This window comes from Catellatospora methionotrophica (genome assembly GCF_011297335.1).
Taxonomy (GTDB): domain Bacteria; phylum Actinomycetota; class Actinomycetes; order Mycobacteriales; family Micromonosporaceae; genus Catellatospora; species Catellatospora methionotrophica.
Window position 1 is genome coordinate 1 of record NZ_JAAOTJ010000021.1, and the last position, 115,343, is coordinate 115,343.

Genomic DNA, 115,343 nt, shown 5'->3' on the forward strand with positions numbered 1-115,343 from the left:
AGTACATGGGTCCGAAGTCGGGTGATATCAACACGGCGATTCAGAATGGTCTGACGCGTGTGGAGCAGGGCAAGCAGAAGGCTGACGAGGCCTGGACGCAGTCCGTCAAGGACGTCAACGCACTCCTCTGACCTGACACCCCGGCCGGTTCCCCGCCGTCAACAGCCGCTTCAGGGCGCGGTTGGCGGGGAACCGGCCCCTTTCACCGCCTTCGCACGCACCCGCGTCAACCGAGTCGAACAGTGATGTGCCGATGATGAAGAACCTCCTCTATCGCTTGGATGTCAAGGGCTCGCCGTATCTGTACATCGTGCCCTTCTTTCTCCTTTTCGCCGCGTTCGGGATCTTCCCTTTGGCGTACACCGCGTGGGTGTCGCTGCACGAGTGGAGCCTGCTGTCGGAGACGCACACGTTCCTGGGTTTGCAGAACTACCGGGACCTGTTCGCTGACGAGTACTTCTGGAACGCGTTGCGTAACACCGCCCAGATCTGGGTGCTGTCCACGGTTCCCCAGCTGCTGATGGCTCTGGTGTTGGCGCACGTGCTCAATCAGCGGTTGCGTGCGCCGACGTTCTGGCGGATGACGGCGGTGCTGCCCAACATCACGTCGGTGGCCGCGGTGGCGATCATCTTCGGGCAGATCTTCGGCAAGGACTACGGTCTGGTCAACTGGCTGCTGGAGACCCTCGGGCTGGGGCGTATCGACTGGCAGGCCGGGACGGCGTCGTCGCAGATCGCGATCTCCGTGATGATCATCTGGCGGTGGACCGGCTACAACGCGCTGATCTACCTGGCCGCGATGCAGGCCGTCAGCAAGGACCTCTACGACGCGGCTTCCCTCGACGGAGCCAGTAGCTTCCAGCAGCTGACCAGGATCACGGTTCCGGCGATCCGCCCGACGATCATCTTCACGGTGATCGTGTCGACGATCGGCGGCATGCAGGTCCTGGCGGAGCCGCTGCTGTTCGGCGGGGCATCCGTCACCGGCGGTAGCGATCGGCAGTTCCAGACGCTGTCGCTGTACCTGTACGAGGTGGCGTTCTCCCGGTTCGACTTCGGTTATGCCTCGACCGCGGCGTGGGCGATGTTCGGCATCATCGTGATCGTCGCGGCGATCAACTACTTCCTGACCAGCCGCCTGCGGAGGTCCTCATGACCACCACGACATCCCTCACCAAGCCTGCCCGGACGGCCGTGGCCGCCGAACCGCAGGTGCAGCGCCGTCGCCGCAGGTCGTTCATGGCCGACCGCCGTCCCGGCAAGCTCACCTACCTGGCCCTGGCCGGACTGGCCCTGTTCTCCGGGTTCCCGCTGTACTGGTCGCTGGTGGTCGCCTCGCACGACAACGGCATCCTGGGCGAGGTCCCGCCGCCGCTGGGCATCGGCCCGAACCTGTTCACCAACCTCGAACGCGCCTTCGGCACCGTGGACTTCGCCAAGGCGCTGACCAACTCGTTCGTCGTGTCGATCGCGATCACGTTCAGCGTGGTGCTGTTCTCGACGCTGGCCGGGTTCTCGTTCGCGAAGCTGAACTTCAAGGGCCGCAACGCCATGCTGGTGATGCTCATCGGCACGATGATGGTGCCGACCCAGCTCGGCATCATCCCGCTGTACATGCTGATGGCGAAGATCGAGTGGACCGGCACCATGTACGCCGTCGTCGCACCCGGCCTGGTCACCGCGTTCGGCGTCTTCTTCATGACCCAGTTCCTGCGTGAGGCCGTGCCCAGCGAGCTGATCGAGGCCGCCCGCGTCGACGGCTGCCACACGTTCCGGATCTTCTGGCACGTGGTGCTTCCGGCGTCCAAGCCCGCCGCGGCGGTGCTCGGCATGCTCACCTTCATGACGGCCTGGAACGACTTCTTCTGGCCGCTGGTCGTGCTCACCCCGGAGGACCCGACGGTGCAGACCGCGCTGTCGACGCTGGCCAGCGGCTACATCCAGGACTACTCGCTGTCGCTCACCGGAACCGCCATCGCGACCATCCCGCTGCTGGTCGTGTTCGCGCTGCTCGGCAAGTACATCATCGGCGGCATCATGCAGGGAGCGGTGAAGTCATGACGCTGGCCACCACCGAGGAGCAGGTGACCGGGACCGCGCCGGTGCGCTTCCCGGCCGGGTTCCGCTGGGGCGCGGCCACCGCGTCCTACCAGATCGAGGGCGCGGCGGCCGAGGACGGGCGCACCCCGTCCATCTGGGACACCTTCGCGCGTACGCCCGGGAAGGTGTTCGAGGGCCACTCCGGTGACGTGGCCTGCGAGCACTATCACCGCTACCGCGACGACGTCGCGCTGATGAAACGGCTCGGGCTGGGCACCTACCGGTTCTCCGTCGCCTGGCCGCGCATCAAGCCCGACGGCTCCGGCCCCGTCAACTCCCGCGGCCTGGACTTCTACGACCGCCTCGTCGACGAGCTGCTGGACCACGGCATCGACCCGATGGTCACCCTGTACCACTGGGACCTGCCGCAGGTGCTCGAAGACCGGGGCGGCTGGACGAACCGCGACACCGCGTACTACCTGGCCGACCTGGCCTCGGCCACCATCGCGCGGCTCGGCGACCGGGTGCGGACGTGGACCACGCTCAACGAGCCGTGGTGCTCGTCCTTCCTGGGCTACGGCAGCGGTGTGCACGCGCCCGGCCGCCAGGACCCGCGAGCGGCGTTCGAGGCGGTGCACCACCTGATGCTCGGGCACGGCCTGGCCGCGCGGGCGCTGCGGGCGGGCGGGGCGCGGGAGGTGTCGTTGACGCTGAACCTCACCGACGTGCGGCCGTACACCCCTGCCGACCAGCATGACCAGGCCGCGGCGCGGCTGATCGACGGGCTGCAGAACCGGCTGTTCCTGGATCCGGCGCTGCGCGGGCACTACCCGCAGGACATGCTGGCGCTGTTCGAGCGGTTCGGCGCGGCGGGAGTGATCCACGCCGGGGACGAGGCGCTCATCGCCGCCCCGATCGACCTGCTCGGCGTGAACTACTACCAGCCCGCGCTGGTCCGGGCCCAGGTCGGCGCGCACAGTGGCGAGGCGCATCCGGGCAGCGAGGGCGTCGAGTTCGTGACGCAGCACATGCCGGTCACCGCAATGGACTGGCCGGTGGACCCCACCGGGCTGTCCGCGCTGCTGCTGCGCCTGGCCGCGGACTATCCGGACACGCCACTGATGATCACCGAGAACGGCGCGGCGTACGACGACGTCGTCGAGGGTGACCGGGTGGCCGACGACGACCGCATCGGGTATCTCGACGGGCACCTGCGGGCCGCGCACGCGGCCATCGAGGGCGGAGCCGACCTGCGCGGATACCTTGCATGGTCGCTGCTGGACAACTACGAGTGGGGCTACGGCTACGGCAAGCGGTTCGGCATCGTGCGCGTCGACTACGACACCCAGCGCCGCCTGCCCAAGGACAGCGCGCTCTGGTACGCCGAGGTCATCGAACGCAACGGCCTGAGCTGACGGTCCGGTCATCGGTGAGGCGCGGTCACGGCGGGAGCCGGGCCGCGCCTCCCGCGTCTCGGCAGCCACCGGGGCAGGAATTCTGCGAAGTCAAGCGACGTTTGGGTGATTTCGTCCGTTATATTCGGCAGTCATGCCTCCCGGTCCGCACCGGGCGGCTCACCGTCGAATAGGGCCCGTGATGAGAATCAATCTGCCGACTCCGCGCACGCTCGTGCGCTTTCTGCTGGGCTTCGTAGCCGGACTGCACGTGCTGAGCCTCGGCGGCAACTACCTCTACCACGGGCTGGGCCACCACAACGTGATCCCCGCGTTCGCCTGGTGGACCACGTTCTTCAACGTGGACAAGGAGAAGAACCTCCCGACCTGGTTCTCCGGAGCGCTGCTGCTGCTCACGGCATATGTGCTGTGGGAGATCGCGAACCATGTCGCCGCGCGCGGGGAGAAGTACGCCAAGCACTGGCGGATCCTGTCGGTCGTCTTCGCGTTCCTGTCCATGGACGAGATCACGCAGATGCACGAGATGAGCCGCAAGATGGGCCTGGTGAACCTGGGCACGGCCTCCTACCTGTCCTGGATCGTGGTCGCCGCGCCGTTCGTACTGGTCTTCTGCGTGTCGTACCTGAAGTTCCTGTTTCGCCTGCCGGTGCGCATGCGCCTGCTGGTGGCCGGTGGCGGGGTGCTGTTCGTGCTCGGCGCGGTCGGCATGGAGATCGTCGGCGCGTTCGTCGGCCGGGACGTCAGCGGCAACGTCGCACCCGGGACGGGGTACATGGAGTACCTGCTCGCGGCGTCCGTCGAGGAGCTGTGCGAGATGCTGGGCGTGATCACGTTCTTCTACGCGGTGTCGAGCTACCTGTACGACCGCCAGCAGCAGGACGCGCTGGCCGCGCCGGGCGCCCCGGTGCAGCTCGCCGCCGCCCGCGCCCGCCGCCAGCCGGTGGCAGCCGGCACGAGCCGACACGCCGACCCCGCGTCCCGCTGACCCGCCCCGGCACCCCGCGCGCGCCGCGCGCGCCGCAGGGCATTTGAATAGACGTTGGCCTATCTGGATGGGTTCGATCGCCGAATCTTCATTCAGATAGGCCAATGTCTATGTCGGGCGGGGTGGTGTCCGGGGGCCGTTAGGCTTGGTCGGGTGGGGGGTGGTGGGCCGGGGCTGGTGGACCGGGTCGCGGAGCGGGAGCTGTTGCGCGGGGCGGCGCGGGGGGCCGTGTCCGGGCACGGGATCGCGGTGCTCGTCGAGGGCGGGATCGGGATCGGCAAGACGGCGCTGCTGGACGACCTCGCGGCGTACTGCCGGGAACTCGGGATGAGGGTGCTGCGGGGGGCCGCGGACGACGTGGACCAGCGGCTGCCGTTCGCGGCCGTGTCCGCCGTCGCCAGGGCGCACCAGGGCCGCGACGAAGACCTCGACCGCGTCACGGGCCTGCTGCGCGGACGCGACGCGCTGACCCGCAGCGTGACCGCCGCCCATCATGAGCTCGCCGTGACCGAGGAACTGCTGGCGCTGGCCGACCGGTGGCTCAGCCGGGGCCCGGTCGCGCTCATCCTCGACGATGCCCAGTGGGCCGATCCGTCCAGCGTGGTGCTGCTGCACCGGCTCGCCCATGACATCGGACAGGTGCCGTTGCTGCTGGTGGTCTGCGCCCGTGCGCTGGCCCAGGGCGAGGCGCTGGACGGGCTGCAGCGCGGGCTACTCGCCGGGGGTGCGCTGGAGCTGCGGCTGGACCGGTTGCCCGAACCGGCGGTCGTCGAGCTCGCGGCCGCCCGGCTCGGTGCTCCGCCCGGGCCGCGGCTGCGGCGGCTGCTGGGCACCGCGGGCGGCTATCCGCTCTACATAGAGACCCTGCTGACGGCGTACGCCGCCGACGGGCTGATCCGGGTCGCGGGCGGGCACGCCGAGCTGTCCGGGACGGTCGACCCGGATGCCGTGCCGCAGCCGCTGGTCGAGCTGGCCCGCGCCCAGGCCGCGCTGATGCCCCGGCGCTACCGGGAGATCCTGCAGGCGGCGGCGGTGCTCGGGCAGACCGTCGACGTCGCCGAGGTGTCCGCGGTGCTCGACGAGCCGCTGATGGCGGTGTCCGAGGTGGTCGGCGACGCCATCGGCACCGGCCTGCTCGTCGACGACGGGCACTGCCTGCGTTTCCGGCAGGGGCTGACCCGGGAGCTGCTCGATCGCAGCGTGCCCGAGCCGGTGCGGGTGGCCCTGCACCAGCGCGCCGGGCGGATGCTGACCGGCCGGGACGGCGCGCCCGAGCGGGTCGCCGCGCACCTGCTGGCCGGCGGCGACCTCGACGCCGACGACCTGCGGTGGCTGGCCGCGCACGCCGACGCGCTGACGGTGCGCGCCCCGGATCTCGCGGTACGGCTACTGCAGCGGGCCACCGCCGATCCGGCCGCGGACCCGGTGCTGCGTACGCACCTGGTGCGGGCGCTGCTGTGGGACGGCGATCCGGCGCAGGCCGAACGGGTCGCGCAAGCGGCGCTGGCCGTCGGCGGTGACGCCGCCCAGGAGCCCGATCTGCGCTGGCTGCTGGTGCAGGCGTGCTGCCGGCAGGGGCGGCTGCGGGAGGCGATCGACGCCATCGAGCCCGCGGTGCGCTCGCCGTACACCTCGCTCGGGCAGGCCGCGCGGTTCCGGGGTACCGCCGCGATCTGCCTGTTCCTGACGTACCGGTTCGAGGAGGCCGTGGCGGTCGCCGACCGGGCCGTCGCGGACGGGGAGGCGGCGGGCGACGCCGAGGCGATCGGGATCGGCTGCCTCGCCAAGGCGGTGGGCCTGGCCAAGGACGACATGGCCGCGTCGCTGGCGCTGACCGAGCTGGCCCTGTCCCACCTGGGCCACGGCATCCGGCCCGACCTGCAGGTCGACCCGTACGTGCTGAAGGGCATCTGCCTGCTGGAACTGGACCGGCTCGACGAGGCGGCCGAGGCCACCGCCGTCGCGGTACGCCACAACCAGCGCACCGGCGGGGTGTTCCTGACCACCGCGCACGCCGTACGCGCGCACGTCCGCTTCCTGCAGGGGCGCTGGGATGACGCGCTCGCCGAGGTGCGCAGCGGCCTGGACGGACCGGATCCGCTCGGGCACGAGCCGCGGCTGCTGGCGCTGGCCGACCTGATCGCCGTGCACCGGGGCGACCCGCCCGGCGCGGAGCTGCCCGCCGACACCGGGGACACCGACGACCGTTACCTGGTCCGCTGGGCGCAGGCACTGGCCGTCGAGGCCCAGGGCGACCCGCAGCGCGCCGCTGACCTGCTCCGGCCGTTGTGGGCACAGGCCGACGGGCTGGAGGCGCGCCGCATGATGTACCGCGTGTGCCCGGACCTGGCGCGGGCCGCTGCCGCCGGCGGCGACCACGTGGAGCTGCGGGCGCTGGCCGACGAACTGCGGGTGATCGCCGCGGTGCAGCCGACACCCAGCCTGGCCGGGTGCGCGGCGTACTGCCGCGGGCTGGCCGAGGGCGGGGCCGAGCCGATGCGGGCCGCTGTCGCGTCGTTCCGGGAGGCGGGCTGGCCGCTGTATGAGGCGTACGGGCACGAGGCGGCGGCGCTGGCCCTGGCGTCCGGCGGCGACCTGGCGGGCGCGCGGGAGGCGCTGAGACTGGCGCTGGACGGCTACGGCCGCCTGGAGGCGAGCTGGGACATGGCGCGGGCCCGTGCCCGGTTGCGCGACGCCGGGGTCCGCGACGGCGCCCGTGGCCGCCGGGGCAGGCCCAAACACGGCTGGGACGCGCTCACCGACACCGAGCGGACCGTCGCCGAGCTGGTCGCGACGGGCATGTCCAACCCCGATGTGGCCGCGCAGCTGTTCCTGTCCCGCCGCACCGTCCAGTCACACGTGTCGAGCATCCTGGCCAAACTCGCCCTGACCTCCCGCGTCGAACTCGCCGTGGCCGCCGCCCAGCGCCCCGCCCCACCCTGACCCGCCACCTGCGCTCCGCCTCGCCGCGAGGCCGCGTCGCGTCAGTGGCTGCGGTTTCGGGGAAACTGCGGCTTCGCGAAGGCGCGGGGCCTGGTCACATGCGGTGGAGTTCGAAGGCGGCGGCGCGGCGGCCGCCGAAGCGGGGGGCGTTGAGGTCGGCCATCCATTCCAGGAAGGCGCGGGTGTCGGCCATCGGGTTGTCGCCTAGTGCGGCGAGGTAGGCGTGGTGGGCGTCGAGAGAGGCGACGGCCCGGTCCATCGTGTCGGTGATGTCGACGGCGTGGGTGGGCTGCGGGGAGCCGCCGACGGCGACGTAGCGGACGCCGCCCCACGGGGCCAGGCCCAGGTCGACCAGCTCGGGGAAGATCCAGCGGTTGCCGGCGTCGCCGACCGCGTCCATCACCGCGCGGCCCACGTTGCGGTGGTCGGCGGAGTTCCAGCCGCCGCCCGGCCAGGTGTCGTGGAAGTTCGCGGTGACCACGAGGTCGGGCGTGTGGCGGCGGATCGCGGCGGCCAGGTCCCGGCGCAGGGCCAGGCCGTACTCCACGACGCCGTCGGCGTGGCCGAGGAACTCCAGCTCGGACACGCCGACCTCGGCGCACGCCGCGCGCTGTTCGGCCTCGCGCAGCGGACCGCACTCGGCCGGGGCGAGGGTGTCGATCCCGGCCTCACCGCGCGTCACCAGGGTGTAGCGCACGTCCTTGCCTGCCGAGGTCCACGCGGCCACCGCCCCGGAGACCCCGTATTCGAGGTCGTCGGGGTGGGCGGCGATGGCGAGGGCCCGGCTCCAGTCCGAGGGCAACGGCTCCAGCTGATCCATGGACCCGACCCTACGCGGGGCCGCCGCGCCAGCCCAGCGGATCGACCCCGCCCGGGACCGTGTCCGATCCGTACGGCTGCCGGGTGAGTACGAAGCTGCCCAGGTCCAGATGGGTCACCGCGCCGTCGGCGTCGCGTACCGCGCGCAGCGTCTCGCCCGCGTAGTAGCCGTCCAGGCCGAGCCAGGTGCCGTCGGCCTGAGCCTTGAGCCGGGAACCGCGGCCCGGTCCGGGCAGTGGCGCGAGTTCCAGGTCGCCCTCGGCACGCAGCCGGATCACCAGCGCGCCCGGTCCCCAGTACCAGGGCCCGACCAGGTCCAGCAGTGCCGGGTCGTACGACGCCAGCGGGGCCCACGCGTCCGGGATACGCGGCTCGTGCTCGGCGGTGATGCGGACCAGGTCGGCGCAGACGCCGCCGATGGAGATCCCCGAGGTGGTGTTGGCGAACACGACGCCGCCCAGGCGGTCGGCGGGCGCGACCCACAGCGTGCACAGGAAGCCCGGCATCGAGCCGGTGTGCCCGGACAGCAGCCGCCCGTGGTCGTTCTTGAGCTGCAGGCCCAGCCCGTACGTCAGATCCCAGGCGGGGCCGTCCATCGGGGCGGCCGGGGTGCGCATCTGCGTCAGGGTCGCCTCAGCCAGCACCGCCGGGTCGCCCTTGGCCAGGAACGCCGCGAAGCGGCACAGGTCGTCGACGGTGGACCAGAGCTGCCCGGCCGGGGCCATCCGCCCGGTGTCGGTGGCGGGCTCGGGCAGCAGCACGTCGGCCCACGGGTGCACGGCCCAGCCGTCGGCGTGCGGGGCCTGGGGCAGCAGCGAGGTGCGGGTCATGCCGAGCGGGGCGAGGATCTCCTCGGCGAGCACCTGCTCCAGCGGCTTGCCGCGCAGCTGCTCGACGAGCGCGCCGAGCAGCGCGAAGCCCGGGTTCGAGTAGTGGAACAGCCGTCCGGCGGGGTGCTTGACGCCGTCGGCGGCCAGGATGTCGGCCAGCTCGGGGCGTACGCCGCCGTCGGTGCGCTCCCACCACGGCACGGGGGTCTCCGAGGCCAGCCCGGCGGTGTGCGCGAGCAGCTGCGCGACGGTGACCCCGGCGGTGCCCGCGGGCGCGGCGGGCAGGTGCGTGCCGAGCGGGTCGGCGAGGTCGAGACGGCCCTCGTCGCGCAGGCGCATGACCAGCACGGCGACGAAGGTCTTGGTCAGCGAGCCGATGCGGTACTGCGTGTCGGTGGTCGGGGGTCGCCCGTCCACGAGGCCGCGGGCGCCGGTCCACACGGGGGAGCCGTCGCGCAGGACGGCGGCGACCAGGGACGGGGCGCGGCCCTCGGCCTGGGCGGTGGCGATGCGGTGCAGCAGGGCGCGGCGGGTGGCCGGCAGCAGGTCCATCTCAGGCATCCGGTCATCGTGCCACCGGAACGGGGTCCGTGGAACGCGGGTGGGCCGGCGGTCGGGGCCGCCGGCCCGGGACGGGTGTTCCTCAACGGTGGTTGCCGTACCCATGGTGGTTGTTGTTGCCGTGGTGGTCGTAGTTCTTGTGGTGGTAGTTCTTCTTGTAGTGCCGCTTGTAGTGGTGGTCGTACTTGCAGACCCACTTCTTGTACGTGCGGTGGTGCCAGCGGTAGGTCTGCTTCCAGCAGCGCTTGCCGCCGTCGAGTGTGGACGTCGTCGATTCCTGCACGGACACTGAAACCGGTTCGGTGAGCTGCGCGGCCGACGCCCGCTGCGGTGGCGCCATGACGGTGAGCCCGGCGACGAGGAACAGCATCAGGCTGAACATCGTGGTGGTGATCCGCAGCCGGTGGCCGATGGCACGAGCGGTCTCCTGCATCGAACACCCTCCTCCCAAAAGATGGCTGATCTAGCGGACCTGCCGATCAAACCTCCGGCCCGGCGACATGGTCAACGCCGTGAACTGGGCAAACGCCTTGCCGGGCGGCCGGTCAGGGGTGCTTTCACCGGGAGTTCATTTAGCCTGCCTACCGACCGGCAGGTAGAACGCCCAGCGGGGGCGGTAACCGGGCGGAAGACGGGGTTGCCTGACCGGTCGGCAGGCAATGGTGAACATCGGATGAACCCATGCACTGTGGCGCATGTTTCTCACAACGTGGGAGTGAATTCTTACCTTCCGGCCGGTCAGTGACTGCGCGAGGTGCGCCAGCAGGGGAGATTCCTGCCCGCCTGCGACGGATGGGCGCGGTGACCGCGTACCTGTGCGCCCCCGCGTGGGCCACACCCTAGGCTCTGAGACGTGAATGCGCTCGTGGTGGCGGTCGTGCTGACCGTGGTCGTCGTCGCGGTATCCGCGCTGTCGCGGCGGTACAACCTGCTCAACCCGATCGTGCTGGTGGTGGTCGGGCTGTGCCTGGCCCTGGTGCCCGGGTTCCCGGTCATCGTGCTCGAACCCGAGATCGTGCTCATCGGCGTGCTGCCGCCCCTGCTGTACGTCGCCGCGCTGGAGACCTCCGTGCCGGCGTTCCGGCACAACATCCGGTCGATCCTGCTGCTCGCCGTCGGCCTGGTCATCTTCACCGCGGTCGCGGTCGGGCTGGTCGTGCACGCGCTGCTGCCGCAGGTGCCGCTGGCCGCCTGCCTGGCCCTGGGCGCGGTGGTCGCGCCGCCGGACGCCGTCGCGGCCACCGCCATCGCCAAACGCATCGGGCTGCCCCGCCGCATGGTCACCATCCTCGAAGGCGAGAGCCTGCTCAACGACGCCACGGCGCTGGTGCTGTTCCGCGTCGCGGTGGTGGTCGCGGTCGGCACGGCGGTCGGACCGATGGCCGTAGCCCAGCAGGTGGTGCTGGCCGCCGGCGGCGGTGTACTGGTCGGCGCGCTGGGCGCGCTCACGGCGGCGTTCCTGCACCGGCGCACCCGCGATCCGCTGATGGACAACTCGATCTCGCTGCTGACGCCGTTCGCGGTGACCGTGATCGCCGAGCTCATCCACGCCTCGGCCGTGGTCGCGGTCGTCGTGGCCGGGCTCTACCTGGGACACCGCATGCCCACGCTGATGTCGGCGGCCTCCCGCCTGCAGATGGGCGCGTTCTGGCGCATGGTCACCTTCATGCTGGAGGGCCTGGTGTTCCTGGTGGTCGGCCTCCAGCTGCGGGAGGTGCTGGCCGACCTGAACACCCCGTTCGCCGAGGTGGCCGGGCTGACCGCGGCGGTGCTCGGGACGGTGATCCTCGCGCGGTTCGCGTGGATGTACCCGGTCGCCTACCTGGTCCGGCTGCTGCCCCTGGTCCGCCGCCACGGCACCGCCATCGACTTCACCGGCGCGACCGTCATCTCCTGGGCGGGCATGCGCGGCGTGGTCACCCTGGCCACCGCGCTGGCACTGCCGGCCCTGCTCGCCGGGGGAATGCCGTACCCGCGTGCGCTGTTCGTCTGGTTGGCGTTCGCGGTCATCGTCGGCACGCTCGTGCTGCAGGGCATGACCCTGCCGATGGTGGCCCGGTTGCTGAAGGTCCAGGCCGACGACCGGATGGGGGACATCCTCGCCGAGGCGCAGGCGCAGCAGCAGGCGAGCAAGGCCGCTCGCGAGCGGCTGGAGGCCCTGGCCGACACGGCTTCGCCCGAGGTCGTGGAGAAGCTGCGCGGGCTCACCGAGCGCCGCTCCAACGCGGTGTGGGAGCGGCTGGGCGCGGACCGGGAAACGCCAACCGCGGTCTACGTCCGGCTGCGCCGGGAGATGCTGGAGGCCGAGCGGGCCGTGTTCCGCGCGGCCCGCGACGCGGGCCGGATCCCGGAGGACGTGCTCGTCCGGGCCCAGCGGGACATGGACCTGGAAGAGTCGATGCTGGAACGGATGGACTGACGCGTGGGCCGAGGCGGGGCACACGCGTTCGACGAGTGATACGAGGAGCAGGCATGAGCTGTGAGGACCTGAAGACCGCCGACGATCCGGCGGCGCGCGCCGACGGCTGCGAGGAGTGCCTGCGCGACGGCACCACCTGGGTGCACCTGCGCCGCTGCCTGGAGTGCGGCCACATCGGCTGCTGCGACTCGTCGGTGCACAAGCACGCCACGGCGCACTTCCACGAGGTGGGCCACCCGGTCATCCAGTCGTTCGAACCGGGCGAGAACTGGCGCTGGTGCTACCTGCACGAGGTCGTGGGCTGAGGAGGTAGGGGCGGCCGATACGCTCGGTGGCATGAGCGCGACGATGGTGGCCCGGGGGCTGTCCGCTGGGCACGGCGAGCGGATCCTGTTCAGCGACCTCGACCTGGTCGTCGCGCCGGGTGAGGTGGTCGGCCTGGTCGGCGTCAACGGGGCGGGCAAGTCCACCCTGCTGCGCCTGCTCGCCGGGCTGGCCGCCCCCGAAGACGGCTCCGTCACCCTCAACCCGCCGACGGCCAACGTCGGCCTGCTGCCGCAGGAACCCGAGCGGCGTCCCGCCGAGAACGTGCGCGACTTCCTGGCCCGGCGCACCGGCGTGGCACGGGCCCAGGAGGAGATGGACGACGCGGCCCTCGCGCTGGCCGAGGGCGCGGACGGCGCCGACGACCGCTACGGCGAGGCCCTCGAGCGGTGGCTGGAACTCGGCGGGGCGGACCTGCCCGAGCGGGCCGCCGCCGTCGCCGCGGAACTGGGTCTCGACGTCGACCTCGACCACCCGATGACGGCCCTGTCCGGCGGCCAGGCCGCCCGCGCCGGGATGGCGTCGCTGCTGCTCAGCCGATACGACATCTTCCTGCTGGACGAGCCGACCAACGACCTCGACCTGGCCGGGCTGGACCGGCTGGAGCGCTTCCTCGGGGACCTGCGCGCGGGCACCGTGCTGGTCAGCCACGACCGGGAGTTCCTGACCCGCACCGTGACCCGCGTCGTCGAACTCGACCTCGCCCAGCAGCAGGTGCGCCAGTACGGCGGCGGCTACCAGGCCTACCTGGCCGAGCGCGAGGTCGCCCGCCAGCACGCCCGCGAGGCCTACGACGAGTACGCCGACAAGAAGGACGACCTGCTCGCCCGCGCCCGCATGCAGCGCGCCTGGATGGAGAAGGGCGTCAAGAACGCCCGCCGCAAGTCGCCCGACAACGACAAGATGGGCCGCGCGTTCCGCACCGAGGCGACCGAGAAGCAGGCCGCCAAGGCCCGCCAGACCGAGCGCCTGATCGAGCGCATGGACGAGGTCGACGAGCCGCGCAAGGAGTGGGAGCTGCGCATGCAGATCGCCGCCGCGCCGCGCGCCGGGGCGGTGGTGGCGACCCTCAACAGCGCCGTCGTACGCCAGGGCGAGTTCACCCTCGGCCCGGTGGACCTGCGTATCGACTGGGCCGACCGGGTCGCCGTCACCGGCCCCAACGGCTCGGGCAAGTCGACGCTGCTGCGCGCGATGCTCGGCCGGGCCGCGCTCGCCGCGGGCACCGCCTCGCTCGGGCCCGGCGTCGTCGTCGGCGAGATCGACCAGGCCCGCGGCCGTTTCCTGGGCCACCAGCCGCTGGTCGACGCGTTCCAGTCGGCGGTGCCCGCGATGGCCCCCGGCGACGTGCGCACCCTGCTGGCCAAGTTCGGGCTGCGCGCCGCGCACGTGCTGCGCCCGGCCGCGACCCTGTCGCCCGGCGAGCGCACCCGCGCGGCGCTGGCGCTGCTGCAGGCGTCGGGGGTGAACCTGCTGGTGCTCGACGAGCCCACCAACCACCTCGACCTGGCCGCCATCGAGCAGCTGGAGCAGGCCCTCGACTCGTACACCGGCACGCTGTTGCTGGTCACCCACGACCGGCAGATGCTGCAGGCCGTGCACACCAACCGCATGCTCACCGTCGAGGCGGGCCGGGTCACCGTGAACTGACGGGCCCGCGTCGGGCCGGTGCGGCCGGTACGGTGTCGGAGTGATCATCGAGGTGGACACCACGACGGCCGACGCGTCCCTGCTGCTGCGCCTATACGAGATCCGCAAGGCCTGCAACGCGGCGGCCAATCCCGACGAGCCGATCGAGGACGCCGCCACCGGCGTGAGCCTGCTGCGCAGGCCGCGGATGGGCGGCAGCCACCACTACCTCGTCGCCGGTGATCCCATCGTCGGATTCTCGTCCGTGGACCTGCCGCCGGACATCGCCACCGCGTTCGTACGCGTCTACGTCGCCCCCGGCCACCGCCGCCAGGGCACCGGCGGCGCGCTGCTCGACGCCGCCGTCGCCCACGCCCGAGCCGCCGGCCGCACCGTGCTGACCGGCCTGTACGGCGACGACGCCGGCGCGGCGTTCGTCGCGGCGCGCGGGGGCCGGGCAGGCCAGACGGCGATCCGCTCCCTGCTGCGGCTGCCCGCTGTCGGCGAGCCCGTGCCGGTGCCCGGTTTCCGGGCGGTGACCTGGATCGGGCCGGTCGACGACGCGTTGCTGGCGTCGTACGCCCAGGCACGCAACGCCGTGCACGACGCCCCGAGCGACGCCGGGGTGCAGTGGCCGCACGCGAACGCGCGGTCGGTGCGCGAGGAGGAGGAGACGGTGGCCCGGCGCGGCGTGCAGCTGCGGGTGACCGCGATCCTGGACCGGGCCGCGGCCGTGGTGGCGTACACCCAGGTGCTGGTGCCCGCGACCGGCGAGGTCGCGTTCACCGAGGAGACCGCCGTGGTGCCCGCGTTCCGCCGCCGCGGCCTGGCCCGCTGGGTGAAGCTGGAGTCGCTGCGGCTGCTGGCCGCCGAGCGGCCCGAGGTGGCGTCGGTCGGCACCACGAACGCCGCCGTCAACACCGGCATGCTCGCGGTCAACCGCGCGCTCGGCTTCCGCCCCGTCGGCACCTGGACGTCGGCGGTGCTCGACCTGTCCTGAGCGGCGGGTTGCCGAAAGGGTTTTCGGCCTGCATCGTGATGTGCTGGAGCCGGACGCGGACTCGATCCGCGTCAACGCGTGGCGTCGACACCGGGCGGTCGTGCCGCGCGCGTTCGCACTCATCGGCGCGCTCACGCGCCCGCACCCCCGGAGTCCTCCATGCTCGACACCAGACATCGCCGTGCCCTGACCTCGGCCGTCGCGGCGGCGGTGACAGCCGCCGTGGCCGCGTGGACCCTGGTGGCCACGGCCGCGCAGGCCGCGGTCACCGGCTGCCAGGTCACCTACACCGTGCCGTCGCAGTGGTCCGGCGGCTTCACCGGCAACGTCGTCATCAAGAACCTCGGCGACCCGCTCACCGCCTGGACCCTGCGCTGGACGTTCCCGGCCACCGGCCAGGCCGTCACCCAGGGCTGGAGCGCCACCTACAGCCAGAGCGGCAACCAGGTCACCGCCGTGAACATGGGCTACAACGGCAGCCTCGCCACGAACGCGAGCACCACGATCGGCTTCAACGGCGCGTGGACGACCGCCAATCCGATCCCGACCGCGTTCACCCTCAACAACGTCGCCTGCACCGGCACCCCGTCCAGCCCGTCCGCCGGGCCGTCCTCCTCGGCGTCGGCGCGCCCGTCGCCGTCGGTCTCACCCTCGGCGTCACCCCTGCCCTCGACCTCCCCGTCGAGCCCGCCGACCAGCGGCTGGAACCCGCCGAGCAACCTGGTCACCCCGCTCAACGAGGTGTGGTCGCACTACCAGTCGACCTACCCCCAGCTGCTGACCTTCCGCAACTACGGCTGGGACCAGGTCATGGCCGGCGGCGGCAAGATCAATTATTGCGTACGCTGGGACTCCAGCGCCCGCGTCTCAGCCGCGATGCGCGACCAGATCCACGCGGCACTGTCCCGGCAGTTCAAGAAGTGGATGGACGTGATGGCCGGGCACAACGGCTGGCCGTACGCGGAGGTGCCGGTGAAGGTCGTCGGCTGGGCCGTGCGTGACCGGGCGACCCTGGAGTGGACCGACAACGCGGTCGACATCTACGTCAACGACATCCGCGAGAACGCGCCGCAGTGCGCCGAGCCCTGCGGCCGGTTCTTCCACCAGGACGGCAACTACAACGGCTGCCCCGGAGGGGCCTCGCACCACTACGACATGTCGCTGTGGCTGACGGCGGGCTTCAGCGGCGGCGCGGGCGGCGACTGGGGCCAGCGCGTCGGCAGCGAGTACTTCACCGGCGCGGTCAACGCCGAGAACATGCACATCTACCTGCACGAAGTCGGGCACACGTTCGGCCTGGACGACTTCTACGACTGGACGCCCACCGGCCAGTGCTGCTTCATCATGAAGGCGGGCAGCGCCGCCAGCATCACCGACTTCGACCGGTGGATGCTGCGCGACTTCTGGCGACACCTGAAGAACCGCTGGGGCTACTGACCGGACACGGGGCTCGGCGGGTGTGCCGCCGAGCCCCGGTGAGCCTCAGCGCGCCAGACGGGTGGCGGCTTCGAGTGCCGCGAACCAGGGGAACACGGCCTGCCGAGTGTGTCCCGTCCCGGGTTCGTGCGGCTCCCAGGCGTAGGGTGCGCCGAGCATCACGTACACGCCTTCGTCGCGCAGGGCGTCGACCGACCGCCGGAACGGCGCCCGAGCCGCGAGCGCGGCATTGACGAAGGGCACGACGACCGTGGGCACCCCTCGGCCGATCAGTTCCGCGGCCGATGTCATCGCATAGTTGTCCGCTATTCCCGTGGCCAGCTTGTTGAGGGTGTTGAACGTCGCGGGAGCGATGATCAAGGCAGCCGGGTCGGACAGCGAGCGCTTGCGGCTGCCGCTGGCCCGCATCTCGTAATCCGTACGTATATCCGCCGCCGAGAGCGGCCCGGTCCGGTCGAGGAACGGAACGGCGGCAGGCGTGGCGGTCACACCGAACTCCCAGCCACCGTCATGAGCCATCGTGACGAGCTTTCCGAGATCGCTCGTCGGCCCAGCACCGCAGGCGATGATGAGCAGCCTTCGAGTCATCCGGTTCAGCCGTTCCGCTCGTCTCGTCGGGCGTCGAGAGGGGCGGCGGTGTGACACCGCCGCCCCTCTCGCCACGTCAAGCCAAATCGGGGTTCAGTGGCCTCGGGCCAGCCATTCTTCCAGGTGGGGGGACTCCGCGCCGATGGTGGTGGTCTCGCCGTGGCCGGTGTAGACCACGGTGTCCGCAGGTAGGGTGAGCAACCGGTCGCGGATCGAGCTGATGATCGTCGGGAAGTCGCTGTAGGACCGCCCGGTCGCGCCGGGACCGCCGTGGAACAGGGTGTCCCCGGAGAACAGGGCCGACAGCGACGGCGCGTACAGGCACACCGCGCCGGGTGAGTGCCCCGGCGTGTGGTGGATCCACAGCTCGGCTCCGGCCACGCTCAGGCAGTCGCCGTCGGTCAGGTCGCGGTCGGGCGCGACGTCCGGGTGGGTCATGTCCCACAGCATCCGGTCGTCGGGGTGCAGCATGATCGGTGCGCCGGACAGCCGTGCCAGCTCGGGCGCGGCGTCGATGTGGTCGTTGTGCGCGTGGGTGCAGACGATCGCGCAGACGCGCCGCTCGCCGACCGCCGCCATGATGGCGGCCGCGTCGTGGGCCGCATCGACGACCAGCACGTCGCTGTCGTTGCCGATCAGCCAGACGTTGTTGTCGACCTCCCAGGTGCCGCCGTCCAGGCTGAACGTGCCGGAGGTGACCACCCGCTCGATCCGTGCCTCGCCGGTCACAGCATCACCACCGAGCGCAGCACCTCGCCGCGGCCCATCTTGGCGAACGCCTCCTCGACGTCGTCGAGCCCGATCTTCTCGGACACGAACGCGTCCAGGTCGAGGCGTCCCTGCAGGTAGAGCCCGAGCAGGGTGGGGAAGTCGCGGGAGGGCAGGCAGTCGCCGTACCAGGACGACTTGAGCGCGCCGCCACGGCCGAACACGTCCAGCAGCGGCAGCTCGAGCTGCATCTCCGGGGTGGGTACGCCGACCAGCACGACGGTGCCGGCCAGGTCGCGGGCGTAGAACGCCTGCCGGTAGGTCTCCGGGCGGCCGACCGCGTCGACGACCACGTCCGCGCCGAAGCCGCCGGTCAGTTCCCGGATGGCCTCGACCACGTCGGCCTGGCCGCCGTTGACGGTGTGCGTCGCGCCGAGCTGCTTGGCCCAGGCGAGTTTGCGCTCGTCGAGGTCCACGCCGATGATCGTGGTCGCGCCCGCGAGCCGCGCCCCGGCGATGGCCGCGTTGCCCACGCCGCCGCAGCCGATGACCGCGACGGTGTCACCGCGGGTGACCGTGCCGGTGTTCAGCACCGCGCCCAGCCCGGCCATCACGCCGCAGCCGAGCAGGCCCGCGACCTCCGGCGGCGCGGCCGGGTCGACCTTCGTGCACTGACCGGCGGCGACCAGGGTCTTCTCGATGAAGGCGCCGATGCCGAGCGCGGGCGACAGCGGTGTGCCGTCGGCGAGCGTCATCTTCTGCTTGGCGTTGTGCGTGGCGAAGCAGTACCACGGCTTGCCCTTGCGGCAGGCCCGGCACTGGCCGCACACGGCCCGCCAGTTCAGCACCACGTAGTCGCCGGGGGCGACCTCGGTGACGCCCTCGCCGACCGCCTCCACGATCCCGGCGGCCTCGTGGCCGAGCAGGAACGGGAAGTCGTCGTTGATGCCGCCCTCCCGGTAGTGCAGGTCGGTGTGGCAGACCCCGCAGGCCTGCACTTTCACCAGCGCTTCCCCTGGCCCAGGGTCGGGCACCAGCACCGTTTCGATGCTCACCGGCGCGTTCTTAGAGCGGGCGACGACTCCGCGGACCTCGTGCACCACCGTGGCCTCCTTGCGCACGTTGGACAGACGTAGGGATGTTACCCGTGCGCCACCCGCATCGTGCCCGGCCTGGGCCTTCGTATCCGGACCGAAATCCGTTGCGGTCCCGTCCGGCCGGTTCTAGGTTCGCGACCATGGAGTATGCGATCCGGGCCGAGACGCCCGCCGACCACGCCGCGGTGCGTACCGTGCATGCCCTCGCGTTCGGCGACGGCGACCGGGTTCCGGCGCTGGTCGACGCGCTGCGTGCCGCACCGGCCGCGCTGCCGGTGGTCTCCCTGGTGGCGGTGCGCGGGGCCGAGGTCGTCGGGCACGTGATGCTCAGCGCGTGCCGGCTGGACGCGCCCGCGCGGCTGGTCGACGTGCACAGCCTGTCGCCGCTGGGCGTACACCCGGATCATCAGGGTCGTGGCCTGGGCGGGCGGCTCGTCGCCGCGGCGCTGGCCGCCGCCGACGGCGCGGGCGTGCCCCTGGTGTTCCTGGAAGGCGACCCGCGCTACTACGCGCGGCACGGCTTCGTGCGGGCGAGCGGCCTGGAGATGCGCTCGCCGTCGCTGCGCATCCCCGACCCCGGCTTCCAGGTGTATCCGCTGACGGCGTACGAGCCGTGGATGACCGGCACCTTCGTCTACTCGGAGCCGTTCTGGGCCATGGACTGCGTGGGCCTGCGCTGACGGGGGACGGTCCACCCGCCGGGCTGCTCGGGTCCGGTGTCGATGTCCTCGACCCAGGCCTCGGCCTCGCCGAAGTGCACGACGATCCGGCCCACGGCGGCGTACACGTCGAACACCGCTGCCATCGGCGTCACCACGACCGCCTGGTCGCCGGGGCGCAGCCAATGGTCCTGGCCGGACCACTCCAGAACCAGTTCCAGCAGGCCGTCGCCGTCATTGCCGATCCGCGTGCGCGCCCGCGCGGGCGGGGTGTTCATGTCGCGCCCGCCTCTTTCCCCGTTTCACTCATGCGCCGCAGCCTACGCCGCAGACACCGCACCGCCCAGCGAATGTCGTCGATATGTACCTCGGCCCGCCCGGCGGTGCGCGGCCCTGCGGTCCGTCGCGGCCCGCGTGGCCGGGGCATGATCGCCGTTTCGGGTCAGAAACTGCGGCCACACCACAGGTTCTGACCCAAAACAGCGATCATGCCCGGCCCGGCCCGGCCCGGCCCGGCCCGGCCCGGCGCGGCGCGGGAGCGGGGCGCGGGGACGGCGCGGGGCGATCTTGGCGGGTGGAGGGGGCGCGTGGGGTGGAGGGGGGCTGCCTAGGATGGCCGGATGGGTTACGAGGTGCGGCGGTTGCGGGAGCAGGACGGGGCTGCGGCGTGGCGGTTGAGCAGTGTCGCGTTCGGATTTCACGGGTCGCCGATGCCGGCGGAGTTCCCGGCCGTGCCGGGGCGGGTCACCTGGGGAGTGTTCGACGGTGACCGGCTGATCGCCAAGGCGGTCGACCGGGAGCAGGGGCAGTGGTTCGGCGGGCGGATCGTGCCCACGTCGGGCGTGGCGGGCGTCGCGGTCGCTCCGGAGGTGCGCCGGGGTGGGCTGGGCCGCCAGGTGCTGACCCGGCTGCTGGCCGGGGCCCGCGAGCGGGGCGCGGCGGTCAGCGCGCTGTTCCCGTCGACGCCGCACCCGTACCGCAGGCTGGGCTGGGAGGAGGTCGGCGCGCTGACCTACCTCAGCGTGCCCACGGCGGCGCTCACCGCCGTCCGGCCGTCGCCCGGGGTGTCGCTGCGGCCCGCGACCGCTGACGACGTACGCGCGATCGAGGCGCTCTACCGCGACTGGGCCCGGTCCGGCACCGGCATGATGGAGCGCTCCGGACCGCTGTACGACGTCGCGCCGGACAAGCTGCTGGCCGCCTTCGACGGTGTCACCGTGGCGGTGAACGAGGCGGGCGGCGTCGACGGCTACGCGACCTGGGAACGGGGCCCGAACAGCGATCCCGTGGCCCGGATCACCGCGCACGGCCTGGTCGCCGCGACCCCGGAGGCACTGTGCGCGCTGCTGGCCATGTTCGGCGGCTGGGCGAGCGTCACGCCGAACACCGTGCTGCGGCTCGGCCCCGGCGACCCGGCGCTGCTGGAGATCCCGACGACGCTGGTCACTGTGGACAGCCGCCAGCCGTGGATGCTGCGGTTGGTCGACGCGCCCGCCGCGATCGCGGCCCGTGGCTGGCCGGGCCACCTGAGCGGCATCGTGGACCTGGCCTTGACCGACCCTGAGTGCCCGTGGAACGCGGGGTCCTGGCGGCTGGTCCTCGACGGCGGCCTCGCCCGGCTGGAGCCGGGCGGTTCCGGCGCGGTGCGCTTCACGCCGCGTGGCCTGGCCGCCTGGTACGCGGGCGCGGCCACGCCCTCGGTGCTGCGCCGGGCCGGGCTGCTGTCCGGTGACGCCGTCGCCGACGGGCTGCTCGCGGCGGCGACCGCCGGTCCGGTCCCGGTCCTGCACGACTTCTTCTGATCCGCGAAAGGCCCGGTGTCCAGGACGGACACCGGGCCGCCGCAGGCCTTGACTGTGAAGGAAAACTTCGCAAGGAGATGGCATGCCGCAAGGTATCGACATAGGCAGGCGTGCCGATATATGGTGCCGTCACGCCGCCTGGCCAGGCATGACGCAGGTCTGATCAGGCGCGCGCGAGCTTGGGCTCGTGTCCCTCCGTACCCCCCGAGGAGTGCCGTGACCACAATCCGATCCCTGCGCGCCCGCCGCCGACGGCTGCTCGGCGTGCCAGCGCTCGTCGCCGCCGCCGTCGCGCTGGTGGCCCGCCCCGCCCACGCCGCGACGGCACCCGCCGCGGAGCCCGAGTGCGCCGCCGACCTCGTCCAGGGGGCGTGATGGCTACCGTTCCGTGGCTGGCCGATGTGCTCCGCGCGGCCGGGGTGCAGGTCGTCGAGGAGGGCGACTGGCGCAACCGGATGCGCCCCGGCTCCTTCGACCCGATCGGCGTGCTGTGGCACCACACGGCCTCGACGTCGAGCCCGAGCAACCCGCACCCGGCGCTGAACATCTGCATCAACGGCCGCCCCGACCTGGCCGGGCCGCTGTGCCAGGCGCTGGTCGACTACAACGGCGTCTTCCACCTCATCTCGGCGGGGCGCTGCAACCACGCGGGCGCGTCGCGCGGCAGCGGCCCGATCCCGGCCGGTGACGGCAACACCCTGATGATCGGGTGGGAGATCGACTACAACGGCGTCAACCAGCAGATGACCGCCGCGCAGTACAACGCCTCGATCGCGGCGACCGCGGCGGTGCTCAAGCGGCTGGGCCGCGACTCCAGCTATGCCCGCGGCCACCGGGAGACCAGCACCACCGGCAAGATCGACCCGTACGCGATCAACCTCGACACCATGCGGGCCGACGTGGCACGGGCGATGAACCCGCCGACCGGTGGCTGGACGTCCACCGTGGACAACACCACCGCGGGCCGCTTCACCGCCAGCACCAACTGGGGCACCTCGTCGTTCTCGGGGCAGCGGTTCGGGGAGAACTACCGGTTCGCCAACCCGGTCGCGGCCAGCGACGCCGCCTGGTACAAGTTCGCCATCCCGGAGACCGGCAACTACCGCGTCGAGGCGTGGTGGCCGGCCGACGCCGGTTACAACAACGCCGCGCCGTACATCGTGGCCACCAGCAGCGGCAACCAGACCGTCAACGTCGACCAGCGGATCACCGGCGGCCAGTGGCGGGTGCTGGGCACCTTCAACCTCACCGCCGGCGACGCCAACAAGGTCGGCGTCAGCCGCTGGACCAGCGGCACCGGCTACGTCATCGCCGACGCGATCCGGGTCACCCGGGTCTGAGTGGCTTCTTGATCAGCGTTTCGGGTCAGAACGTGCGGTCAGACCGCATGTTCTGACCCGAAACGGCGATCATCCTTCCACCGCAACGCCACATGCACCGCCACCAGCGGCAGCACCCCCACCGGATACCACCACATGTCCAGCGGGTCGTACGCCACACCGAGCGCCAGCCGCGCCAGCAGGGACCGCTCCGACAGGTACGCGGGCACCCCGGTCAGCTGTGACAGCTCGACCAGCCAGCAGAAGGCGATCGCCAGCGCCCCCGCGACCAGCGGAGGAGTACGCGGCCGGAGCACGAACACCCCGGCGTAGATCAGCGAGGCGTAGAGCGCGGTGCCGGAGTTCTGCTCCAGCGGCCCGTCGGCGACGGCCCGGATGAACAGGGCCACGGCCAGGACGGCGACCGCCCCGGCGAGCGCGAGCAGGCGGCGGTTCCCGTCGGTACGGAGCATCCGCCGATGGTACGGAGCCCGCCCGGCCCCGCCGGTGGTGAACCCGTGAAGATCCGGTGTTGCCCGCCGCCGCGCTCCGGTGGCACCCGGACGCGGCGGCGGGAGTCAGACCCGGCCTAGGCCAGGCGGCGGATCTCGCCGAACGCGCGGTAGAAGCCGCCCCGGCTGGCCTGGCGCACCTCGGACACGACGTAACGCGCGCCCGCCTCGCGGATGCCCTTGGGGAACTGCACCTGCCACGAGTGCTGGAAGCCCTCCGACACCACGCGCACGCGCAGCCGGCCGCCCTCCTCGTAGCACTCCAGCACGATGCCGTCGCCGCCCGCCTCGGCGGTGACGACCTCGACCGTGGTCGACGCGGCGACCGCCTCCACGTGCGAGGCCTTCACGTCGACGATCTCGGGCACGGTGCCGGACTCGGCCGCGCGGATCGCCGACTCGGTGGCGTCGATGCAGGCCAGCGAGCCGTCCGTGGTCACGATGTAGAGCCGCTCGTCGTGATACTGCATCGAGTACGCCGAGCCGCAGCCGGTGCCGAGCTTCCACAGCCGGGTGCCGGAGCTGTCGAAGCAGTACACCGACGAGCTGTTGTCACCGGCGAAGACGTACTGACCGTCGGGGCTGGTCGCGCACGAGAACACGGCGGCGTCGCACGAGTACTCCCGGCGGGGCGAGCCGTCCTTGCCCAGCTCGACGACCTTGCGGGTGGACGTTCCCGCGTACAGCGTGTGCTGCTCCTGCCAGCCGAACAGCACCGCGCCGGTGCTGCGGCTCCACCGCTGCTCGCCGGTGCGCCAGTCGTAGCTGGTCACGCCGCCCGAGTGGCCGTGGTGCACGGCGTCGGCGTCGCAGCGGACCATCCAGCCCGACGAGCCGGCGCTCTTGCGCCGCCACAGGAACTCGTCCTCGTGGTCGATCGCGGCCACGCCGCCGCCCGCGTCGGACACGCCGAGCACGCCGTCGTGGATGTCGAGCCAGTAGATGTCGATGTCGGGCGCGATCCGGTAGGCGACCCGCGGCACCTTGCCGGACAGGTCGTACACGTTGCCGTCGTCGCAGCCCGCGTAGAGCCAGGCGTCGTCGGCGACGATGCACTTGACCCCGTCGGGCAGCTTGAACTGCTGCACGACCTCGGCGCTGTGCGACAGGGTGGTGATCACCCCGGCCTCGTTGCCGACCATGCACACCTTGCTGTCGACGAAGACGCCGAACGCCGAGGTGCCCGAGCGGTAGCGCCACAGCACCGGGGCGGTCTTCGCCGTCGAGCGGGTGCTGACGATGGCGCGCCGCGACACGGAGCGCTTGCCCCGCGCGCCCTGCACCGCGGGGGCGTACCCCTTGCGGACCTTCTCGCCGATCTTCTTCGCCGCGGCGGCACGCGCCTTGGCGTTGTCGGCGAAGCTGCTCTTCGTCGTGGCTCCGGCGTCGCCGATCCGGCCATAGCGGATGGTCAGCTCGGTGTCGTCGACGACGACCTCGTAGAACTTGTGCGAGCCGCCGTCGGCTTCGGACAGTTCGAGGTAGGTGGTCTCAGCGGCCATGGGGAAAGGGCCTTCTCTCGCGAGGGGAACGCTTCGGCGACAACCTATCCGCCGCCACCGACAGTGCTCCGCCCGGCAATCCAAGATCGGCTGTTAGGCCGATCCGCGCCCGTCGGAGCTTGTCTACGCTGCGACGGATTCGATGAACGGGGATGCGATGCGGGGACGCCTGACGGCCGGCACGATGCTGGCCGCACTACTGATGAACGTGACGCTGGCCGGGTGCGGCGCGGCGCTGCCGGACGGCGCGGACGGCCAGCTGGCCGACGACTGGGCGCCGGTGGCGGAGGTCAAGGCGGTGGTGCCGGAGGCCGGAACCTGCCTCGACACCCGGCCGACGCCGTCGGGGAGCAGCTGGGACAAGGCCGTGCCCTGCATCTCCTCGCACTACAGCGAGATCGCCCACGTCGGCACGTTCACCGGTGACACCGAGCCCAGCCCGGCGCAGCTGGCGGCCGCGTACGCCGAGTGCGACACCAGGAGCGCGGCGTATCTGGGCCGCCCGTGGTGGCAGGCGCGGTTGCAGGTGCACATCTCCATCCCGATGACGCGCGCCTGGGAGGGCGGGGCCCGCTGGTTCCGCTGCGACCTGGTCCAGGTCGAGTCGGCGAACTGGGACGACACCTGGGTGGCCCGCACCGGCAGCCTCAAGGGCGCCGTCCCCGCGGACCTGCTCGTCAGCTGCGGCAGCGCCGTGGCCAAGGGCGAGTTCATCGACTCGATGACCGAGGTGCCCTGCGCCACGGCGCACAACTCCGAGTACATCGGCTTCTTCCGCGCGCCCCTGACCACGCCCTACCCGAAGTCCGACCGGCAGTGGACCGCGCTGTACCGGCAGTGCAGCGAGCTGGCCGCCGGATACGTCGGGGTGAGCAAGACCCAGTGGTACAAGCTGCCGACGGTGGCCTGGCTCGCCTACCCCGAGGCGTGGGCGGCCGGGGACCGGCGGGTCCGGTGCACGGTGTACTTCGGCACCAAGAAGATCAAGAAGACGGTCAAGGGCAGCAAGGGCAACGGCGTGCCGTACTTCTGAGCCGCAACGCGCGTGATGTCAGCCACGGTCGGCGGCGGTCCCGGCCGTGGCCAGGGATGATCGTGGCATGACTCCGGCGGCAGTGCTCTTCGACATGGACGGGACCCTGTTCGACAGCGAGCCGCTGTGGGACATCGCCATCGAGGAGCTCGCGCACCTGTACGGCGCGCAGGTCTCGGCCGAGGTCCGGCTGAACATGGTCGGCCGCTCCGTCGACGAGTCGATGGTGCTGTTCCACGACGGCATCGGCCAGCCCTGGCGCGACGCCGCGGCCAGCTCGGCATGGATCTACGACCGGGTCACCGGGCTGTTCGCCACGGACCTGGTGTGGCGGCCCGGCGCGCAGGAGCTGCTGCACGAGGTGCGGGCGGCGGGCCTGCCCACGGCCCTGGTGACCTCCACGAACCGGCGGGCGGTGGAGGTGGCGCTCGACACGCTCGGCAGGCACAACTTCGACGCCGTGGTCTGCGGCGACGAGGTCGCGTTCACCAAGCCGCACCCGGATCCGTACCTGCGGGCGGCGAAGCTGCTGAACGTCGAGCCCGCCGACTGCCTGGCCGTCGAGGACTCGCCCACCGGCGTGGCGAGCGCGCTGGCCGCGGGCACCCGCGTGATCGGCGTGCCCAACGCGGTGACCCTGAAGCCGATGACCGGCCTGACCCTGCTGCCCACCCTCGCGGGCGCCACCCTCGCCGCGCTGTCCGCCGCGACGGCCTGACACCCCGGGGCCGGTGGGCGCAGGGCGATCGGCGTGCCCGGAGGCGGCCGGGACCCTGGGTGAGACCCGACCATGCCGCGACGGCGGTGCTCGCGGGGCAGCCGGAAGCCGCCTTCCGTGGCAGATTGAGCGATCGTGAAGGACTGGTATGACTGGCATCAGCCGTACGCCGACCCCGCGTCACCCCTGTCGCGGCGGATGCGCCTGGTGCAGCGGCACATCGTCGACTGGCTGGACGAACGCCCGGAGCTGGAGCTGACCGTGGTCAGCGCGTGCGCGGGCCAGGGGCGCGACCTGCTCGGCGTGCTGGCGGAGCGGCCCGACGCGGCCCGGGTGCGGGCGACGCTGATCGAGTACGACCCCCGCAACGTCGCGGTGGCCCAGGCCGAGGCCGCCCGCCTCGGCGTCGCCGTCGAGGCCCGCTGCGCCGACGCCGGGCTGCTGGAGTCCTATGCCGACGCCGTCCCGGCCGACCTGGTGCTGTTCGCGGGGGTCTTCGGCAACATCGGCGACGAAGACGTGCGCCGCAGCGTCGCCGCGCTGCCCAGGCTGTGTGCCCCCGGCGCGACGGTGATCTGGACGCGGACCCGCCGCGCCCCCGACCTCACCCCGGCGATCCGGGCCTGGTTCGCCGAGGCCGGTTTCACCGAGACGGCCTTCCATGCCCCCGAAGACGTCGTGTTCACGGTCGGCGTGCACCGGCTGACCGCCGACCCGCGCCCGCTGGACCCGCCTGGCCGCCTGTTCAGCTTCACGTGAGACGGCCCGGCCCCCGAAGGGACCGGGCCGCCGGTGGTGGCTCGGTGGATCAGCTGGTGGCGAGGCTGCCGTCGGACGAGAAGACCAGGCCGATGGTGGCCTTGCCGGTGGTCAGCGCGGTCTTGGTCTGCGGGCCGCCGGTGTCGGCCTGCTGGAACGAGCCGAACGTGATGCCGTAGGTCTTCTCCAGACCCAGCTGGCAGAACGAGCGCTCCGGGCACTCCGGCGGACCGGCGAGCACGGTGGCCTTGCCCGAGCACTTGGCCGCGAAGTCCGACAGCGTCTTGACCTGGTGCTGGTCGGCGAACGCCTTGGTCACCGCGTACGCGTTCTGGTCAGCGGCGGGCGACGGCGTGCCAACGGTCAGCCCGGCCTTGGTGGCCAGCTCCTTCAGGGCCGCCACGGTGGCGTTGACGTCACCGCTGGCCTTGGCCGCGGCGTCCTTGCCGTTCTGCTTCTGGTTCAGGAACTCGGTGAGGGTCGCGGCGTACTCCGGGAACACGGTCAGCTCACCGCGCTCCAGGGCGGCCTCGTACAGCTCGCGGTTGCCCGAGACCTGCACGGTGGCCTGGAAGCCCGCCGCGTTCAGGGCGATCTTGTACAGCTCGGCGAGCGTCTTGCTCTCCGGGAAGTTCGCCGCGCCGACCACGACCGGGCCGGAGCCGCCGGACAGGCCGGAGGTCAGGCCCGCCTGCGCCGCGAACTCCTGCGCCGCGACCTCGGAGGTCTTGCGCTCGACCTCGACGGCCTTGTTCAGCGCGATCAGCTTCGGGGTGTCCAGCGCCGCGCCGACCTTGTCGACCGCCGCCAGCAGCGCGGGGGTGGACCGCTTGGCGTTGGCGACCGCGATGACGTTGTCGGTGTTCTGCAGGTGCTTGTCGTCGTCGAGCACCACGAGCTGGTCGCCGGCGACCGGCGCGCAGCCCGCGCCCGAGGCGGTGGCCGGGGCCTCCGTGCCCGAGGAGCCTGCCTGCCCGCAGCCGGTCAGCGCGAACGCCGCCGCGGTGACACCGGCCAGCAGGAGGACGGACGCCCTCCGGGTGTGCGTTGCCATATTCAGCCTTCCGTCGAATGCACTGCGAAATGAGGTGCAAAGGTCTTTCTTACCGCGTACCTGAGACATCCTTGCGATGAATTCATGAACCGTGCTCGGTCTACCCGTGCCCGACAATTCGCAAACCGTTCACATATGCAGGTCAACGGCGGTCGTATGCAGCGGAGAGTGATCGACGTCATACTCAGCGCACCTAAGCTGGTGCCCGTGACGACACTGCTGCTCGACGTGGACGGGGTCCTGCTCGTGCCCGCGGGCAGCCTCACGCCCAACGAGGAGCTGCTGGCCGTGCTGCCCCGGCTCACCGTCACCGGGATCTACCTGGTCACCAACCAGCACCCGCGGCGTGCGGCCGTGATCCGCGAGCTGCTGGGCGGGCGGCCGGGCATCAGCGGGGTGCTCATCTCGTACGAGATAGGTTTCCTCAAGCCCGAACGGGCGTTTTTCGCCCGCGCCCTGATCGAGATCGGGCGTACGCCGCAGGAGTGCCTGTTCGTCGACGACAAGCCGGTCTACGTCGCGGGCGGCGTGGCCGCCGGGATCGACAGCGTGCTGTTCCACGACAACGCGCGGCTGTTCGCCCTGCTGCGCGAGCGCGGCCTGCTCTGAGGCGGGTCAGGACCGGGCGGGCAGCGCGTCGGCGGCCGACGCCGGGGGACGGTGCTTGACGCGGCGCAGCGACTTGGGCAGCAGCGCCCGCTCGACCAGCGCCAGAATGCCCTCCACGGCCAGGCAGAGCAGCGCCACCAGCGCGCCGCCGGCCAGCACCTGCCCGCCGCCCGAGGCCAGACCCAGCCCGAAGCCCTTGCTGATGATCATGCCGAGGCCGCCCCCGTTGACGTACGCGGCCAGCGTCGCCGTCGCCACCACCTGCACGGCGGCGACCCGGAACCCGTTGGCCAGGTACGGCACCGCCAGCGGCAGTTCGACCTTGCGCAGCAGTTGCCAGGCGGACAGGCCCATGCCCCGGCCCGCGTCGCGCACCTCCGGATCGACCTCGCGCACACCCAGATAGGCGTTGGCCAGCAGCGGCGGGATCGCGAACAGCGACAGGGCCAGGATGATCGCGGGCGCGCCGAAGCCGATCGCGGTCAGCGGGAAGATGGTGAGCAGCGCCACGGTCGGCACGGCGCGGCTGAGGTTGGTCACCGTCACCACGGCCGGACCGCCCCGGCCGACGTGCCCCATCCACACGCCCAGCGGCCAGGCGACCGCGCAGCCCAGCGCCACCGCCGCCGCGGAGATCCACAGGTGCTCGCCCAGGCGCGCGAAGATGCCGTCAGGGTTGGTCCAGTTCAGCGGATCGTTCAGCCAGACGATCGCGTCGTCGATCACACTCATGCCGCCTCCTCGCTGCGCTCGTCGGCGGCATGGACGATGGGTTCATGATTCGCTCGCCGGTGCTCGCTCATGCCGACCTCCGCCGGGTCCAGGGCATGATGACGCGGCCCACGGCGAGCAGGATCAGGTCCAGCACCAGGGCCAGCGCGACGCACAGCAGGGTCGCCGTCATGATCTGCGGGCGGTAGTAGTTGCTGGCGAAGCCGCCGATGATCAGCTCGCCGAGGCCGCCCCACCCGGCCAGCTCGCCGACGGTGACCAGCGCCACCGTGGAGACCGTCGCGATCCGCAGGCCGGTCATGATGCCGGGCAGCGCCAGCGGCAGCTCGATGCGCCACAGCATCGCCCGCCTGCCGTAGCCCATGCCGCGGGCGCTGTCGAGCACGTCGGCGGGCACCTGGCGCAGCGCGGTCAGCGTGTTGCGCACGATGGTCAGCAGCGCGTACATCGTCAGTCCGATCAGCACCGTGGTCGGCGCGACGATCCCGGTGAACGGCGCGAGGAACGCGAACAGCGCCAGCGAGGGAATGGTGTAGAGCACACCCGTGAAGCCCAGGATCGGCCCGGACAACGAGCCCACCCGGTATGCCAGGATCGCCAGCGGGATCGCGATCACCGTCGCGAGCGACACAGCGACTATCGTCAGGAAGAGGTGTTCGCGCAGCGCGGCGAGCAGGGTGTCGGTGTTCTGGCTGACGTAGCTCCAGGAGAACCAGGGGTTACGCGGATCGTCGCCCGGTGCGCCGAGGCCGAGCACGGCGACGTGGACCATGGAGGGCATACGTGAACCGTACCGCTGCGGTGTCGATCAGGCTCGACGGCGTGCGTAAGCAGTACGACGACGGCACCGTCGCCGTCCGCGACCTGAGTCTGGAGCTGCCCGCGGGCGAGCTGACCGTGCTGGTCGGGCCGTCCGGCTGCGGCAAGTCGACGATCCTGCGAATGGTCAACCGGCTGATCGAGCCGTCGGGCGGGCGCATGTGGCTCGGCGACGACGAGATCACCGCGGTCGACCCGATCGCGCTGCGGCGGCGCATCGGCTACGTCATCCAGAATGTGGGCCTGTTCCCGCACCAGACCGTACGCGACAACGTCGGCACCGTGCCCCGGCTGCTCGGCTGGCCGAAGGCGCAGGTCACCGAGCGCACCGCGGAACTGCTCGACCTGGTCGGCCTCGACCCGGCCCGCTACGGCGACCGCTACCCGAACGAGCTGTCCGGCGGGCAGCGCCAGCGTGTCGGGGTGGCCCGCGCGCTGGCCGCCGACCCGGTGGTGCTGCTGATGGACGAGCCGTTCTCGGCCGTCGACCCGATCGTGCGCGGGCGACTGCAGGACGAGTTCCTGCGGTTGCAGCAGACGGTCCGCAAGACCATCGTGTTCGTCACCCACGACGTGGACGAGGCCGTACGCCTCGGCGACCGGATCGCGGTGCTGTCCGAGGGCGGCAAGCTGGAGCAGTTCGCGCCCCCCGCCGAGCTGCTGGCCAAGCCCGCGAACACGTTCGTCGCCGAGTTCGTCGGTGCGGACCGCGGCATCAAGCTGCTCGCGGTGACCCCGATCCCGCGCGACGGCCTGCGCCCGCTGCCCGACGGCGACTTCCAGGGCCAGGAGGCCCCGTCGGTGCCGGTCGAGGGCTCGCTGCGCGACGCGCTCGCCGCGATCCTGGAGGGCGACACCGGCTGGGTCGTGGTCCGCGACGGCCTCGACCCCCTCGGCATCCTCACCCCCGAGGACGTCTACGCCCTCCTCCGCCGCTGACCCACCCCACCCACCCCACCCCGTTATGCATAGACGTTGGCCTATCTGGATGACTTTTTGATGATCGAAGTCATCCAAATAGGCCAACGTCTATAAAGGCCGGGGCCGTGGCCGGGGTCGGGGCGGGGGCGGGCGCGGCGGGTGGTCATGGTGTTCTCGGGGGGCCGAACCAGGTGGTGAGGGCGGACGGGAGGCCGGCGGGGTCGGGGGCGGCCCAGGCGACGTAGCCGTCGGGGCGGATGAGCAGGGCCGGGGGAGTGCCGGGGTCGCGGGGAGTCGCGCGGATCACGTCGACGCGGTCGCGCCAGGGGGCCGCCGCCTCGGCCAGGGCCGGGTCGCCGGTGAGGTCCAGCAGGAGCGGGCGGGCGGTGCGCTGCAGCGCGGCGAGCCGGATACGGCGGCTTTCGTGAGTCAGCCGCAGGTCGGGCGCCATCCGGCCGAGCATCGGGTGGCCGGCTCCCGTCGGGTACGGCAGATCCAGGCCCGCGACGGCCTCGGCGACCTCGCGCAGGAACCCGGGTTCGCGCAGGCGCTGCGCGTAGCGCTCCCGCCGGGCGGTCACCTCGTCGCCGGGTGCCATCAGCTCGGCCTGCTCGGCGGTGCGGTCCAGGGCCCGGCGGGCCTGCGGCACCCGCTCGGCGGCGTAGGTGTCGAGCAGCGTGTCCGGGGCTGCCCCGCGCGCCACCAGGGACAGCTTCCAGGCCAGGTTGACCGCGTCCTGCAGGCCCAGGTTGAGATGGGAGCCGCCGAAGCCGGCGAACACGTGCGCGGCGTCGCCGGCCACGAAGACCCGGCCCATCCGGTACGGGTCGGCGAGCCGGTTGTTGCGGTCGGTGAGCCGCCGCAGGATCCACGGGCGGCCGTCGGCGGGCGGCGGCTCGACCGGCACGTCCGCGCCGACCACCCGGGACAGGCTCGCCTGTGCCTCGTCGACCGTCATCGGTGCCTGCTCGGCGGGCGCGTCCCACTCGTGGGTGCTCAGCACGTGCACGCCGGGGATGAACGAGGCGAACGAGAACGCCCCGTGCGGCGTACGGTGCAGATGGTAGGGCCGGTAGCTCGTGCCGTCGGCGGCGCGCAGCGCTCCCGAGGACGTCAGCGCGGCGCGGGGCAGCACCACGTGGGCCATCCGGATGACTACCTCGCGGCTGGTCTCGCCGGGAAAGCCGATCCCCGCCGCCTTGCGTACGGCGCTGTGCGAGCCGTCGCAGCCGACGAGGTAGGCCGCGCGCAGCCGGTAGCCGCCGTCCGGGCCGTCGACCTCGACGGTCACGCCGTCGCCGTCCTGGGTAAGGCCGGTGAACGTGTGACCCCGCCTGATCTCCGCGCCCAGAGCAAGCGCGTGCTGCTCGAACACCTCCTCCATCCGCCGCTGCGGCACCGCGAGCACGTGCACCGGGTTCGCGTCGCGCAGGCGGCGCAGGTCGAGCCGGAACCCGGCGTGCGAGAACCCGCGGACGGGCCGGGGCCGTGTGCCGTACGCCCCGGTGAACCAGCGCTGGAGCAGGGCCTTCGGGCCGCTGCCGTGGCGGGCCAGGGTCCGGTAGAGCCCGCGCCGGTACAGCACCGTCACGACCTGGCCGACCAGCCCGTTGGCGCGTGGCACCGGGTCGGGCTCGGTGCGGCGCTCCAGCACCACCACGCGTGCCCCGGCCAGGCGGAGCTCGGCGGCGAGCAGCAGCCCGGTCGGGCCGCCCCCGGATATCACCACGTCGGCGTCCATCGCCGCCTCCCCTCGATCGATGCTGTCAACCGTAGTTGACACGATCGGAGGTCGTCAACTTAAGTTGACAGCGCCTTCCCGCCCGCCCCGGACGCCATGACCGGAACGGCGTCCGGCCCGGTCGTCGCGGCGGACGGCTCCTCGCGCGGGCGCGGTGGTGCAGGGCGGTGGTCGAGCTGCCGCCAGACACCGGGGGAGAGCACGGGCAGCAGGTTCGCGCCGAGGTAACACGCGCCGAAGATCAGCAGGGTCGGGGTGAGCCCGAGGCGCTCCACCGCCCAGCCGCCGAGCAGGCTGCCCAGCGGGATGCCCGCGAAGCCGATCGCGTTGGACAGGCTGAGCACGCGGGCCTGCAGGTGTGCGGGCACCCGCTCGAACATCGTCGCGCCGAGGATCGGGTTGACGGCGGCGATGGCCAGCCCCGAGGCGAAGGCCGCCACCAGCACCGGCGTCAGCTCGTCGGACAGCGCCATCACCGCCAGCCGGGGCGAGCCGCCGATCAGGAAACCGATCGTGAACACCGCGTACCGGGGAGCGCGCGGCGCGAGCGCGGTGAACACCAGGTTGCCCAGCACCGCGCCCAGCCCGAACGCGGCGCTGACCCAGCCCAGCGCCTCGGGTGAGCCCAGCACCCGCTCGACCCAGACCGGCACGAACACCGCCGCGTTGGCCTGGTCGGCCAGGTTGGTCACGAACAGCATGGCCAGGATGCCCAGCATCAGCCGGTCACCGCGCAGATAAGTCCACGCCGCCGCGCAGCGCGGCCAGGTACGGCTCCGGCGGCGGGGCGTCGGCGGCAGCCGGGGCGGGTGCGGGCACCAGCGCGGCGACCAGCACCGCGCACACCACGAACGAGACGCCGTCGAGCAGCACCGTACGCGGCGCGCCCAGCCCCGCGATCAGCACGCCGCCCACGGCCGCGCCGAGCATCCCGGCCAGCCGGTTCGCGCCGTCGTACACGGTGGTGGCGCGGGTCATGTCCACGCCGGACGCGGCGATGGTGGAGGGCAGCAGCACCCGTTTGGCGCAGTCGCCGAGCCCGCGCATCGCCCCGGCGAGCACCAGCAGCACCAGCAGCACGCCGAACCCGCCGTGCTGCCCGAACGCCACCGCCGCCATCACCGCCGCGCTGGCCAGGTCGGCGACGATCGACACCCGGCGCGGCCCGATCCGGTCGACCAGGGGCGCGCCGAGCGGTCCGATCAGCACGTACGGCAGCAGCTCGGCGGCCGCCGCCAGGCCCATCTGCGCCGGGCTGCCCGTGGTGACCAGCACCAGCCACGGGATCGCCAGGAACGTCAGCACGCTGCCGACCTTCGACACGGTGCCCGCGATCAGCAGGCCGACCAGGCCTCTCACGCCTGCTCCTCGGGGAACGGCAGCACCTGGAACTGCACGTGGACCCGGGACGTGCCCTCGGGTGCGGCGGCGTCGAGGTCGAAGCGCCGGTAGCGCTCGAACACCGCGAACAGCTCGGCCTGCAGCTCCAGGGTCTCCTCGGGGGTGAGCTGCCCGGTCCAGTCGCTGATCGTGCCGACGCGCTGCCACTGCGGGGGGCGGGTGGCGTACCCGTCGAGGGCCCGGTCGACGCGGGCGGCGTACTGCGCGGCCACGGCCCGCAGGTAGGCCTCGAAGTCACCGAACGACTCCTCGTCGACATTCTCCACGGTGGTGCCCCGGTGGGCTGCCCGCCACCACCGTTCGCGGGCGTTGCCGCGAGCGGGTTCGTCGGTCACGAAACCGTAGAGCGCCAGCTGCCGCAGGTGGTAACTGGTGGCGGCACTGGACTGTCCCAACTGTGTCGCGAGCAGGGTGGCGGTGGACGGGCCACGCTCGCGCAGCAGGCCGAGCAGGCGCACGCGCAGCGGATGGGCCAGCCCGCGCAGTGTGCGCGGATCGAGAGTGATGCGATCAGCCGACATGACCGCCAACATATCTTTGCAAAGACTCCTTGGCAATCCCGCAGCGCCCTGACCGGACCGCGCCCCCTCCGCCGCCGCCCAGCCGCCCTCCGCCGCCCAGCCGCCCTCCGCCGCCCAGCCGCCCTCCGCCGCAACTTTTAAAGACTTGCGGCCTCAGAGCGCATCTGAGGCCGCAAGTCTTTAAAAGTTGCGCAGGGGGACGGGGTGGGCGGGGGGTCAGTCGTGGGCGATGGCGGTCAGGATGTTGATGCGGGAGGCGCGGATGGCGGGGAGGGCGGCGGCCAGGACGCCGAGGGCTACTCCGGCGGCCAGGTAGAGGGCGATGGCGTTCCAGGGGACGGTGAGGGTCTTGAGGCCCTCGTCGGCCAGGCCCTGGACCACGGCCGCGCCGAGGCCGACGCCGACGGCGACGCCGAGCAGGACGCCGAACACGGTGATCACGACTGCCTCGACGGTGATCATGCGCATGGTCGCGGCCCGGCTCAGGCCGATGGCGCGCAGCAGGCCCAGCTCGCGGGTGCGTTCCAGCACCGACAGCGCCAGGGTGTTGATAACGCCCAGCACCGCGATGACGATGGCCAGGCCCAGCAGGATCTGGATCATCAGGAGTAGCTGCGCGCCCTCGCCCAGCACCCGGTCCAGGTACTGCTGCTTGTCCTCGACCAGCATCTCCGGGCTGTCGACCAGCAGCGCCTCCAGACCCTGGCGGGCCGCGTCGGCGTCCGCGCCGTCCGCCAGCCGGACGTAGGCCAGCGACGGCTGCGGGAAGCGCATCCCTGGCACCACCCCGGTGCCGAACAGGTAACCGCCGAGGAACGGCGTCCGCTGGTAGACGCCGCTGACGCGATACGTCGTCGGCTCGCCCTTGGGCAGTTTCACGGTGACCGTGCCGCCGACCGCCACCCCGGCCTCGGCCGCGTTCTGGTCGTCGACGACGACCTCGCCCGGACCAGGCTGGTCCAGCGTGCCCGCGACGGTCACCACGGACAGGTCCCGTACCACGGCGGGCAGATCGGTGAACGCTGCCGCCCAGTTCGGCTGTTCGCCGACCATGGCCTGGTCGGCATACCGGGCAGTGACCGTGCCGATGCCGGGCACTGCCCGCATCCGCGGCAGCAGTGCCTCGTCGAAGGTCGGCAGCACCCCCGGCGACTCCTGACCCGAGATGATCAGGTCGGCCTGGAAGCCGGTCTCGGCGTCGCCGCGCAGGCTGTTGTCGGCTGAGGAGATCGTCGTGTTCACGCCCGTGATCAGGGCGACACCGACCATCAGCGCGGCCGCGGTGATCGCGGTGCGGCGCGGGTTGCGGCCGGAATTGAGCCGTCCCAGCCGTCCCGGCACCGACCACGAGAACAGCCTGCCGAGCACCGACACCACCGGGCGGGCCAGCACCGGGCTCAGCAGCGACACCCCGATGAAGGTGGCGAGCACCCCGCCGAGCAGCAGCCACATCACGGCGTCGCCGGTCGTGGCGAGCCCGAACGCGATCGCGCCCGCGCCTAGCGCGCCGATCACCGCGCCGCTGACCGTGAGCCTGGTCAGCGGGCGGTCCGGGGTGGCGACCTCCTGCAGGGCGGCGACCGGGGGCACCCGCGAGGCGCGTACCGCGGGCAGCAGCGCGGCGATCACCGTGACGCCGATGCCGACGGCGAACGCGCTGATCACCGCCGCGAGCGGCACGCTGATCGAGGCCAGCACGATGCTGCTGAAGTCGGCGGCGAACTTCGCCAGGAGCGCGCCGACGCCGACGCCCGCGGCCAGCCCGAGCACCGAGGCGAGCAGGCCGATGGCCAGCGCCTCGACCATCACCGACCCGATGACCTGGCGGCGGCTCGCGCCCAGGGCCCGGCTGAGCGCCAGCTCCCTGGTCCGCTGCGCCACGATGATCGAGAACGTGTTCAGGATGAGGAAGGTGCCGACGAACAGCGCCACCCCGGCGAAGCCGAGCAGGATGTTGTTGAACAGCGACAGGATCGTCTTGAACTCACCCGCGATGGCCGCACCGGCCTCCTGGCCGGTCTGCACCGTGTACCTGTCGCCGAGCCGCGATTGGATCGCGTCGCGCAGCGCGGCCGGGTCGGTGCCGGGCGCGGCGGTCACGCTCAGGCTGGTGTACGCCCCCGGCGCGCCCAGCATCAGCTCCTGCGCGACAGCCTCGGTGAACCGGACCTCGTGCACCGGCCCCTGGCCGGGCAGCCCGCCCTCGTAGCCGAAGATGCCGACCAGGGTGAACATCTTCTTCGGCTGGGTGGTGAGCACGCCGACCCGGTCGCCGACCTTCAGCTTGCTCAGCTCGGCCAGGGTCACGTTGATGGCGATCTCGTCGGCGGCGGCCGGGCCGCGGCCCTCGCGCAGTTCCAGGCCGCCGGTCTCGCCGGTCCAGTTCGCGCCGAAACGCGGCGGGCCGAACGACGCGACGACCTTGCCGTCCTTGCCGATCACGCGGGCGCCGTCGGCCTGCACGTCGGCCACGACCTCGGCGACCCCCGGCACGGCGGCGACCGCGTCGCGGTCGGCGGCGGCGAGCGTGCCCGGTACGGACTCGCCCTCCATCTCCGACACGTCGATCGCCGGGCGGGCGGTGACCAGCACGTCGGTCTCGGCCATCGCCGAGGAGAACATGTTGTCGAACGAGCGGCCCAGCGCGTCGGTCAGCACGAACGAGCCGGACACGAACATCACGCCCAGCAGCACGGCCAGCCCGGACAGGACCAGGCGCAGCTTGCGGGCGAGCAGGCTCTTGATGGTGGCGCGCAGCATCAGAGCTCGGTCTCCAGCGGGGCGGGACGGTCCAGGCTCTTCAGCGTGTCGAGCACCCGCTCGGGGGTCGGGCCGGTCAGCTCGGCGACGATCTGGCCGTCGGCGAGGAAGACGACCCGGTCGGCGTACGAGGCCGCCACCGCGTCGTGGGTGACCATGACGATGGTCTGGCCGTACTCGGTGACGCTGCGGCGCAGGAAGCCCAGCACCTCGGCGCCGGAGCGGCTGTCCAGGTTGCCGGTCGGCTCGTCGGCGAAGACGACCTCGGGCCGGGAGACGAGCGCGCGGGCGCAGGCGACGCGCTGCTGCTGGCCGCCGGACAGCTGGCTCGGGCGGTGGCCGAGCCGGTCGCCCAGGCCGACGGTGTCGATGACGGTCCGGAACCACTGCTGGTCGGGCTTGCGCCCGGCGATGGCCAGCGGGAGCAGGATGTTCTCCTGCGCGGTCAGCGTCGGGAGCAGGTTGAACTGCTGGAAGATGAAGCCGATCTTCTCGCGGCGCAGCCGGGTCAGCCCGGCGTCGTTGAGGCCGGTGACCTCGGTGTCGCCGACGAACACCTGGCCGCGGCTGACCGCGTCCAGGCCCGCCAGGCAGTGCATCAGCGTGGACTTGCCCGAGCCGGACGGGCCCATGATGGCGGTGAACCGGCCGCGCTCCAGCTCCACGTCCACCCCGCGCAGGGCTGTCACCTGGGCCTCGCCGGAGCCGTAGACCTTCCACAGCTGGGACGCGCGGGCGGCGGCGGGCTCCACCCGCTGGCGGATCAGGGGCGGGGCTGCTGTCGTCATGAGTACTTCCCTAAACCGGTCGGCGACATGGACCGACCGGCCGCGTAGCCAAGGCGGGGGCACGCGACCGGCCGGTGTACTCATCGTCGGCGAGGAAACCGGCGCGGACCTCGGCCCGCGGGGTGAGCGACCCCCGGTTTCCGCACGCGGGGAAGGCACCCACGTCCGGCTCAGGGGCGACCCCTACCTACCCCGACCCGGACCGGGCCCGGTTCAGGTCGGGGAGCCGGGGCGGACCAGGCCCGTCTCGTACGCCAGCACCACGGCCTGCACCCGGTCGCGCAGACCCAGCTTGGTCAGCATGTGCCCGACGTGCGTCTTGACCGTCGTCTCGCTGACCGTCAGCGCCCGCGCGATCTCCGCATTGGACAGCCCCCGGGCCACGTTGACCAGCACCTCGCGCTCTCGCTCGGTCAGCGTGCTCAGCGAGTGCGGCAGGGTCGCGTCCGGGTCGGGCAGCAGCCCCGCGAACCGGTCCAGCAGGCGGCGCAGGATGCGCGGCGCGACCACCGCCTCGCCCGCGGCGACGGTGCGGATCGCGGCGACCAGCTCCTCGGCGGGCACGTCCTTGGCCAGGAAGCCGCTCGCCCCGGCGCGCAGCGCGCCGACCACGTAGTCGTCGAGGTCGAACGTGGTCAGGATGAGCACGTGCACCGGCAGCTTCGCGGCGGTGATGTCGCGGGTCGCGGCGACCCCGTCGCGGCGCGGCATGCGCACGTCCATCAGCACCACGTCCGGCAGCAGCCGCCGGGCCAGGTCCACGGCCTCCGCGCCGTCGGCGGCCTCACCGACGATGTCCAGGTCCGGTTCGGCTCCCAGCACCATGCGGAACCCGCTGCGCAGCAAGGGCTGGTCGTCGGCCAGCAGCACCCGGATCGGCTTCACCACGTCGCCACCGTCACCCCGCTACCTCCGCTTCCGCTTCGGGAACCGCCGGACCGGCCGCCCCTGCCTGTTCGATCGGGATCCGCGCGTGCACCCGGAACCCGCCGCCGGGACGGGGCCCGGTGCGCAGGGTGCCGCCGTACACCGCGACGCGCTCGCGCATGCCGAGCAGGCCGTGGCCGGTGACCGCGCCGGGCGTGAGCCCGCCCGCGGACAGGGTAGCCGTGTGCGGTCCCCGCCCGGTGTCGAACACCTCGATAGTCAGCAGCCGCCCGTCGACGGCCAGCCGCACCTGCGCCCGCGCCGGTCCGGCGTGCTTGAGCGCGTTGGTCAGCGCCTCCTGCACGATCCGGTACGCGGTCAGGGCCACGCCCGGGTCGACCTCGCCCAGGTCGCCGTCCACCCGCAGCGACGTCGACACCCCCGCCTCGCACACCTGCTCGACCAGGGTCCGCAGCGCCGACAGGCCCGGCTGCGGGCTGCGGTCCGCGTCGTCGTTCCCGGCGCTCTCCGAGCGCAGCACGAACAGCAGCCGCCGCAGCTCGCGCAGCGTGGTGCGGCTGGTCTGCTCGATGGTGGCCAGCGCCTCGTCGGCGGCGGCCGGGTCGCGGTGCAGCATGCGGCGCGCGCCGGTCGACATCACGCCGATCACGCTGACATGGTGGGCGACCACGTCGTGCAGCTCGCGGGCGATCCGGCGGCGCTCCTCGGCGACGGCCTGCTCGGCGTGCGCCTGGCGGCTGCTCTCGGCGGCCAGTGCCCGCTCGGCCAGTGCCGTCGAGGCCTCGCGGCGGGCCCGTACGGTGCGTCCGATCAAGAAGGTGATCACCATCACCGCGAGGTTGACGACCAGCCCCGCCGACATCGAGATCATCTCGGTGCCGTCGGCGGCGAGCACGACGTCCTGCCGGTACGCCCAGATCCAGATCAGGTCGTTGACCAGCCACAGCAGCGCGGTGGCCAGCAGCGCCCGCCACCAGCGCTGGTAGGCCGCCGCGGTGTACGCCAGCACCCACAGCGCGACGCCCTGCCCGCCGAGCAGCGACTCGGGCCACAGCATCCCGGCCGCGGTGAACGCGGCGGTCGCCGCGATGCCCAGCCACAGGTGGGTGCGCCGCACCACCACCGGCAGCAGGGTCACCGCGCTCCACACCACGGTCGTCAGGTCGGGCTGGGAGCGCCAGCCCGGCTGCGCGTACGCCAGCATGACCTGGACCCCGAACAGCCCGGCGGCCAGCGCGGCGTCCGCGCGCAGCGGCGTCCACCAGGCGGGCTTCCACCAGCTCAGGTGCTGCGTCAGCGGGGTCAGGGGCACGCGGGCAGGCTACCCGGTCGGCTCAGCCCTCGGGCTGGGCCGCGGCCAGCCTGGCCGCCCGGCTGTCGACCATCTGCACCGTCACCTGCTGCGGGAACGGCGGCATGGTGCCCCCGAACTCCGGGCAGCGCTGCTGGTGGCTGCACCACGAGCACAGCTTGCTGGGCTTGGGCCGGAAGTCCTGCGCGGCGGTCGCCGTCTCGATCGCCTTCCACAGCGCGAACAAGGTCTTCTCGAACCGGGTCAGCTCCTCGGCGTCGGGGGTGTAGTCGCACACCTCGGCGTCCTTGAGGTACAGCAGCCGCAGCACCCGTGGCACCACGCCCCGGGTGCGCCACAGCACCAGCGCGTAGAACTTCAGCTGGAACAGCGCCCGCGCCTCGAACGCCTCCCGGGGCGCGCCGCCGGTCTTGTAGTCGACGACCCGGATCGCGCCGTCGGGCGACACGTCGAGCCGGTCGATGTAGCCCCGGATCAGCAGCTGCTGCTCACCCTCCGCGCCGAGCACGGCCTCGATCAGCTGCTCGCGCTCGGCGGGCTCCAGCCGCCGCGGGTCCTCCACGGCGAAGTAGCCGCCGAGCAGGTCGGTGGCCGAGGACAGGAACTCCTCGCGGCTCATCGTCTCCTCGGCGTCGAACAGGGTGGCCAGCTCGGGCTGCTCCTCGACCAGCCGCTCCCACTGCGGCGTCACCATCTCCTCGGCCGCCGGCCGGGTGCGCTGCGCGGCGGGGGAGTCGAACAGCTTCTCCAGCACCGCGTGCACCAGCGTGCCGCGCACCTGCTCGGGGGTCGGCTGCTCGGGGATGCGGTCGATGCTGCGGAACCGGTAGAGCAGGGGACAGGTCTTGAAGTCGGCCGCCCGCGACGGCGACAGCGAGGGGAAGGGACGGGACGCCTGCTCGGTCATGACCCACAGGTTAGGCGAGCGGTACGACGGGGTCCTGCGCGCCGCCACGACATAGCATGGTCACGATGGAGACGACGTCGTGAGCGATTCGAACGCCAAGTCCGCTTCGCGTGGCGAGCGGAGATCCGGCTTCCAGGTCGGGCGCATCCTCGGGTTTCCGCTGCGTCTGAGCGTCTCCTGGGTGTTCATGTCGCTGCTGATCACGGTCCTGTACGCCAACCGGCTCGGCGAGATCCTCCACCTCGACGGCGCGGCGCGCTACCTGGCCGGGCTCGGCTTCGTGGCGTGCCTGCTGCTGTCGGTGTTGTTACACGAACTCGGCCACGCGCTCACGGCCCGTCACTACGGCATCGGCGTCAAGGGCATCACCCTGGACCTGCTCGGCGGCTACACCGAGTTCGAGCACGACTCCCCGCGACCCGGCGTCGAACTGGCCACCGCGCTGGCCGGCCCGGCCGTGTCCGCGCTGCTCGGCATCGGCTCGGTGATCGCCACGGTGCTGCTGCCCAACGGCACCGTCGTCGACCAGCTCGCCTTCCAACTGGCCCTGTGCAACATCATCGTCGCGGTCTACAACGCGCTGCCGGGCTGGCCGCTGGACGGCGGCCGGGCGCTGCGCGCCGCGGTGTGGGGCATCAAGGGCGACCGGGACGCCGGGCTGCTGGTCGCGGGCTGGTCCGGCCGGATCGTCGCGGTGGCCACGGTGCTCGTCGCGGTGTGGCTCTACTTCGCCGGCTGGTACGACGTGATCGGCGTCGTGTTCGGCCTGTTCGTGGCGTTCAGCATCTGGCAGGGCGCGGCCGGCGCGGTGATGACGGCGCGGGTGCGCTCGCGCTACCCGCTGATCGACCCGGTGCGCCTGGCCCGGCCGCTGTTCACGGTGCCCGCCGGCACGTCGCTGGCCGAGGCGACCCGGCGCGCGGCCGAGGCCGGGCACACCGACTCGGTGCTGGGCGTGGCCGACCCTGACGGCAAGCTGATCGCCCTGGTCGTGCCCGAGGCCGCGGCGGCCGTGCCGGATCAGCGCCGACCCTGGATCACCGTGGAGACGCTGGCCCGGGGCATCGACGCGGTGGCCACCATCCCGTCGTCGGCGCGCGGCGCGGACGTGGTCAAGCTCCTGCGGGGGGACCCGGCCACTCCTTACCTCGTGGTGGACGGGGAGAATGTCGTGGGCGTGCTCACCGTCATGGACGTGGTGCAGGTGCTCGACCCCGCGGCGCTCAAAGCCGCAAGCTGACTGAGACAGGAACCTGACCGATCATGACCGAACCGACGCCAGCAGCGCGACGTGGCAACTTCGTCGCCGGCGACCGGGTGCAGCTGACCGACCCGAAGAACCGCATGCACACCATCGTGCTGGAGCCCGGGAAGGCCTTCCACACCCACCGCGGCATCCTCGCCCACGACGACCTGATCGGCCTGCCCGACGGCAGCGTCGTCACCTCCTCGGGCAACACCGCCTACCTGGCGCTGCGCCCGCTGCTGGCCGACTACGTGCTGTCCATGCCGCGCGGCGCGCAGGTGATCTACCCCAAGGACGCGGCGCAGATCGTCGCCATGGGCGACATCTTCCCCGGCGCGAAGGTGCTGGAGGCGGGCGTCGGCTCGGGCGCGCTGAGCTGCTCGCTGCTGCGCGCGGTGGGGGCCGAGGGACAGCTGTGGTCGTACGAGCTGCGCGACGACTTCGCCGCGGTGGCCCGCAAGAACGTGCAGAACTGGTTCGGCAGCACCTGGGCCGCCGACGGCAAGCCCGGCGACCCGACCCAGCCGTCCTGGCACCTGAACGTGGGCGACGTCGCCGACAACGCCGAGACCGGCTTCGACCGGATCATCCTGGACATGCTGACCCCCTGGGCGGCTCTCGACATGGTCGAGCGGTGCCTGCTGCCGGGCGGGGTGTTCATCGGCTACGTGGCCACCACGCCGCAGCTGTCCGAGCTGGTCGAGGCGCTGCGCGAGCGCGGCTTCACCGAGCCGCTGGCCTGGGAGTCGCTGGTGCGCGACTGGCACGCCGACGGCTTGGCCGTCCGCCCCGACCACCGCATGATCGCGCACACCGCGTTCCTGGTGCGCGCCCGCAAACTGGCCCCCGGGGTCACCGCGCCGCCGCGCCGCCGCAAGCCGAGCAAGGGGCGCGAGGCGTACGACCTGAAGAAGAAGGCCGCCGCCCCCGAGCAGACGCCCGACGCCGGCGCCGTCGCCGACGAGGTCTGGGAGTAGGAGACAAACCCGTGAACGTGCCCCCGGCCGTGTTCCCCGACTGGTCGCCGTACCCGGACCTGGACAGCGCGGCACGGGCCTACCTGCGTGATCCCGAGGTCGCGCTGGACGCCCTGGAGGGCGTCCTGCGCGGCACCCAGGTGCTCGGGTTCACGCTGGAGCGGTTCGTCAACGAGTTCAACGGCGTGTGGCAGGAGGTCGTCGTCTGCGACGGCTCCCGGCTGCTGCTCTGGCACGGCGAGGACACCGCCCCCGGCGACGGGCCCGCGGGCTCGATGATCTCGTCGCTGCGGGTGGTGCCGCTGTCGGTGATCACCGAGGTCGGCTGCCGGCGGCGGCTCAGCCGCACCGCGGCCAACCACCTGCGGGTCGACAGCGTCGACGTGTACCTGCTGCTCAGCTCGCTGGACGAGTCCAGCAACGGCCACCCGCTCGACGACCCGCAGCACGTCGTACGCCAGGACGCGCTGCGCTTCGGCAAAACCCTGGAGGACGGCGGCTCCGGCCAGATCGCCCGGCTGGAGGAGTTCGCCCAGCTCGTCGCGTCCCTGGCCGGGCGGCCGATGCTCTGACGCCGCGCTGGCGACTCAAGATCGCTGGCGACTCAAGATCGCTGTTTCGGGTCACAAAGTAGGGTCAGACCTCACTTTGTGACCCGAAACGCCGATCATCGTCCCGGTGCCGGAGCGCGCGGGGTCGCGGCGTCCCGGATGGTGGGAACGGGAAGGTCAGCGGAGGGTGGCGCGTTCTTCCTCGGACAGGGGTTCCCCGTCGTGGGTGCGCTGGATGTGGATGCACTCGCCGGGGCACTCCTGGGCGGCATCGATGACCTCCAGGCGCAGATGGGCCGGAATCTCGACGGTCGCACCCGCGGTGAGCAGCAGTTCCCCGTCGTCGCCCTTCACGTACGCGAGGCCGTCGACGTCGAACTCGAACACCTCGGGGGCGTACTGCACGCACAGGCCGTCGCCCGTGCAGAGGTCCTGATCCACTCGCACCCGTAGCTCACTCACGCCTCCGACCCTAGCGCCCCGCTCCGCGCGAGCCCGGGGGAGGTCGGCCGACGGGGCAGATTCTCGATCCAGTTCCGGGTACGGGGGTGTCGGGAGGGTTCAACTGAGGCGATCAGCCGCTAGTGTTAGGAGCACCCTAAACGTCGGCCTAACGTGGTAGGACCGGCGGGAGGACACCCCCGGGGAGGTGGGACGTGGCAAAGAGCGACGACGCGGATGCGCGCGCCGCGCGGTGGGAGAAGGAAGCCAACGATCTCTCCACTCAGGTCGCGTTCCTGCAAGAGGAGCTCGCCCTGTTGCGGCGCAAGTTGAGTGAGAGCCCGCGGCACGTACGGCAGCTGGAGGAGCGGTTAGCCGCGACTCAGGCTCAGCTGTCGCGGCTCACGGAGAACAACGAGCGGTTGGTGGCCACCCTCAAGGAGGCGCGTGCCCAGATCGTGACGCTGAAGGAGGAGATCGACCGGCTGGCGCAACCGCCCAGCGGATACGGCGTCTTCCTCAGCAAGCACGAGGACGGCACGGTGGACGTCTTCACGGGCGGTCGCAAGCTGAGAGTGGCAGTGTCGCCGTCGCTTGACGTCGACGCGCTGCAGCGGGGGCAAGAAGTCCTGCTCAACGACGCCCTGAACATCGTCGACGCGCTCGGGTTCGAGCGGGCCGGCGAGGTGGTGACGTTGAAGGAGATCCTCGACGGGGGCGACCGTGCGCTGGTCGTCTCGCACGCCGACGAGGAGCGGATCGTCTTCCTGGCGGAGGGCCTGATCGGCGGGGCGCTGAAGTCCGGCGACTCCCTCATGATCGAGCCCCGGTCGGCGTACGCCTACGAGCGCATCCCCAAGAGCGAGGTCGAGGACCTGGTTCTGGAGGAGGTGCCCGACGTCGACTACCACGACATCGGTGGCCTGGTGTCCCAGATCGAGCAGATCCGCGACGCCGTGGAGCTGCCCTTCCTGCACGCGGACCTGTTCCGCGAGCACCAGCTGCGCCCGCCGAAGGGCGTGCTGCTCTACGGTCCTCCCGGCTGCGGTAAGACGCTGATCGCCAAGGCGGTCGCGAACTCCCTTGCCAAGAAGATCGCCGAGCGGCGCGGCGAGGAGAAGAAGACCAGCTACTTCCTCAACATCAAGGGTCCGGAGCTGCTCAACAAGTACGTCGGCGAGACCGAGCGGCACATCCGGCTGATCTTCCAGCGGGCCCGTGAGAAGGCCTCGGAAGGCACGCCGGTGATCGTGTTCTTCGACGAGATGGACTCGATCTTCCGTACCCGCGGCTCCGGTGTGTCCTCCGACGTGGAGAACACCATCGTTCCCCAGCTGCTCAGCGAGATCGACGGTGTCGAGGGCCTGGAGAACGTCATCATCATCGGCGCCTCGAACCGCGAGGACATGATCGACCCGGCGATCCTGCGGCCGGGCCGGCTCGACGTCAAGATCAAGATCGAGCGTCCGGACGCCGAAGCGGCCAAGGACATCTTCAGCAAGTACATCCTGACCGGCCTGCCGTTGTCCCCGGACGACCTGGCCGAGCACGGTGGCTCCGCCGAGGCGTGCGTGCACGCGATGATCAATTCGGTGGTGCTCCGGATGTACTCGGAGACCGAGGAGAACCGCTTCCTGGAGGTCACCTACGCCAACGGTGACAAGGAGGTCCTGTACTTCAAGGACTTCAACTCCGGCGCCATGATCCAGAACATCGTGGACCGCGGCAAGAAGATGGCGATCAAGGAGTTCCTGTCCTCCGGCAAGAAGGGCCTGCGCCTTCAGCACCTGCTGGACGCCTGCCTGGACGAGTTCCGCGAGAACGAGGACCTGCCGAACACCACCAACCCCGACGACTGGGCCCGCATCTCCGGCAAGAAGGGCGAGCGGATCGTGTACATCCGCACGCTGGTCTCCGGCGGCAAGGGCACCGAGTCGGGCCGGTCCATCGAGACCGCCAGCAACACCGGTCAGTACCTCTGACCACCGGCACCCAGATGGCGCCCGCCCGCGAGGGTGGGCGCCATCGCCGTGTCAGCGGGCCTGGGCCAGCTCCGCGGCCTCAGCCGAGTCATACCCGACGATGTACGTCGGGCGGCCCTTGACCTCGGCGTACAACCGGCCCATGTACTCGCCCAGCAGGCCCAGGCACAGCAGCTGCACCCCGCCCAGGAACAGGACCACCGTGAACAGCGACGTCCAGCCGCTGACCGTCTCGTGCATCACGAACCGCACCACGCTGTAGCAGCCGAGCACGAAGCACACGAAGAAGCTCACCAGCCCCGACCACGTCGCCAGGCGCAGCGGCGCGGCCGAGAAGTTCGTGACACTGTCGAAGGCCAGCGCGACCATCCTGCTCAGCGGATACTTCGTGCTGCCCGCCGCGCGCACGTCCCGGCGGTAGGCCACCTCCCCGCTCGGGAAGCCCAGCCACGGCACCAGCAGCCGGTACACCGGCTGGCGCTCCGGCATCGCGCGCAGCGCCTCCACCGCGGCCCGGCTCAGCAGCCGGAAGTCGCCCGCGTTGTGCGGCACCTTCTTGCCGACCAGCCGCCGCATCACCCGGTAGTAGGCCTGCGCGGTCTGCCGCTTGAAGAACGTGTCCGTGGTCCGGTCGTCGCGCACCCCGTACACGATGTCCAGCGACTCGGCCCGTGCCAGCGCCAGCATCTCCAGGATCTTCTCCGGCGGATCCTGCAGGTCCGCGTCGATGCTCGCCACATACTCGCCCCGGGCCCGGTGCAGTCCGGCCGTCAGCGCCGCCTGGTGGCCGCTGTTGCGCCGCAGCCGCACCACCCGCAGCCGCGGCCACTCCCGGCAGGCCAGCAGCAGCATCGGCGCGGTGGCGTCGGAGCTGCCGTCATCGACGGCGACCACCTCGTAGTCCAGCCCGGCCCCGTCCAGCAGCGGGCGCAGCCGGGCGATGAGCAGCGGCAGCACCTCCTGCTCGTTGTACATGGGGATCACGACAGACAGCGCCGCAGTGGTCATCGCACGGTCCTTCATCGCAGTGCCTGGTCCAGAACGGGGATGCTATCCCGGTCACCGCCGCGTGGGGGAGAGCCGCGAGCGCAGGTCGGCATGCGGGTGTACGAAAGGCGCTGAACCTCCCAGGCTGGCCCGAACACGGATGCTCTCCTCGTCTCACCGCGCACGGTGTGAGAGGCTTCATTGCATGAGCGTGCGGCGGATCATGGGTACCGAGGTCGAGTACGGGATCTCCGTGCCGGGACAGCCCGGGGCCAACCCGATGGTGACCTCGTCCCAGGTCGTGAACGCGTACGGGGCCCGGCCCGAGCTGGCCCGCGGCGGACGGGCCCGCTGGGACTACGAGGAGGAGTCACCGCTGCGCGACGCGCGGGGCTTCAGCTACACCGGCGCGGCGTACGACTCGGCGGAAGCGCTCGCCGACGAGGACCTGGGCCTGGCCAACGTCATCCTGACCAACGGCGCCCGGCTCTACGTCGACCACGCCCACCCCGAGTACTCCACCCCCGAGGTGACCAACCCGCTCGACGTGGTCCGCTGGGACAAGGCCGGCGAGCAGGTGATGGCCGAGGGCGCGCGCCGCGCCGCGACCATCCCGGGCAGCCACCAGATCCACCTCTACAAGAACAACACCGACAACAAGGGCGCGTCGTACGGCGCGCACGAGAACTACCTGATGCGCCGGCAGACCCCGTTCGCCGACATCGTGACCTACCTGACCCCGTTCTTCGTGACGCGGCAGATCTTCTGCGGCGCCGGACGGGTCGGCATCGGCCAGGACGGCAGCCAGGCCGGGTTCCAGATCACCCAGCGCGCCGACTTCTTCGAGGTCGAGGTCGGCCTGGAGACCACGCTCAAGCGGCCCATCATCAACACCCGCGACGAACCGCACGCCGACGCGGACAAGTACCGCCGCCTGCACGTGATCATCGGCGACGCGAACCTGTCCGAGATCTCGACCTATCTCAAGGTCGGCACGTCGGCCCTGATCCTCACCATGATCGAGGAGAAGGCGCTCACCGCCGACCTCGGCATCGCCGACCCCGTCGCCGAGCTGCGCGCGGTCAGCCACGACCCGAGCCTCAAGCACACCATGCGCCTGCGCGACGGCCGCCGCCTCACCGCCCTCGACCTGCAGTGGGCCTTCTACGAGCGGGCGCACGCCTTCGTCGAGTCGCGCACCGGGTCCGACACCGACGCCCAGACCCGCGACGTGCTCGACCGCTGGGAGAGCGTGCTGACCCGGCTCGGCGACGACCCGATGAAGCTCGCCGACGAGCTGGACTGGGTAGCCAAGCTGCGCCTGCTGGAGGGCTACCGCGAGCGGGAGAACCTCGGCTGGGCGTCGTCCAAGCTCCAGCTCGTCGACCTGCAGTACAGCGACGTACGCCCGGAGAAGGGCCTGTACCACCGCCTGGTCGCCCGTGGCGCGATGAAGACGCTGCTGGACCCCGAGGTGACCCGTGCCGCGATGACCGAGCCGCCGGACGACACGCGGGCGTACTTCCGCGGCCGGTGCCTGGGCAAGTACGCGTCCGAAGTGGTCGCCGCGAGCTGGGACTCGGTCATCTTCGACGTCGGCCGCGAGGCCCTGGTCAGGGTGCCCATGATGGAGCCGGAGCGCGGCACGAAGAAACACGTCGGCGCGCTTTTCGACCGTTGCCCCAGCGCGAAGGACCTCCTGGAAGTGATCACCGCCGGGTGATCGCTTTAGTCGGTCCCGCGCGCTACGTTTAAGGCCCACAGGCGACGTCAGGGAGGCGCAGATGGCCACGCAGGACGGTGGACAGTCACAGTCGGGCCGCTCTCGGAACGAGCAGGAAGCCGAGTCGGTCGCGCCCGAGGTGAACCCCGAGGTTGCCGAGCGCGTCGAGCAGATCGGCGAGGACGTCGACGACATCCTCGACGAGATCGACGCCGTCCTCGAGGAGAACGCCGAGGAATTCATTAGGGGGTACGTCCAGAAAGGCGGCCAATGATCCCTGTTTGTCCGTTTTTGGGCGACAGAGGGATCGGGCGCGGCCGACGATTGCTCCGCGACGGAGCAGCGGCCTGGTAGGACGAGTGAACGGGCGGCCTCCGGGCCGCTCGGACGTTCCGGGGGCCGGCCGCTCGCCGCCACGGAACGACCGGCGACAGGCGCCGCACGCCAGGTGTGCCGATCGCGGCGCACCGGACCCCGAGCACGTTGACCATGACCATGAATTCGGTAACGTACGTGGCATCCTGTGTTTCAACTGCAACGGCGGTCTTGGACAGTTCAAAGACAACGAGCAGTCCCTTGCCAGGGCGATCGAGTATCTGAAGGAGACAGCGTGTCAGCGGGTCTTGGTTCACCCGGGCGTCTACCAGCTAGTTTCACCACGCCGGGAACGTCGTCTTTCACCGACTTCCTGACGCAGGTCGCGCCGGAGCTGCTGCCCGGCCGCCGGACACTGCCCGCGGGCATGAACGCCGACCTGGCCCCGCACGCCACCACGATCGTCGCGATCAGCACGGACGAGGGCGTGGTGATGGCCGGTGACCGGCGCGCCACCATGGGCAATCTCATCGCGAGCCGCGACATCGAGAAGGTGCACCCCGCCGACCCGTACTCGCTGATCGGCATCGCGGGCACGGCCGGTGTCGGCATCGAGCTGATGCGACTGTTCCAGGTGGAACTGCAGCACTACGAGAAGATCGAGGGCGCGATGCTCTCGCTCGACGGCAAGGCCAACCGGCTGGCCACGATGATCCGGCAGAACCTCGGCGCGGCCATGCAGGGGCTGGCCGTGATCCCGCTGTTCGCCGGGTTCGACCTCGACGCCAAGACGCCCGGCAAGGTGGGGCGCATCTTCAGCTTCGACATCGCCGGCGGCCTGTACGAGGAGCACGGCGGCTACGACGCGATCGGCTCGGGTTCGCTGTTCGCGAAGTCGTCGCTGAAGAAGCGCTACAAGCGCGGACTGGGCATCACCGAGGCGGCGCAGCTCGCGGTCGAGGCGCTGTTCGACGCGGCCGACGACGACACCGCCACCGGCGGGCCCGACGTCATCCGCAAGATCTTCCCCGTGGTGATGACCGCGACGGCCGAGGGCACGCAGCGCCTGACCGACGAGGAGACGGCGGCCATGGCCGAGAACGTCATCGCGGCGCGGGCCCTGCAGCCGGGCGCCTGATCCCATCCGCTCTCCCGTTACGCCATAAGGAGAAGACACGCCGTGGCCATGCAGTTCTACGCCTCGCCTGAGCAGATCATGCGGGACCGCTCGGAGTACGCCCGCAAGGGCATCGCGCGCGGTCGCAGCGTGGTCGTGCTGACGTACGCCGGTGGTGTGCTGTTCGTGGCGGAGAACCTCTCCACCACACTGCACAAGGTGAGCGAGATCTACGACAAGATCGGGTTCGCGGCAGTGGGCCGCTACAACGAGTTCGAGAACCTCCGCAACGCCGGCGTGCGCATGGCCGACCTGCGGGGCTACTCCTACGACCGCCGGGACGTCACCGGGCGGGCGCTGGCCAGCGCGTACGCGCAGACCCTGGGTTCGATCTTCAGCGAGCAGGGCAAGCCGTACGAGGTGGAGATCTGCGTCGCCGAGGTGGGGTCCGCGCCGGAGCACGACGAGCTGTACCGGCTGACCTATGACGGCTCGGTGCAGGACGAGCCGGGCTTCATGGCGATGGGCGGGCAGGCCGAGGCGATCGGCAACATCCTGCGCGCCGAGCACAGCGTGTCGCACACCCTGGGTGAGGCGCTGAAGCTGGCGGTCAAGGCGCTGAGCAGCGTCGGCGGCGAGGGTGGCGCGGCGCGTACGCTCGCTCCCGAGCAGCTTGAGGTCGCGGTTCTGGAGCGGGCCCGGCCGGGCCGCAAGTTCCGGCGCGTGATCGGGGCGGCGCTGACCGCGCTGGTGGCCCCGGCGAAGGCCGACCCGCCGAAGGCGGAGGAACCCCAGGCGGAGCCTGCCAAGCCCGGTGTCTCCAAGCCTGCCGCCACGACCAAGCCTGACGTGCCCAAGCCGGAGACGCCTTCTGCGCAGTAGCGGCGCACTGCCGGAGTCTCCACGCGTCAAGATCGCTGCTTCGGGTCGTGATCTGCGGTTCGACCGCAGAATCTGACCCGAGGCAGCGATCTTCGCGTTCAGGCGTTGGTCGTGGGGTCGCAGCGCGGCGGGTGTCGGGTGGCCCTGCGGGCGCCGGGGCGGGTCAGCCGGTGGCGAGGGTGGGGTGGTGCCGGGGGGTCAGAGGGTGCCACCAGGGACGGTTGTCGCGGTACCAGGCGACGGTGGCGGCCAGGCCGTCGGCGAGCGGGACCGTCGGGTGGTAGCCGAGCTCGTCGGCGATCTTCGTGCTGTCCAGGGCGTAGCGGCGGTCGTGGCCGGGGCGGTCGGCCACGTGGCGCACCAGGTCCGGGCCGCGGCCCGTCAGCTCCAAGAGCAGGGTGGTGAGCTCGCTGTTGGCGAGTTCGTCGGGCCCGCCGATGTGGTAGACCTCGCCCGCGCGCCCGCGGTGCAGCACCAGGTCGATACCCGCGCAGTGGTCGGTGACGTGCAGCCACTCGCGGCGGTGCGAGCCGTCGCCGTAGAGCGGCACGGGCAGGCCGTCGAGCAGGTTCGTGGTGAACAGCGGGATGATCTTCTCGGGGTACTGGTAGGGGCCGTAGGTGTTGCTCGAACGGGTGACCACGACGTCCAGGCCGTGCGTGGTGTGCGCGGCGAGCGCGAGCAGGTCCGCGCCCGCCTTCGACGCGGCGTACGGGGAGCGGGGCGCCAGGGGCTGGTGCTCGGCCCAGTGGCCGGTGTCGGCAGAGCCGTAGACCTCGTCGGTGGACACATGCACGAAGCGCGGGGTGCGGTGGCGGGCGGCGGCGTCGAGCAGGATCTGGGTGCCGAGCATGTTGGTGCGTACGAAGTCGGCGGCGGCGGTGATCGAGCGGTCGACGTGTGACTCGGCGGCGAAGTGCACGACCGCGTCCTGCCCGGCCATCAGGTCGTCGACCAGCAGCGGGTCGCAGATGTCGCCTTCGACGAAGGTGAGCCGGGGGTCCGGGGCGAGGTTGTCGCGGTTGCCGGCGTACGTGAGCCGGTCGAGCACCGTGATGTGCGGGCCGGGGCCGGGCGTGGCGAGCCGGGTGCGCACGTAGTGCGAGCCGATGAAGCCCGCGCCGCCCGTGATCAGAAGTTTCATGGCAACGGAAGTTTAAGTCACGTTCCGTGGCGACCCGTGCGCGACCTGCGGTTGCGGCGACGGGTGGGAATCCATCGCGAGGACACCGGTCGCGTCGCGACCGTACGACCGTGACCTTGGGCGTTTCGGCGGCTAGTGTCTGTGTATGGACCGACGAATCTTCGGACTCGAGACCGAGTACGGCGTCACCTGCACCTATCGGGGACAGCGCAGGCTGTCGCCGGACGAGGTGGCGCGCTACCTCTTCCGTCGGGTCGTCTCATGGGGACGGTCCAGTAATGTCTTCCTGCGCAACGGCGCACGCCTCTACCTCGACGTCGGTTCCCACCCCGAGTACGCGACCCCCGAGTGTGACTCGGTGGTCGACCTGGTGGCGCACGACCGGGCGGGTGAGCGGATCCTGGAGGGTCTGCTCGTCGACGCCGAGAAGCGGCTGCACGATGAGGGTATCGCGGGGGAGATCTACCTCTTCAAGAACAACACCGACTCGGCGGGCAACTCGTACGGCTGCCACGAGAACTATCTGGTGTCCCGGCACGGGGAGTTCGGCCGGCTGGCCGACGTCCTGATCCCGTTCCTGGTGACCAGGCAGCTGATCTGCGGCGCGGGCAAGGTGCTGCAGACGCCCCGCGGGGCGGTCTACTGCCTGTCGCAGCGGGCCGAGCACATCTGGGAGGGCGTCTCCTCGGCGACCACCCGGTCCCGCCCGATCATCAACACCCGCGACGAGCCGCACGCCGACGCCGAGCGCTACCGGCGCCTGCACGTGATCGTCGGCGACTCGAACATGAACGAGGTCACCACGCTGCTGAAGGTCGGCAGCGCGGACCTGGTCCTCCGGATGATCGAGACCGGGGTGGCCATGCCCGACCTGGCGCTGGAGAACCCGATCCGGGCCATCCGGGAGGTGTCGCACGACATCACCGGGCGGCGCAAGGTGCGGCTGGCCAGCGGCAAGGAGGCCAGCGCGCTGGAGATCCAGCGGATCTACCACGAGAAGGCGACCGAGTTCGTGGCCCGCCGCAACGGCGACCCTGCAGCGCAGCGGATCATCGACCTGTGGGGCCGGGTGCTGACCGCGGTCGAGTCGGGCAACCTGGGCGACGTGGGCCGGGAGATCGACTGGGTGACCAAGCTGCGGGTGATCGAGGCGTACCAGCGCAAGCATGATCTGCCGCTGTCGAGCCCGCGGGTGGCGCAGATGGACCTGGCGTATCACGACCTGCGCCGTGGCAGGGGGCTGTACCCGCTACTGGAGAAGCGCGGCAAGGTCGACAGGGTGGTGACCGACCTGCGTACGTTCGAGGCGAAGGAGACGCCGCCGCAGACGACGCGGGCGCGGCTGCGGGGCGAGTTCATCCGGCACGCCCAGGAGAAGCGCCGTGACTTCACGGTCGACTGGGTGCACCTGAAGCTGAACGACCAGGCCCAGCGCACCGTCCTGTGCAAGGACCCGTTCCGGGCCCACGACGAGCGCGTGGAACGCCTCATCGCCAGCATGTGACCCGATCCGAAGGAAGGGCACCTTCTTATCGCTCCGCGATATAGAAGGTGCCCTTCCTCACGTGTAGGGCCGCCGAGACGTGGGCCGCCGAGACGTGTAGGGCCGCCGAGCGGCCGGGCGGGTCGCCCACGTCTTGCGCGGTTTCGGCGGGGCCTGCGCGGGTCTTGTCGGACTTGTGCGGACTTGTGCGGCGCTGCGCTGGTCGTGCGTGGCCGCGCGCGGCCCGTGCGCTGCGCTACACGGGCTTGATCGCTGTTTCCGGTCGGAATGTCGGGTAAGACCACAGGTTCTGACCGGAAACGGCGATCATGCCCCGTGGCGTGGCGTGGCGTGGCGTGGCGTGGCGTGGCGTGGCGTGGCGTGGCGTGGCGTGGCGTGGCGTGGCGTGGCGGGTCCCGGGCAGGGCGGGCTGGGCCGGGCGGGGCGGGCCGGGGGCGGGCGGTGGTCGGGGTGGGGTGGGGGTGGCTAAGCTCGCGGGACTATGAGCGAGCACTACGAACCGCGGGCCGAACAGGTCGAGCGCACCGGCGAGGAAGTGCGGTCCAACTGGGTCCAGCGCCGCCGGGACAAGATCTATAACGAGATCTCCGCCAACCGGCGTGGTGAGTACACCGTGCCGACCTGGGTGCTGGCCGTGCTGCTCGGGGTGTTCGTCGCGGGCTGGATCGCGCTCGTCGTCCTGAAGTAGGTCCCTGCTCGCGAGGCGGACCACCGCGCACGGCCCGGCTCCGGCCCTTCGCCAGGATGGGAAGGTGCCCTTCCGCTACGCAAGGCGATGGGAAGGTGCCCTTCCTTCGGCGAGCGCGGCGGCGTGGCGGCCGGCGGCGGCGCAGGTGAGGAAGTAGGCGTGGTCGTTGTCGAGGTCGCGGCCCATGGTCGAGAGTTTGACGGGGGTGGCGCGCAGCGCCTCGTCGAGGCCGGTGGTGGAGACGGTCACGATGCGGTGGCGGGCCGCGAGGGGGGCCAGGGCGCGGGCGACGTCGGCGGCGAGCGGTTCGGATAGTTCTGCCGGGACCACCAGGTCGGCGGGGGCCAGGGCGACCCGGCCGAAGGCGGTCAGGCTGTGGTGCGACACGCCGCGGTGCCGGGGGCGCGGGTCGGCGTCGGAGATGCGCAGCGCGCCGACGGGCCGCCCGCCGAGCGTGGCCGTGGCGTTGACGGCCTCCCCGGCGGCCACTCCGGAGAAACCCCAGGTCGTACCCGTGCCGAGGTTGCCGGGGCCCTGGCTGAGGATGGTGATGTCGGCGCGCAGCACGTGCCGGGCGGCGAGCAGGCCGGTGTGCACGTTGACGGCCTCCAGGTCGCCGCCCCAGGCCTGTCCGGTCGACACGGTTCCGGCGAGCCGGTCACGCAGCGCGTCGAGGGTGCGGGAGAAGCCCGCGGCGAGCGCGCCGCCGTCGGTGAGCAGGTACGCCACTCGCGCGTGCGGGGCGTCGGCGTGGATGCCGGCCAGGATCGCGGGCAGGGCGGAGTGCAGGTCGGCGACGACGACGGGCATGCCGTCGAGGTCCTGCGCGGCGGCGAGCACGTCGCGGTGCGGTGAGGCCTCCTCGTCGGCGGCCAGCCGGATCGTCTGCAGCGGGCTGTAGCGCGCTTTCACGATGTGTCCGGGCACGGGGGTGTCCTCGGGCAGTCGTCCCGGCAGCGCGACGACCATGGCGTAGCCGCCGGTGCCCAGGCCGAGCGCGAGCGCGTTGGTGTTCAGCAGCACCTGGTCGCCGACCTCGGGCTGCCCGACCAGGTCGGGGTAGGCCAGCGCGCGTACCGTCGCGGGATCGTCGGGGGTGCGGGCGACCAGCGCGACCGTGATTTCCTGCGCGCCGTGCCAACCGCGGCCGAGCCGCTCCACCGTGCCTGTCCGCCACCGAATCACGCCCCGACCCTATCGGCCCACCCGCCCCCGCTCGGCCGGACGCCCCGCGTCCCGCACCCGTCCGCCGTCCGTGCCGTCGGCCGCGCCCCGCACCCGCCCGCCGTCCGTGCCGTCCGTGCCGTCCGCAGCGCCCCGCACCCGTCGTCGTCCGTGCCGTCCGCAGCGCCCCGCACCCGTCGTCGTCCGTGCCGTCCGCCGCGCCCCGCACCCGTCGTCGTCCGTGCCGTCCGGCACGCCACGCGGCTTGATCGCCGTTTCCGGTCAGAACCTGTGGTCTGACGCGGCATTGCGACACGAAACGGCGATCATGGCGGCGCGCCCGGGCGGGGCGGGCGGCCGGTCAGTACGGAGCGTGGTGGGGTGGGGGACAGGGTGTGAGCTGGTGTCGGACTGGGGGTGCGCGGGTGGGGGAACCGGCGCTTACCGGTTACCGCTCGGAGCGCTCGCGCTGCTAGCGTGGCGGTCGTGTCGCGCAGTCGAACCGAACGCCTGGTCAACCTTGTGATCTGTCTGCTGTCCACGCGGCGCTTCCTGACCGCCGCGCAGATCGCCGCCACCGTGCCCGGATACGAGCACAACGCCGATGACGCCCGGGAGCACGAGGCGTTCCAGCGCAAGTTCGAGCGGGACAAGGCCGAGCTGCGCGCGCTCGGGGTGCCGCTGGAGACGGGCACCGCGAGCGTGTTCGACACCGAGCCCGGTTACCGCATCGCCCGGCGGGACTACGCGCTGCCGGCGATCCCGCTGGGGCCCGACGAGGCCGCCGCGGTCGGTGTCGCGGCCCGGCTGTGGCGTCACGCGGGGCTGGCCGCCGCCGCGACCTCGGGCCTGGCCAAGCTGCGCGCCGGTGGCGTGGACGTGGACCCGCACGCGACCCTGGGCGTGGAGCCGGTGCTCGCCGTCGACGCGGCGTTCGAGCCGCTCACCGGTGCCGCGCGGGCCCGCCGCGAGGTGACCTTCCCGTACCGGGTGCCCGAGGACGACGCGCCGACCACCCGGCACCTGCAGCCGTGGGGCGTGGTCTGCTGGCGCGGCCGCTGGTACGTGGTCGGCCATGACACGGTCCGGGACGCGCCGCGCTGCTTCCGGCTGTCGCGCATCGTCGGGCCGGTGCGCCAGATCGGCGAGGAGCGGGCCTTCGAGCCGCCGGCCGACCTGGACCTGATCAGTTACGTGGCCCGGTGGTCCGGCCCGGTGGAGCGGAACCGCACGACGCGGGTGCTGGTGCGGCCGGGCCGCGCGGCGGGTGTGCGCCGCTGGGCGGTCGACTGCACCACGACGCCCGAGGGCGACGTGCTGGAGCTGCGGTACGCCGACGCGGACAGCTTCGCCGCCTGGCTGGTCGGCTACGGCGCGGACGTGACGGTGCTGGAGCCGGCCGAGGTGCGCGACGCGACCGTCGCCCGGCTGCGCGAGATCGCCGGGGTCGGCGCGTCCGCCGAGCTGGCGGAGGTGGCGTGATGGCGCGGGGTCTCGTGCCGGGAGCGCCGACAGGCATGAGCGTGTGGGCCGGGTGCGGCGCCGACACCGACGAACGCCGCGGGGGGCAGTCATGAGCAGCGCGAACACGTCCGCCGATCGGCTGGCCCGGTTGCTGAACCTGGTGCCGTACCTGCTGGCGCGGCCGGGTATCGAGCTGGTCGAGGCCGCCGGTGACCTGGGCGTGTCCGAGCGGCAGCTGCGCGAGGACCTGGAACTGCTGTGGGTGTGCGGGCTGCCGGGTTACGGGCCGGGCGACCTGATCGACATGTCGTTCGACGGCGACCGGGTCACCATCACCTATGACGCGGGCATCGACCGGCCGTTGCGGCTCACCCCCGACGAGGCCACGGCCCTGGTGGTGGCGCTGCGCATGCTGGCCGAGACGCCGGGCGTGGCCGACCGCGACGCGATCCACCGCGCGCTGACGAAGATCGAGCAGGCCGCTGGGGAGATCGACGCTCCGGTGGCGGTACGCCTGCCGGGCAACGACGACCGGCTGGCCGACCTGCGGGCGGCGCTGGAGCGCGGCAACGCGCTGCGGCTGAGCTACTACTCGGCGGCGCGGGACGTGTCCAGCGAGCGGGTGGTGGACCCGATGCGGCTGCTGTCGGTGTCGGGACGCTCGTACCTGGAGGCGTGGTGCCGGTCGGCGGGCGCGGTGCGCATGTTCCGGGTGGACCGCATCGACGCGCTGACCGAGCTCGACGAGCCGGCGACGCCGCCGGCCGAGGCGCAGTCCGGTGACGTCGCCGAGGGCGTGTTCCAGCCCGACCCGGACTCCCCGACGGTCACGTTGCGGGTCGGCCGGGGTGGGCGCTGGATCACCGAGTACTACCCGTGCGAGTCGGTGGTCGAGGTGACGCCGGAGGAGTGGCTGGTCTCGCTGCGCGTCAACGATCTGGACTGGGCCCGCAGGCTGGTGCTCGGGCTCGGGCCGCAGGTCGTCGTGGTGGCGCCGGCAGAACTGGCCGAGGCGGTGCGCGACAGCGCGCTGGAAGCGCTCGCGGCGTACGCGTAGGTAAAGGCGGCACGGCGGTCGGTGCCGCGCGGCGCAGGGGTTAGGCTGCTCGCGTGGTGGTGTGGATCGTGTTGGCAGTGGTGGTGCTGAGCCTGGTGTTCCTGGGGCTGGTGCTGCGCGTGCTGCTGTGGCGCCTGGCGGGGCTCAAGGAGGCCGGCGCCGAGCTGCAGGTGGTGGCGGCGCGGGCGCAGGAGCTGGCCAAGCTCGCCGAGGGGTTGCAGGCGCACGGCGACTCGCTGCGGATTCGCGCCGAGCTGGCCCAGGAGCGCATCAATCTGATCAAGGAGAGCAAGGACTCCCTCAAGATCAAGCGCGGTTGATCTCGGTCCATCGGGCGGCCGGAAGCTGGTCACACCCGTTGCTGCAGGAATCTGCAGCACCTACCGCATCGCGTTGACGCTGCTCGCGGTGATGGTCGACACTTCACCTGCGGGAGCACCCCGCCGGGCCGCGTACCATTGGTCCGGAACGCGTTGGTTCAACCCCCTCATCTTTCTGACTGGAGCAATCATGGGCGCCCTTAAGCCGTGGCACCTCATCCTCGTGGTCGTGGTGCTGGTGATCCTGTTCGGCTCGAAGAAGCTGCCGGACGCGGCCCGTTCGCTCGGTCGCTCGATGCGCATCTTCAAGGCCGAGACCAAGGCGCTGTCCGAGGACGGCAAGGACGCGACCGCCGAGAAGGCCGACGCCCAGGTGACCGGCCAGCAGCCGCTCGACGGCCAGCCGTCCGCCAAGCCGGTCGTGGATCCGGTCCAGCGCCAGCAGTCCTGAACCCCACCCCCGGGCTGAAGACGTGAAGAACCCCCTGGCACGTCGCGAGCCGTCCCAGCGCGAACGCGCTGCGGACGGCTCGATGACTCTCATCGAGCACATCCGGGAGCTGCGCAGCCGGCTGTTCAAAGCCTCGCTGGGCATCATCGCGGGTCTGGCCGTCGGCCTGTACTTCGCCGAGCCGATCCAGGACTTCATCAACGCGCCCTACTGCAACTTCAAGGGCGACGCGATCTGCCAGTTCAACTCGACGTCACCGGTCGATCCGTTCCTGCTGCAGCTGAAGATCGGCTTGTACGCGGGTCTGATCATCGCGTCGCCGATCTGGCTCTACCAGCTGTGGGCGTTCGTCGCCCCCGGCCTGCACAAGCACGAGAAGCGCTACAGCTACCTGTTCACGGCCATCGCCGTGCCGCTGTTCGCGATGGGCGCGTTCCTGGCCTTCTTCGTCGTGACGAAGAGCCTGGTGTTCTTCCTGCAGATCTCCGGCGACTACGAGATCAACGTCGACCTGACCGGGTACTTCGACTTCGTCACCGGGGTCATGCTGCTCTTCGGTTTCGGGTTCGAGTTCCCGCTGATCCTGCTGATGCTCAACGTCGCCGGGGTGCTCACCGGCAGGCGCATGCTCGGCTGGTGGCGGATCGCCATCTTCCTGATGTTCCTGTTCGCCGCCGTCGTGACGCCGACGCCGGACCCGTTCGGCATGAGCGCGCTCGCGCTGGCCATGGCGGTGCTGTACTTCATCGTCGTCGGCATCTCGATGCTGAACGACAAGCGCCGCAACCGGGGTAAGTCGATCTACGAGGGCCTCGACGACGACGAGACGTCTTCACTCGACGCCTATGACACCGATAGCATCACGCCCGGCGAGCGCATCGAAGCGGTAGCGCCGGTCGCCTCCGCGGAGCCGATCGAGCGTCGCTACGACGACATGACCTGATCGCGGCGGCTCGTCCCGCGGCTTGGAGAGCGGGCATGAGCGCAGAGATCGTGGTGCTGAGGAACCCCGGTGCCGGCAGAGGCCGGCACCGGGGTTCTCTGCCTGGGGTGCTCGAACGCCTCGGCGCGGCGGGCCGCCCGGTGCGGGTGCTGGACGCGGCGAGCGCCGCCGAGGCCGAGCAGGCCTGCCGTGACGCCGTCGCCGCCGGTGCGGGCGCGCTGGTCGCGATGGGCGGCGACGGGACCGTGCACGTGGCCCAGCAGGCCGTCGCCGGCACGGCGGTGCCGCTGGGCGTCATCCCGGCGGGCACCGGCAACGACTTCGCCACCAGCACCGGGCTGCCCGCCGACCTGTACGCGGCCGCCGACGCCATAGCCGCCGCGCTGCGCGAGGGCCGCACCCGCGCCCTGGACCTGGCCCGCATCACCTGCCTCGACGGGACCGTGCGCTGGTACGGGGCGGTGCTCGCGGCGGGCTTCGACGCGATCGTCAACGAGCGCGGCAACCGCATGCGCTGGCCGCGCGGCCCGCTCCGCTACGACGTCGCCGTACTGCTGGAACTGGCCCGGCTGCGCCCCCGCCGCTACACGGTGACCGTCGACGGCCAGACCAGTGTGCTCGACGCGGTCCTGCTGGCCGTCGGCAACACCGCGGCGTACGGCGGCGGCATGCGCATCTGCCCCGACGCCGACGCCACCGACGGCCTGCTCGACATGGTCTGGGCCGAGCCGGTCTCGCGGGCCACCCTGATCCGCATCAAGCCCCGCGTCTACCAGGGCACCCACATCACCCACCCGAAGGTGCGCTCGCTGCGCGCCCGCGAGATCACCATCGCCGCCGAGGGCATCGTCTGCTACGCCGACGGCGAGCGCATCTCCGCCCTGCCCGTCACGATCACCGCCGTTCCGCAGGCCGTCCACCTTCTCGGCTGAGGCGAAGGAAGGGCTCCTTCTACAACGCATAGCGATAAGAAGGTGCCCTTCCTTCGTCCGCACCGCGGGGCGGGTCAGCCGGCGCGGTCGGCGGCGGCCTGGACCTCGTCGAGGCTGTCGGCGATCTCCGCGCCTGACACCGCGTCGGGCAGGTCGTCCTCCATCCGGCGTAGTGGGCGGTAGGCCAGGCCGAGCGCGCCCCAGAGGGCGAGGAGCAGGCCGCAGGCGGCCAGGATGAGGCCGTTGCCGCGGCCCTCGCCGACGCCGGTGAGCAGGCCCAGGGTGTCCGCCCACGCGCCGCCGGGGGCGAGCAGCGGCCGCACGGCTTCGGCCAGGGGCGGGGCGGTGAGGAACGCGGCCGGGGTCATCGCGACGGCGAGCATCTGGTTGGTGGCCAGCACCCGGCCCTGCAGGTCCAGGCCCACCTTGACCTGGATGATGGCGAGCCAGTGGGCGTTGAGGACGGTCAGCGAGGCGTACCAGATGAGGCTTCCCGCCGCGGCCAGGGCCAGGGACGGGCGCAGGCCAACCAGGAGCGCGCCGAGGCCGACGCCGCTGACGAAGCCGACCATGCCGAGCGCGCGCCGCTGCGAGCCGCCCCACAACACCATGGCCAGTGCGCCCAGCCCCGCGCCGACGCCGCTGCACGCGGTGACGATGCTGACGCCGGTCGCGCCGCCGAACGCGTACACGGTGGGCACGGTGACCGCGAGGGCGAGCATGGCCAGGTAGTTCTCCACCACGAAGAACCCGATCATGATCATGAGGGGCCGCCGCCGCACCAGGAAGCGCCAGCCGCCGACGATCGCCCGGACGAACGTCTCCTCCCGGCGGCGGAACAGCCGGTCCGGCAGCCGCACCGCCAGCAGCGTGGCGAAGCCCGCCAGCAGCGACAGCACGTCCACCACGACGACGCCGGGCAGGCCCAGCGCGGTGATCAGCGCGCCACCGGCCAGCGGGGCGATCAGCATGCCGATGCCCGGCCCGAGGTTGGCCAGCGCGTTGGCCTGCGCCAGGTACGGCTTGGGCACGAGCTGGGCGACCGCGGCCAGGTACGCGGGCCGGTGGAACGCGGTCACCGCCGACAGCAGCCCGACCAGCAGCCCGACCGTGCCGATGCTGAGCCGGTCCAGTGCCAGCAGGGTCACCATCGCCGTCATGACCAGCGCACCGATGCCGTTGCAGGCCAGCATGACGCGCCGCCGGTCGACCCGGTCGGCGACCGCGCCGCCCAGCGGCAGCAGCAGGATCGCGGGCAGCAGCGCCAGCATGGTGACCAGCGCGTAGTCGGCGACCAGGCCGCTTCGCTGGTATGCCCAGACGCCGAGCGCGAACGAGCTGAGCGCCGCGCCGATCAGCGCCGTCGACTGACCGGCCGCCATCAGGTAGAACTCGCGCAGGTCCCGGCGGGCCGCGCCGCCGGTCACCGACGTCGCGATCGGCTCCGGCAGCCGCCCGGCGGCCCAGCCGCGTACCGCGTCCGCGACCCGTTCGGCCAGCCACGACGCCTGGTGCTTGAGGAAGTAGTGGCCCGCCTTGGGCACCACGGCCAGCTCGACCCGGTCGGCGAACGCGCCCCACTCGGCGTAGCGCTCCTCGTACAGCTCGGTGGACCGGTCCCGGGCCCCGATGACGCACAGCACCGGGGCGCGCAGCCGCCGCCGCGCGGGCGCGGTCAGCTCGCGGGTGAACCAGGACTGGGACTCGTCGACGTCGTGGCGCAGGCCGCGCAGGATCACGTCGGCGTCCAGGCCCTCGTCGTCGTCGAGGCCGCCGAGGGTGCGCAGGAAGTCGCGGTACGCCCGGTCGGAGGTCCACCATGTGGCCGGGACACGCCGGTGCAGCCAGGCCGAGACCCGGCCGGGCAGCCTAGCGGCGGGGAAACTGCCGCCGACGACCAGCCCGGCGACCTCGCGGCCCAGCGACTCCAGCCGCAGCGCCAGCTCGGTGGCGGCGGCCGAGCCGACGCAGTGCCCGTAGACCAGCACCGGCCCGTCGGGCAGCTCGGCCACGATGCGGTCGATCAGCTCGGGTAGCGGCAGTTGCGGCTCGTCGGGGCGGGCCGGGTCGTGGCCGGGCAGCTCCACTGCCAGCACCGCCGCGCCCGGCAGCCGCGCCGCCAGCTCCGTCGCGAACGGACCGTACGCCGCCGCCGAGCCCCCGCCGTATGGCACGCACACCACGGTCAGCGTCGCCGTCGCCGGACCGGCCAGCCGGTGCAGCAGCCCGCCGGGGCGGCCGCCGCCGTCGAGGTGGGCCGCCAGCTCGCGTACGGTCGGGCGGGTGAACAGGTCGATCACGCGCAGGCCCGGGTCGATGGCCCGCACCGCCCGGACGGCCTTGAACGAGTCCCCGCCGAGGGCGAAGAAGTCGTCGTCGACGCCGATGTCCCCGCACTCCAGGACCTGCGCCCACGCGGCGGCGACGAGACGCTGCGCGGGGGTCGACGGCGCGACGCGGTCGGCGGCGGCGGGCGGCGCGGGCTCGGGCAGCGCGGCCCGGTCGACCTTGCCGTTGGCGGTCAGCGGCAGCGCGGCCAGGGCCGTGAGCACCGACGGGACCATGTAGTCGGGCAGCCGATCGCGCAGCGCGGCCCGGACCAGCGCCGGGTCGGCGGTGGCCGGGGTGATCCAGGCGGCCAGCCGCCGGGTGTGCGCCTGCCCGACCGGCAGCACCACGGCCTCGCTCACGCCGGGCACGGCGCGCAGCGCGGTGGCGACCTCGTTCAGCTCCACCCGGAAACCGCGGACCTTCACCTGGTCGTCGACCCGGCCCAGGATCTCGACCAGCCCGGACGCGTTGACGCGGACCCGGTCGCCGGAGCGGTACCAGCCGTCGCGGAACCGGCCGTCGGCCAGCCCGAGGTAGCCGCGGGCCACGCTGGGGCCGCCGATGCGCAGCTCGCCGGGCACGCCGTGCGGCACGGGCCGCCCGGCCTCGTCGGTGACCAGGCAGCGTACGTTCGCGAACGGGCGGCCGATCGGCACGATGCCGTGCCGGTGCACGGCGGGGATCTCGTCCACCCGGCAGCCGAGCACCGACACCGTCGTCTCGGTCGGTCCGTAGTGGACCTGCAGGTCCAGGTCCGGCCGGGCGGCCTCGACGCGGGCGACCAGGTCCCACGGGCAGGGCTCGCCGGCCAGCACGAGCACCCGCCGGGGCAGCAGCGCGGCGAGGTCGCCGTGCGCGGCCAGCAGCTCCAGGTGGCTCGGCACCATCTTGATCGCGTCGACGGGGTGTGCGGCCAGGTAGGCCGCGTACGCCTGCGGGTCGGTGGCGGTCTCGCGCTCCAGCAGGTGCACGGTCGCGCCGGTGGTCAGCGCGCCGAGCAGGTTGGTCAGGCCGAGGTCGGCGGCGTGCGTGGACACCAGGGCGTACGACCCGGGCCGGCCGATCCGGTCGGCGACCGCGTGCAGGTAGTGCGTGATCTGCCGGTGCTCGACGGCGACGCCCTTGGGTGTGCCGGTCGACCCCGACGTGAAGATCAGATAAGCGAGCCGTTCCGGCGGCACCGCGACGGGCTCGGCGGGCGCTCCGGTGAGCGAGCCGACGACCAGCGCATGACGGCCCGGCACCCGATTCGCGAACGACGCCTCGGTCAGCACGAACCGGACCCCGGCGGTGTCCAGGATCGACGCCAGCCGCCCGTCCGGGTAACCCGGGTCGACCGGCAGGTACGCCGCACCCGCCCGCAGCACGCCGAGCATCGCCACCGGCAGGCTGACGCCCCGCTCGGTGAGCACCGCGACCGGCTCCTCGGGGCGCACCCCGGCGGCCAGCAGGTGCCCGGCGACCACGGCCGCCCGGTGCTCCAGCTCGGCATAGGTCAGCTCCCCGTCGGCGGCGACGACGGCCGTGGCCTGCGGTGTGGCCAGCGCGTGCCGCGCGATCAGCTCGTGCAGCGGCAGGTCCAGCGGATACGCGGCCTCCGGCCCCGACGGTCCGGCATCGGGGGCGGCTTCCAGGGGCAGCTCCCCGACCGGCCGGTCCGGGTCGTCGAGCAGCCCGGTCAGCAGCGTCCGGAACCAGCCCGCCAGCCGCCGCGCGGTGTCGGCGTCGAACAGGTCGGTGCGGTAGAGCAGCCCGCCCCGGTAGCCGCCGCCGGTCCGCGACAGCCACAGGTTCAGGTCGTACTTGGTGGTGCGGATCGGCAGCTCCAGAGCGCTCGCGGACAGGCCGGGCAGGCGCAGCGGGGCGGCGGGGGTGTCCAGCACGTTCAGCAGCACCTGGAAGATCGGCGTGGTGGCCAGGTTGCGCTCGGGCTGCACCCGGTCGACGATCCGCTCGAACGGCGTCTCGGCGTGCCCGAAGGCGTCCAGGGCGCGCTCGCGTACGCGGGCCAGCAGCTCGCGGCCGGTCGGGTCGCCGGAGCAGTCGGCGCGCAGCACCAGCGTGCCGATGAAGCAGCCGATCAGCTGCTCGACGGCGGGATGGTGCCGCCCCGCGTGGGGAACCCCGACCGGGATGTCGTGGCTGCCGCAGATCCGCGACAGGGTCGCCTGCCAGGCGGCGAGCAGCACCATGAACGGCGTCGCCCCGGTCGCGGCGGCGAGTTCGCCGATCCGGCCGGTCAGCTCGGCGGGCAGCTCCAGCGGGATCTGCCCGGCCGACCAGTCGGCGACCGGGGGCCGGGGCCGGTCGGCGGGCAGGTCCAGCACCGGGGCGAGGCCCGCCAGCTCGGCGGCCCACCAGTCGGCCTCGGTCTCGGGCGCGGGACGGCCGGCCTGCCAGCGGGCGAAGTCGGCGTACTGGAGCGCGGGCGGGGTGGGCAGCGGACCGTCGGCGGCGCGGGCGGCGTACAGCGCGGCCAGCTCGCCCAGCAACAGGTCCAGCGACCAGGCGTCGCAGGCGATGTGGTGTACGACGATCAGCAGCACGTGCTCGTCGGGCGCGAGCCGGAACAGCTCGGCCCGCAGCGGCGGATCGCGGTCGAGCCGGAACAGCCGGTCGCGGCAGGCGAGCAGCAGCTCGGGCAGCCGCGCCGGATCGGCGTCGACGACCGTGAACGGGACCAGGGCGGCGTCGGCGAGCACCGAGGCCGGTTCGCCGTCGGCCTCGGTGAACACGGTGCGCAGCACGTGGTGCCGGGTGGCGAGGTCGCGTACGGCCCCGGCCAGCGCGTCCACATCGAGCGTCCCGCGCAGCCGCAGGGCCGTCGGCACGTGGTAGGCAGGCGATGCCGGTTCGAGCTGGTGCAGGAACCACAGCCGGGCCTGCGCCCGCGACAGCGGAGCCGGGACGTCCGGGTCGGACACCGGGATGCCCGTCGCCTCCCGGGCGGTCCGCCGGGCCTGCGCGAACCGGGATTGCAGCAGCGTGCGCTGAGTGTCGGTGACGGTCATCAAGCCTCCTCGGCCGGCTTCAGCGTGCGCGGGGTGTCGATGACCGTCATCGCGCCTCCTCGGTCAGCAGCAGCGACTCCAGCGCGGCCGCGAAGCCGCCCAGCACCGGCTGCTCGAACAGCAGCCGCACCGGCACCGGCAGTTCGAGGGCGTCGCGCAGCCGTCCCGCGACCAGCGTCGCCGACAGCGAGTGCCCGCCGAGGGCGAAGAAGTCGTCGTGCACCGACAGGCCGTCGCGGTGCAGCACCGCACCCCAGACGTCGGCGACCAGCTGCTCGGCCTCGGTGCGCGGGGGCACGTGTTCGCGTACGGCCGCCAGCGGTTCGGGCAGGGCCGCGCGGTCGAGCTTGCCGGAGCCGGTGACCGGCAGCCGGTCCAGCAGCGCCCAGCGCCGCGGCACCATGTGCTCGGGCAGCTCCGCCCGCAGCCGGGTCTCCAGCTCGGCGGTGGCGAGGCCCGCACCCGGTGCGGGGACCAGGTAGCCGACGAGATGTGCGTCGCCGCCGGTGGCCGCCACGGTCACGGCCGCCTGCGCGACGCCGGGCGCGGCGCGCAGCCGTGCCTCGACCTCGCCCAGTTCGACGCGGTGGCCGCGTACCTTCACCTGGCCGTCGTCGCGCCCCAGGAACTCCAGCAGCCCGTCGGCGCGCCAGCGCACCAGGTCACCGGTGCGGTAGCAGCGCGCGCCGGAGTGGTGCGGGTCGGCGGTGAACGCGGCCTCGGTCAGCTCCGGCCGCCCCCGGTAGCCGCGCGCCACCCCCGCGCCGCCGATCCACAGCTCGCCGACGGTGCCCGGCAGCGCGGGCCGCCCGGCGGCGTCCATGACGTACACCCACTCCCCGGCCAGCGGGGTCCCGATCGGCACGGTCGCGCCGACCGGGGCCGTGATCCGGTACATCGTCGAGGCCACGGCGGTCTCGGTCGGGCCGTAGCCGTTCCACACCTCGGCGGACCGGTCCAGCAGCTCGCGGGCCAGGCCCGGATCGGCGGCCTCGCCGATGGTCACCACCCGCACCCCCGGGGCCCGCCACCCGGCCGCGACCAGCATCCGGTACGTCGTCGGCGTCGCCGTCATCACGGTCACCCCGGACTCCTCGATCCGCTTGGCGACCAGGTGCCCGTCGACGGCGTCGCAGCGCTCCACCAGGACCAGGCGCAGCCCGCGGGCCAAAGCGACCCACAGCTCCAGCCCGGCGACGTCGAACGACAGCGCGGTCAGGCCGAGCATGACGTCGTCGGCGGTCACCGGCATCGCGGCGCAGTGTGCGGCGACGTACGCGGCGAGGCTGCCGTGGTCGAGTTCCACGCCCTTGGGCCGCCCGGTCGAGCCGGAGGTGTAGAGCACGTAGACGAGGTCGTCCGGGGTGGCCTCGGGTAGCGCGACCGGGGGCGCGGACAGCGCGTCGGTCAGGTTCACGAGCACCGCGCCGGTGCCGTCCACGAGCTGCCGGGCCAGGTCCCAGGTATCGGCGGCGGCCAGCACGAGGCCCGCGCCGGAGTCGGTGAGCTGGTCGCGCAGCCGCGCGACGGGCTGGTCCGGCTCCAGCGGCAGGTACGCCGCACCCGCGCGCCACACCCCGGCCAGCGCGGCGGGCAGGTGCCGGTGCCGGGGTAGGCAGACCCCGACCGGCACGCCCCGCGCCACCCCGGCGGCCAGCAGCGCGGACGCGATCGTGGCCGCGTCGCGGGCCAGCTCGCCGTAGGTCAGCGTGCCGTCGGCGGCGTCCACGGCGACCGCGTCCGGCCGGGCGGCGGCCTGCGCGAGTACGGCCTCCAGCACGGTGGCGGGGGCGTCGGCGGGCAGCGCCGGGCCGGTGCCCCAGGCCGCCAGCTCGGCGTGTTCCCGATCGTCGAGCAGGTCCAGGGCCGACAGCGGCCGGTCCGGCGTGGACAGCATCCCGTCGAGCAGCCGGACCAGCCAGCGGGCCCAGCGGCCGACGGTGGCCGCGTCGAGCAGGTCCGCGCGGTAGCTGACGTAGCCGTGGTAGCCGTCGGGCCGGCCGGTCAGCGACAGGCACACGTCGAACTTGTTGGCGTCCAGCGGCGAGTCCAGCCGGGTCACCTGGACTCCGGGCAGCGCCGGGTCGCGCTGCGCGGTGTCGAGCAGCATCAGCATCGACTGGATCAGAGGCGTGGTGGCGGTTGAGCGCTGCGGCGCGACGGCCTCGACGATCCGCTCGAACGGCACGTCGGCCTGCGCGAACGCGGCCAGGGTCGTCTCGCGTACGCGGTCGAGCAGTTCCCGGCCGGTCGGGTCGCCGGACAGGTCGGTGCGCAGGATCAGGGTGTTGATGAAGCAGCCGACGACGCCCTCGGTGTCGCGGTGCCGCCGCCCCGACTCGGGCACGCCGACGGCCACGTCCTCGCTGCGGCACAGCCGCCCCAGCAGCGCCTGCCAGGCCGCCAGCAGCACCATGAACGGGGTCGCCCCGGCGTCCTGAGCGGCGGCGCGCAGCCGCGCCGACAGCTCGGGCGGCAGGGTCACCGGCACGTAGCCGGCGGTCCAGTCGGCGACCGGCGGATACGGCCGGTCCGTCGGCAGGGCCAGCACCGGGTCGAGCCCGGCGAGCCGCCGAACCCACCAGTCCGTGGCACCGGCGGGCCGGTCCCGCTCCCAGGCGGTGACGTCGGCGTACTGCAGCCGGGGCGCGTCGGGCTTCGCGCCGCCGTTCACGCGGGCGGCGTACAGCGCGGCCAGCTCGTCCATCAGCAGGTCCTGCGACCAGGCGTCGGTGGCGATGTGGTGCACGGTCAGCGCCAGCACGTGCTCGCCGTCGGCGACCCGGAACAGCGCCGCGCGCAACGGCGGCTCCTCGTCGAGCCGGAACGGGCGGCTCACCTCGGCGAGCACGGCCGCGTCCAGCGCGGCGGCGGTGACGTCCACGCGGGTCAGGCCCACCCGGTCGGCGGGCAGCGCGACGGCGGTCGGCTCGTCGCCGTCCTGCGCTACGACGCAACGCAGCACCTCGTGCCGCTCGGTCACCTCACGCAGCGCGGCGAGCAGCGCGTCGCCGTCGAGCGGCCCGGACAGGCGCAGCACCACCGGCACGTGGTAGATCGCCGGGTTCTGCTCGAACTGGCTGTTGAACCACAGGCGTCGCTGCGTCGGTGAGAGGGGCTGGGGTGCGTGCGGGTCGCGCCGGGCCGGGATCGCCGTGCCAGGTGCGGTGCGGGCGGCGGCCTGTGCGGCGGCGACGCGCTTCTCCATCAGTACGCGAAGGGTGTCTTCGGTCATGGTCATGGGTTGGGGGTCCCCCAGGCTCAGTGGTGGCCGGATCCGGCCGCGATGTCGGCGATGACGAGGTCTTCCAGTCGCCTGGCGAACTCCGCCAGCACCGGGTGGTCGAACAGCAGCCGCACCGGCACGGCGCAGCCCAGGGTGTCGCGCAGCCGCCCGGCGACCCGCGTCGCGGCCAGCGAGTGCCCGCCCAGGCCGAAGAAACTGTCGTCGGCGCCGATGCACTCGGCGGTCAGCGTCTGCGCCCAGATCTCGGAGACCAGCTGCTCCATCACCGACTCGGGCGGGGTGTGCGGGCGGTCGGCTCCCGGCAGGGGCAGCGCGGCCATGTCGACCTTGCCGCTGGGCAGGACCGGGAAGGCGGCCAGCACCACCCAGCGGTGCGGCACCAGGTACTCGGGCAGCCGCTCCCTCAGGAACCGGGCCGCCTCCGCGCCGGTGATCTCCGTACCGGCCAGGTAGCCGACGAGATGGGCCTCGGCGTCGCGGCCGTGCGCGACCACGACCGCGTGCCCGACCAGCGGATGCTCGCGCAGCGCCGACTCGATCTCACCCAGCTCGACCCGGTAGCCCCGGATCTTCAGCTGGTGGTCGCGGCGGCCGCAGAAGACCAGCTCGCCGTCCGGGCGCAGCCGCACCAGGTCGCCGGTGCGGTAGCAGCGCCCGCCGGGCCGGAACGGGTCGGCCACGAACGCGGCCGCGCTCAGCTCGGCGCGGAGGTGGTAGCCCAGCGCCGGTCCCGCGCCGCCGATCCACAACTCGCCGGGCGACCCGGGCGGGGTCAGCCTGCCCAGCGGGTCCACGACGTACAGGCGCTCACCGGGCAGCGGGTGCCCGATCGGCACGGTCTCGTCCACGGCGTGCACCCGGTACGCGGCCGACAGCACGGTCGCCTCGGTGGGGCCGTACACGTTCCACAGCTCGCCGACCCGGCCGAGCAGGTCCCGGGCCAGGGCCGGGTCCAGGGTCTCGCCGCCGCTCCACACCCGCAGCCCCGGCTGCCCGGCCCAGCCGGACGCCAGCAGGGTGCGCAGCATCGTCGGCGGCACATTCATCGCGGTGATCCGGTGCTCGGCGAGGCGCTCGGCGAGGCGGTGCCCGTCGACGGCGGCGTCGCGTTCGACGACCACGCAGCAGGCCCCGGCCGACAGGCTCGACCAGATCTCCGCGCACGACGTGTCGAAGCTCAGCGTCGCCACGGCGAGCATCCGGTCACCGGGCCCGATGCCCGGCTCGACGCCCAGCGAGGCCGCCAGCGAGGCGAGCCCCGCCTGCGCCACGGCGACGCCCTTCGGCGTGCCCGTCGAACCGGAGGTGTAGAGCAGGTAGGTCAGGTCCTCGCCGCGTACCGGCTCCAGGTCCACCGGACCTGCGGAGGCCACCGTGTCCAGGTCGAGCGCGCTGGTCCCGGCCACCGTGGCCGCGACGGCGGCGGTGGCCGTACGGCACAGCACGAGCCGCGCGCCGCCGTCGGTGGCCAGCCAGGCCAGCCGCTCGGCGGGCACCTCCGGCTCCAGCGGCAGGTACGCCGCACCGGCGCGCCACACCCCGAGCAGCGTCGACGGCAGCCGGTGGTCGCGGGGCAGGCACACCCCGACCACGTCGCCCCGGCCCGCACCCGCCTCCCGCAGCACCGCCGCGACCTCGGTCGACAGGTCCCACAGCTCCTGGAACGTCAGCCGCCCCGCCGGGCCGACCACGGCCGTGTCGTCCGGGCGCTGCCCGACCTGCCGCGCGATCACGTCCACGACCGTGGCGGGCGGGTCGAGAGCCGGTCCGGCGGCCCGCCGCAGCAGCTCCGCCTGCTCAGCGTCGTCGACCAGCGGCACCTGCGCCAGCGGCCGGTCCGGGTCGCCGGGCAGCCGCGACAGCGTCAGCAGCAGCCGATCGGCGAAGGCGTGCGCGGCGGCGTCGTCCAGCAGGTCGAGGTCGTACTCCACCTGCAGCTCGCTGCCGGTCGCGGTCTCGTTGACGTACACGGTCAGCGTGTTCTGCGCGCCGCCGCAGCCGAGCTCGCCAAGCAGCTCCAGGGCGATCCCGCCGTGTTCGGCGCGCACCGGCATGCCCGACGGCTGGGCCGACAGCACCACCGGCGTGATCATCGCGCCGCGCGGCTGGGTGCCGATCGCGTGGAACAGGTCCTCGGTGGACGGCCGGGGCAGGTCCAGCGCCCGCGCCGTGGTCGCCGCCGACGCGGCGACGGCCTCCCGCAGGGTCGTGTGCGAGTCCAGGCGCAGCCGGACCGGCAGCACGTCCACCAGCGGGCCGATGACGCCGTCGCGTTCGGGTTCGGCCCGGCGGGCCGCGACCGCGCCCACCAGCACGTCGGCGCGGGCGGTGAGCCCGGCCAGCAGCAGCCCGAGCCCGGTCAGGTAACCGGCGAACAGGCTCGCGCCGCAGCCGGTGGCCAGCTTCGTGAGGCCGTCGACCAGCGCGGGCGGCAGCGGCCGGGTCAGCCGCCCGCCCCGGAACCCGCCGTGACCGGTGAACAGGTCGGGCGGCGACGCGTCGGCCAGTTCCCGCGCCCACGACGCGGCGGCCTGCCCGGCGCGTGGATCGGCCCGCAGCGCGACGTCGCCGACCTGCACCGCCGGACCGGCAGCCGCGCCCGGCTCGGCGAGTTCGGCGGCCAGCGCGGTGAGCAGCACCCCGACCGACCAGCCGTCGAAGGCCACGTGGTCGCTGACGACGACCAGTTCCGCGACGCCGTCGGCCAGCCGGATCAGCTCCGCCCGCAGCAGTGCCACCGGCGCGGCCAGGTCGAAGCAGTGCCGGGTCGCCCCGGCCGCGATCGCGGCGGCCGCGCGGTCCCGCTCGTCCGGGGCCAGCCCGCGCAGGTCGTGCTCACCCACCGGGACATCGGTGTACGCGCCCACGACCGCGACCGGCTCGCCGTCCTGCTCGACCACCCGGCTGCGCAGCACCTCGTGCCGCGACACCAGCGCGCCCAGCGCCCGGCGCAGCCCGTCGGCGGGGACCGGCCCGGTCAGGCGCGCCCGGAACGCCACCGTGGTCACCTGCGGCACGGTGCTGATCTGCCGCAGCGTCCACAGCTCCCGCTGCGTCGGCGTCAACGGGTGACGCCCGCCGTCGGCGCGGCGCACCTGACCGGGCCGCCGCTCCGCCCCGGCCTGCCCGGGAGTCTGCAGCGCGGCGAGCACGGCCACGGTCGGCTCGGCCGTCACCAGCGCGGCGAGGGCGGCGACGGTCGGCTCGGCGAGGAAGGCCGCCAGCGGGACGGTGGTGTCGAACGCGCGACCGGCGAGCGTGCACAGGCGGGCGGCGGTCAGCGAGTGCCCGCCCAGCTCGCCGAAGCGGTCCAGCACCCCGACCGCGGGCAGCCCCAGCACCTGCCCGGCCAGCTCCGCCAGCGTGGCCTCGGTCGCGGTGCGCGGCGCGACGTAAGGCGTCGCGTCGTCCCGTCCCGCCGCGACCTCCGGCAGCGCCGCTTTGTCGATCTTGCCGTTCGGGTTGAGTGGCAGCCGCTCGGCGACCCGGAACCGGGTCGGCACCAGGTGCTCGGGCACCTGCCCGCGCAGCCAGGCGCGCAGCTCCCGCTCGTCGACCCCGGCCGCCTCGACATGCCCGACCAGGTACGCCGCACCGTCGCCGTCGGCCCGTGCCAGCACGCACGCGCGCCGCACCGCCGGGTGGCGTACCAGCACCGCCTCCACCTCGCCCGGCTCCACCCGGTAGCCCCGGATCTTCACCTGGTCGTCGGCCCGGCCCGCGAAACGCAGCACCTCGCCGTCGCGCCGGACCAGGTCGCCCGAGCGGTACACCCGGCCGCCGCCGGGCTCGACGGCGAACGCGGCCGACTCCCGCCCGAGGTAGCCGCGCGCCACCACGGGGCCGCCGATCCACAGCTCGCCCAGCTCGCCGTCCGGGACCGGGCGGCCCGCCCCGTCGCGTACGGACAGCACCGCGCCCGCGATCGGGCCGCCGATCGGCGGCTCACCCACGGCGTCCCGGTCGATCTCGGCGATCGCGCAGGTGGTGGTGCACTCGGTCGGCCCGTACAGGTTGCGCACCCGGCGCACGCCGGGGTTGGCGTAGATGCGGTCGACCAGGGACCGGGTCAGCGGCTCGCCACCGGCGAACACGGCGCGCACGCCCGGCGGCAGCGGGTCGCGCAGCAGCGCCGCCAGCGCGGACGGCACGCCGTACACGGTGGTCACCTCGTCGCGGGCGGGCAGGGTCGGCAGCGCCAGCAGGTTGTCGGCCAGGATCACCGTGCCGCCCGCGATCAGCGGCAGGAACAGCTGGCTGACCGACGGGTCGAAGCAGATCGAGGCGGTGGCCAGCATGCCGCGCAGTTCCTCGGCGGGGTAGTGCGCCGCCTCCCAGCGCAGCAGGTTCATCGTCTGCCGGTGCTCCACGACGACGCCTTTCGGCTGGCCGGTGGAGCCGGAGGTGTAGATGACGTAGGCGGGGTCGTCGGCCGCGCCGGTGCGCTCCGGTTCCGCGAACCTGCCGGTGTCGGCGGGTTCGTCGACCAGGACCGTGGTGAGGTCCAGCCCGTCGAGCGCGGCCCGCACCGACCGCGCGGTGGCGACCAGGGCCATGCCCGCGTCGGCGGCGATGTACGCCAGCCGCTGCGAGGGGTAGGCCGGGTCCAGCGGCACGTACGCCGCGCCGGTCTTCAGCACGCCCAGCAGGGTCGGCAGCAGGTGCTCGTCGCGGGCGACACAGACGCCGACCAGCGTGCCCGGCCCGGCCCCGGCCCGGCGCAGCAGTCCGGCCACCCGCTCGGCCCGGTCGTCGAGTGCGGCATAGGTCGTGCGCGCCCGCCCGGCGATCACCGCGACCCGGTCCGGTCCTACCCGGACCTGCTGCTCGAACGCCTCGTGGATGCGCTCCGCCATGCAGATCCTCCCAGCTAGACCTGGCCGGACGCGCGTCCGCTCAGCGGGGTCGCATCCATGCTCACCTGTGTCAGTCGGGTAGCGTACTCGGCCTTCGCTCGTTACCAGAACCGTCGTTCGGGGACAGTCCACAAAAGATCACCGTTATACGGAACCGGCCCAGGCGCTGGCCTGGACCGGTTCGAACAAACGTACTAATCTTGGTGTCTGAACTGCTGAGGTTCAGTTCGGCAGCACCCCGTCGTAGGCGATCGGCAGGTGGATCGGCCCCCGCAGCACCGGGCTCGGCCGGTAGGGCGGCGGGTCGCTCACGAGCCTCGGGTTCTGCAGCCGCTTGGCCAACTGGGTCAGCGCGAGCTGTGCCTCCAACCGGGCCAGCGGCGCGCCGAAGCAGTAGTGCACGCCGTTGCCGAACGCCAGGTGCACGTTGTCGGCCCGGTCCGGGTCGAACCGGTCGGCGTGCGGGATGCACTCGGTGTCGCGGTTGCCCGACGCCAGCACCAGCACGATCGGGTGGCCCTTGCGGATCGTCGTGCCGCCGATCTCGATGTCGGCGACCGCCGTACGGTTGGGCAGGAAGTGCACCGAGCCCTCGTACCGCAGCAGCTCCTCGACCATCCGCACGGCGTAGTCGGGCTCGGTGCGCAGCCGCTCCAGCGCCTCCGGGTGGCGCAGCAGGGTCAGCCAGCCGTTGGCGATCAGGTTCACCGTGGTCTCGTGCCCGGCGATGAGCAGCAGGATCAGCGCCGAGAACAGGTCGCCGCCCTCCAGCCGCCCATCCGGGCCGTCGTCGGTGACGAAGCCGGACAGCATGTCGTCGCCCGGATTGGCCCGCTTGCTCTGCGCGAGCTGGAACATGTACATGCCCAGCTGCTGGAACGCGTCGGCACGCTGCTGGGCCACCTCGGGGGAGTCCTTGCCCGTCGAGTCCACGATCGGCCCGACCCACTGGCTGAACCGCGGCTCGTCCTCCGGCGGCACCCCGAGCAGGCCGGTGATCGCCGCGACCGGGAACGGGTACGCGACGTCGTCGACCAGGTCGCACTGCTGCCGGTCGGCGAGACCGTCGATGAGCTTGGTGACCACGTCCTCCAGCAGCGGCGTCAGCTTGTCGACGCGGTCCGGCCGGTGCGGCGGGCCGAACTGGCGCATCGCGATACGGCGCAGCGTGTCGTGGCGCGGCGGGTCGGTGCGGATGAAGCTCGGCGGCAGGTTGCTGCCCGCCTGCGCCAGCGGCCCGGCCTTGTCGGCGAACTCCGGCAGCAGGTTCGCCGGATCGGAGCTGATCCGGGGATCGTGCAGCAGCGCGTAGATCTCCCGGAACGTGCTGACCACGAAACTGCCGTCGGCCTCCAGCCACACCGGCTGGCTGCGCAGCTTCTCGTACAGCGGCCACGGGTTGGCCCGGCTGCCGAAGTCGGTGATCTCCTGGAAGAGACTGGGTTCGGTCATGACGGCTCCTCGCTGCGCTCGTCACCGTCGTACGACACGGTGCTCATGATGTGCTCGCTCCTGCCTCAGCGTCGCCGGTTCGGCCGGACCAGCACGGCGCGGCGCTCGCTGGGGTCGTGGCCGGTGACCACGACGGTCGCCTCCCGGCCGGGGTAGGTCCGCTCCGGGAACTCGGCGGGCACCGGGGTGCGGTCCGCCGGCGGGTTGGTCATGTCGTACGGCAGCGGGAACGGCGCGGCCTGCTCGATGAGCTGCTCGTAGAAGTCGAGCCACTTGCCCTGGTTCCAGCTCACCGCGCCGACGACCCGGCCCTTGTACCCGTACGCGGCGACGAACTGCCGGCTCTCCACCGAGCCCTGCGTGATCGCGATCTGGTCGGCGATCGGCGGCACGCCCACCGACTTGATGTTGTGGCCGAACTGCAGCGACCAGAACGCGGGCATCTCCAGGTGCGGCCAGCGGTCGGTCTCACCACTGATCATGTTGTGCGCGGCGACCTCGGCCTGGGTGACCGCGTTGCCCCAGTGCTCCATCGCCAGGAACTGGTAGCCGAACATCGGCTGCGGCTGGCGGGCCACGTCCCCGGCGACGAAGACATCGTCGGTGACCAGGCCCGCGGCGGTGAACGCCCGGCAGCCCGCGTCGCAGGCCAGGCCCCATACGCCCACGGCCAGCCCGGCGCTCTCCAGCCACTCCACGTTGCGGATGCCGCCCAGCGCCACCACGACGACGTCCACCTCGATGGTGGTGCCGTCCGACAGCACCGCCCGGCGCACCTTGCCGTCCTCGCCCTGCAGCGCGTTCACCTTCGTGTGCGTACGCAGGTCCACGCCGTGCTCGCGCATGATGCCCGCCGAGATCCGGCCCATCACCCCGCCCAGCGCCCCCGACAGCGGCCCCGGGCCCGCCTCGGCCACCGTCACCGGGATGCCCAGCTCGACGCAGACCGAGGCCATCTCGGAGCCGGTGAACCCGGACCCGATCACCAGCACCCGGCTCGGGTGCGCCATCAGGCGCTCGCGCAGCCCGGCGGCGTCGCCCCTGGTCCGGATGGTGAACACCCCGTCCAGCGCAGCCTCCTCCGGCACCGGCCACGGCCTCGCCCGCACCCCGGTCGCCACGAGCAGCCGGTCGAACTCGACCTCCGCGCCGTCGGCCAGCACCACCCGCTTGCGCTCCAGGTCCAGGCTGCTGGCCGCGACCCCGAGCCGCCACTGCGCGTCGACGTCGCGCCGTCGCGGCAGCGTCGTGTCAGCCGAGGTCACGAAACCGGTCTGCACCTGCTTGGACAGCGGCGGCCGGTCGTACGGCTCCTCCGGCTCGTCGCCGATCACCGTCAGCGAGCCGCTGAACCCCTCGGCCCGCAGCTGCTCGGCGGCCTTCAACCCGGCCAGCGACGCCCCCACGATGACGATGCGCCCGTCCCGGCGCAACCGGTCGCCCTTGGCCGCCACGACCGTCTCCCCGGGCGGCGGGAGCGGCAGGTCGGCCATGTCGACCTGCAACGCCTGCACCGGGCACGCGGCCGCCGCCCGCAGCACCTTCACCCGCTGGTCGTCCGACGGCGCCGGGTCGAACATGAGCGCCTCGTCGCCGACCATCCGAAAAGCCTCAGGAGCCAGAAACGCACACTGCGCATACCCCTGGCACTTGGTCAGATCCACCACCACACGCATGGCCTCATTCTTCGCGCCCACCCTCCCAACCCGCCCCGAATCCGCACAATTCGCGGCCGCCAACCCACCCTTTCCCGCCGCAACTCTTAAAGACTTGCCGCATCCAGGTCTGGTTGACGCCGCGACTCTTTAAGAGTTGCGGCTGGCTGGGCGGGGGTGGGGGTGGGGGTGGGTCAGGAGAGGGCGAGGGAGACGGCGCGGTGGAGGCCGTTGGGGCGGCCGGGGGAGGCGGCGGGGACGACGAGGGCGGCGCAGCCGGCGTTGACGGCGCCCGCGTCGGCAGGGGTGTCGCCGACCATGAGGGCGCGTTCGGGGTCGACCGACAGCATGCCGCAGGCCCGCAGGAAGATCTTCGGATCGGGCTTGATGCAGCCGACCTCGTACGACAGCACGAGCGTGTCGAACAGCGCGGTCAGGCCCCAGGCGTCCAGCAGCGGGCGCAGGTCGAAGCCGATGTTGCTGACCAGCGCGGTGCGGACCCCGGCGGCCCGCAGCGTGGTCAGCGTGTTCATCACGTCGGGATAGGGCGTCCACCCGGCCGGGGTCAGCACCCGCGCGTAGAGGGCGTCGGCCAGCCCGGGGACGTCGTTGGGCACGGTCGCCGCCAGGCCGGTGTACACCTGCCGGTGGGCGTGCTCGTACAGATCGCGGTCCGCCCAGGCCTCGGACAGCGCCACCGGCACCCGCACCGGCGGCGACACGCCCGGCAGCGCACCGGCCGTGGAAAGGCGGTCGGCCAGCACCGTGGCCCTGCCCCGGTCCAGCGTGACGCCGCAGTCGGCGGCGGCCGCGGTGACCCAGGCGACCGGGTCCACGGTCATGGCCAGCGTGCCGTGGAAATCGAAGAGCACGGCATCGAGGGCGCGCTGACCGTCGATCCGTGCCGGGTGGGCGGACGGCTGCGGCAGGGACTCGGGCACGTCAGCAGGATACCGACCTGCGCCGACTGGCCTCTTTCGCCTAGCCTTTGCGGTATGACGAGCCCCGCCGAGCGGCGACCCGGCACCGGGTCGGACGCCCGACCAGCGACCACCACCGAAGGCCGTAAGACCCCCGCCGCCTCTCCCCTGGTCGACGAGTTCGCCACCGGGCTCAGCTTCGCCCTCGACCCCTTCCAGCGGACCGCGTGCGCGGCGCTGGAGCGCGGCAGCGGCGTGCTGGTGTGCGCGCCGACCGGCGCGGGCAAGACGGTGGTCGGCGAGTTCGCCGTGCACCTGGCCTTGCAGCAGGGCCGCAAGTGCTTCTACACGACGCCGATCAAGGCACTGTCCAACCAGAAGTTCCACGACCTGGTGGCGCGCTACGGCGCGGACAAGGTCGGCCTGCTGACCGGCGACAACTCCATCAACGGCGACGCGCCGGTGGTCGTGATGACCACCGAGGTGCTGCGCAACATGCTCTACGTCGGCTCGGCCGCGCTGGCCGGACTGTCCTACGTGGTCATGGACGAGGTGCACTACCTGGCCGACCGGTTCCGGGGCGCGGTGTGGGAGGAGGTCATCATCCACCTGCCCGCCTCGGTGACGCTGGTGTCGCTGTCGGCGACCGTGTCCAATGCCGAGGAGTTCGCCGACTGGCTGGTCACCGTACGCGGGAGGACCGAGGTCGTGGTCAGTGAGCACCGGCCGGTGCCGCTGTGGCAGCACATGCTCGTCGGCAAGCGCATGTTCGACCTGTTCCACGACTCGGAGGCGGCCCGCGCCCACGAGGTGCACCCGGAGCTGCTGCGGCACACCCGCGAGGTGGCCCGCCGGATGGACGCCGTGGACCTGCGGCGCGGCCGTGGCGGCCGGGGGCGGCGCGGCCCGGCCCCGAACCGTCCCGAGATCGTGGAGAAGCTGGAGGGCGAGCGGCTGCTCCCGGCCATCATGTTCGTGTTCAGCCGGGCGGGCTGCGACGCGGCGGTGCAGCAGTGCCTGCAGTCGGGCATGCGGCTGACCTCGCCGGAGGAGCGCACCGAGATCCGCGCCGTGGTCGAGCGCAAGATCGCTAACATCCCCAACGAGGACCTGGCCGCGCTCGGCTACTGGGACTGGCTGGACGGGCTGGAGCGCGGCCTGGCCGCCCACCACGCGGGCATGCTGCCCGCGTTCAAGGAGGTCGTCGAGGAGCTGTTCGTCCGCGGCCTGGTCAAGGCCGTGTTCGCCACCGAGACGCTGGCACTGGGCATCAACATGCCGGCCCGCTGCGTGGTGCTGGAGCGGCTGGTCAAGTACAACGGCGAGGCGCATGTCGACCTGACGCCGGGGGAGTACACGCAGCTCACCGGACGGGCCGGGCGTCGCGGCATCGACGTGGAGGGCCACGCGGTGGTCGTCTGGGGGCCGGAGGTGGATCCGCGCCACGTCGCCGGGCTGGCCTCCACCCGGACGTATCCGCTGCGGTCGAGCTTCCGGCCGTCGTACAACATGTCGGTGAACCTGGTCGGCTCGGTCGGCGCGGCGCGCGCCCACGACCTGCTGGAGTCCTCGTTCGCGCAGTTCCAGGCCGACCGCTCGGTGGTCGGCCTGGCCCGCCAGGTGCAGCGCAACAACGAGGTGCTCTCCGTGTACGACACCGAGTTGGCCTGCGAGCACGGCGACTTCGCCGAGTACTTCGCGCTGCGGGTGGCCATCGCCGACCGCGAGAAGCAGCTGACCCGCAACAGCCAGCAGGAGCGCCGGGCGGCGGCGGTCGCGTCGCTGGAGCAGCTGAAGGTCGGCGACGTGATCAAGATCCCGTCGGGCAAGCACTCGGGGCTGGCCATCGTGCTCGACCCGGGCGTCGGCGGCTTCGGCGAGCCGCGCCCGGTCGTGCTGACCGAGGACCGCTGGGCCGGGCGCATCTCGGCGGGCGAGTTCGCCGGGACGGTCGAGGTCGTGGGCCGGGTGCGGGTGCCCCGGCACTTCAACCACCGGGCCCCGGCCGAGCGGCGCGACCTGGCCTCGTCGCTGCGCACCATCGACGTGGCGCGCGGTGGCGGGCGGCGTCGGCGCGGCGGCAACGGCAGCCACGAGGACCGCGAGCTGCTGTCGCTGCGCAAGGCGATGCGGGCGCACCCGTGCCACGCCTGCCCGGAGCGCGAGGACCACGCCCGCTGGGCCGAGCGCCGCCAGCGGCTGTTCAAGGACAACGAGAACCTGCGCGACAAGGTGAGCAACCGCACCGGCTCGCTGGCGCGCACCTTCGACCGCATCTGCGAGCTGCTGACCGAGCGCGGATACCTGGGCCCGGACGGCGAGGTCACCGCGCCCGGACGGATGCTGGCGCGGATCTGGACCGAGGCCGACCTGCTGGTCGCCGAGTGCCTGCGGACCGGCGTGTGGGAGGGCCTGGAGCCGCACGAGCTGGCCGCGGCCGTGTCCGTGGTGCTCTACGAGGCCCGCCGCGACGTCGACGAGCAGGCGTCGGTGCCGCGCGGCCCGGTCGCCACCGCCGTCGACGCGACCGTGCGCACCTTCTACCAGCTGGGCACGGACGAGCGGCGGCTCGGCCTGGCCCAGACCAAGGAACCCGATCTCGGTTTCGTGTGGCCGATGTACCGCTGGGCCAAGGGCGAGCCGCTGGCGAAGGTGCTGGCCAGCGGGCACAGTCTGGACGGCGACATGCCCGCCGGCGACTTCGTCCGATGGGCGAGACAGGTCATTGATCTTTTAGGTCAGATTGCCGACGCCACAGGTGCGCCATCGTCGCTGCGTGAGACCGCGCGGACGGCGATGGACGCGGTTAATAGAGGGGTACTTGCGTACACTGCGGTGGTCTGACCGAGTTGCCAGGGCAAACACTCTTCCGGGATCATGCAAAAAAGCGAACACCGCTCACTGTATGACGAGCCGAAAGGGTCGACCGCCATGGCCGACGTGCACCACTTCACCCACGGACTTGTCACGCCCGGTGTGGCGTACGCGCTGTCCATCCTGGGCTCCACGCTGGGCCTGATCTGCACCGCGCGCATGCGCACCGCGACCACCAACAAGCAGCGCTTCTGGTGGATCGTGCTGGCGGCCTGGGCGCTGGGCGGCACGGCCATCTGGGCCATGCACTTCATGGCCATGCTCGGCTTCAGCGTGACCGGCGCGCAGATCCGCTACGACATCGCGCGCACCGCGATCAGCGCGGTGGTCGCGATCGTGGTCGTCAGCCTCGGCCTGTGGATCGTCGGCTTCGGCAAGCCCAACGTCGCCCGGATCGTCATCGGCGGCATCTTCACCGGCGTCGGTGTGGCCGGTATGCACTACATCGGCATGTTCGCGATGCGGCTGAACGGCGACGTGTCGTACGACACCAGCCTGGTCGCCGCCTCGGTGCTGATCGCCGTGGTGGCCGCCACCGTGGCGCTGTGGTTCACCGTCGTGCTGTCCAAGCCGCTGGCCATCGCGGGCGCGGCCCTGCTGATGGGCGTCGCGGTGTGCGGCATGCACTACACCGGCATGGCCGCGATGTCGGTGAAGCTGACCACGCCGACCCTCGGCGGCGCCACCAGCGGCGCGTCCGCGGCGAACCTGCTGGTGCCGATCGGCGTGCTGGTGCTGCTGGTGATCGGCGGCCTGGTCTTCGCGATCGGCGCGGCCCCCACCGAGGAGGACATGGCCGCCCGCGCGTACCTCGACCGGGTGCAGGCCGCCCGCGAGGAGGCCGCCGCGGTCGCCCAGCAGCGCGGCACCGTACGCCGCCCCACCGCGTTCACCCCGCGCGGCAAGTGACCGCCTGAACGTCCCCGTCCGCCCGTGCCGCTCCGGTGGCACGGGCGGACGCGTCCTGCGGCGGGTGTCCCAGGCCTGTGGCAGGCTGTCAGGCATGACCGCACCCCTGCTCGCCATCGACGCGCCGAGCCTGTACTTCCGCGCCTTCCACGGAGTGCCCGCCAAGGCGGCGATGGCCCCGAACGGGACCCCGGTCAACGCGGTGCGCGGCTTCCTCGACATGGTCACCACGCTGGTCAAGGGCCGCCGCCCGGACCGGCTGGTGTGCGCGCTGGACTACGACTGGCGGCCCGCGTGGCGGGTGGCGCTGATCAGCACGTACAAGACGCACCGCCTGGCCCCCGAGGGCGGCGAGGAGGTGCCCGACGAGCTGGCCCCGCAGGTCGACCTGCTGCTGGAGGTGCTCGACGCGGTCGGCATCGTGGCATACGGGGTGGACGGCAACGAGGCCGACGACGTGCTCGGTACGCTCGCCGCGACGCAAGGCCCGCCGGTCGAGGTGGTCTCCGGCGACCGGGACCTGTTCCAGCTGGTCGACGACGAGCGCGGGGTGCGCCTGCTGTACGTCGGGCGGGGCGTGGCCAAGCTGGAGGACTGCGACGAGGCCGCGGTGCTCGCCAAGTACGCCGTCCCGGCGAGCGGCTACGCCGACTTCGCGGCGCTGCGCGGCGACCCGAGCGACGGCCTGCCCGGCGTGGCGGGCGTGGGGGAGAAGACCGCGGCCCGGCTCATCGAGCGCTACGGCAGCCTGGACGCCATCGTGGCGGCCGTGGCCGACCCGGCCGCCGACTTCGCGCCCGGCCTGCGCACCAAACTGGAGGCGGCCGCCGACTACCTGGCCGTCGCGCCGAAGGTGGTGCGGGTGGCCACCGACCTGAAGCTGCCCGAGCACGACCTGACCCTGCCCGCGGTGCCGCGCGACCCGGACCGGCTGCTGGCGCTGGCCGAGCAGTGGAACCTGGCCAGCCCGTGCCGCCGGCTGGTCGACGCGCTCGCGGAGAACGCGGGGTAAACAGCCCCCGCCGTGTCGGCATGACCTGCGCTTGTCCGGGCATACCCTGGGGATGCGGAGGCCTACAGTGACTGACATCGACGGCGACCGGCGGCTGGAGTCGGCGGAGGACCCGGACGAGCGGTGGAATCGCAACTACTCGGAGCTGCTGCAGGAGCTGCGGGTGGCACAGACCGGCGTGCAGATCCTGTTCGCGTTCCTGCTGACGCTGCCGTTCTCGGTGGGCTTCGAGAAGATCAACGGCACCGAGCGGGTGCTGTACGTGATCACGTTCCTGTGCAGCGGCGTCGCGGCGGCCCTGCTCATCGCCCCGGTCAGCTACCACCGGCTGTCGTTCCGGGAGGGGCGCAAGCCGCAGATCGTGCGGACCGCGCACGTGCTGGCGCAGTTCGGCCTGTTCTTCGAGATGATCGCCATCGTGATGGCGGTCTACCTGGTGGTGGACGTCGTCGTGGGCATGCCGTGGGCGGGGTTCCTCGGCGGTGGCGTGGCTTTGATCTACCTGCTGCTCTGGTATGTGCTGCCGCTGGCGACCAAGCCGGCCCCGTCCGACGACTGACCCGACCACCCCGGACGTGCGGGAAGCCCGGCTTATCTCACTGGTGAGATATGTCGGGCTTCACTTCTGAAGTTAGACCGATATATCCGTCATGTCAATGATTATTTTCGGCGCCCAGGTGTGCCACCACCACCGGGCAGCCCGCGTGGTGGATCAGCGCCTGGCTGACCGAGCCCAGCAGCAGGCCGGTGAAGCCGCCCAGGCCACGGCAGCCCACCACGACCATCAGCGCGCCCATGGACTGCTCGGTCAGCGCCGCCGCCGCCGAGGACTCCACGGTGATCCGCTGCAGGTCGACACGCGGATGGCGGTCGTGCCAGCCCGCCAGCGCCGTGGACAGCACCGACTCCTCCTGGTCGCGCAACGTGTCGATGTCGTACACGAACGGCATGCCCGCCGCGCCCGTGGTGACCGGCCCCAGCCACGCGTGCACGGCGGTGATGCCGCAGTCGCGCCGTTCCGCCTCGTCGAAGGCGAACGCCAGCGCCGCGCCCGACTGGGGCGACCCGTCCACGCCGACCACGATCCGGCCCACCGCGCCCACCCCCGCCTGCTTCGGGGCTGCGGGTGGGCGTACTACGGCGACCGCGCAGCGGGCGTGCATCGACACCTGCAGGCTCGTCGAGCCCAGCATCAGATCGTGGAACCCGCCGTGGCCCCGGCTCCCGACGACCACCAGCGCGGCCGTCGCCGACTCCCTGATCAGGCCGTGTGCGGGATCGTCGCGCAGCACCTCCGACGTCAGCGTGATGTCGGGGCGCATCGCGCGGACCTCGGCCATCGCGTGCTCGGTCACCTCGTGCCCGGCCGAGGAGATCGCCGCCTCCGCGACGCCGTCGCCCTGCCGGGGGCCGGGGTCCTCGCTCACGTACACGATCTTCAGGGGCAACCCGCGCAGCGCGGCCTCGTCGGCCGCCCAGCGCAGCGCCGTCGCCGCCGCAGGGGAGCCGTCCACCCCCACCACCACCGCCCCGCTCAGCCCGACGCCCACCGCCCGCCTCCCCGCACTTGACCCACTTCCACTATGTCCTTTCCCTCCCTGTTCCGGTGACGAACGGCCCGCTCCCCGGCGAGCACCCCGCGCCTCGGCCCGCCAAGATCGCCGTTTCGGGTCAAAAGCTCAGGTCCGGCCACAGGTTTTGACCCGAAACCGCGATCATGGGAGGAGGTGTGCGTGCGGTCGGAATCCGGACGGGCGGATAGGCCTAACGAACGTTAAGCTGGCGCCATGCCCAGCGTTACCCGATTGCTTCCCACCCCCGAAGCACACGACCTGCTCGAACTCACCCGCGAGATCGCGGACAAGGAGCTCGCCCCGCATGCCGACGACTTCGAGGCGCGCGGAGAGTTCCCCCGCGAGCTGATCCGTACCCTGGGCCGTTCCGGCCTGCTCGGCCTGCCCTACTCCGCCGAGTACGGCGGCGCGGAACAGCCGTACGAGGTCTACCTGCAGGTGCTGGAGATCCTGGCCAGCCGCTGGGTGGGCATCGCCGAGACGGTCAGCGTGCACACCCTGGCCTGCTACCCCCTGGCCCACCACGGCACCGCGGAGCAGCGCGAGCGCTGGCTGCCCGACCTGATCGGCGGCGAACTGCTCGGCGCGTACTGCCTGTCCGAGCCCGCGGGCGGCTCCGACGCGGCGAACCTGACCACGAAGGCGGTACGCGACGGCGACTCCTACCGGGTCAGCGGCACCAAGGCGTGGATCACCCACGCGGGTGTGGCCGACTTCTACAACGTCTTCTGCCGTACCGGCGGCCCCGGCCCGAAGGGCATCTCCTGCCTGCTGGCCCCCGCCGACACGCCGGGCCTGAACCCGCAGACCCGCGAGAAGACCATGGGCCTGCGTTCGTCGCCGGTCGCCCAGATCGCGTTCGACGACACGGTCGTGCCCGCCGAGCGGCTGATCGGCGGCGAGGGCGAGGGCTTCCGGATCGCGATGGGCGCGCTGGACTCGGGCCGCCTGGGCATCGCCGCGTGCGCCATCGGCCTGGCCCAGGGCGCGCTGGACTACGCGGTGAACTACGCCCGCGAGCGGGTGCAGTTCGGCAAGCCGATCATCGACCTGCAGGGCCTGGGCTTCATGCTGGCCGACGCGGCCACGCAGATCTCGGCGGCGCGGGCGCTGATGCTGCACGCGGCCCGGCTGCGCGACGCGGGACTGCCGTACTCGATCGAGGCCGCCAAGACCAAGCTGTTCGCCACCGACATGGCCATGCAGGTGGCTACGGACGCGGTGCAGGTGCTCGGCGGCGCGGGTTACGTGGCCGACCACCCGGTCGAGCGCTACTTCCGCGAGGCCAAGGTGCTGCAGATCGTCGAGGGCACCAACCAGATCCAGCGCATGGTCATCGCCCGCTCGCTGGCCAAGGACTAGAACCTTCCGCCGTACGCCGGTCCGGAGCCGTGGCACGCGCCACGATCCGGATCGGCGTTTCCTGTTGTGCCCGGCGCGACCTGGTGATGTAATTCCTACAAAGCCGCTAGGAAAAGCAGGTGATCTGAATGATCGTCGCCACCGGGGTTCGGGCCGACCCTCTGCGTACGGCCCGACGTCTGGCCGACAACCCCGGCGACTGGCCGGTCGCGCCGCGATTCGACCCGGCGCAGCGCTGGTACCACCGGCTGCTCGCCGGGTCCGGCGTCGAGGCCTGGCTGCTGACCTGGCTGCCCGGCCAGGAGACCGACCTGCACGACCACGGCGGCAGCGCCGGTGCGTTCGTGGTGGTCGCCGGCGCGCTGACCGAACGCACCGTGACCGGCCGTGACGGCTCCGCCGCGCTCACCGGCCGGGTGCTGTCCGCCGGGGCGGCCCGCCAGTTCGGCGAGCACCACATACACCAGATCGTCAACGCCGGACCCGAGCCCGCCGTCAGCGTCCACGTGTACGGCCCCGAACTGGCCACCATGACCCGCTACCGCCTCGACGGCGGACGGCTGCTGGTGGCGGCCGTCGACCGGGCGGGAGCACAGTGGTGAGCGTGCAGACCGACCCACCCGCACCCGCCGGCTCGCGCGGGATCGACGAGATCCTGGCCGACGCCCGTGCTCGGCTGACCCGCCTGGACGCGCCCGCCGCCGCGGCCGCCTCCCGCGACGGCGCGGTGCTGATCGACATCCGGCCCGCCGCTCAGCGCGCCACGCACGGCGAGATCCCCGGCGCGCTGATCATCGAGCGCAACGTGCTCGAATGGCGGCTCGACCCGCGCAGCGACGCCCGGCTGCCGCTCGCCGACCGGTACGACCTGCCTGTCGTGGTCTTCTGCCAGGAGGGCTACACCTCCTCGCTGGCCGCCGCCGCCCTCCAGGACCTGGGCCTGCACCGCGCCACCGACCTCACCGGCGGCTTCGCCGCCTGGCAGTCCGCCGGCCTGCCCACCACGCCCTGACCGCCACCCCCGCCACCCCCGCCACCCCCGCCACCCCCCGCCACCCTCCGCCACCCCCGCCACAACTCTTAACGACTTGGGGCTACCGGGCTGCCGTGATGCCGCGACTCTTTAAGAGTTGCGGCAGGTTGGGGCGGGCGTGGCGGCAGGTTGGGGTGGGCGTGGTGGCGGGTTGGGGTGGGCGTGGTGGCGGGATGGGTGGTTTGGGGGAGAGGGATGTGGTCGGTCGGGCGAACCCGTTGGGCATCGTTGGTGATCTTGCGGGAGCGGGGCGGGCGTGGCAGGCTGCCGGGAGTTCCGTCGTCGAGGAGGAGGCACGACAATGGCCGTCGACCCCCGGACGCTGGCAGAGGAGTGGGACGCCTGGCGTGCCGCCCGCGAGGAGGAGTTGCGTGAGCCGCACGGCTGGCTGAGCCTGACCGCGCTGCACTGGCTGCCCGCCGCGCAGGAGGTCACGCTGCCCGGCGTGCCGGGACGCTGGAGCGTGCATGACGACGGCGTGCTGCTGACCGACGCCGCGGGGCTCAGCCACGCGGGCGAACCCGTCGAAGGCGAGCTGGTGCTGAGCCCGGTCGAGGGCGGCGGTGGCATCACGCTCGACCACGGCGAGCGCCTGGTCGAGATCATCCAGCGCGGTGGGGCGTACGCACTGCGTGTGCGCGACCCGCAGGCGCCCACCCGGACCGGCTTCGCCGGGGTGCCCATGTTCGCGCTGGACCCGCGCTGGGCGCTGGACGCGGTCTTCGAGGCCTACGAGACGCCGCGGACGGTCCACGTCGGGGCGGTGATTCCGGGGCTGACCCATGAGCAGTCCGCCCGTGGCGTGCTGCGGTTCGCGGTGGACGGGGTGCCGCAGGCGCTGACCGCCATGGACGCCGGGGACGGCAGCCTGTCGGTGCTGTTCCGCGACGCGACCAGCGGGGTGTCCACGCACGCCGGGGCGCGTTCGCTGACGGTGCCCGAGCCGGGCGTGGACGGCGCGGCGGTCGTCGACTTCAACCGCGCCGTCAACATGCCGTGCGCGTTCACCGAGTACGGCACCTGCCCGCTGCCGCCGCCGGAGAACCTGCTGTCCATCGCCGTGGAGGCGGGGGAGCGTACGCCCCGCTGAGCCTCACCAGTGCTGGCCACCGTGCCCGGAGGCCAGCGCTTCGGCGTGCGCGCGGCTCTTCTTGAGTTTGCGCGGGACGCGGTCCTTCTTGTGCTTGCCGTTCTGGTGCGTGCTCAGCCCGGCCAGTGCCGTGTAGCTGTCCTCGGTCGCCTGATGGCGGCGGTTGCGCAGCGCCATCACCGCGCCCACGCCCGCTGCCGCCGCGGACACGACCCCGGCGGTGATCCAGCCGATCTTGCTCGTTGCCATCGCCCTCTCCTTCCGCTGCTCGACCATAGCCCGATGGGAGCGGATATGAGGCGATTTCCCCATTCGCCTGCTTCCTGGAGACGACTCCGCCCCCGCCTGCCGGGCAGACGGGGGCGGATTGCCGCGAGGGACGCGGATCAGGCGGGGTTGATCGCCAGCACGTCGACCACGAACCGCAGCGGGCCGGGCAGCCGCGAGTCAGGGCCGTCGCCGTACGCCAGGTTGGACGGGATGTCGAGCTGCACCCGGCTGCCGACCTTCACGCCGACCAGGCCCTGGTCCCAGCCGGGGATGACCTGTCCGACCCCGATGGTCACCGGGTACGCCTGCTTGCTGTCCCAGGACGCGTCGAACTGCTCGCCGGTGGGGTACTTGACGCCCACGTAGTTCACCGTGATGTTGTCGCCGGCCTTGACCGTGGCGCCCTTGCCCTGGACCAGGGTGGTGACCTTCAGCTCCTTCGGGGTGCCCGTACCCTTGCTCACCACCGGCTTGGTGCCCAGCGCAGGGTCGGCGCCCTCGGGCAGCGGCGGGAACTTCGCGGCGGGCGCGTTCGGGTCCGGGGCGTTCGGGTCGGCAGCCGGGGCGGTCGCGGCCGTGCTGGCCGACGCGCCCGGCTGCGCTGCCGTGTCGGTGTCGCCGCCGCCCTTGAACACCAGGAAAGCGAATCCGATCAGCAGGATCACGCCGAAGAACGTGCCGAGCATGCCGTACACGATCTTCTTGCGCTTGGCCGCCCGCGCCGCGGCGACCCGGGCCTCCCGCCGCTCCGCCTTGGTCGCCCGCCGGGCTTCCGTCTGGTCCTTCACCTGTCCGCTCACGAATCCTCGAATCTCCGCCGGCCGTCATGTCTGTGTGTGGCACCTGCCACGGCTGGGCACACGCTACCGGTTCACGCACCGGGGCGCGCGCGTCACTGCCCGGCGATCCGGTGCGGCTCGTACGGCTGCTCCAGCGCGGCGACCTCGTCCGCGCTCAAGGTCAGGTCCAATGCCGCCACCGCGTCCTCCAGGTGCTGCGGTTTCGTCGCGCCGACGATCGGCGCGACGATGCCCGGCCGGCTCGCCACCCAGGCCAGCGCGACCTGCGCGCGGGGCACCCCGCGTTCGCGCGCGATCCGTCCGACCTCGGCGATCACGGCCCGGTCGGCGGCCTCGGTCGAGGCGTACAAACCTTCGCCGAAGGCGTCGTCCTTGGTGCGGGCGGTGACCGTGTCGGGCTCGCGGGTCAGCCGGCCGCGGGCCAGCGGGCTCCACGGGATCACGCCGACGCCCTCGTCGAGGCAGAGCGGCAGCATCTCCCGCTCCTCCTCGCGGTAGATCAGGTTGTAGTGGTTCTGCATGGTGGCGAACCTGGTCCAGCCGTGGGCGTCGGCGGTGTGCAGCGCCTTGGCGAACTGCCAGGCGTACATCGAGGACGCGCCGAGGTAGCGCGCCTTGCCCGCCTTGACCACGTCGTGCAGCGCCTCCAGGGTCTCCTCCAGCGGCGTGTGCGGGTCGTACCGGTGGATCTGGTACAGATCGACGTAGTCGGTGCCGAGCCGCCGCAGGCTGTGGTCGATCTCCGTCATGATCGCCTTGCGGGACAGGCCGCGCCCGTTCGGGCCCTGGCGCATCACGCCCCACACCTTCGTGGCGATCACGACCTCGTCGCGGTCGGCGAAGTCGCGCAGCGCCCGCCCGACGATCTCCTCACTGCTGCCCAGCGAGTACACGTTGGCGGTGTCGAAGAAGTTGACCCCGAGCTCCAGCGCCCGCTTGATGAACGGGCGGGACTCGCCCTCGGGCAGCGTCCAGGTGTGGCTGCCCAGGCTCGGCTCGCCGTAGCTCATGCAGCCCAGGCTCAGCCGCGACACGTCCAGGCCGGTGCGGCCCAGCTTCACGTACTCCATAAGGGTTGATCCTTCACGCTCGGGCGGTGACCCGCGACAGGTCCGCGAAGAAACCCGGGTACGTCTTCGCCACACAGCGCGGGTTGTCGATCTCGATGCCGGGCGAGCGCAGGCTGAGCAGCGACAGGCTCATCGCCATCCGGTGGTCGCCGTACGTGTCGAAGCGCGTCGGTGCGGGCCGTCCCGGTCGGATGGTGAACCCGTCGTCGTGCTCCTCGGCGTCGATGCCCGCCCGGCGCAGCTCGGTGACGACCGCGGCGAGCCGGTCGGTCTCCTTCTCGCGGATGAAGCCGATACCGCGCACCCGGGTCGGGCCGTCGGCGTGCACCGCGACGGCGGCCAGGGTCTGCGCGGTGTCGGAGATGTCGGCCATGTCGACGTCCACGCCGCGCAGCTGCCCGCCGCCGGTCACGGTGATGCCCGCGGCCGACCGGGACACCCGCGCGCCCATGCGCTCCAGCACGTCGGCGAAGCGCACGTCTCCCTGCAGGCTGCCCGTGCCCAGCCCGGCCACGGTGATGCGCCCGCCGGTGATCGCCGCCGCGGCCAGGAAGTACGAGGCGGCGCTCGCGTCAGGCTCGATCGCGTACTCCGTCGCGCGGTAGCGGCCCGGGGCGACGCCCAGCCCGTCGGCCTGCACGCCGAACGCGGCCATCACCGCGGCGGTCATGGTCACGTACGGCACCGACACCAGGGGTGAGGTCAGCTCCACGGCCAGCCCGTCGCGCATCAGCGGCCCGGCCATCAGCAGCCCGGACAGGAACTGGCTGGACAGGTGGCCCGGCAGCGGGACCCGGCCGCCGTGCACCGGGCCGGTGACCGCCAGCGGCAGCCGTCCGGCCTCGGCGGGCTCCTCGACCCGCGCGCCCAGCGAGCGCAGCGCCTCGACCAGCGGCCCGAACGGGCGGGCCCGTAGCTGGGCGTCGCCGTCGAGCACCCCCCGCGCCGTACGCAGGGCCAGCGCGGGCAGCACGAAGCGGGCGGTGGTGCCGGACTGGTTGGCGTACACCGACACCGGCCGGCTCGCCTCGCGCGGATCGCTGCCGCGCACCGTCACCGTGGCGGCCGCCTCGTCGGCCGTGACCTGCGCGCCCAGCGCGGCGGCCGCGCCCAGCATGGCCCGGGTGTCGTCGGCGAACAGCACCCCGCTCAGCGTGCTCTCGCCCTCGGCGAGCGCCGCGCACAGCAGCGCCCGGTTGGTGATGCTCTTGGACCCGGGCAGCCGCACCGTGGTGTCCGGCGGCTGCTCCACCGGCGACAGTGCGATCACGGACGGCAGCGATATCTCAGACACGGCCGCCAGTATGCGCCGCCGCCGTCTCGCTCACCGCCCGTGACCACGCACTGAGATCACCGGGGTCACCGGTCCGGGTAGAGGATCTTCGCGAGCGCGCCGAACAGCGGCGTCGCGTGGTCGGTGTCCAGGCCGGAGCGGTTGACCTCGACCACGATGACCGCCTTGGTGTCCGGCAGGTAGAACATCGCCGTGTTGTAGCCGAGGATCGTGCCGTTGTGGCCGAGCCAGCCGCCCCAGTCGGCGATGCCCAGCCCGTACGACACGTCCGCGCCCTCGGCCAGCGGCACCGTCCGCAGCCGCTCACGCTGCAGGCGGTCGCTGATCAGTGCCCCGTCGGCGAGCTCGGCGGCCCAGACGCTCAGGTCGCGCAGGTTGGACACCATCGCCCCGGCGGCTCCGGCATAGCCGGGGTTGGACTCGGTGACGTCGCGCAGCGTCGCGCCGTCGCCCGGGTCGGGCATCTCGTCGTAGCCGCGCGCGAACGGCGGCTCGAGCGCGTTGGTGCTCGGGTAGTTCGTGGCGTCCAGGCCGAGCTTGCCGACGATCTCCTGGGAGATCCAGTCGCCGATCGAGCGGCCGGTGACCCGTTCGACGACCGTCTCCAGCAGGATGTAGTTCGTGTCGGAGTAGTGGAAGCCCTGGCCGGGCGGGAAGTACGGCTCGTGGTTGCGGGCGATGTCGAGCGCGTCGCGCGGACCGAACGAGCCCGCCGGATCGGCCTGGTAGCGCTTGATGAACTCCGGGTCCTCGGTGTAGTTGTAGACCCCGGCCGTCATGTTCAGCAGCTGGCGGATCGTGATCGCGTTGCCGTCGGGCCAGTCGACGTACCGGCTCAGCGGCTCGTCGAGGCCGATCAGCCCGCGCTCGACCAGTTGCAGCACGGCGGTGCCGGTGAACGTCTTGGTGATGCTGCCGACCCGGAACCGGTCGGCGGCGTTCATGGCCCGGCTGGTCTCCTGATCGGACACCCCGACCACGCAGATCCAGGTGCCACGGCCGGGCACGAACACCCCGGCGGTGATCCCCGGTGCCTGCGCGTCGGCGCGGGCGTTGGTGACGGCGGCGTGCATCCGGTCGCGTTCGTCGGCGGTGAAGCCGAACGCCGCCTGCGGGCAGCCGTCCGCGTCCGCCGCGCGGGCCGGGAACAGCCCGATGGTCAGCGTCAGCACGGCCGCGGCGGCCAGCGCCGCCACCATGTGCCAGGTCTTCACACCCGTTCCCCCGTCCTTTCGGGGCGCAGCCCGTCCGGGGCACAGCTGTCGGGCTCAGTTTACCGGCGACGTACCCCTAACGTGGACAAAACGCCAGGGCGTGTACCCGATCAGCGGGGTGCCTCCGCGCCGAGTAGCAGCACCACGAGCCCGGCGAGCGCGTCGGCGGTCTGCTCGGCCGGGCGCAGCGGCAGCACGACGTGGCTCACCGCCAGGCGGATGACCGTCTCCGCGGCGAACGCCAGCGCGCCGGGCTCCACCGTGGGCAGGTGCGTGCCGGCCCACTCCAGCAGCGGCACCGCCGCGGCGGCCATGACCACGTCGGACCGGGTGGTCAGGTACGGCAGCAGCGGGTCCGCGCCGTCGCGCGATCCGGTCAGGATGACCCGGATCAGCGGGTTCGCCGCCGCCTCGGCCAGCGCGAACCGCACCGCCGCGGCGACCGCCGCCCGCACGTGCGGGCCGTGCGCGGACAGCTCCCGGCGTACGCCCGCCGTGAACAGCGCGATCTCGGCGTCGGCGAGCGCGTCGGCCAGCCCGGCCCGGCCGCCGAATTCGTTGTAGACGGTCTGCCTGCTCACCCCGGCCCGCTCGGCGACGCCCGCCATGCGCACCCGCGCCCAGCCTCCGGCGACGGTCAGCTCGCGGGCGGCGGCCACGATCGCGGCCCGCGTGCTGTCCCGATCCGGCCGGGCCAGGGGGAACAGGGTTCCTGTCATCCCATGACTTTACGAAATACCCGTGATTGTCAACAGTCGATGCGGGTGCGATTCTCGGCGTACACCCCCTCGGAGGCGACCATGAGCGACGCGACCTGGCGCGACCCCCGCCGCTGGCTCTGGCCCGCGGCGCTGGTCGTGCCCACGCTGCCCTTCCAGGGCCTGGCCATCGCGCACAGCGGGCACGCGTGGGGCTGGTGGCTCACCCCGGCCGTCGTGTTCGTCCTCATCCCGCTGGTCGACCTGTTCGTCGGCGACGACCGGCACAACCCGCCCGAGGAGGTCGCCGCCGCGCTGCAGCGCTCGCGCTACTACCGCGTGCTGACCTACCTCTACCTGCCCCTGCAGTACGCGGCGCTGGCCGCCTGCTGCGCGGTGTGGGCACGCGGCGGGCTGAGCCCGTTCGGGGCGGTGGGCCTGGTGCTCAGCATCGGCGTCGTGAACGGCATCGCCATCAACACCGCGCACGAGCTGGGCCACAAGCGCGAGCGCCTGGAGCGCTGGCTGTCGAAGATCGCGCTCGCGCCGACCGGGTACGGGCACTTCCACGTCGAGCACAATCGCGGCCACCACGTGCGGGTGGCCACGCCCGAGGACCCGGCCAGCGCGCGGCTGGGCGAGAGCTTCTGGGCCTTTCTGCCGCGTACGGTGCTGGGCAGCCTGCGTTCGGCCTGGCGGCTGGAGAGCGCGCGCTTCCGGTTGCGCGGGCGCACCCCGTGGACCTGGCGCAACGACGTGCTCAATGCCTGGGTCATGACGGCGGTCCTGTCCGCGGCGCTGACCGCCGGGTTCGGGCCGGTGGTGCTGCCGCTGCTGGCCGCGCAGGCCGTGGTCGGCTTCTCGCTGCTGGAGGTCGTGAACTACCTGGAGCACTACGGGCTGGCCCGCCCCCGCAACGGCAGCGGCCGCTACGACAAGGTCGACGCGCGGCACAGCTGGAACAGCGACCGGATCGTCACCAACGTCTTCCTGTTCCAGCTCCAGCGACACAGCGACCATCACGCCAACCCGCTGCGCCGTTACCAGGTGCTGCGCAGCTTCGACAGCTCGCCGCAGCTGCCCGCCGGATACGCCACGATGGTCGTGGTGGCGCTGCTGCCGCCGCTGTGGCGCCACGTCATGGACCGGCGCGTGCTCGCCCACTACGAACAGGACCTCAGCGCCGCGAACGTGCACCCGCCCGCGCTGGCCCGCCTGCGCTCGCGTCACCCGCGGCCTGCGGGGTGACGCGGTCCTCGATGGACGCTCACCGAGAATTCGTGCCGTCACGGCATAGTTGCGTGCAGTGTAATTTTGCGCACTAGGCAAGATTGTGCGACGCTGCCTGCATGAGCACCACCTCCCCGACCATGTCCCCACCCGAACGCATGAGCCACCGCGAGATCCTGGAGTCCCTGAGCGGGCTGCTGCTCGTGCTGTTCGTCGCCATGATCAGCTCGACCATCGTGTCGACCGCCCTGCCGCGGATCGTCGGCGAGCTCAACGGCACCCAGACGCAGTACACCTGGGTCGTCACGTCCACGCTGCTCGCCGCGACCGCGACCACCCCGGTCTGGGGCCGCCTGGCCGACATGTTCAGCAAGAAGCTGCTCGTCCAGATCGCCATCGGCATCTTCGTGCTCGGCTCGCTGATCAGCGGATTCGCCCAGGACACCCCGCAGATCATCGCCGCGCGCGCGTTCCAGGGCATCGGCGTCGGCGGCCTGCAGGCCCTCGTCCAGATCGTGATCGCCGCGATGATCCCGCCCCGCGAGCGCGGCCGCTACAACGGCTACCTCGGCGGCGTCATGGCCGTGGCGACCCTGGCCGGGCCGCTGCTCGGCGGGCTGATCGTCGACACCTCGTGGCTGGGCTGGCGCTGGTGCTTCTTCATCGGCGTACCCATCGCGCTCATCGCGTTCGTCCTGCTGCAGTTCACCCTGCACCTGCCGGCGGGCGCCCGGTCCAAGGGCAAGGTGGACTACCTCGGGGCCGGGCTGATCGCCGTCGGCGTGAGCACCCTGCTGATCTGGGTCTCCTTCGTCGGCAACGCGTTCGCCTGGCTGTCCTGGCAGACCACCGCCATGGTGCTGTCAGCGCTGGTCGTGCTCGCCCTGGCCGTACAGGTCGAACGCCGCGCCGAGCGCCCCGTCGTGCCGCTGGACGTGATCCGGCAACGGGTGCCCGCCCTGGCCATCCTCGCCAGCCTCGCCGTGGGCATGGCCATGTTCGGCGGCGCGGTCTTCCTCGGCCAGTACTTCCAGGTCGGCCGCGGCTACACGCCCACCGAGGCAGGCCTGCTCACCATGCCGATGATGCTCGGCGTGCTGATCTCCTCCACCGTCACCGGCCGCATGGTCACCACCTCCGGCAAGGTCAAGCCGTACATCGTCACCGGCGCGATCGTGCTGGTCGCAGGCTTCGCCGGGCTGTCGTTCATCGACCACGACACCCCGCTGGCCTTCATCGCCGCAGGGATGCTGCTCGCCGGGGCGGGCGTCGGCATGACCATGCAGAACCTCGTGCTCGCCGTACAGAACACGGCCGCGCTCGCCGACCTCGGCGCGGCCACCGGCGCGGTCACCTTCTTCCGCTCGCTCGGCGGCACCATCGGCGTCTCCGTGCTCGGCGCGATCCTCGCCGAACGCGTCAAGACGACCATCCTCGACCACCTCACGGCAGCGGGCCTGCCCGCCGGGGCGGGCGGCGGCTCGCTCAACCTCAAGGCCCTGCCACCCGCCGCCCAGGCGATCGTGCGCGAGGCGTACGGCGACGCCACCGGCCACATCTTTCTGGTGTCCGCCATCATCGGCGTAGTCGGTGTCATCGCCGCCCTGGCTCTGCCGAGGATCACGCTGCGGTCCAGCGTCGACCTGCCCGCCACCGAGCCCGAGCCCGCGCTGGCCAAGGTCTGACCAGCACCGCCCATGGACACCCCCGACGGGGCGCGCGCCGCCGAGCACTACGGCCCGGCGGCGCTGCGCCACCACTTCGAACGCGGCACCGACGGCCCGCGCGTCATCATGGTCGGCGTCGACGGCAGCCGCACCGCCGACCACGCCGCCGCGTACGCCGCGGGCCTCGCCCGCCGCCAGCGCTGCCGCCTCGTGGTGGTCTTCGTCGGCGAACCCGTCGGCCTCGTCTCGGCCGTCTACGCCGAGGCGGCGACCGCGGTCGTGGAGACCCGCGGGGAGCTGGCCGACGAGCTGCGCCGCGAGGTGCGGCTCCTCGCCGAGGAGGCGGGCGTGCCGACCACGTTCCTGGTCTGCGCCGGTGACCCGTGTACCGAGCTGCGGGCGACCGCCGACCAGGTGAAAGCGGACCTGCTGGTGATCGGGGCGTCCCGGCAGAGCGGGCGCTGGTTCGTCGGCTCGGTCGCCACCCAGCTTGTCCGGCTGGGGCGCTGGCCGGTGGTGGTCGTGCCGTGAAGCCGGGGGCGCGAGGGAGGTGCCGGACGTGCCCTGCGGTGCGCTGACGGCCGGACTGCTCGCGGTGCTGTCGTCCCTGCTGTGCCGGTGCCGCCAGCGGTGCCGACGCCGGTCCGGGCCAGTGCCGCCGCTGGATCCAGCCCGTCAGGATCTCTGCGTGCCACGACGCTCCGGACGTTGGGCCCGCCACCGTGGGCCGTCGACGGCCCGGCGCCCACGCAACCGCAACGCCGCCGAGGTGCGGTGAGGACCCGTTACCCGGTGGCGGCGCTGCTGCGGGGTCGGGCACACTCTCGCAGATGAACATCCTGCCTGGCCTGCCGTGGTGGGATGTCGTCGTGCCTGTGCCCGGCCCGGAGTGCTGAGATGGCGCTAGAGCTGGCGGTGCTGATCGGGCTGCAGGCGTCGGGCAAGAGCACGTTCTGCCGGACGGTGCTGGCCGACGGCCGGGTCGTGGTCAGCAAGGACGACTTCCCCAACGCCCGCCATCGGCAGCGTCGGCAGATGCGGCTGATCGACGAGGCACTCGCGGCCGGGCACAGCGTGGTGGTCGACAACACCAACCCGTCTCCGGCACAGTGGCAGCCGCTCATCGCAGCAGCGCGCGAGCACAGCGCGGTAGTGAGCGGATATTGGTTCCCGCCCGACCCGGCGGGGTCGGCGGCCCGCAACGCCGCCCGCGACGAGCGCACCCGCGTGCCGGACGCCGGGCTGCGCGCTGTGCAGCGCGAACTACGTCGGCCGCGGCTGGAGGACGGGTTCGACCGGCTGTACACGGTCTGTTTCGACGGGGCGGGCGGATTCCGCGCCGAGGTGCTGGCAGAGGAGCGGTGACGGTGGACGCGGACGAGTTCGAGGCGGCGCAGCGGGCGCGGGAGTACTTCCACGGGCTGACCCTGCTGCCCGGTGCCTGGACGGTGCTGCGGCTCGACGGGCGCGGCTTCTCGAGTTTCACCGAGCAGCACTTCGACAAGCCTTTCGACGAGCGCTTCAGCGGGCACATGGTCGATACCGCGACAGCACTGCTCACCGAGCTCGGGGCACGGTACGCGTACACCGAGAGCGACGAGATCTCGCTGCTGTTGCCGCCCGGCTTCGACCTGTTCGGGCGCGGCGTCGAGAAACTGGTCTCGATCTCGGCGGGTATCGCCAGCGCGACGTTCACGCACGCCGCAGGCATGCCGGCGCACTTCGACTCGCGGATCTGGCTGGGTGTGTCCGTCGACGACGTGGCCGACTACTTCTCCTGGCGGCAGGCCGACGCGGCCCGGTGCGCGCTCAACGGCTGGTGCTACTGGACGCTGCGCAAAGCAGGACAGAGCCGGTCGCGGGCCACGCGTGCCCTGAACGGTGCGACGACCTCGGACAAGAACGAACTGCTTTACCAGCACGGGATCAACTTCAGCGAGCTGCCCGCGTGGCAGCGGCGCGGCATCGGGCTGTGGTGGGAGACCTACGAGCGGCCTGGCCACGACCCGGTGCGCGGCGTCGACGTCACCGCGACCCGCCGCCGCATCCGCGTCGACCGCGAGCTGCCCATGAAGGACGCGTACCGGGCACTAGTCGAGCTCCTGGCCGTCGGCTGACCGGAGTCACCCCAGCGCCCGGATCGCCGGGATGATCGTTTCGCCGTACGCGGCCAGGGTGTGGTCCATGTCGTCGTGTTGGAGGTAGAGGGCGAACTGGTCGACGCCCAGCTCCTTGAGGCGGGTGAGTTTGTCGATGTGGGCCTGGGCGGGGCCGAGGACGCAGAACCGGTCCACGATGTCGTCGGTGACGAACGCGGTGTGCGCGTTGTCGGCGCGGCCGTGCTCGGCGTAGTCGTAGCCCTGGCGGCCCTTGATGTACTCGGCGAGCGCGTGCGGGACCGCGCCGTGGTCGCCGTAGCGGGCGACGATGTCGGCGATGTGGTTGCCGACCATGCCGCCGAACCAGCGCACCTGGTCACGCTGGTGGGCCAGGTCGTCGCCGACGTACGCGGGCGCGGCGACGCAGATCTTCACCGTCGACGGGTCGCGCCCGGCCTGCTCGGCGGCGCGGCGTACGTGCTTGATCATCCACTCGGTGATGTCGAGGTCGGCGAGCTGCAGGATGAAGCCGTCGCCGACCTCGCCGGTCACCTTGATCGCCTTGGGGCCGTACGCGGCGACCCACACCTCCAGTGCCGACTCCTTGACCCACGGCAGCTGCATCTCGATGCCCCGGTGGGTCGCCTCCCGCCCGTTGGCCAGGGCGCGGATGACGCCGACGGCCTCGCGCAGGTGCGCGATGTCGACGGGTGGCAGGCCGAGGGTGCGGCGGGCGGAGTCGCCGCGGCCGATGCCGCAGACGGTGCGGTTGCCGTACAGCTCGTTGAGGGTGGCGAAGGTGCTGGCGGTGACGGTGACGTCGCGGGTGCCGGGGTTGGTGACCATCGGGCCGACGATGACGCGTTCGGTGGCGGCGAGGATCGCGCTGTAGATGACGTAGGGCTCCTGCCAGAGCAGGTGCGAGTCGAACGACCACACGTGGCTGAACCCGGCCGCCTCGGCCCGCTGCGACAGCTCGATCACTCGCCGCGCGGGCGGGTCCAGCTGGAAGACGACCCCGATGTCCACTGTGCGCTTTCCTTTCGAGCTGACGTCATGCCTGGTTGTCGCTGGTGGAGGGTTGAAAGGTGCCCTTCCGACACGCGGAGCGATGGGAAGGTGCCCTTCCTTATTGCAGATAGGTGGAGAGGCCTCGGGGGAGGTAGCGGCCGTGGCCCTTGTGGCCGTGGAACTCGTTGTTCGCGACGAGGACGGTGCCCCGGGAGATGACGGTGTCGACCTTGCCCGCGATCTCGTAGCCCTCGTAGGCGGAGTGGTCCATGTTCATGTGGTGGGTCTCGACGCTGATGCGGGTGCGGCCGTTCGGGTCGTAGACGACGATGTCGGCGTCGGAGCCGGGGGCTAGTACGCCCTTGCGGGGGTAGAGGCCGAACATGCGCGCCGGGGTCGTCGCGATCGTTTCGACCCAGCGTTCCAGGGACAGTTTGCCGTCGACGACGCCCTGGTAGAGCAGGTCGACGCGGTGTTCGACGCCGCCGATGCCGTTGGGGATCTTCGAGAAGTCGCCGAGGCCGAGTTCCTTCTGGTCTTTGAAGCAGAAGGGGCAGTGGTCGGTGGAGACGATGGCGAGGTCGTTGGTGCGCAGGCCTTGCCACAGGTCGCGTTGGTGGGGTTCGTGCTTGGAGCGCAGGGGGGTGGAGCAGACCCATTTGGCGCCTTCGAAGCCTGGTGCGCCGAGTTGGTCTTCGAGGGTGAGGTAGAGGTACTGGGGGCAGGTTTCGGCGAAGACGTTGCGGCCGGTGTCGCGGGCTGCGGCGACGGCTTGCAGGGCCTGGGAGGCGGACAGGTGCACGATGTAGAGGGGGGTGTCTCCGGCGACGTGGGCTAGGGAGATGGCGCGGCGGGTGGCTTCGGCTTCGAGTTCGGCCGGGCGGGTGAGGCCGTGGTTGACGGGGGCGGTCTCGCCGCGGGCGAGGGCTTGGCCGATGAGGACGTCGATGGCGATGCCGTTCTCGGCGTGCATCATGATCATTGAGCCGTTGTCGCGGGCTTTCTGCATGGCGCGCAGGATCTGGCCGTCGTCGCTGTAGAACACGCCGGGGTATGCCATGAACAGTTTGAAGCTGCTGATGCCCTCGGTGTCGACGAGGGTGTCCATGGCTTTGAGCGATTCGTCGTCGACCCCACCGATGATCATGTGGAAGCCGTAGTCGACATGACAGTTGCCGTCGGCTTTGGCGTGCCAGGCGGCCAGGCCGTCCGGGACGCGTTCGCCGGTGCGCTGCACGGCGAAGTCGACGATCGTGGTGGTGCCGCCGAACGCGGCCGCACGGGTGCCGGTCTCGAAGGTGTCAGACGCGGCGGTGCCGCCGAACGGCAGCTCCATGTGGGTGTGTACGTCGACCGCGCCGGGGATGACGTACTTGCCACTCGCGTCGATCACCTGTGCGCCCTCGACCGGCGGGGTGCTGTCCGGGGAGAACAGCCCGGCGATCTTCTCGCCCTCGACCAGCACGTCGGCGGGGTGTACGCCGGTCGCGGTGACCACCGTCCCGCCTTTGATCAGCAGATACACGCCGTGTCCCCTCAGGCCTGGGTCAGCGGGCCGTAGGCGTCCGGGCGGCGGTCACGGTAGAACTGCCACCGGTCGCGCACCGTCTCCAGCAGCCCCAGGTCCAGATCACGCACCACCAGTTCGGGCTGGTGGGCGTCGGCCGTCTCGCCGACGAACCTGCCCTCGGGGTCGACGAAGTACGAGGTGCCGTAGAAGTCGTCGTCGCCCAGGTCCTCGATCCCGACCCGGTTGATCGCCCCGATGAAGTACTCGTTCGCCACCGCCGACGCGGGCTGTTCCAGCTGCCACAGGTACGACGACAGGCCCCGGCTGGTCGCCGACGGGTTGAACACCATCTGCGCGCCGTTGAGCCCGAGTGCCCGCCAGCCTTCGGGGAAGTGCCGGTCGTAGCAGATGTACACCCCGACCCTGCCCACCGCCGTGTCGAACACGGGGTAGCCGAGGTTGCCGGGGCGGAAGTAGAACTTCTCCCAGAAGCCCTTGAGCTGCGGGATGTGGGTCTTGCGGTACTTGCCGAGATAGGAGCCGTCGGCGTCGACGACCGCCGCGGTGTTGTACAGCACCCCGGGCTGCTCCTGCTCGTACATCGGCAGGACCATCACCATCCCCAGCTCACGGGCCAGGGCCTGGAACCGCTCGGTCGTCGGGCCGGGGATCGACTCGGCGTAGGAGTAGAACTGCGCGTCCTGGACCTGGCAGAAGTACGGGCCGTAGAACAGCTCCTGGAAACAGATCACCTTCGCGCCCTGCGCGGCAGCCTGGCGCGCGTACTCCTCATGCGCCTTGATCATGGATTCCTTGTCACCGGTCCAGGTCGTCTGGACCAGCGCGGCACGGATCACGCGCGACATGGGGCACCTCCTGCGAGCCTGTTGAGCCGGTACTCCAGGTAACCAGGCGAAGTGCGCCGGTGTGTCCCGACGTGCCGGATAAGAAAGCATATTCTGCGCCAATACCGCGAAGTATCGTGTGCGCGGCCGGGTCGCGGGATGAAAGCGCTGGTGGCGGGTAATGGGGCTGCGGGCGGCGGCTCGCGCCGGAAGAATGTCGCGCCATGACTCGAGAAAGCTCATCGCTGCCCGAGTGGATGCGTAAGGACGCCGAGCCGGTGCGCACCACTCTGTACTGGCGCGTCTCCCAGTGGCTGGGCAGGCAGTGGTGGTGCGGCGGCGCCTGGCGGCTGGTGCGCGACCGGCCCAGAGTGTCGCGCCGCTTCCCGCGCACGTACGCCGTGGTCGCCTGGCTGCTCGCCGTGGCGATCGCCTTCTACCTCGGCTACAAAGTCATCGAGCTCTACAACCTGATCATCACCGGCGCGGTGTAGCCGGACCGCGCGGCCACGGCCCGGTGATGATCGCCGTTTGCGGTCGATACCTGCGCTCGGACCGCACCTGGCGACCGCAAATAGCGATCTTCGGACGCGGGCGATGGGAAGGTGCCCTTCCTTCGGGTGGGCGGGGGTGCTCAGCGGAACGGTGTATTGCCATATGTCGCTGGATGGCTGGAGACTCGGGCATCGTCGAGCGCCAGAAGGGGCAGCCATGAGTGATCCCGCGCAGACAGCAGACAGTGACGCCGCACGACTAGCCGAACTCGGCTACAAGCAGGAACTGCACCGTGGGTGGAGCGGCTTCTCCAACTTCGCCATCTCGTTCTCGATCATCTCGATCCTGGCCGGCTGCTTCACCACGTTCGGCCAGGCCTGGATGAACGGCGGCCCGGTCGCCATCTCCTGGGGCTGGCCGATCATCTCCGCGTTCATCCTGATCATCGGGCTGTGCCTGTCCGAGCTGGTCTCGGCCTACCCGACCGCTGGTGGCATCTACTGGTGGGCCGCGAAACTCGGGCGGCCGGTGCACGGCTGGTTCACCGGCTGGTTCAACCTGATCGGCCTGGTCGCGGTGACCGCGTCGGTCGACTACGGCTGCGCGACCTTCCTCAACCTGGTGCTGGCCAACACGGTGTCCGGCTGGGCGGGCACCTTCACCCAGGCGTTCTACCTGTTCCTGGGCATCCTGGTGCTGCACGCGCTGATCAACGTCTTCGGGGCGCGGATCATCGCCCGGCTGCAGGACATCTCGGTCTGGTGGCACGTGTTCGGCGCGGCAGCGATCGTGGCCATCCTGATCGTGGTGCCGACCAGTCACCAGAGCCCGTCGTTCGTCTTCACCGAGACGATCAACGGCAACGGCTTCAACGGCGGCAGCACCGCGGGCCTGGGCTTCTGGCTGTACGTGCTGCCCCTGGGCGGCCTGCTCACGCAGTACACGATCACCGGGTTCGACGCCTGTGCGCACGTGGCGGAGGAGACCCGCGGGGCGGCGCTGAACGCGGCCAAGGCGCTGTGGCGGTCCATCTTCTACTCGGCGATCGGCGGCTGGATCCTGCTGCTGGCGTTCCTGTTCGCGGTGCAGGACGCGGGCGCGGTCACCGAGGGCTACGGCTTCGTCGGCGTGCTGCTCCAGGGTGCGCTGTCGTCCGGCTTCTTCAAAGCCGTGATCATCATCTCCACGGTCGGGCAGTTCTTCTGCGGTATGAGCTGCGTGACGTCGATGTCGCGGATGATGTACGCGTTCAGCCGCGACGGGGCCGTCCCCGGCTGGCGGCTGTGGACCCGGCTCGACCGCAACGGCACCCCCGTCTGGGCCGTGGTCGCCGGATGCGTGGCGGGCGGCCTGCTCACCCTGCCCGCGCTGTACCAGAAGAACGGTGCCCCGATCGCCTTCTACGCCGTCGTCTCGGTCGCGGTGATCGGCCTCTACCTGGCCTTCCTCATTCCGATCATGCTGCGGCTCAAGGCCGGTGACAGCTTCCAGCCGGGCCCGTGGACACTGGGCAGGCGCTACAAGGTGCTCGGTTGGATCGCGTCCATCGAGATCATCATCATCTCGGTGTACTTCATCCTGCCGACCGTGCCGGCCGGGGTTCCGTTCAGCGACGGGTTCGACTGGTCCGCGGTGAACTACGCGCCGATCGCGGTCGGTACGGTGATGCTGCTGATCGGGGTGTGGTGGATCGTGTCCGCGCGGAAGTGGTTCACCGGACCCCGGCGTACTGTGGATCTCCCCGCCGGGGTCGTGACCGCCGACGCCCCGGTAGCGGCACTGGACTGACCGCCCAGGCCGCGCGGCAGTGCACGCTGTCGCGCGGCCCGGACGGGCCGGGACGCCGCGCGGGGAATGGCCGTCGGGCGGTGGCTGAAGAAGGTGGAATGAGGTGTGGCTAGGCGAGACGATCCGCCCGCCCGCGCGCACGGCGACCAGCTGTCCGCGGAGTGGGTGACGTTCCGCGACCTGCTCGTGGCGGGCCGGTCGGCTGAGGCCATCGCGCTCGCCGACCGCATCATCGCCGAGTCCGGCGATCCACTGCGGGTCGCCCAGGCCCTGATCGAGAAGGTCGCGGGCCTGCTCAACCAGGGCGGTGGCGCGCGCCCCGCGCCGCTGCTCGACCGGATCGCCGAGCTGCTGCGCCAGGCGGGCCACCACAGCCCGCGGCTGTCCGGCGAATACCACGTGCTCGCCGCGTACGCCGCGTTCGCCGACGGGTCGATGAGCACCGCGGTCAGCAACCTGGTGCAGGCCGAGCGGGTGCTGCGCGGCATGACCGAGGCCAACCAGGCCGCGGTGAGCACCTGGCACGACATGTCGGTGACGTACTCGGCGATGGGTTTCCACGCCAAGGCTGTCGAGGCGATGCGGGCGGGGCGGCGCGTGTGCGTGGCCGCGGGCATCGCCGAGGCCAACTGCGCCTGCCTGGAGACGCTGGTGCGCTCGGCGGTGGCCCGCGACCACCAGGCGATGACCGAGGACTGCGTACGCGAGCTGTGGGAGGTCGTGACCTTCGGCCGTACCGCCGAGCCGGACCTGACCGTCTCCGACCGCACGTACCTGCGCTACGCCGCCGCCCGGCTGGCCGTGCTCGGTCAACGCCCCGCGGGCGGTGAGCCGGTCCCCGGCGGCACCACGCCGGACAGCCCCGACCAGTCGTTCTCCCAGGTCGTATACCTGACCGCGGTGTGCGAGGCGATCGCCGACGACCGGCCCGACGAGGCGCTGCGCCTGCTCGGGCAGCCCGCGGCGGTCGGGGCGTGGCTCGGCGAGGCCGAACCGCACCGGCTGCGCTCGATCGCGCTGTCGCGCCTCGGCGACCACGCGGGCGCGATCGAGGCCGAACGGGCCATGCTGCGCATCATCACCCGCGACGACGGCACGCTGCGCGACCGCTACATCGACAGCGTCAACGCCCGCCTCGACCAGGACCGCCTGCGCCAGATCGCCCAGGAGCACGCCGACGCGGCGATGAGCGACCCGCTGACAGGCCTGCCCAACCGGCGCCGCATCCAGGCGTTCGCCGCCGAGTTGGCGGCTCGCGGGGCCGACGCGGCGGTCGGCCTGATCGACCTGGACGGCTTCAAGGCCGTCAACGACACCCACGGGCACAGCTCGGGCGACCTGGTGCTGCAGCGGATCGCCGGGCTGCTGGCGCAGAGCGTACGCGGCCAGGACCTGCCCGCCCGGTTCGGCGGCGACGAGTTCATGGTCATCCTGCCCGACACCGGGCTGGCCGAGGCGCGCGAGGTCGGTGGCCGCATCACCGCTTCCGTGGTGGGGGAGGACTGGGACGCCCTGGTCCCCGGCACTCCCGTCGGCATGAGCATGGGCTGGGCGTCCCTGCCCGCGGGCGGCGACCTCGACGCCGTCGTCCGCGCCGCCGACACCGAGCTCTACCGCGAAAAACGCGCCCTCCGCCCCGCCTGACCCACCCGCTTCCGCCCCTCGCCCACGCCGCCCCGCCCGCCCCGCCGCCCCGCCGCCTCGCCCGCCCCGTCCTAAATAGACGTTGGCCTATCTGGATGACTTTTCGATGATCGAACTCATTCAGATAGGCCAACGTCTATGCAAAGTGCGGTGCGGTGTGGGGTTGCCGTGGCGGGTGTGGTGGGGTTACTGGAGGGTCGTGCCGCGGGGGGTGCTCTCGTGGTGGGTGCGGTTCAGGGCGGTCACGTAGTAGGTGACCTGGCCGACCGGTGGGGGCGTGGGATCGGTGTACGCGGTGCCGCCGCGCACCGTGGCGAGCAGGTTGCGACCGGCCTCGATGCCGCAGCCCGCGCCGTCGGCCCGGTACACGGCGTAGTAGGCGGGTGCGGCCCCGCCACCGGCGGACCAGGTCAGGCGTACGCCCCCGGAGACCCGTGACGCGGTCACCGCGCCGGGTGCCGCCGGAGCCGTGCCGGGGACCATCGGCGAGACCGGGACCAGCGCGGGGTGGGCGTGGAAGTCCTCGCGCAGCCGGTCGGCGAAACCGAGCGGGTTGGCCAGCAACTCCTCGATCGAGTAGTAGATGTCCCCGGCGACCTCGGGGTGCTGCCGGTTGAGCAGCAGGTGGTCGGGCATCTCGGCGGCGTCGCCCCAGTTCGGGTCGGTGTCCCCGCCGATCCGGTACGCGGCCTGGCCGATGTAGAGCTGCACGCGCGTGCCCGCGACGGTCTGCGCCCACCAGGGCACCAGCGCGTCGTACGGCGCGGCCGGGAAGCCGATCGTCCAGTACAGCTGGGGCGCGACGTAGTCGATCCACTCCTGCTTGACCCACTTGCGGGTGTCGGCGTAGATGGCGTCGTAGGACTGCAGCCCGTTGGTCGCCGAGCCGAGCGGGTCGGTGGCCTGGTTGCGCCAGATGCCGAACGGGGAGATCCCGAAGCGCACGTGCGGCTTGGCCTGCTTGATGCGCGTGGCCAGGGTCTGCACGAAGGCGTCGACGTTGCCGCGCCGCCAGTCGCCGAGCGTGCTGCCGGACCCGTACGCGGCGAACTCGGCGGCGTCGTCGAAGGTCTGCCCGGCGGCCGGGTAGGGGTAGAAGTAGTCGTCGAAGTGCACGCCGTCGAGGTCGTAGCGGGTGACCGCGTCCATGATGGCGTCGGCGCTGTGCTGGCGTGCGGCGGGCACGCCGGGGTTGTAGTAGAGGCGGCCGTCGTAGGTCTCGACCCAGTTCGGGTGCCGGCGGGCCGGGTGGCTCGCCACGAGCTGGTTGACGTCGGCCTGCATGGACACCCGGAACGGGTTGAACCAGGCGTGCAGTTCCAGGTTGCGGGCGTGCGCCTCGCTGACCGCGAAGCCGAGCGGGTCGTAGCCGGGGCTGACGCCCTGGGTGCCGGTCAGGTACTGCGACCACGGTTCGAACGGCGACGGCCAGAACGCGTCGGCGGTGGGCCGCACCTGCAGGAACACCGCGTTGAACCGCAGCCCGGCGGCCCGGTCGAACAGGGAGCGCAGTTCGGCCTGTTGCTGGGCCGGGGTCAGGCCGGTCGCCGACGGCCAGTTGATGTTGACCACGGAGGCGATCCAGAGCCCGCGCAGGGAGCGTTTGGGGGCCTCGCCGAGCGGGCAGCCGTCGGCCGCCGTCGCCGCCGCGGCGGGGGTGAGGGCGTCCGGCGGGGCGGCGGCCTGCCCGCAGCCCGCGCTGGTCAGCACGGCTGTGGTCAGCAGCATCACCATGATCCGTCTGGCTCGCACGGTGTCTCCTGTCGATCTGTCCGGCACCCGGCCCGGGTGTGTCGGAAAGTTTCGCAGGAAGACACTTGTCCGTAAAGATTTATCGATCTTCCGCCGTCGATCCGTGACACGCGGGGGCGACACGGCGATTATCGGCGCAGTTCGTGTGCGCGTGCGTGTTACATTCCACGAGTTATAACCTCGTCCTCCCGTATACCGAAGCGCCCGAGAAACGACCCGGGCGCTGTCCGCATTGGCGCGGTGCGGGAGGCGAAAGAGTCCACACGGAGTGGACTCGCAGCCTCACCAAGGAGTATCTGACATGGCTGTCGGCACCGTGAAGTGGTTCAACGCGGAAAAGGGCTTCGGCTTCATCACCCCGGACGGCGGCGGAGCGGACGTGTTCGCGCACTTCTCCGCGATCCAGTCCAACGGCTACCGGAGCCTCGACGAGAACCAGCGGGTCGAGTTCGAGATCACCCAGGGCCAGAAGGGCCCGCAGGCGGCTAACATCCGCCCGGTCTGACGATAATGCGGGTACGCGGTGAGCGGACTCCGCTCACCGCGTACCCGCAGCCGGTCCGGCCCGGGGACGGCTAGGTTGGTGTCATGGCACGGCTGACCTATGACCGGTACTGCGACGAGGTGTCCGCCCAGACCGCGCTGCTGCGTGAGGTCCTGCCGGGCGACGACCTGAGCGCGAAGGTGCCGACCTGCCCGGACTGGACACTGGCCGACCTGGTCCGCCACGTCGGCGGCAATGTGCACATGACCGATGCCGCCGTGCGCGGCGAACCCGGTCCACGCCCGGCGATCGGCGACCCCACCCGCGCCGGGGTGCCCGACACCGACGACCCGGACACGCTGACCACCTGGATGCAGGGCGGCGCGGACGCGTACGCCCGGACGCTGCACGAACGTGACGGTCAGGACATCGCCGAGATCTTCGGCATGCCGCAGACGTTGACTTTCTGGGCCCGCCGGGCCGCCTGCGACATCCTCGTGCACCGCGCGGACGCGGCGCTGACCACCGGCGCGGGGTACACCCTGGCGCCCGACCTGGCCGCCGACGCCGTCGACGAGCTGCTGGAGCTGGCCACCGACCCGCTGCTGGGCACGCGGGTGTTCAAGAACCTGCCCGAGCTGTTCGGCCCCCCGCGCACGATCCACCTGCACGCCACCGACACCGTCGAAGGCCTGGACGCCGAATGGCTCATCGCGCTCGGCGAGCAGGGCGTCACCTGGCGGCACGGCCACGCCAAGGCCGACGTGGCGCTGCAGGCGCCGCTGACCGAGCTGCTGCTGATCCTCTACCGGCGGCTGCCGCTCGACTTCGCGCAGGTCCACGTACACGGCGACCGCGAACTGCTCGACGGCTGGCTGACGCGCGTGTCGATGGGCTGAGCCCCGGTCAGCAGGTCGAGTGCAGCAGCGCGCCGACCCGTACGCCCGCGTCGGCCAGCAGGTTGTAGACGCGCACCGCCTCCCGCGTCTCCGCGACGTGCACGTCGATGCCCCGCTCGTCGAGGTGGTCCTCGGTCTCCGGCATCACATCGAGCGCCTCGTGCTGGCCGAGCGACAGCACCACCGTGGTCGCGCCCGCCGCCAGCAGCGGCTCGACGTCGGCGGGCTGGATGCCGGGGGAGTGCCTGGTGCCGGTGACGTTCCAGTCCCACGGGCCGCCGCCGCCGGGGAACAGCGCCGCGTCCCTGACCCGGCCCACGCCCTCGACCTCGATCTCGCCCCACGTCAGCGACAGCACCTTCGGCGATCTCCGCTCGTCCACGTTCGGCATTGTGGCACGATGCACCCGCCCGCCGTACCCCCGCAGAAAGGCCGCCAGGTGACCGAGCCGACCGCCGCCGCACCGCCTCGCCTGGACCTGGAACTGGCCGGGCACGTCGCGACGATCCGGATCGTGAACCCGGCCCGGCGCAACGCCATGAGCAACGACATGTGGGCCCGGCTGCCGGAACTGCTCGACGAACTCGCGGGCGATCCGGACGTACGGGTGCTGGTGCTGACCGGGGCCGGCGGCACGTTCTGCGCCGGGGCCGACATCACCGAGGTCGACCGGCTCATCGCCGACGGCGACCGCAGCCTCGCGGTGCTCGCCGAGGAGCGGCTGGCCCGGTTTCCGAAGCCGACCCTGGCCTGGATCGAAGGCGACTGCGTGGGCGGCGGCTGCCAGCTCGCGGTCGCCTGCGACCTGCGCTTCGCCGCCGAAGGCAGCCGCTTCGGGGTCACCCCGGCCCGGCTGGGCATCGTGTATCCCGCGCCGACGACCCGGCGGCTGGTGTCGCTGATCGGCCCGTCGGCCGCCAAGCACCTGCTCTACTCCGCCGAACTGATCGACGCCGACCGGGCGCTGCGGACCGGCCTGGTCGACGAGCTGCACCCGGCGGACCGGCTGGCCGACCGGGTCGCCTCGTTCGCCACGACGCTGGCCGCGCGCTCGCTGCTGACGCAGGTGGCCGCGAAGGAGATCGTCACGATGTCCGGGGACGGCCACCACGACGACACCCGCGCGTCCTACTGGCACCGCCAGATGGCCGACTCCGGTGAGGCGGCCGAGGGCATCGCCGCCTTCGTCGAGCGCCGTACCCCCGATTTCCGCTGGTCCCCGCACTGACACCGGGTCAGTCGGCGTCGGCCGGGCCGGGCCGGGAGCCGGCGAGGACCACGACGGCGACCAGCGCGGCCAGCAGTACGGCGATCACCTGGATCGGGGCGGGCGTGAACGGGGCCAGCAGCACCAGCACGACGGTGACCGGGAAGGCGTACACGACGAGCCCGCGGTGGTGCGGGCAGACCTGCAGCAGCCACAGGCTGAGCAGGTAGACGGCCACGGGCACGGCGACGGCGTACGCGGCGACCACCCCGGACACGTGCGACATGTGCGTGTCGTGGTCGGCGACCACGGCCAGCCCCGCGCCGACCGCGGCGGCCGAGGCCAGGATGAAGTAGTGGCCGTATCCCCAGCGGTAGGCGCGCTGGAACGAGGTCAGCAGGTCGTGCGCGGAGCGGTCGAAGTAGAGCCACCACATCGCGAACACGATGACCAGTCCCGCCGCGGCGAGCCAGATCAGCGCGGTCGTGTAGCCGGTGCCGGACGCGGCCTGGATGGCGACCGTCGCCGCCAGCACCGACTCGCCGAGCACGATCAGCGTGAACAGGCTGTAGCGCTCGGCGATGTGGTGCGGGTGCCAGCGGGTCGGCCTGCCGCGTTCGGCGAAGATCGGCACCAGCAGCTCGCATACGACCAGGACCAGGAACGAGCCGATGCCCCACTGCGGCGGCAGCAGGAGCCGGAGCACCCAGCCGAGCTGGACCAGGGCGATGCCGGCGGCGAAACGCGTGGCGGTGGCGCGGCGCGGCGGGTCGTCGCGGCGTACCCGCAGCCACTGGGTGACCATGGCCAGCCGCATCACCACGTAGCCGAGCGTGATGAGCTGGTAGTCGCCGTCGGAGAACGCGCGGGGCACTCCGGCGGCCAGGATCAGCGCGCCCGCGATCTGCACCAGCGTGGTGAGCCGGTACGCCACGTCGTCGTTGTCGTACGCGGAGGCGAACCAGCTGAAGTTGACCCAGGCCCACCAGATCGCGAAGAACACCATGGCGAAGCCGAGCACGCCCTGGCCGATGTGGTTCTCGCCGATCGCGTGGTGCAGCTGGGTGGCGGCCTGCGCGACGGCGACCACGAAACAGAGGTCGAAGAAGAGTTCGAGCGGGGTGGCGGCGCGGTGCGGCTCGTCGGGCGAGCGGGAGATCATGGGTCGGTGGAGCATCGTCCGCGCGTCGGCCATGTTCGCAGGCTACCGCCGGTGGATCACGCGGCGTGGGCGGGATCGCGAAGCCCTCGAGGCCCGGCGCGCGTGCGGCGCCGGGCCCCGGTCCACACCGGAGGGGTGATGCCTGACGCATAGACATCAGAAGATGGAAGCGCTCCCATGTTGCCGCACGCCGGACCCGTCCGTCAAGCCCCGATCAGGCGAGTTTCGGCTGTCCGGGGCGCGTGAGCACGGTCGCGGTGAGCACCGACAGGGCGGCGAAGCCGAACATGGCCGCGGCCATCGGCATCCCGCTGGACGCGCCCAGCGCGGCCACGATCGGCCCGGCGATCGCCCCGATCACCGACTGCACCGCGCCCATCAGCGCGGCGGCGGTGCCCGCCATCTGCGCGTGGCCGTCCAGCGCCAGCGCGGTGCTGTTCGGGGCGACCATGCCCAGGCTGGCGATGTAGACGAACAGCATGGCGACCACGATGGTCAGGCTGTGCAGCCCCGCGCCGCCGATCATGAGCACGCCCGCGGCGACGGCCCCGGCCAGCGCCGAGAACAGCAGCGCGCGCGGGGTCCGCCGCCCGACCAGGCGCGCGTTGAGCTGCCCGACCGCGACCAGGCCGAGCGAGTTCAACCCGAAGATCAGGCCGTACGCCTGCGCGGAGACGCCGTACACCTCCTGCAGCACGAACGAGCCGCTGGACAGGTAGGCGAACAGCCCGGCGAAGGTCAGCCCCTGCGCGGCGGTGTAGCCCCAGAACCGGCGGTCGGCGGCCAGCACCTTGAAGCCGCGGCCGACCTCGGCCAGCCCCCCGGTGCGGCGGCGCTCGACGGGCAGCGTCTCCGGCAGGAACCGCCAGCCGACCCAGACCATGACCAGCCCGTACAGGGCGAGCAGCGCGAACACGCCGCGCCAGCTGGTGAACTCCAGCACCGCCGCGCCGATGGTCGGTGCGATGACCGGCGCGACGCCGAAGACCAGCGTGAGCCGGGAGAAGAAGCGCGAGGCCTCGGCCCCGGAGTACAGGTCGCGCACCACGGCGCGGGAGATCGCGATCCCGATGCCGCCCGCGAAACCCTGGGCGAGACGCAGCGCGGTCATCGTCTCGATGTTCGGCGCGACGGTGATCAGCGCGGAGGACACGAAGAACAGCACGGTGCCCGCGATGATCGGCCGCCGCCGTCCCCAGCGGTCCGACAGCGGCCCCATCACGAACTGGCCCAGCGCGATGCCGATCAGCGCCATGGTGAGGGTGAGCTGCACGGCGGCCGGGGTCACCCGCAGGTCGTCCGCGATGGTGGGGAAGGCGGGCAGGTACATGTCGAACGACAGCGCGCCGAAGGCGGACATGCTGCCGAGGACCAGGATCAGGGTGCGTCGCTGGGCTGGCGCGGGGGTCACGGTCCTTACCCAACCATCCCGCGCCACCAGGCCGGGATCTTTGTGACCGTGGTCATGACCCGGTCGCGGCGGCGCGACCGGTGCGGACATCGACCCCGGTGACGCGCGGCTGCACGTCGTTCACCAGCCCGGCCTCGTCCTCCAGGTAACGGGGCCGCGCGGCGGCCAGCCCGGCGAACGCCTGCACCACTGCGGCGGCGATCAGGAAGCCGAGCGGCAGCTGCCAGCCGCCGGTCAGCTCGTGCAGCACGCCGACCAGCAGCGGTCCGAGCGCGGCGATCAGGTAACCGGTGCTCTGCGCGAACGCCGACAGCGCCACGACGCCCTCGCCGGTCCGCGCCCGCATCCCGATCATCGCCAGGGCCAGCGGGAACGCGGCCTGGCCGAACGCCAGCAGGGCGACCCACGCGAGCGCCCCGGCGTGCGGCGCCAGCGCCAGGCCGAGGTAGGAGGCGATCATGGCAGCGGACATCAGCAGCACCAGCGGCCGCAGGTCCCGCAGCTTTCCGGCCAGCGTCGGCATGAGCAGCGCGAACGGCACCCCGACCGCGGTCACCCCGGCCAGCAGCAGCCCGGCGTCGGTGGGCGTGAACGCCGCGTCGCGGAACATCTTCGCCAGCCAGCCCATGGTGGCGTACCCGCTCAGCGACTGCGCGCCGAAGTAGATCGCCATCGCCCAGCCCAGCCGGGTCCGGGCGGGCCGCACCCGCGCCGTCACCGGGGTCGTGCCGCCGGTCGAACGCGGTTTGCGCCGCAGCGCGGGACCGAGCCAGGGCAGCACCGCGACCGCGGCCAGCAGCGCCCAGACGCCCAGCCCGGCCCGCCAGTCGCCGAAGGCGTGCGCGATCGGCACCGACGCCGCCGACGCGGTGGTCGTGCCGAGGATCAGGGTCATCGAGTAGACGCCGGTCATCAGCCCGGACCGGTGCGGGAAGTGCTCCTTGACCAGCACTGGCAGCAGCACGTTCGCGATGGCGATACCGGCCAGCGCGATGGCGCTGGTCAGCACGAAGGTCCAGGGCGAGCCGCTGACCGCCCGCAGCAGCTGGCCGACCGCCAGCAGGCCCATCGCGCCGACCAGGATGCGGGCCGGGGAGAAGCGCCGGGCCAGCCACGGTGTGAACGCGCCGAACGCCGCGAACGCGAGCGCGGGCAGCGTGGTGATGACGCCCGCGACGGTGCCGGACAGGTGCAGGCCGGTGGTCACCTCGTCGAGCAGCGCGCCGAGGCTGGTGATCGCGGCGCGCAGGTTGAGCGCGACCAGCAGGATGCCGACCAGGATCAGCACCGCGGAGCGGGGTGCGGGCACGGCCGGTGTCGGCGGCGTCACCCGGGGTGCGATCATCGGCGACACGATCGGCGGCGTTTCGACGGCGGTGACTGGCGGTGGCATACCTCCGATCGTAGAATCATGGGATGAATTTCGGACCGGAGATGTAAGCAATGACACTGCGTTCCACGTCACGCCAGACCCTGGTGCCCCAGGTGATCGAGCAACTGCGCACGCAGATCGCCAGCGGTGAGTGGCCGGTCGGCAGCCGCATCCCCACCGAACCCGACCTGGTCGCCGCCCTGAGTGTGGGCCGCAACACGGTCCGCGAGGCGGTACGCGCCCTCGTGCACGCCGGTGTACTGGAGTGCCGCCAGGGCTCCGGCACCTACGTCACCGCCACCCACGAGCTCACCGGCGTGGTCGCCCGGCGGCTGGCCGCGGCCGAGGTCGCCGAGGCCGTCGAGGTGCGCCGCGCCTTCGAGGTGGAGGCGGCCCGGCTGGCAGCGGTCCGGCGTACGTCCGCCGACCTTGAGCGGCTGGACGCCCTGCTGGCCCTGCGCGAGCAGCGGTGGCGCTCCGGCGACGCGGCGGCGTTCGTGGCCGCAGACGCCGACCTGCACGTCGCGATCGTCGCCGCGGCTCACAACGCCATGCTCGCCGAGCTGTACGCGTCGTTCGGCGGCGCGCTGCGCGCCAGCCTCAGCCAGCAGATCGGCGAGACCCTCACCCCCGACAAGTACGTCACCCACGACGA

General features: G+C 72.2%; 102 protein-coding genes (1 of these 102 running past the window's edge). 56 read left to right on the top strand and 46 right to left on the bottom strand.

Annotation, left to right across the window (positions count from 1 at the left end; genetic code table 11):
- Positions 1–181 precede the first annotated feature (181 nt).
- The 5 genes from HAV40_RS31725 to HAV40_RS31745 all read left to right on the top strand — a co-directional run bounded on the left by HAV40_RS31725 (position 182) and on the right by HAV40_RS31745 (position 7,383).
- Positions 182–1,156, top strand: a complete 975-nt coding sequence (locus HAV40_RS31725; RefSeq protein ID WP_420837240.1) for a carbohydrate ABC transporter permease — start codon at positions 182–184, stop codon at positions 1,154–1,156.
- A gap of 83 nt (positions 1,157–1,239) precedes the next feature.
- Positions 1,240–2,061: a carbohydrate ABC transporter permease gene (locus tag HAV40_RS31730; protein WP_166388034.1), complete on the top strand. Its 822-nt coding sequence runs from the start codon at positions 1,240–1,242 to the stop codon at positions 2,059–2,061.
- Positions 2,058–3,455 carry a GH1 family beta-glucosidase gene (locus tag HAV40_RS31735; protein WP_166387840.1) on the top strand — a complete coding sequence of 466 codons (1,398 nt, stop codon included), beginning with the start codon at positions 2,058–2,060 and terminating at the stop codon, positions 3,453–3,455. The genes HAV40_RS31730 and HAV40_RS31735 overlap by 4 nt, the downstream gene beginning before the upstream one ends.
- A gap of 181 nt (positions 3,456–3,636) precedes the next feature.
- Entirely contained in the window at positions 3,637–4,440 is an 804-nt protein-coding gene (locus tag HAV40_RS31740; RefSeq protein ID WP_166387842.1) for a hypothetical protein, read from the top strand.
- Positions 4,441–4,593: 153 nt separating this feature from the next.
- Complete coding sequence (locus HAV40_RS31745; protein WP_166387844.1) at positions 4,594–7,383, top strand: ATP-binding protein; 2,790 nt, start codon at positions 4,594–4,596, stop codon at positions 7,381–7,383.
- Between the two features lie 94 nt (positions 7,384–7,477).
- On the opposite strand, the gene HAV40_RS31750 is transcribed toward HAV40_RS31745, so the two are convergent.
- From HAV40_RS31750 to HAV40_RS31760, 3 genes are all read right to left on the bottom strand, one after another.
- Complete coding sequence (locus HAV40_RS31750) at positions 7,478–8,203, bottom strand: PIG-L deacetylase family protein (RefSeq protein WP_166387846.1); 726 nt, start codon at positions 8,201–8,203, stop codon at positions 7,478–7,480.
- Between the two features lie 10 nt (positions 8,204–8,213).
- Positions 8,214–9,593 carry a serine hydrolase domain-containing protein gene (locus tag HAV40_RS31755; RefSeq protein WP_203671996.1) on the bottom strand — a complete coding sequence of 460 codons (1,380 nt, stop codon included), beginning with the start codon at positions 9,591–9,593 and terminating at the stop codon, positions 8,214–8,216.
- 82 nt (positions 9,594–9,675) lie between these two features.
- On the bottom strand, positions 9,676–10,026 hold the full coding sequence (locus HAV40_RS31760) for a hypothetical protein (RefSeq protein WP_166387848.1): 351 nt from the start codon (positions 10,024–10,026) through the stop codon (positions 9,676–9,678).
- Positions 10,027–10,446: 420 nt separating this feature from the next.
- Here HAV40_RS31760 and HAV40_RS31765 point away from each other — a divergent pair, with 420 nt between their 5' ends.
- The 5 genes from HAV40_RS31765 (at position 10,447) to HAV40_RS31785 (ending at position 16,402) form a co-directional block, all read left to right on the top strand.
- The gene (locus HAV40_RS31765) at positions 10,447–12,012 is read left to right on the top strand and encodes a Na+/H+ antiporter (protein ID WP_166387850.1); all 1,566 of its coding nucleotides are present in this window, start codon (positions 10,447–10,449) and stop codon (positions 12,010–12,012) included.
- Positions 12,013–12,065: 53 nt separating this feature from the next.
- Positions 12,066–12,317 carry a UBP-type zinc finger domain-containing protein gene (locus HAV40_RS31770; protein ID WP_166387852.1) on the top strand — a complete coding sequence of 84 codons (252 nt, stop codon included), beginning with the start codon at positions 12,066–12,068 and terminating at the stop codon, positions 12,315–12,317.
- 31 nt (positions 12,318–12,348) lie between these two features.
- Positions 12,349–13,986 carry an ABC-F family ATP-binding cassette domain-containing protein gene (locus HAV40_RS31775; RefSeq protein WP_166387854.1) on the top strand — a complete coding sequence of 546 codons (1,638 nt, stop codon included), beginning with the start codon at positions 12,349–12,351 and terminating at the stop codon, positions 13,984–13,986.
- 40 nt (positions 13,987–14,026) lie between these two features.
- Positions 14,027–14,965, top strand: coding sequence for a GNAT family N-acetyltransferase (locus HAV40_RS31780; RefSeq protein ID WP_166387856.1), 939 nt, complete (start codon positions 14,027–14,029; stop codon positions 14,963–14,965).
- 159 nt (positions 14,966–15,124) lie between these two features.
- Positions 15,125–16,402: a cellulose-binding domain-containing protein gene (locus tag HAV40_RS31785; RefSeq protein ID WP_166387858.1), complete on the top strand. Its 1,278-nt coding sequence runs from the start codon at positions 15,125–15,127 to the stop codon at positions 16,400–16,402.
- Between the two features lie 45 nt (positions 16,403–16,447).
- Here HAV40_RS31785 and HAV40_RS31790 read toward each other — a convergent pair whose 3' ends face one another.
- The 3 genes from HAV40_RS31790 to HAV40_RS31800 form a co-directional block, all read right to left on the bottom strand.
- Positions 16,448–16,990, bottom strand: coding sequence for a flavoprotein (locus tag HAV40_RS31790; protein WP_166387860.1), 543 nt, complete (start codon positions 16,988–16,990; stop codon positions 16,448–16,450).
- A gap of 93 nt (positions 16,991–17,083) precedes the next feature.
- The gene (locus HAV40_RS31795) at positions 17,084–17,719 is read right to left on the bottom strand and encodes an MBL fold metallo-hydrolase (RefSeq protein WP_166387862.1); all 636 of its coding nucleotides are present in this window, start codon (positions 17,717–17,719) and stop codon (positions 17,084–17,086) included.
- Positions 17,716–18,801 carry an S-(hydroxymethyl)mycothiol dehydrogenase gene (locus tag HAV40_RS31800; protein ID WP_166387864.1) on the bottom strand — a complete coding sequence of 362 codons (1,086 nt, stop codon included), beginning with the start codon at positions 18,799–18,801 and terminating at the stop codon, positions 17,716–17,718. Before HAV40_RS31800 ends, HAV40_RS31795 begins: the two co-directional genes overlap by 4 nt.
- 134 nt (positions 18,802–18,935) lie before the next feature.
- Between HAV40_RS31800 and HAV40_RS31805 the strand changes: the two genes are divergently transcribed.
- Positions 18,936–19,475: a GNAT family N-acetyltransferase gene (locus tag HAV40_RS31805; RefSeq protein WP_166387866.1), complete on the top strand. Its 540-nt coding sequence runs from the start codon at positions 18,936–18,938 to the stop codon at positions 19,473–19,475.
- On the opposite strand, the gene HAV40_RS31810 is transcribed toward HAV40_RS31805, so the two are convergent.
- A complete protein-coding gene (locus HAV40_RS31810) occupies positions 19,430–19,732 on the bottom strand; it encodes a hypothetical protein (protein ID WP_166387868.1) in 303 nt (100 codons plus the stop codon). The two genes, HAV40_RS31805 and HAV40_RS31810, sit on opposite strands and share 46 nt — an antisense overlap.
- Before the next feature lie 342 nt (positions 19,733–20,074).
- Between HAV40_RS31810 and HAV40_RS31815 the strand changes: the two genes are divergently transcribed.
- The 3 genes from HAV40_RS31815 (at position 20,075) to HAV40_RS31825 (ending at position 22,596) form a co-directional block, all read left to right on the top strand.
- Entirely contained in the window at positions 20,075–21,256 is a 1,182-nt protein-coding gene (locus HAV40_RS31815) for a GNAT family N-acetyltransferase (protein WP_166387870.1), read from the top strand.
- A 216-nt stretch (positions 21,257–21,472) separates the two neighbouring features.
- Positions 21,473–21,631 carry a hypothetical protein gene (locus HAV40_RS31820; RefSeq protein ID WP_166387872.1) on the top strand — a complete coding sequence of 53 codons (159 nt, stop codon included), beginning with the start codon at positions 21,473–21,475 and terminating at the stop codon, positions 21,629–21,631.
- Entirely contained in the window at positions 21,631–22,596 is a 966-nt protein-coding gene (locus HAV40_RS31825; RefSeq protein WP_166387874.1) for a golvesin C-terminal-like domain-containing protein, read from the top strand. The genes HAV40_RS31820 and HAV40_RS31825 overlap by 1 nt, the downstream gene beginning before the upstream one ends.
- 38 nt (positions 22,597–22,634) lie before the next feature.
- Here HAV40_RS31825 and HAV40_RS31830 read toward each other — a convergent pair whose 3' ends face one another.
- Together HAV40_RS31830 and HAV40_RS31835 are read right to left on the bottom strand one after the other, a co-directional pair.
- Complete coding sequence (locus tag HAV40_RS31830) at positions 22,635–23,048, bottom strand: ribosomal maturation YjgA family protein (RefSeq protein ID WP_166387876.1); 414 nt, start codon at positions 23,046–23,048, stop codon at positions 22,635–22,637.
- A gap of 116 nt (positions 23,049–23,164) precedes the next feature.
- Complete coding sequence (locus tag HAV40_RS31835; protein ID WP_166387878.1) at positions 23,165–24,589, bottom strand: WGR domain-containing protein; 1,425 nt, start codon at positions 24,587–24,589, stop codon at positions 23,165–23,167.
- Positions 24,590–24,746: 157 nt separating this feature from the next.
- Between HAV40_RS31835 and HAV40_RS31840 the strand changes: the two genes are divergently transcribed.
- From HAV40_RS31840 to HAV40_RS31850, 3 genes are all read left to right on the top strand, one after another.
- Positions 24,747–25,622 (top strand): septum formation family protein, encoded by an 876-nt coding sequence (locus HAV40_RS31840; RefSeq protein ID WP_166387880.1) that lies wholly within the window; start codon positions 24,747–24,749, stop codon positions 25,620–25,622.
- Between the two features lie 82 nt (positions 25,623–25,704).
- Positions 25,705–26,340, top strand: coding sequence for an HAD family hydrolase (locus HAV40_RS31845; protein WP_166388038.1), 636 nt, complete (start codon positions 25,705–25,707; stop codon positions 26,338–26,340).
- A gap of 135 nt (positions 26,341–26,475) precedes the next feature.
- Entirely contained in the window at positions 26,476–27,099 is a 624-nt protein-coding gene (locus HAV40_RS31850) for a class I SAM-dependent methyltransferase (protein ID WP_239086975.1), read from the top strand.
- A gap of 49 nt (positions 27,100–27,148) precedes the next feature.
- Here HAV40_RS31850 and HAV40_RS31855 read toward each other — a convergent pair whose 3' ends face one another.
- Positions 27,149–28,153, bottom strand: coding sequence for a glycine betaine ABC transporter substrate-binding protein (locus HAV40_RS31855; protein ID WP_166387882.1), 1,005 nt, complete (start codon positions 28,151–28,153; stop codon positions 27,149–27,151).
- A gap of 207 nt (positions 28,154–28,360) precedes the next feature.
- Between HAV40_RS31855 and HAV40_RS31860 the strand changes: the two genes are divergently transcribed.
- Positions 28,361–28,762, top strand: coding sequence for an HAD family hydrolase (locus tag HAV40_RS31860; protein WP_166387884.1), 402 nt, complete (start codon positions 28,361–28,363; stop codon positions 28,760–28,762).
- Positions 28,763–28,768: 6 nt separating this feature from the next.
- Here HAV40_RS31860 and HAV40_RS31865 read toward each other — a convergent pair whose 3' ends face one another.
- Together HAV40_RS31865 and HAV40_RS31870 are read right to left on the bottom strand one after the other, a co-directional pair.
- A complete protein-coding gene (locus HAV40_RS31865; protein WP_166387886.1) occupies positions 28,769–29,494 on the bottom strand; it encodes an ABC transporter permease in 726 nt (241 codons plus the stop codon).
- A 67-nt stretch (positions 29,495–29,561) separates the two neighbouring features.
- A complete protein-coding gene (locus HAV40_RS31870) occupies positions 29,562–30,266 on the bottom strand; it encodes an ABC transporter permease (RefSeq protein WP_166388042.1) in 705 nt (234 codons plus the stop codon).
- Between the two features lie 11 nt (positions 30,267–30,277).
- On the opposite strand from HAV40_RS31870, the gene HAV40_RS31875 reads away from it, so the two are divergent.
- Positions 30,278–31,252: an ABC transporter ATP-binding protein gene (locus tag HAV40_RS31875; RefSeq protein ID WP_166387888.1), complete on the top strand. Its 975-nt coding sequence runs from the start codon at positions 30,278–30,280 to the stop codon at positions 31,250–31,252.
- Positions 31,253–31,397: 145 nt separating this feature from the next.
- Here the strand turns inward: HAV40_RS31875 and HAV40_RS31880 are convergent, their stop codons facing one another.
- The 9 genes from HAV40_RS31880 to HAV40_RS31920 form a co-directional block, all read right to left on the bottom strand.
- The gene (locus HAV40_RS31880; protein WP_166387890.1) at positions 31,398–32,975 is read right to left on the bottom strand and encodes an FAD-dependent monooxygenase; all 1,578 of its coding nucleotides are present in this window, start codon (positions 32,973–32,975) and stop codon (positions 31,398–31,400) included.
- Between the two features lie 59 nt (positions 32,976–33,034).
- On the bottom strand, positions 33,035–33,694 hold the full coding sequence (locus HAV40_RS31885) for an MFS transporter (RefSeq protein WP_166387892.1): 660 nt from the start codon (positions 33,692–33,694) through the stop codon (positions 33,035–33,037).
- A gap of 7 nt (positions 33,695–33,701) precedes the next feature.
- On the bottom strand, positions 33,702–34,334 hold the full coding sequence (locus HAV40_RS31890) for an MFS transporter (RefSeq protein ID WP_166387894.1): 633 nt from the start codon (positions 34,332–34,334) through the stop codon (positions 33,702–33,704).
- A complete protein-coding gene (locus HAV40_RS31895) occupies positions 34,331–34,897 on the bottom strand; it encodes a helix-turn-helix domain-containing protein (protein ID WP_166387896.1) in 567 nt (188 codons plus the stop codon). Before HAV40_RS31895 ends, HAV40_RS31890 begins: the two co-directional genes overlap by 4 nt.
- 216 nt (positions 34,898–35,113) lie before the next feature.
- On the bottom strand, positions 35,114–37,657 hold the full coding sequence (locus tag HAV40_RS31900; protein ID WP_166387898.1) for an ABC transporter permease: 2,544 nt from the start codon (positions 37,655–37,657) through the stop codon (positions 35,114–35,116).
- A complete protein-coding gene (locus tag HAV40_RS31905; RefSeq protein WP_166387900.1) occupies positions 37,657–38,445 on the bottom strand; it encodes an ABC transporter ATP-binding protein in 789 nt (262 codons plus the stop codon). The genes HAV40_RS31900 and HAV40_RS31905 overlap by 1 nt, the downstream gene beginning before the upstream one ends.
- Positions 38,446–38,658: 213 nt before the next feature.
- Complete coding sequence (locus tag HAV40_RS31910) at positions 38,659–39,333, bottom strand: response regulator (RefSeq protein ID WP_275413531.1); 675 nt, start codon at positions 39,331–39,333, stop codon at positions 38,659–38,661.
- 10 nt (positions 39,334–39,343) lie between these two features.
- Complete coding sequence (locus tag HAV40_RS31915) at positions 39,344–40,645, bottom strand: sensor histidine kinase (protein WP_239086976.1); 1,302 nt, start codon at positions 40,643–40,645, stop codon at positions 39,344–39,346.
- A 22-nt stretch (positions 40,646–40,667) separates the two neighbouring features.
- Positions 40,668–41,552 carry a RecB family exonuclease gene (locus HAV40_RS31920; protein WP_166387902.1) on the bottom strand — a complete coding sequence of 295 codons (885 nt, stop codon included), beginning with the start codon at positions 41,550–41,552 and terminating at the stop codon, positions 40,668–40,670.
- A 79-nt stretch (positions 41,553–41,631) separates the two neighbouring features.
- Here HAV40_RS31920 and HAV40_RS31925 point away from each other — a divergent pair, with 79 nt between their 5' ends.
- Genes HAV40_RS31925 through HAV40_RS31935 form a run of 3 tightly spaced genes read left to right on the top strand, consistent with a single transcriptional unit; the run spans position 41,632 to position 44,347 of the window.
- Positions 41,632–42,792 (top strand): M50 family metallopeptidase, encoded by a 1,161-nt coding sequence (locus tag HAV40_RS31925; protein WP_239086977.1) that lies wholly within the window; start codon positions 41,632–41,634, stop codon positions 42,790–42,792.
- Between the two features lie 23 nt (positions 42,793–42,815).
- A complete protein-coding gene (locus HAV40_RS31930; protein WP_166387904.1) occupies positions 42,816–43,775 on the top strand; it encodes a tRNA (adenine-N1)-methyltransferase in 960 nt (319 codons plus the stop codon).
- Between the two features lie 17 nt (positions 43,776–43,792).
- Complete coding sequence (locus tag HAV40_RS31935; protein ID WP_239086992.1) at positions 43,793–44,347, top strand: hypothetical protein; 555 nt, start codon at positions 43,793–43,795, stop codon at positions 44,345–44,347.
- A 156-nt stretch (positions 44,348–44,503) separates the two neighbouring features.
- Here HAV40_RS31935 and HAV40_RS31940 read toward each other — a convergent pair whose 3' ends face one another.
- The gene (locus HAV40_RS31940) at positions 44,504–44,788 is read right to left on the bottom strand and encodes a ferredoxin (protein ID WP_239086978.1); all 285 of its coding nucleotides are present in this window, start codon (positions 44,786–44,788) and stop codon (positions 44,504–44,506) included.
- Between the two features lie 194 nt (positions 44,789–44,982).
- On the opposite strand from HAV40_RS31940, the gene arc reads away from it, so the two are divergent.
- Entirely contained in the window at positions 44,983–46,749 is a 1,767-nt protein-coding gene (gene arc, locus HAV40_RS31945) for a proteasome ATPase (protein WP_166387906.1), read from the top strand.
- Positions 46,750–46,800: 51 nt separating this feature from the next.
- On the opposite strand, the gene HAV40_RS31950 is transcribed toward arc, so the two are convergent.
- The gene (locus HAV40_RS31950; RefSeq protein WP_166387907.1) at positions 46,801–47,757 is read right to left on the bottom strand and encodes a glycosyltransferase family 2 protein; all 957 of its coding nucleotides are present in this window, start codon (positions 47,755–47,757) and stop codon (positions 46,801–46,803) included.
- Positions 47,758–47,941: 184 nt separating this feature from the next.
- On the opposite strand from HAV40_RS31950, the gene dop reads away from it, so the two are divergent.
- The 5 genes from dop to prcA all read left to right on the top strand — a co-directional run bounded on the left by dop (position 47,942) and on the right by prcA (position 51,773).
- Positions 47,942–49,459 carry a depupylase/deamidase Dop gene (gene dop, locus HAV40_RS31955; protein WP_166387909.1) on the top strand — a complete coding sequence of 506 codons (1,518 nt, stop codon included), beginning with the start codon at positions 47,942–47,944 and terminating at the stop codon, positions 49,457–49,459.
- Positions 49,460–49,520: 61 nt separating this feature from the next.
- Positions 49,521–49,733 (top strand): ubiquitin-like protein Pup, encoded by a 213-nt coding sequence (locus HAV40_RS38715; protein ID WP_166387911.1) that lies wholly within the window; start codon positions 49,521–49,523, stop codon positions 49,731–49,733.
- Between the two features lie 85 nt (positions 49,734–49,818).
- Positions 49,819–50,151 (top strand): endonuclease domain-containing protein, encoded by a 333-nt coding sequence (locus HAV40_RS38720; RefSeq protein WP_239086979.1) that lies wholly within the window; start codon positions 49,819–49,821, stop codon positions 50,149–50,151.
- A complete protein-coding gene (gene prcB / locus HAV40_RS31970) occupies positions 50,070–50,912 on the top strand; it encodes a proteasome subunit beta (protein WP_166387915.1) in 843 nt (280 codons plus the stop codon). The genes HAV40_RS38720 and prcB overlap by 82 nt, the downstream gene beginning before the upstream one ends.
- A 42-nt stretch (positions 50,913–50,954) precedes the next feature.
- Positions 50,955–51,773 carry a proteasome subunit alpha gene (gene prcA, locus HAV40_RS31975; RefSeq protein WP_166387917.1) on the top strand — a complete coding sequence of 273 codons (819 nt, stop codon included), beginning with the start codon at positions 50,955–50,957 and terminating at the stop codon, positions 51,771–51,773.
- Positions 51,774–51,936: 163 nt separating this feature from the next.
- On the opposite strand, the gene rfbB is transcribed toward prcA, so the two are convergent.
- Complete coding sequence (gene rfbB / locus HAV40_RS31980; RefSeq protein ID WP_166387919.1) at positions 51,937–52,917, bottom strand: dTDP-glucose 4,6-dehydratase; 981 nt, start codon at positions 52,915–52,917, stop codon at positions 51,937–51,939.
- 145 nt (positions 52,918–53,062) lie between these two features.
- On the opposite strand from rfbB, the gene pafA reads away from it, so the two are divergent.
- Both pafA and HAV40_RS31990 read left to right on the top strand, forming a co-directional pair.
- Positions 53,063–54,421 carry a Pup--protein ligase gene (pafA, locus tag HAV40_RS31985; RefSeq protein ID WP_155375633.1) on the top strand — a complete coding sequence of 453 codons (1,359 nt, stop codon included), beginning with the start codon at positions 53,063–53,065 and terminating at the stop codon, positions 54,419–54,421.
- A 481-nt stretch (positions 54,422–54,902) separates the two neighbouring features.
- Positions 54,903–55,109: a hypothetical protein gene (locus HAV40_RS31990; RefSeq protein ID WP_166387921.1), complete on the top strand. Its 207-nt coding sequence runs from the start codon at positions 54,903–54,905 to the stop codon at positions 55,107–55,109.
- Positions 55,110–55,184: 75 nt separating this feature from the next.
- Here the strand turns inward: HAV40_RS31990 and HAV40_RS31995 are convergent, their stop codons facing one another.
- Positions 55,185–56,294: a DUF3866 family protein gene (locus HAV40_RS31995; RefSeq protein ID WP_166387923.1), complete on the bottom strand. Its 1,110-nt coding sequence runs from the start codon at positions 56,292–56,294 to the stop codon at positions 55,185–55,187.
- A 465-nt stretch (positions 56,295–56,759) separates the two neighbouring features.
- Between HAV40_RS31995 and HAV40_RS32000 the strand changes: the two genes are divergently transcribed.
- From HAV40_RS32000 to HAV40_RS32025, 6 genes are all read left to right on the top strand, one after another.
- The gene (locus HAV40_RS32000; RefSeq protein WP_166387925.1) at positions 56,760–57,755 is read left to right on the top strand and encodes a helix-turn-helix transcriptional regulator; all 996 of its coding nucleotides are present in this window, start codon (positions 56,760–56,762) and stop codon (positions 57,753–57,755) included.
- Between the two features lie 91 nt (positions 57,756–57,846).
- Positions 57,847–58,794 (top strand): helix-turn-helix transcriptional regulator, encoded by a 948-nt coding sequence (locus HAV40_RS32005; protein WP_166387927.1) that lies wholly within the window; start codon positions 57,847–57,849, stop codon positions 58,792–58,794.
- A 53-nt stretch (positions 58,795–58,847) separates the two neighbouring features.
- Complete coding sequence (locus HAV40_RS32010; protein WP_166387929.1) at positions 58,848–59,114, top strand: hypothetical protein; 267 nt, start codon at positions 58,848–58,850, stop codon at positions 59,112–59,114.
- A gap of 190 nt (positions 59,115–59,304) precedes the next feature.
- Positions 59,305–59,565 carry a Sec-independent protein translocase subunit TatA gene (gene tatA, locus HAV40_RS32015; RefSeq protein ID WP_166387931.1) on the top strand — a complete coding sequence of 87 codons (261 nt, stop codon included), beginning with the start codon at positions 59,305–59,307 and terminating at the stop codon, positions 59,563–59,565.
- An 82-nt stretch (positions 59,566–59,647) separates the two neighbouring features.
- Positions 59,648–60,508, top strand: coding sequence for a twin-arginine translocase subunit TatC (gene tatC, locus HAV40_RS32020; protein WP_409365015.1), 861 nt, complete (start codon positions 59,648–59,650; stop codon positions 60,506–60,508).
- A 35-nt stretch (positions 60,509–60,543) separates the two neighbouring features.
- On the top strand, positions 60,544–61,440 hold the full coding sequence (locus tag HAV40_RS32025; protein WP_166387935.1) for a YegS/Rv2252/BmrU family lipid kinase: 897 nt from the start codon (positions 60,544–60,546) through the stop codon (positions 61,438–61,440).
- Positions 61,441–61,514: 74 nt separating this feature from the next.
- On the opposite strand, the gene HAV40_RS32030 is transcribed toward HAV40_RS32025, so the two are convergent.
- The 6 genes from HAV40_RS32030 to HAV40_RS32055 all read right to left on the bottom strand — a co-directional run bounded on the left by HAV40_RS32030 (position 61,515) and on the right by HAV40_RS32055 (position 78,933).
- Complete coding sequence (locus tag HAV40_RS32030) at positions 61,515–66,782, bottom strand: non-ribosomal peptide synthetase/MFS transporter (protein WP_166387937.1); 5,268 nt, start codon at positions 66,780–66,782, stop codon at positions 61,515–61,517.
- A gap of 46 nt (positions 66,783–66,828) precedes the next feature.
- Positions 66,829–70,017 (bottom strand): non-ribosomal peptide synthetase, encoded by a 3,189-nt coding sequence (locus tag HAV40_RS32035; RefSeq protein WP_166387939.1) that lies wholly within the window; start codon positions 70,015–70,017, stop codon positions 66,829–66,831.
- A gap of 26 nt (positions 70,018–70,043) precedes the next feature.
- Complete coding sequence (locus tag HAV40_RS32040) at positions 70,044–74,885, bottom strand: non-ribosomal peptide synthetase (RefSeq protein ID WP_166387941.1); 4,842 nt, start codon at positions 74,883–74,885, stop codon at positions 70,044–70,046.
- A 222-nt stretch (positions 74,886–75,107) separates the two neighbouring features.
- Positions 75,108–76,337, bottom strand: coding sequence for a cytochrome P450 (locus tag HAV40_RS32045; RefSeq protein ID WP_166387944.1), 1,230 nt, complete (start codon positions 76,335–76,337; stop codon positions 75,108–75,110).
- A gap of 65 nt (positions 76,338–76,402) precedes the next feature.
- The gene (locus HAV40_RS32050; RefSeq protein ID WP_166387946.1) at positions 76,403–78,013 is read right to left on the bottom strand and encodes an FAD-dependent oxidoreductase; all 1,611 of its coding nucleotides are present in this window, start codon (positions 78,011–78,013) and stop codon (positions 76,403–76,405) included.
- 173 nt (positions 78,014–78,186) lie between these two features.
- The gene (locus HAV40_RS32055) at positions 78,187–78,933 is read right to left on the bottom strand and encodes an HAD family hydrolase (protein WP_239086980.1); all 747 of its coding nucleotides are present in this window, start codon (positions 78,931–78,933) and stop codon (positions 78,187–78,189) included.
- Between the two features lie 54 nt (positions 78,934–78,987).
- On the opposite strand from HAV40_RS32055, the gene HAV40_RS32060 reads away from it, so the two are divergent.
- The 4 genes from HAV40_RS32060 to HAV40_RS32075 all read left to right on the top strand — a co-directional run bounded on the left by HAV40_RS32060 (position 78,988) and on the right by HAV40_RS32075 (position 84,266).
- Entirely contained in the window at positions 78,988–81,756 is a 2,769-nt protein-coding gene (locus HAV40_RS32060) for a DEAD/DEAH box helicase (RefSeq protein WP_166387948.1), read from the top strand.
- Between the two features lie 87 nt (positions 81,757–81,843).
- The gene (locus HAV40_RS32065; RefSeq protein ID WP_166387950.1) at positions 81,844–82,695 is read left to right on the top strand and encodes an MHYT domain-containing protein; all 852 of its coding nucleotides are present in this window, start codon (positions 81,844–81,846) and stop codon (positions 82,693–82,695) included.
- Between the two features lie 94 nt (positions 82,696–82,789).
- Positions 82,790–83,707, top strand: a complete 918-nt coding sequence (locus HAV40_RS32070) for a 5'-3' exonuclease (RefSeq protein WP_166387952.1) — start codon at positions 82,790–82,792, stop codon at positions 83,705–83,707.
- Between the two features lie 67 nt (positions 83,708–83,774).
- Positions 83,775–84,266 carry a DUF6328 family protein gene (locus tag HAV40_RS32075; RefSeq protein ID WP_239086981.1) on the top strand — a complete coding sequence of 164 codons (492 nt, stop codon included), beginning with the start codon at positions 83,775–83,777 and terminating at the stop codon, positions 84,264–84,266.
- A gap of 94 nt (positions 84,267–84,360) precedes the next feature.
- Here HAV40_RS32075 and HAV40_RS32080 read toward each other — a convergent pair whose 3' ends face one another.
- Positions 84,361–85,257, bottom strand: coding sequence for a universal stress protein (locus HAV40_RS32080; RefSeq protein WP_166387954.1), 897 nt, complete (start codon positions 85,255–85,257; stop codon positions 84,361–84,363).
- A 237-nt stretch (positions 85,258–85,494) separates the two neighbouring features.
- Here HAV40_RS32080 and HAV40_RS32085 point away from each other — a divergent pair, with 237 nt between their 5' ends.
- The 4 genes from HAV40_RS32085 (at position 85,495) to HAV40_RS32100 (ending at position 88,766) form a co-directional block, all read left to right on the top strand.
- Positions 85,495–86,643, top strand: coding sequence for an acyl-CoA dehydrogenase family protein (locus HAV40_RS32085; protein ID WP_166387956.1), 1,149 nt, complete (start codon positions 85,495–85,497; stop codon positions 86,641–86,643).
- 128 nt (positions 86,644–86,771) lie between these two features.
- On the top strand, positions 86,772–87,245 hold the full coding sequence (locus HAV40_RS32090) for a cysteine dioxygenase (RefSeq protein WP_166387958.1): 474 nt from the start codon (positions 86,772–86,774) through the stop codon (positions 87,243–87,245).
- A gap of 2 nt (positions 87,246–87,247) precedes the next feature.
- Positions 87,248–87,655, top strand: coding sequence for a rhodanese-like domain-containing protein (locus tag HAV40_RS32095; protein WP_239086982.1), 408 nt, complete (start codon positions 87,248–87,250; stop codon positions 87,653–87,655).
- A gap of 322 nt (positions 87,656–87,977) precedes the next feature.
- Positions 87,978–88,766: a DUF1684 domain-containing protein gene (locus tag HAV40_RS32100; protein WP_166387962.1), complete on the top strand. Its 789-nt coding sequence runs from the start codon at positions 87,978–87,980 to the stop codon at positions 88,764–88,766.
- Between the two features lie 3 nt (positions 88,767–88,769).
- Here the strand turns inward: HAV40_RS32100 and HAV40_RS32105 are convergent, their stop codons facing one another.
- The 6 genes from HAV40_RS32105 to HAV40_RS32130 form a co-directional block, all read right to left on the bottom strand.
- Positions 88,770–89,015 carry a hypothetical protein gene (locus HAV40_RS32105; RefSeq protein WP_166387964.1) on the bottom strand — a complete coding sequence of 82 codons (246 nt, stop codon included), beginning with the start codon at positions 89,013–89,015 and terminating at the stop codon, positions 88,770–88,772.
- Between the two features lie 137 nt (positions 89,016–89,152).
- Positions 89,153–89,836 (bottom strand): FKBP-type peptidyl-prolyl cis-trans isomerase, encoded by a 684-nt coding sequence (locus HAV40_RS32110; protein WP_239086983.1) that lies wholly within the window; start codon positions 89,834–89,836, stop codon positions 89,153–89,155.
- Between the two features lie 92 nt (positions 89,837–89,928).
- Positions 89,929–90,906 (bottom strand): aldo/keto reductase, encoded by a 978-nt coding sequence (locus tag HAV40_RS32115; protein WP_166387966.1) that lies wholly within the window; start codon positions 90,904–90,906, stop codon positions 89,929–89,931.
- Positions 90,907–90,919: 13 nt separating this feature from the next.
- Entirely contained in the window at positions 90,920–92,200 is a 1,281-nt protein-coding gene (gene aroA, locus HAV40_RS32120) for a 3-phosphoshikimate 1-carboxyvinyltransferase (protein ID WP_239086984.1), read from the bottom strand.
- Positions 92,201–92,265: 65 nt separating this feature from the next.
- Positions 92,266–93,414 carry a serine hydrolase domain-containing protein gene (locus tag HAV40_RS32125; protein ID WP_166387968.1) on the bottom strand — a complete coding sequence of 383 codons (1,149 nt, stop codon included), beginning with the start codon at positions 93,412–93,414 and terminating at the stop codon, positions 92,266–92,268.
- 110 nt (positions 93,415–93,524) lie between these two features.
- Positions 93,525–94,133, bottom strand: coding sequence for a TetR/AcrR family transcriptional regulator (locus HAV40_RS32130; RefSeq protein WP_203672011.1), 609 nt, complete (start codon positions 94,131–94,133; stop codon positions 93,525–93,527).
- An 81-nt stretch (positions 94,134–94,214) separates the two neighbouring features.
- Here HAV40_RS32130 and HAV40_RS32135 point away from each other — a divergent pair, with 81 nt between their 5' ends.
- The 5 genes from HAV40_RS32135 (at position 94,215) to HAV40_RS32155 (ending at position 99,126) form a co-directional block, all read left to right on the top strand.
- Positions 94,215–95,360, top strand: coding sequence for an alkane 1-monooxygenase (locus tag HAV40_RS32135; protein ID WP_166387970.1), 1,146 nt, complete (start codon positions 94,215–94,217; stop codon positions 95,358–95,360).
- Between the two features lie 101 nt (positions 95,361–95,461).
- Complete coding sequence (locus HAV40_RS32140) at positions 95,462–97,027, top strand: MDR family MFS transporter (protein ID WP_166387972.1); 1,566 nt, start codon at positions 95,462–95,464, stop codon at positions 97,025–97,027.
- Between the two features lie 12 nt (positions 97,028–97,039).
- Complete coding sequence (locus HAV40_RS32145) at positions 97,040–97,540, top strand: universal stress protein (protein WP_166387974.1); 501 nt, start codon at positions 97,040–97,042, stop codon at positions 97,538–97,540.
- Positions 97,541–97,906: 366 nt separating this feature from the next.
- On the top strand, positions 97,907–98,374 hold the full coding sequence (locus tag HAV40_RS32150; protein ID WP_166387976.1) for an ATP-binding protein: 468 nt from the start codon (positions 97,907–97,909) through the stop codon (positions 98,372–98,374).
- A gap of 2 nt (positions 98,375–98,376) precedes the next feature.
- Positions 98,377–99,126, top strand: a complete 750-nt coding sequence (locus HAV40_RS32155; protein ID WP_166387978.1) for a tRNA(His) guanylyltransferase Thg1 family protein — start codon at positions 98,377–98,379, stop codon at positions 99,124–99,126.
- A 6-nt stretch (positions 99,127–99,132) separates the two neighbouring features.
- Here HAV40_RS32155 and HAV40_RS32160 read toward each other — a convergent pair whose 3' ends face one another.
- From HAV40_RS32160 to HAV40_RS32170, 3 genes are all read right to left on the bottom strand, one after another.
- Positions 99,133–100,137 carry a TIGR03842 family LLM class F420-dependent oxidoreductase gene (locus tag HAV40_RS32160; protein ID WP_166387980.1) on the bottom strand — a complete coding sequence of 335 codons (1,005 nt, stop codon included), beginning with the start codon at positions 100,135–100,137 and terminating at the stop codon, positions 99,133–99,135.
- Positions 100,138–100,237: 100 nt separating this feature from the next.
- Entirely contained in the window at positions 100,238–101,644 is a 1,407-nt protein-coding gene (gene hydA / locus HAV40_RS32165) for a dihydropyrimidinase (protein WP_166387982.1), read from the bottom strand.
- Between the two features lie 11 nt (positions 101,645–101,655).
- Entirely contained in the window at positions 101,656–102,495 is an 840-nt protein-coding gene (locus tag HAV40_RS32170) for a nitrilase-related carbon-nitrogen hydrolase (protein ID WP_166387984.1), read from the bottom strand.
- 203 nt (positions 102,496–102,698) lie between these two features.
- Between HAV40_RS32170 and HAV40_RS32175 the strand changes: the two genes are divergently transcribed.
- The 3 genes from HAV40_RS32175 to HAV40_RS32185 all read left to right on the top strand — a co-directional run bounded on the left by HAV40_RS32175 (position 102,699) and on the right by HAV40_RS32185 (position 106,401).
- Positions 102,699–102,968 carry a hypothetical protein gene (locus tag HAV40_RS32175; RefSeq protein ID WP_166387986.1) on the top strand — a complete coding sequence of 90 codons (270 nt, stop codon included), beginning with the start codon at positions 102,699–102,701 and terminating at the stop codon, positions 102,966–102,968.
- Between the two features lie 217 nt (positions 102,969–103,185).
- The gene (locus HAV40_RS32180; protein WP_166387988.1) at positions 103,186–104,757 is read left to right on the top strand and encodes an amino acid permease; all 1,572 of its coding nucleotides are present in this window, start codon (positions 103,186–103,188) and stop codon (positions 104,755–104,757) included.
- A gap of 105 nt (positions 104,758–104,862) precedes the next feature.
- Complete coding sequence (locus HAV40_RS32185; RefSeq protein ID WP_166387990.1) at positions 104,863–106,401, top strand: GGDEF domain-containing protein; 1,539 nt, start codon at positions 104,863–104,865, stop codon at positions 106,399–106,401.
- Positions 106,402–106,587: 186 nt separating this feature from the next.
- Here HAV40_RS32185 and HAV40_RS32190 read toward each other — a convergent pair whose 3' ends face one another.
- The gene (locus HAV40_RS32190; protein ID WP_203672024.1) at positions 106,588–108,153 is read right to left on the bottom strand and encodes a glycoside hydrolase family 10-like protein; all 1,566 of its coding nucleotides are present in this window, start codon (positions 108,151–108,153) and stop codon (positions 106,588–106,590) included.
- Between the two features lie 301 nt (positions 108,154–108,454).
- Here HAV40_RS32190 and cspE point away from each other — a divergent pair, with 301 nt between their 5' ends.
- Both cspE and HAV40_RS32200 read left to right on the top strand, forming a co-directional pair.
- Positions 108,455–108,658 carry a transcription antiterminator/RNA stability regulator CspE gene (gene cspE, locus HAV40_RS32195; protein WP_155375677.1) on the top strand — a complete coding sequence of 68 codons (204 nt, stop codon included), beginning with the start codon at positions 108,455–108,457 and terminating at the stop codon, positions 108,656–108,658.
- Positions 108,659–108,741: 83 nt separating this feature from the next.
- On the top strand, positions 108,742–109,536 hold the full coding sequence (locus tag HAV40_RS32200; protein WP_166387992.1) for a maleylpyruvate isomerase family mycothiol-dependent enzyme: 795 nt from the start codon (positions 108,742–108,744) through the stop codon (positions 109,534–109,536).
- Between the two features lie 7 nt (positions 109,537–109,543).
- Here HAV40_RS32200 and HAV40_RS32205 read toward each other — a convergent pair whose 3' ends face one another.
- Positions 109,544–109,918 carry an Mth938-like domain-containing protein gene (locus tag HAV40_RS32205; protein WP_239086985.1) on the bottom strand — a complete coding sequence of 125 codons (375 nt, stop codon included), beginning with the start codon at positions 109,916–109,918 and terminating at the stop codon, positions 109,544–109,546.
- 57 nt (positions 109,919–109,975) lie between these two features.
- On the opposite strand from HAV40_RS32205, the gene HAV40_RS32210 reads away from it, so the two are divergent.
- Positions 109,976–110,764 (top strand): enoyl-CoA hydratase/isomerase family protein, encoded by a 789-nt coding sequence (locus HAV40_RS32210; protein WP_239086986.1) that lies wholly within the window; start codon positions 109,976–109,978, stop codon positions 110,762–110,764.
- Positions 110,765–110,771: 7 nt separating this feature from the next.
- Here HAV40_RS32210 and HAV40_RS32215 read toward each other — a convergent pair whose 3' ends face one another.
- From HAV40_RS32215 to HAV40_RS32225, 3 genes are all read right to left on the bottom strand, one after another.
- Positions 110,772–111,938, bottom strand: a complete 1,167-nt coding sequence (locus HAV40_RS32215; protein ID WP_166387998.1) for a low temperature requirement protein A — start codon at positions 111,936–111,938, stop codon at positions 110,772–110,774.
- Between the two features lie 181 nt (positions 111,939–112,119).
- A complete protein-coding gene (locus HAV40_RS32220; protein WP_166388000.1) occupies positions 112,120–113,316 on the bottom strand; it encodes a multidrug effflux MFS transporter in 1,197 nt (398 codons plus the stop codon).
- Positions 113,317–113,368: 52 nt separating this feature from the next.
- The gene (locus tag HAV40_RS32225; RefSeq protein WP_166388077.1) at positions 113,369–114,661 is read right to left on the bottom strand and encodes a CynX/NimT family MFS transporter; all 1,293 of its coding nucleotides are present in this window, start codon (positions 114,659–114,661) and stop codon (positions 113,369–113,371) included.
- A 98-nt stretch (positions 114,662–114,759) separates the two neighbouring features.
- Between HAV40_RS32225 and HAV40_RS32230 the strand changes: the two genes are divergently transcribed.
- Positions 114,760–115,343: the 5' portion of a FadR/GntR family transcriptional regulator gene (locus HAV40_RS32230; RefSeq protein ID WP_166388002.1), read on the top strand. Its footprint extends 76 nt past the window's final position; the window shows 584 of its 660 coding nt (coding positions 1–584); it begins with the start codon at positions 114,760–114,762; its stop codon lies beyond the right edge, outside the window.

Coding starts and splice junctions, on each gene's coding strand:
- HAV40_RS31735 (WP_166387840.1), top strand. CDS start 2,058: ATGACGCTGGCCACCACCGAGGAGCAGGTGACCGGGACCGCGCCGGTG.
- HAV40_RS31840 (WP_166387880.1), top strand. CDS start 24,747: ATGCGGGGACGCCTGACGGCCGGCACGATGCTGGCCGCACTACTGATG.
- HAV40_RS31805 (WP_166387866.1), top strand. CDS start 18,936: ATGGAGTATGCGATCCGGGCCGAGACGCCCGCCGACCACGCCGCGGTG.
- HAV40_RS32135 (WP_166387970.1), top strand. CDS start 94,215: ATGAGCGACGCGACCTGGCGCGACCCCCGCCGCTGGCTCTGGCCCGCG.
- HAV40_RS32085 (WP_166387956.1), top strand. CDS start 85,495: ATGCCCAGCGTTACCCGATTGCTTCCCACCCCCGAAGCACACGACCTG.
- HAV40_RS31760 (WP_166387848.1), bottom strand. CDS start 10,026: ATGCAGGAGACCGCTCGTGCCATCGGCCACCGGCTGCGGATCACCACC.
- HAV40_RS31830 (WP_166387876.1), bottom strand. CDS start 23,048: ATGCTCCGTACCGACGGGAACCGCCGCCTGCTCGCGCTCGCCGGGGCG.
- HAV40_RS32170 (WP_166387984.1), bottom strand. CDS start 102,495: ATGTCGCGCGTGATCCGTGCCGCGCTGGTCCAGACGACCTGGACCGGT.
- HAV40_RS31885 (WP_166387892.1), bottom strand. CDS start 33,694: ATGCTGGGCATCCTGGCCATGCTGTTCGTGACCAACCTGGCCGACCAG.
- HAV40_RS31990 (WP_166387921.1), top strand. CDS start 54,903: ATGAGCGAGCACTACGAACCGCGGGCCGAACAGGTCGAGCGCACCGGC.
- HAV40_RS32050 (WP_166387946.1), bottom strand. CDS start 78,013: ATGCGTGTGGTGGTGGATCTGACCAAGTGCCAGGGGTATGCGCAGTGT.
- HAV40_RS31825 (WP_166387874.1), top strand. CDS start 21,631: ATGGCTACCGTTCCGTGGCTGGCCGATGTGCTCCGCGCGGCCGGGGTG.
- HAV40_RS32200 (WP_166387992.1), top strand. CDS start 108,742: ATGGCACGGCTGACCTATGACCGGTACTGCGACGAGGTGTCCGCCCAG.
- HAV40_RS32175 (WP_166387986.1), top strand. CDS start 102,699: ATGACTCGAGAAAGCTCATCGCTGCCCGAGTGGATGCGTAAGGACGCC.
- HAV40_RS32100 (WP_166387962.1), top strand. CDS start 87,978: ATGGCCGTCGACCCCCGGACGCTGGCAGAGGAGTGGGACGCCTGGCGT.
- HAV40_RS32060 (WP_166387948.1), top strand. CDS start 78,988: ATGACGAGCCCCGCCGAGCGGCGACCCGGCACCGGGTCGGACGCCCGA.
- HAV40_RS32115 (WP_166387966.1), bottom strand. CDS start 90,906: ATGGAGTACGTGAAGCTGGGCCGCACCGGCCTGGACGTGTCGCGGCTG.
- HAV40_RS32005 (WP_166387927.1), top strand. CDS start 57,847: ATGAGCAGCGCGAACACGTCCGCCGATCGGCTGGCCCGGTTGCTGAAC.
- cspE (WP_155375677.1), top strand. CDS start 108,455: ATGGCTGTCGGCACCGTGAAGTGGTTCAACGCGGAAAAGGGCTTCGGC.
- HAV40_RS31900 (WP_166387898.1), bottom strand. CDS start 37,657: ATGCTGCGCGCCACCATCAAGAGCCTGCTCGCCCGCAAGCTGCGCCTG.
- HAV40_RS32145 (WP_166387974.1), top strand. CDS start 97,040: ATGGACACCCCCGACGGGGCGCGCGCCGCCGAGCACTACGGCCCGGCG.
- HAV40_RS31855 (WP_166387882.1), bottom strand. CDS start 28,153: ATGGCAACGCACACCCGGAGGGCGTCCGTCCTCCTGCTGGCCGGTGTC.
- HAV40_RS32065 (WP_166387950.1), top strand. CDS start 81,844: ATGGCCGACGTGCACCACTTCACCCACGGACTTGTCACGCCCGGTGTG.
- HAV40_RS31785 (WP_166387858.1), top strand. CDS start 15,125: ATGCTCGACACCAGACATCGCCGTGCCCTGACCTCGGCCGTCGCGGCG.
- HAV40_RS31835 (WP_166387878.1), bottom strand. CDS start 24,589: ATGGCCGCTGAGACCACCTACCTCGAACTGTCCGAAGCCGACGGCGGC.
- HAV40_RS32070 (WP_166387952.1), top strand. CDS start 82,790: ATGACCGCACCCCTGCTCGCCATCGACGCGCCGAGCCTGTACTTCCGC.
- HAV40_RS31810 (WP_166387868.1), bottom strand. CDS start 19,732: ATGAACACCCCGCCCGCGCGGGCGCGCACGCGGATCGGCAATGACGGC.
- HAV40_RS31740 (WP_166387842.1), top strand. CDS start 3,637: ATGAGAATCAATCTGCCGACTCCGCGCACGCTCGTGCGCTTTCTGCTG.
- pafA (WP_155375633.1), top strand. CDS start 53,063: ATGGACCGACGAATCTTCGGACTCGAGACCGAGTACGGCGTCACCTGC.
- HAV40_RS32035 (WP_166387939.1), bottom strand. CDS start 70,017: ATGACCGAAGACACCCTTCGCGTACTGATGGAGAAGCGCGTCGCCGCC.
- HAV40_RS32105 (WP_166387964.1), bottom strand. CDS start 89,015: ATGGCAACGAGCAAGATCGGCTGGATCACCGCCGGGGTCGTGTCCGCG.
- HAV40_RS31950 (WP_166387907.1), bottom strand. CDS start 47,757: ATGACCACTGCGGCGCTGTCTGTCGTGATCCCCATGTACAACGAGCAG.
- HAV40_RS31905 (WP_166387900.1), bottom strand. CDS start 38,445: ATGACGACAGCAGCCCCGCCCCTGATCCGCCAGCGGGTGGAGCCCGCC.
- HAV40_RS31790 (WP_166387860.1), bottom strand. CDS start 16,990: ATGACTCGAAGGCTGCTCATCATCGCCTGCGGTGCTGGGCCGACGAGC.
- HAV40_RS32130 (WP_203672011.1), bottom strand. CDS start 94,133: ATGACAGGAACCCTGTTCCCCCTGGCCCGGCCGGATCGGGACAGCACG.
- HAV40_RS32025 (WP_166387935.1), top strand. CDS start 60,544: ATGAGCGCAGAGATCGTGGTGCTGAGGAACCCCGGTGCCGGCAGAGGC.
- HAV40_RS31775 (WP_166387854.1), top strand. CDS start 12,349: ATGAGCGCGACGATGGTGGCCCGGGGGCTGTCCGCTGGGCACGGCGAG.
- HAV40_RS31920 (WP_166387902.1), bottom strand. CDS start 41,552: ATGACCGAGCAGGCGTCCCGTCCCTTCCCCTCGCTGTCGCCGTCGCGG.
- HAV40_RS31815 (WP_166387870.1), top strand. CDS start 20,075: ATGGGTTACGAGGTGCGGCGGTTGCGGGAGCAGGACGGGGCTGCGGCG.
- tatA (WP_166387931.1), top strand. CDS start 59,305: ATGGGCGCCCTTAAGCCGTGGCACCTCATCCTCGTGGTCGTGGTGCTG.
- HAV40_RS31730 (WP_166388034.1), top strand. CDS start 1,240: ATGGCCGACCGCCGTCCCGGCAAGCTCACCTACCTGGCCCTGGCCGGA.
- tatC (WP_409365015.1), top strand. CDS start 59,648: ATGACTCTCATCGAGCACATCCGGGAGCTGCGCAGCCGGCTGTTCAAA.
- HAV40_RS32030 (WP_166387937.1), bottom strand. CDS start 66,782: ATGACCGTCACCGACACTCAGCGCACGCTGCTGCAATCCCGGTTCGCG.
- HAV40_RS31870 (WP_166388042.1), bottom strand. CDS start 30,266: ATGGTCCACGTCGCCGTGCTCGGCCTCGGCGCACCGGGCGACGATCCG.
- HAV40_RS32090 (WP_166387958.1), top strand. CDS start 86,772: ATGATCGTCGCCACCGGGGTTCGGGCCGACCCTCTGCGTACGGCCCGA.
- HAV40_RS32225 (WP_166388077.1), bottom strand. CDS start 114,661: ATGATCGCACCCCGGGTGACGCCGCCGACACCGGCCGTGCCCGCACCC.
- HAV40_RS31930 (WP_166387904.1), top strand. CDS start 42,816: ATGACCGAACCGACGCCAGCAGCGCGACGTGGCAACTTCGTCGCCGGC.
- HAV40_RS38715 (WP_166387911.1), top strand. CDS start 49,521: ATGGCCACGCAGGACGGTGGACAGTCACAGTCGGGCCGCTCTCGGAAC.
- HAV40_RS32140 (WP_166387972.1), top strand. CDS start 95,462: ATGAGCACCACCTCCCCGACCATGTCCCCACCCGAACGCATGAGCCAC.
- HAV40_RS32045 (WP_166387944.1), bottom strand. CDS start 76,337: ATGACCGAACCCAGTCTCTTCCAGGAGATCACCGACTTCGGCAGCCGG.
- HAV40_RS32215 (WP_166387998.1), bottom strand. CDS start 111,938: ATGGCCGACGCGCGGACGATGCTCCACCGACCCATGATCTCCCGCTCG.
- HAV40_RS32150 (WP_166387976.1), top strand. CDS start 97,907: ATGGCGCTAGAGCTGGCGGTGCTGATCGGGCTGCAGGCGTCGGGCAAG.
- HAV40_RS31755 (WP_203671996.1), bottom strand. CDS start 9,593: ATGCCTGAGATGGACCTGCTGCCGGCCACCCGCCGCGCCCTGCTGCAC.
- HAV40_RS32180 (WP_166387988.1), top strand. CDS start 103,186: ATGAGTGATCCCGCGCAGACAGCAGACAGTGACGCCGCACGACTAGCC.
- HAV40_RS32040 (WP_166387941.1), bottom strand. CDS start 74,885: ATGGCGGAGCGCATCCACGAGGCGTTCGAGCAGCAGGTCCGGGTAGGA.
- HAV40_RS31750 (WP_166387846.1), bottom strand. CDS start 8,203: ATGGATCAGCTGGAGCCGTTGCCCTCGGACTGGAGCCGGGCCCTCGCC.
- HAV40_RS31880 (WP_166387890.1), bottom strand. CDS start 32,975: ATGGACGCCGACGTGGTGATATCCGGGGGCGGCCCGACCGGGCTGCTG.
- HAV40_RS31770 (WP_166387852.1), top strand. CDS start 12,066: ATGAGCTGTGAGGACCTGAAGACCGCCGACGATCCGGCGGCGCGCGCC.
- HAV40_RS31895 (WP_166387896.1), bottom strand. CDS start 34,897: ATGTCGGCTGATCGCATCACTCTCGATCCGCGCACACTGCGCGGGCTG.
- dop (WP_166387909.1), top strand. CDS start 47,942: ATGAGCGTGCGGCGGATCATGGGTACCGAGGTCGAGTACGGGATCTCC.
- rfbB (WP_166387919.1), bottom strand. CDS start 52,917: ATGAAACTTCTGATCACGGGCGGCGCGGGCTTCATCGGCTCGCACTAC.
- HAV40_RS31865 (WP_166387886.1), bottom strand. CDS start 29,494: ATGAGTGTGATCGACGACGCGATCGTCTGGCTGAACGATCCGCTGAAC.